Origin of the sequence: Myxococcus xanthus (assembly GCF_006402735.1) — a bacterium.
GTDB lineage: Bacteria > Myxococcota > Myxococcia > Myxococcales > Myxococcaceae > Myxococcus > Myxococcus xanthus_A.
In genome coordinates, this window is record NZ_CP017174.1 from 2,767,683 (window position 1) to 2,880,987 (window position 113,305).

The following is a 113,305-nucleotide window of genomic DNA, read 5'->3' on the forward strand; positions in this document are numbered from 1 at the left end:
CGTCTTCTCGCTCATCTTCGGCATGGGCGTGGCGCTCACCCCGGGCGAGCCCGTCCAGCGCCTTCGAGAGACCATCCAGGGCCTCTACGACGTGATGATGAAGCTCATCGACGGCGTGCTGAGCCTGGCGCCCTTCGGTGTGGCCGCGCTGCTGTTCTCCATGACGGCGCGGCTGGGCTTCGGCATCTTCGTGCAGCTCGCCTCGTACATGGGCACGGTGCTGCTGGCGCTGGGCCTGCACATGTTCGTCGTCTACTCGCTGTCGGTGCGCTTCCTGGGCGGGCGCAACCCCGTCGAGTTCTTCCGCGGCAGCCGGCTGGCCATCGTCACCGCCTTCTCCACGTCGTCGTCCAGCGCCACGCTGCCCACCGCGCTCAAGGTGGCGGAGGAGAACCTCAAGCTGCCGCGCACCGTGTCGCGCTTCGTGCTCACCGCCGGCTCGGCCATGAATCAGAACGGCACCGCGCTCTTCGAAGGCGTCACGGTGCTCTTCCTCGCTCAGGTCTACGGCGTGCCGCTCAGCCTGCCCGACCAGGCGCTCATCATGTTCATCTGCATCCTGGCGGGCATCGGCACCGCGGGCGTGCCGGCGGGCTCCATTCCCGTCATCGCGATGATTCTGGGCATGTTCAAGATTCCGGTGGAGGGCCTGGGCCTCATCCTGGGCGTGGACCGCTTCCTGGACATGTGCCGCACCACGCTCAACGTCACCGGCGACCTGGCCGCCGCCGTCTACGTGGCGCGCGGAGAGCCGGCCGACAGCCCGGCCGAAGAGGGAGCCGTGGACCCCTCTGCTTCCTGACGCCGGGCATTTCCCGCCGCACCTTCCCCGCAGCAAGCGCAGTCCCACCGCAGTCATCGGCAAGGAGCCCCGCATGAGGGTCGCCAAGGATTCCGTCGTCTCGCTCGAATACCGGCTGCACCTGGGAGACGGCCAGGTCATCGACCAGAGCGCGCCCGACCAGCCGCTCTCCTACCTGCACGGGCACCGGCAAATCGTCCCGGGGCTCGAAGGGGCCCTGGAGGGCATGGGCCTCGGCGAGAGCAAGCAGGTGGTGGTGGCCCCCGGCCAGGGCTACGGCGAGCACGACCCGGCGGGCGTGCGCACCGTGCCGCGCAACATGCTGCCACCCGGCTTCGCGCCGCAGGCCGGCCAGACGCTGATGGCGCAGACGGACCAGGGCGACATCCCGCTGCGCATCCAGGAAGTGCGCGATGAGGGCGTCGTGGTGGACCTCAACCACCCGCTGGCCGGCAAGACGCTGCACTTCGACGTCACCGTGAAGGGCGTGCGTGCCGCCACGCAGGAGGAGCTCACCCACGGCCACGTCCACGGGCCGGGCGGGCATGCGCACGGCTGACGTGCCGCCCTGACGCGGCGCGGCCAGCCCAGGAGGTTGGCCCGCCCCGTCAAACGCGGTGCTCGCGGGGGGCGTGGGGGTGAACTATCTTCGCCGCCCCCATGAGCCAGTCCCCCTCCCAGACGCCCAGTCCCAGCGGCCTCCGCATCCAACCGTCCGACTCCCCGGGTGACGCGGGAGCCTCCGCGGCCCAGGACCCCGAGCGCTACTGGCTGGAGCACGTCTATCAGGGGGGGGTGCGTCAGCTCACGGTGCGCGCCGTCATCGCCGGCATGGCGATTGGCGCGGTGATGTGCCTGTCCAACCTGTACGTCATCCTCAAGACGGGCTGGAGCCTGGGCGTCACCATCACCGCCTGCATCCTGGCCTTCGCGGTGTTCGGCACGCTGCGCTCGATTCGGGTGCTGAAGACGGAGTTCACCGACCTGGAGAACAACGCCATGGGCTCGGTGGCGTCGGCCGCCGGCTACATGACGGGCGGTGGCAACATGGCCGCGGTGCCCGCGCTTCTGATGCTGACGGGGACGCTGCCGTCCTCGGGTTGGCTCATGGTGTGGTTCGCCGTCATCTCCGCGCTGGGCGTCTTCGCCGCCATCCCCATCAAGCGCCAGCTCATCAACGTGGAGGCGCTGCCGTTCCCCACGGGCACGGCCACCGCGGAGACCATCCGCGCGCTGCACGGCCATGGCGAGGTAGCCCGCCGCAAGTCGCGGCTCCTGGGCATCGCGGGTGGCATTGGCGCGCTCCTGGTGGCGCTGCGGGACGCGCGCTTCACGTGGCTGGCCAACATCCCGGAGAAGGTGAGCCTGCCCTTCACGATGTTGGGGAAGAAGGCGTCGGCGTGGTCGCTGTCCTTCGAGTTCAGCCTGCTGCTGGTGGGCGCGGGCGCGCTGGTGAGCTTCCGCACGGGCTGGTCCATGCTGCTGGGCGCGGTGCTCACCTACGGCTTCCTCGCCCCGGCCATGGTGAGCCAGGGCGCCATTCCCGAGGTGACCTACCGTTCCATCAACAGCTGGATGGTGTGGACGGGCTCGGCGGTGCTGGTGTCCTCGGGCCTGCTCTCCTTCGCCTTCCAGTGGCGCAGCGTGGCGCGCTCCTTCAAGTCGCTGTCCGGCCTGTTCAGGGGGAAGAGCACGAAGGAAGAGGAGGCCGACCCGCTGGCCGGCATCGAGTGCCCGCCCGCGTGGTTTCCCCTGGGCTTCGCGATTCTCGGCCCGGTGGCCGTGTTCCTCATGGCCTACCTGTTCCAGATTCCGTGGTGGGCGGGCGTGCTGGCCATGCCGCTGGCCGTCGTCATGGGCGTCATCGCCAGCCGGGTGACGGGCGAGACGGACACCACGCCCACCAAGGCGCTGGGCCCCGTCACGCAGCTCATCTTCGGCGGCCTGGCGCCGGGCAACATCCCCGCCAACGTCATGAGCGCCAACGCGACGGGCGGCGTGGGGCTCCACTCGGCGGACCTGCTGACGGACCTCAAGTCCGGGTGGCTGCTGGGCGCCAACCCGCGCCAGCAGTTCGTCGCGCAGCTCTTCGGCGTGGTCGCCGGCGCGGCGGTGGTGGTGCCCGTGTTCAAGATTCTCGTGCCGGACGCCAGCATGCTGGGCACGGAGGAGTTCCCCGCGCCCGCCTCCATGGTGTGGGCCGGCGTGTCGAAGCTGCTCGCCACGGGCGTGGCCGCGCTGCCGGGCTCGGCGCGCGTGGGCGCGCTGTGCGGCGCCATCCTGGGCATCTTCCTGGTGCTGCTGGAGCGCTGGGCCCCGGCGAAGGCCAAGGCCTACGTGCCGTCCCCCGCGGGCTTCGGATTGGCCATCGTGATTCCGGGGTCCAGCTCCATCGCCTTCTTCCTGGGCTCGGCCATCGCCGCGCTGCTGCGCCGCACGAAGCCGAAGCTGGCGGAGGACATGGTGCTGCCGGTGTCCTCCGGCTTCATCGCGGGAGAGAGCCTGCTGGGCATCGGCATCGCGATGGCGAAGGCCTTCGGAGTGATGCCCAAGTAGGCCGGCGGGGTGGGGCGCCTCAGTCCACCCGGAAGGTGGAGAACGAGGCGCCCGCCACGAAGCGGAAGGTGGGCGTGTCCATGCCGGCGCCCAAGCCCGGCCCGCCCAGGACGTAGAGGTCCAGCCAGGACAGCGCGTGCTTGCGGATGGCCAGCAGCAACTCGCCGCCCGGACGGCCACCTTGCAGCGGCAGCCCCGCCACCACGCTCACCTCGCCGCGCGTGCTCTCCCCGGCCCGCGACGTCACCGTGGCACCCAGCCGCAGCTCGCTGCCGATGACGTCCTGGGAGAAGCCGGACACGTTGAAGAGCTCGTGCTTCTTGCGCACCAGCACGCCGGCCTCACCGCCGATCTGCCACGTCTCCGCCAGGAAACCGACCTGCAGGCGGGGGTGCACCGCGTAGTCGTCCCGGGCCAGCAGCGCCGTGCTGCCCACCGGGAGCGCGGCCGACACGTCCGCCGCCAACTGGAAGCCCAAGTCCTGACGCATCAGCGCCGCGCGCAGGCCCAGCCAGGGCGTTCCCATTCCCGAACCTTCCGGCGCGTTGAAGTCCCGGAAGCGCGAGCCACCCTGGCTGACGATGAAGGGCACCTCCGCGGCGACCTGGAGCCACGGCAGCACGCCGTAGGCGGCCGTCATGTCCATGGTGAAGCGGTCCTCCACCAGGCCACTGCCGCCGCCCGGCTCCCATCGACGTTGGAAGTGGAAGGGGAGCTGCTCGTAGTGTCCCTGGACCGACATCCGCAGCTCGCCCTGGGGCAGCGTGCGGCCCGTGCCCACCATCAGCGAGCCCAGCGCCGCCGGGTCCAATTCCAGACGCTGGAGGTTGAAGGTGGGGAGCGACCGGCCCTGGGCCCGCGTTTCAGCGGGGCCAACGAACAGGGCCAATGAAGACAACGCAGAGACAAGCGCGAGCGCAGGCCGGGACGGCAAGACGACGCCTCCAATGAAACACGACGTGAATGCGACAGCCCCGAAGGCCCGCACGAGTCGCACGACACGCCAGTCCCGTGCAAGGGCGGCACGCCTTCCCTTGCGTCCAGCAAGTATCAGGGTTCCAAACAACTTGCTGGCTTGACGGGCCAGTCGTCCGGATTCTCCCCGTGTTTCCGTGAAGTCTCATTCCCAGACATGGCTGGGAATGGACAGACGCGCGCCGGCCTACGCGCTGGCGGCGGCCAGGTCCTGCAGCTCCTGCCAGCGCGTGTACAGTCGGTCCACCTCGGCGACGGTGGCGTCCAGCTCCTTCTGCACCTCCGCCACCTTGGGGCCGTTGCTGTACACGGCGGGGTCGGCGAGCTGGGCCTCCAGGCCGGCCTTGCGCGACTCGGCGGCCTCGATGGTGGCCTCCATGCCGTCCAGCTCGCGCTGGTCCTTGTAGGAGAGCTTCCCGGGCTTGCGCGCGGCCTTGGCGGGTGCGGGCTCATCCTGCTTGGGGCCCGGCTTCGGGGCGGCGGGGGCCGCGGCCTTCGCGTCCGCCTGCTCCTTCAGCCGCCGGTACATGGCGTAGTTGCCCTCGTAGCGGGTGACGCGGCCTTCGCCCTCGAAGGTGAGGATGCTGGTGGCCACCTTGTCCAGGAAGTACCGGTCGTGCGTGACGAGCAGGGTGCTGCCCCCGAAGTCCAGGAGCAGCCGCTCCAGGATGTTGAGGGTGACGATGTCCAAGTCGTTGGTGGGCTCGTCCAGCACCAGCACGTTGGCGCCCTCCAGGAACAGGCGCGCCAGCAGCAGCCGGTTGCGCTCGCCGCCCGACAGCGCCTTCACCTTCATGCGCTGCATGGGCACGGGGAAGAGCAGGTCGTCCAGATAGTCGCGCAGGGCCACCTTCTGGTCGCCCAGCTCCACCCAGTCCTCGCCCTGCGAGGCCGATTCGTACACGGTGGCCTCCAGGTCGAGCTGCGCCCGGCTCTGGTCGTAGTACGCCACCTTCGTGTTCTTCCCGATGACGAGCTTGCCGCCGTCGGGCTCCACCTCGCCCAGCAGCACGCGCAGGAAGGTTGTCTTGCCCACGCCGTTGGGCCCCACCAGGCCCACGCGCTCGCCGCGCTGGAGGCGGAAGTCCACGCCGTCCAGCACCTTCCGGTCGCCAAAGGCCTTCTTCACGCCCTCGGCCTCGATGACGGTGTGGCCCAGCCGGGGCGCCGCCGCCACGCGCAGGTCCGCCACCTTGGGGCGCTCGAAGCCCTTCTCCGCCATCAGCTTCTGCGCGCGTTCGATGCGGGCCTTGCTCTTGGTGCGGCGGGCCTCCGGGCCCTTGCGCAGCCACGCCACTTCCTGCGCAATCCAACGCTCGCGCTTGTGCTGCGCCAGCTCGGCGTTCTCCTGCGCCACCAGCTTCTGCTCCACGTAGGCCTGGTAGTTGCCGGGATACGACGTGACGCCCGCGCCGGGCTGGATTTCGACGATGCGGTCCACCAGCCCGTCCAGGAAGTACCGGTCGTGCGTGACGAGCAGCAGCGCTCCGGGCAGCTTGTCCAGCTCCTCCTCCAGCCAGTCCACGGTGTCAGCGTCCAGGTGGTTGGTGGGCTCGTCGAGCAGCAGCAGGTCCGGCCGCGTCAGCAGGGCCCGGGCAATGGCCACGCGCTTGCGCAGGCCGCCGGACAGCTGCGCCACGGGCCGGTCCCAGTCCTTCACGCCCAGCCTGTCGAGCAGCGTCTTGGCGTGGTGCTCGGTGTCCCAGCCGCCCATCTGCTCGATGCGGTCGCTGAGCGCGGAGAACTGCGCCATCAGCTTCTCCTGCTCTTCCGCCGGGGCGGACTCCATCCGCTTCGCCAGCTCCGCGTGGGCGGCCAGCGCCTCCTTCAGCGGCCCCTGGGACACGGACAGCTCGGAGGCCACCGTGGCGCCTTCGGGGAACTCCGGCTCCTGGGGCAGGTAGGTGACGCGGGCGCCACGGCGCAGCTGGAGCTCACCCGTGTCGGCGCGGGCGGCCCCGGCCAGGATTTTCATCAGCGACGACTTGCCGGAGCCGTTGACGCCCACCAGGCCCACCCGCTCCCCTTCCTCGATGGTGAAGGTGAGGTCCTGGAAGACGGTGCGGCTTCCGAAGCTGAGCTGGACGTTGGCGGCGCGGAGCAGCGTCACGGTATCGGACTCCTGAAAAGGCGAAAGGCGCCCCTCATTGAAGAGGGACGCCTTCCTTACCGCCAGAGTGTGGCGGATGCGCGGACTACTTGCGCGCTGCCTGCTCAGCGGCCAGCTTCTCCTTGTACGCCGCCATCAGGGCCTCGGACTCGTTCCGGGGCACCGGCGTGTAGCGGGAGAACTCCATCGTGTACTCGCCCTTGCCCTGGGTGGCGGAGCGCAGGTCCGTGGAGTAGCCGAACATGGTGTTCAGCGGCACCTCGGCCACCGCCGTGACGTAGCCCTCGGCCGTCTCGGTGGAGAGGATGGTGCCACGGCGCTGGTTCAGCTGACCCACGACGGAGCCCTGGAAGTCCTCGGGAGCCTGGACCTCCACCTTCATCATCGGCTCGAGGATGATGGGCTTGGCGGCGGCATAGCCCTCACGGAAGCCCATGATGGCGGCCGTCTTGAACGCCATTTCGGACGAGTCCACCGCGTGGAAGGCGCCGTCGTTGATGACCACGCGCACACCCACCACGGGGAAGCCGATGAGGCTGCCCTTCTTCACGGCCTCGGTGAAGCCCTTGTCGCAGGCCGGGATGAACTCGCGGGGGATGGAGCCGCCCACGATGTCGTCCACGAACTCGTACTGCTGCACCGCGTCCGAGGGCAGCGGCTCGATGTAGCCGCACACGCGAGCGAACTGGCCGGAGCCACCCGTCTGCTTCTTGTGCGTGTACGCGAACTCGCCCTTCTGGCTGATGGTCTCGCGGTACGCCACCTGCGGCTTACCGGCCTGGACCTCGCAGTTGTACTCGCGCTTCATGCGCTCGATGTAGATCTCCAGGTGGAGCTCACCCATGCCGCGGATGATGGTCTGCCCGGACTCCTCATCACGGTGCACGCGGAAGGTGGGGTCCTCCTTGGTGAACCGGTTGAGCGCCTTGGAGAAGTTGGCCAGCGCGGAGCGGTCCTTGGGCGCCACGGCGAGCGAAATCACGGCGTCCGGGACGTGCATGGACGTCATCGTGTAGTTCACCACACCATCGGTGAACGTGTCGCCGGACGCGCACTCGATGCCGAACAGCGCAACGATGTCACCCGCGGTGGCGTCGTTGATGTCGTTCATCTGGCTGGAGTGCATGCGGACGATGCGCGGAACCTTGACCTTCTTCTGGTTCGACTGGTTGATGATGAAGTCACCCTTCGACACGCGGCCCTGGTAGATGCGCATGTACGTGAGCTGCCCGTAGCGACCGTCCTCGAGCTTGAACGCGAGGCCGACGAAGGGCTTCTCCGGGTCGGAATCGAGGATGACCTTCGCCTCGTTGTTCTTCTGGTCCAGCGCCTCGTTCGTCGCCTCTTTGGGGTTGGGCAGGAACGCGCAGACGGCGTTCAGGAGCAGCTGCACGCCCTTGTTCTTGTACGCGGAGCCGCACATGACCGGCGTCATCTTCAGGCTGATGGTGGCCCGGCGGACGGCGGCGATCAGCGCCTCGTTGGAGATGGGCTCGTCGGCGAGGAACAGCTCGCCGAGCTGGTCGTCGACCTCGGCCACGCCTTCGATCATCTGCTGGCGGCGCGTCTTGGCCTCCTCGAGCAGCTCCGCCGGGATCTCCTCTTCACGGATGTTCTCGCCGCTCTCGCCATCGAAGTAGTACGCCTTCATTTCGATGAGGTTGATCAGACCCTTGAGGCGGTCCTCGGCGCCGATGGGCATCTGCATCTTCACCGGGTGGTGGTTCAGCTTCTCCTTCAGCTGGGCGGCCACGCGGTCATAGTTCGCGCCGGAGCGGTCCATCTTGTTGACGAACGCGATGCGCGGGACGCGGTAGCGCTTCATCTGGCGGTCCACGGTGATGGACTGAGACTGCACGCCAGCGACCGAGCAGAGGACCAGGATGGCGCCGTCGAGCACGCGGAGCGAGCGCTCCACCTCGATGGTGAAGTCCACGTGTCCCGGGGTGTCGATGAGGTTGATGTTGTACTCGCCCCACATCGCGAACGTGGCGGCGGACTGGATGGTGATGCCCTTCTCACGCTCCAGGTCCATCGAGTCCATGACCGCGCCCACGCCGTCCTTGCCGCGGACCTCGTGGATCTCGTGAATCCGACCCGTGTAGAACAGGATGCGCTCAGAGAGCGTCGTCTTGCCCGAGTCGATGTGGGCGGAGATACCGATGTTTCGAATCTTCTCGATGGGTGCGTTGGCGGCCACGATCCGGTCCTTCTTTTCTTGAAAGTGCCTGACGGAACAGAGCAGGCGGGGCCTCTACTTCCCACAGGACGTAGTTTCCAGCCAAATCCGCATGGAAATTGACCCACTTGGGCCTACCTCTGCCTACTCAATACCGTAATCAGTTGAGGTTTCTAACGATGAGCGCGACCGAAAACTTCTCCCTCGCCCGAGCCTGGCTGGACGCCTTCAACGCCTATGACGTGGACGCGCTGGTGGCGCTCTATGCCGAGGACGCCACCCACACGTCACCCAAAATCCGGGTGCTGCACCCGGAGACGGGCGGGCGACTGGTAGGGCGGCAGGCCCTGTCCGCGTGGTGGAAGGCGGCCAACGCCCGGCTGCCGGGGCTGCGGTATGAGCTGGTGGCCCTCACAGCGGACGAGGACAGGGTGTTCATGGAGTACCTGCGCCATGCGCCGGGGGAGGCCCCCATGCCGGTGGCGGAGGTCTTTGAGGTGCGTGACGGCCGGATTGTCGCCTCGCGGGTGTACCACGGCTGAAGTCCCCCCACCTTCCGTGAAGTGGGCTAGCGTGGCCGTCCAATGGCGAAGAACTCGAACCCCAGCGCTTTCGACAGGGACTTCGGATACCTGATGCCGTTCCTGGACCGCGTGGCGGCGGCCGCCTCCGACCTGGGGGATGCGTCCGCTCGCGCGGAGCTCACCCGGTTGATGGTGGAGGAGAAGGCGCGCTGGCAGCGCATCCAGGAGCTGCTCGGAGGGGCAGGGGGCCGTGGCGCCGCCGCTCCGACGCCGGCCCGGGAAGCGCCCGCCGAGGCACCCCGGCTGGCGAGGGGCTCGGCGGACGAACTTCACGAAGCGGCCCCGTTCGCCACGGGGCTCACCGTGGGGAGCCTCAAGGGCAGCCGCTGAGCTGGTCCAGCGCGTCGAAGGTGGCCGCCTTGTAGGCCTCCGACAGCGTCGGGTAGTTGAAGCACGTCTCGACGAAGAGCCGGGCACTGGAGCCGGTGAGCAGGGCCGTGAGGCCCACGTGCACCAGTTCGGAGGCCTGGGGGCCCATGACGTGCACGCCCAGCAGCTTGAGGCTCTCCCGGTGGAAGAGCAGCTTCAGCAGGCCGTGCGTGTCCCCCAGAATCTGTCCGCGCGGGTTGGTGGCGAAGGCGGCGCGGCCGGCCACGTAGGGCACGTTCAGCTTGCGCAGGGCCCCCTCCGTCTCGCCGGCCATCGACACCTCGGGGATGGTGTAGATGCCGTAGGGCAGCACCGGCGCCATGGTGCGCACGCCGCCCAGGTCGAACGCGTGCTCCACGGCGATGCGCGCCTGGTCCATGGACGTGGAGGCCAGCGCCGGGAAGCCGATGACGTCCCCCACGGCATAGATGTGGGGCAGGGCCGTCTGGTACGTGGGGCCCACCTCCACCTGTCCGCGCGGGCCCACCTTCACGCCCAGGGCCTCCAGCCCCAGGCCCGCGGTGTTGGCGGTGCGGCCGGAGGCGACCAATATCTGGTCCGTCTCCAGCGCGGTGCCGGAGGAGAGCAGCATCCGGATGGGGGTGTCCGCGTCCTGTGGCACGTCCACCTGCTCCACCACCTGCCCGAAGCGCAGCTGGATGCCGAGCGCCTCCATGCGCTGGCCCAGCAGCGCGGAGAACTCATCGTCCAGGAAGGGCAGCAGCTCCGCGCGCGTCTCCACCAGCGTCACGGGGATGCCCATGGCGGCGAACATGCAGGCGTACTCACAGCCGATGACGCCGGCGCCCACCACCACCAGCGAGCGCGGCAGTCTTTCGAGCTCCAGCACCTCGTCCGAGTCGTGGATGCGCGGGTCCTCGAAGGGATACAGCGGCGGCCGGTACGGCGACGAGCCGGTGGCCACCAGGATGGTGCCGCCGGTGAGGCGCCGCTCCGGGGAGTCCTGGCGCCGCACGACGACGGTGTTCGCGTCCACGAGCGCGCCGGTGCCCTGGATGATTTCCACCTTGTGGCGCTGGAGGTTACGGGCAATGCGCTCGCGCTCGATGTCCTTCACCCGCCGTTCGCGGAAGAGGAAGTCGGACACCGTGGCCTCGTGCCGCAGCGTCGTCTCCACGCTGTACAACCCTCGGGCCCGGAAGCCGGACAGGTGCAGCGCCGTCTCGCGCAGCGTCTTGGAGGGAAGGGTGCCCGTGTTCGCCGCGGTACCGCCCAGCACGGGCTCCCGCTCCACCACCGCCACGCGCTTGCCCGCCAGCGCCGCCTGTACCGCGCCCCACTCACCCGCCGGGCCGGAGCCAATCACCACCAGGTCGAAGTCCGCCATGGAGACGAAGGTACGCGACCCCGCCGGTCGTTTGAAGCCAATGCAAGCGGCTAGGGGGCCGAGGGCGCACGCCCCTCGTAGCGAAGCCCCTCGCGGACCTCGTCGTCCGTCAGCAGCCGGAAGGTGCCTTCGGGGATGCCTTCCAGGTCCACGCCGCCCACGGCCTCGCGGTGCAGCGCGCGCACGGGCAGGCCCACGGCGCCGAGCATCCGCTTCACCTGGTGGTGCCGGCCTTCCGTGAGCGTCACCTCCACCGTGTGCTCGTCCCGCACGTTCACCTTCGCGGGGCGGGCGGGACCGTCATCCAACGTCATGCCCCGGCGCAGGGGCTCCACCCGCTCGTCGCTCGCGGTGCTGAAGACGGTGGCCACGTACCGCTTGGGCAGGCGCGCGTCCGGGGACGTGGCGTGGGCCACCAGCTTGTCGTCGTTGGTGAAGAGCAGCAGGCCCGTGGAATCCACGTCCAGGCGGCCCACGGCGTGCCACGTGTAGCCCGCCAGCTCCGGCGGGAGCTGGGGCAGCAGCGCCTCGAAGACGGTGCCGGTGCGGTGCTGCCGCTCCGTGGAGGACAGCAGGCCCGCGGGCTTGTGGAAGGCCAGCACGCGCGTGGGCGGGGCCTCCAGGGACACGACGAGTCCGTCCACCTTCACGGTGGCGCCCGGCGGCACGGGCGTCAGCGCCATCTTCGCCACTCGGCCGTTGATGCTGACGCGGCCGGCGCGGATGGCGTCCTCCGCTTCCTTCTGGGGAAAGACGCCCGCGCGGGCCAGCGCGCGTGACAGCCAGTCCGGCTTCTCCTTGCCCTCCCAGCGTTTGTGCTGCTGCTGCGGCGGCTTCGGCTTGTCGGGCTTGCGAGGCATGGGCGCGGCACTGTACCCGGCCCGGCCTCGGGCGGGAGCGGGAGTTGTACGAACCCGTGCAGGCGCCAGCGGGATGATGCCGGCTGGTGGGGGGACGCCCGGCCGGCCGGTCCGTGTCCGCGCGGCCGGCGCGGCCCTTCGGGATTGCGGGCAGGAACGTGCGTCGGTGGACACCTTCCGAACATGCGCACCCGGATTCCATACCTGACGCTCCTGGTCCCCGTTCTCGCGCTCGCCCAGTCACGGGCGCGGGCGCCCATCGGCGGGGAGCCCGCGCCCGCCCAATCCACGTGGCTGTGGGTCCTGCTGCTGGTCGTGGCCGCCGCTGTCCTTGCCTGGGGCGCAGTGCGCATGGCGGGGCGCAAGGGGCCGCCGACGTCCGGGTCCGGGGGGATTGGCGTGGGGAAGGGGACGGGAATCCCCCAAAAGCCGCGCTCCGTCTAGGGCGCGGGCTGACGCTTGCGGAGGCTGTGCAGCGCGGCCAGCCACAAGCGGGCTTCCTTCCGCGTCAGCCGTGAGCGCCGCAGCGGTGCGAGCAAGTCCCGCACCGCCGTGCGGCCCGGCTGGGCGTCCACGAGGAAGCCTCCCGTCGTGAGGACGGATTCCAGCGTGGCCTCCACCTGCGCGAGCTCCGCGTCCGTGGCCGCCGCGGGCAGCGGGCCGGGCGGCGTGGTGGCGGCCTCCAGCATCGCCACGCGGACCTCGTAGGCGTACAGCAGCACGGCCTGCGCCAGGTTGATGGAGGGCTGCTCGGGCGCGGTCGGCACGGCGGACAAGTCATGCACGCGCTCCACCTCCGCGTTGGTGAGCCCGCTGCGCTCGTCACCGAAGACGAGCGCCACGGGCCCCTGGGGTGCCCGGGCCACCAGCTCCTCACCCACCGCGCGCGGGGGAAGCCGGCGCTTGCCTTCGACCTTGCGCGAGCTGGTCCCCACCACCCAGACACAGTCCGCCACGGCCTCTTTCAGCGTGTCCGCGCGCCGCGCCGCATCCAGCACGTCCCCGGCGTGGACGGCGAGCCTTCGCGCCGGCTCCAAATCCTCCACCTCCGGGCGGACCCAGACCCAGTCGGACAGGCCGCAGTTCTTCAGGGCCCGGGCGGCGGCGCCCAGGTTTTCCGCGTTGCGGGGGCGCATGAGGACGAATCGGACGGGCAGCACCATGCGCGGGACACCTTAGCGGTTTCTCGCAGCCCGAGGACCGCGGATGGATGTCCCGCCGCGTCGCGGACTCCGCTACCCTGGGGGCCTCGAAAGCCTTCGCAGGCGCCCAGGAGCCACACACGGTGTGGCCCCTTGGACACCCTGCGGGTCCGCTGACGCGCGGGGGACGCGTCAGAGCCGCGGGCGCCTGACCACAGCCCTCTCTTCCCCGGCGCGCCCTGGTCCGGCACGCCGTGTGAAGAACACGCGTCATCTTCTGGAGGAATCATGGGTTCGCAGTCCGTCGTCACGCAGCGGCCATCGTGGGCGAAACGCTCGCGCTGGCTCCTCGCGGCCATGTTGGTGAGCGCCACGCTCGCAGGCTGCAAGAAGGAACAGGAGTCCACCGAGCCGCCCGCGCCGCAGCCCCAGGCGCCCGTCGCCGCGCAGCCAGCGGACGCGGGGACGGCCGTGGCGCAGGCGCCGACGCCCCCCGCGCCCGAGCTGCTGACGCCCGTCGTCCGCGCGGTCTCCACCAGCGACGTGCTGCCGCAGGACATCGTCATCGAGTTCCCGCGGGAGGTACGCCCCAACGATGGCTCGGTGTTGAAGGACACCGTCGTGACCATCACTCCGGATGTGCCGGGCAGCCTCTCCTGGTCCTCCCCGTCCACGCTGACCTTCAAGCCGTCGGGCGCGGGCTTCGCCTTCGACACGAAGTACGCCGTTTCGGTGTCGTCGGTGGGGTTGGACTCGGGCGTGGTGAAGCCGGCCGCGGTTGGGGACTGGTCGCACACGTTCACCACGCCGCCCTTCCAGTTCGTCCGGATGGTGCCGCGCCAGCTCGACACGGTGAAGGGCCGCGTGGAGGTGGAGGTCGTCTTCTCCGGTCCCGTGGACATCGCCGCGGTGCGCTCGCGGGCGGGCTTCCGGGTGGGCGGGCAGGCCGTGGGTGACGTGAAGTGGCGCACCCTGCCCACCACGCGCAACGTCGTCAGCGCGCAGCTGAGCGGCGGGCTGCTCAAGCAGGGCCGCACGGTCGACTTCAGCCTCCAGGCGGGACTGCCCGCCGTGTCGCAGGCGAAGGCGACGGCCCCCGCCGCGCGCAGCGCGTTCGAGCTCCGCGCCGGCAAGCGAATGGACATCACCCGCGCCTCGGTGGAGCAGGGCACCACCGGCTTCTACATCGAGGTGAGCTGCCGGGACGTGGATGGCGCCGAGCCGCCCTCCCCGCGCGAGACGGAAGGGTATGACCCGTACTACTGGGACCACCGCAACAAGGGCTGCACGCTGGATGACGGCGTCGCCGCGGAGGCCATCCACCTGACGCCCGCCGTCAAGGTCTCCGTCGCGCCGTCGCGCCGCGGCTTCCGCATCTTCGGTGACTTCAAGCGCGGCTCCTACGCGCTGCGCATCGACGCGGGCACGACCTCGGTGGGCGGCGGCATGTTGCTGGCCACCTACGAGGACGCCTTCGCCGTCCCCGCGCGCTCGCCGCAGTTGTCCTTCGCGACCACCGGCCGCTACCTGCCGCGTAGCGCGTGGCGCAACCTGCCGCTGCAGCACCTCAACCTGGACTCGGTGGAGCTCACCGTCCGCAACGTGCCGCCGGAGAACCTCGTCTTCTGGATGAGCGACGACTACCGCGAGCGCGCGGATGAGCGCACCTCCAACGTGGTGGCGAAGCGGACGCTGGCGCTCAAGTCGCCCCCCGACACGCTGGCGACCACCTACGTGGATGTGGCCAGCCTGGTGCCCGCGAACACGAAGGGCCTGGTGGAAATCACCGCGAAGCAGAACCACCACGTGGCGGCGAGCCGCATCCTCCTCACCAACCTGAGCCTGGTGGCCAAGCGCGGTGAGGCCGCGCCGGGCTCCAACGGCGCCGGTGAGGTCTGGGTGTGGGCGCTGGGCATCGAGAGCACCGAGCCGCTTTCGGGCGTGGAGGTCTCCCTGGTGAAGAAGAGCGGCGAGTCGGTGGCCCGCTGCACCACGGTGGCGGCGGATGGCTGCCGGCTCCAGGTGCCCGCGCCCGGCGTCGACGACAGCGCGCCCTTCGCGCTCATCGCCCGTGACGGCGAGGAGCTGACGTACCTCAAGTACAGCGAGCTGAAGACGGAGATCGCCAACGCGGACGTACATGGCGAGTCCTACCGTTCGGAGAAGGCCTACCGCGCGTCGGTGTGGTCGGACCGCGGCGTGTACCGCCCAGGCGATACGGCGCACATCGCCGCGGTGCTGCGGGGGCAGGACGACAAGGCGCCGCCGGCGGGCATGCCTGTGGAGTTGGTGGTGGTGGACCCGCGTGAGCGCGAGCTGAAGAAGGTGTCGCTGAAGACGAACGAGGCGGGCCTGGTGACGCTGGACCTGCCCTTCGAATCATTCCAGGACACGGGCAGCTACCGCGTGGTGCTGAATGTGGCGGACCGCGAAGTGGCAATCTACTCCGTCAGCGTGGAGGAGTTCGTCCCGGAGCGCATGAAGGTGGAGGCGCGCACGGAGCAGGCCGGCTACCTCCAGGGCGAGGAAGTCCCGGTGGGCGTGGAGGCCGCGTACCTCTTCGGCGGCTCGGCGGAGGGCAGCCCGGTGGAGCTGACGTGCCGGCTGATTCCGTCCGCCTTCAAGCCGAAGGAGAACGCGCAGTACGCCTACGGACTGTGGCGCCAGGACGGCAGCGAGCCCCGCCCCGTCACGCTGGGCCAGGTGCAGGGCACGCTGGACGCGAAGGGACAGGCCGTCCTTCGTTGCCCGGCCCAGGGCGCCATGGGGGCCCTGCGGGGCGCCGGGGCGCTGAGCGCGCTGGCCAGCGTCTTCGAGTCGGGCAGCGGCCGTTCCACCCAGGGCAGCGTGACGGTGCCGGTGCACCCGGAGGCGTACTACGTGGGCCTCCAGGGCAGCACGGGCAAGGTGAAGGCCGGCAAGCCCTTCACGGTGAAGGGCGTGGTGGTGGACTGGGACGGCAAGCTGCTGGCCGCCTCGGACAAGACGCCCAAGACGGTGGACGTGGAGTTCCTGCGCCTGGAGGAGGAGTACGGCTCCTTCTATGACGAGAACGAAGGCTACGAGCGCTACCAGCGCTACCTGCGCCCGGTGCGTGAGGGCCGCTCCACGGTGGCGGTGAAGGACGGCCGCTTCTCGCTGGACGTGACGCCGGGCGCGGACGCCGCGGGCTACATCGTGCGCGTGCGCTCGGGTGGGGCCCAGACGGACCTGGAGCTGGAAGGGGAGGGCCGCTACTACTGGTGGGGTGAAGGCTCGCGCGTGGACCAGACGCCGCGCCCGCTCAAGCCCACGTCGCTGGACCTGGCGCTGCCGGCGAAGGGGCGCGTGGGGCAGGCCATCACCGTGAAGCTGAAGTCGCCCTACAAGGGCCGCATGCTCTTCACCGCGGAGACGGACCGCGTGCTCGCCTCCCACTGGGTGGCGGTGGAGCCCGGCGAGGTGACGTGGAGCTTCACGCCGTCCGCCTTCGCGCCCAACGTGTACGTGAGCGCCTTCCTGGTGAAGGACCCGCACCTGGAGTCCGCCGAGGCCTTCATGCCCGACCGCGCCTTCGGCGTGGGCAGCGTCACGTTGGAGCCGGTGGAGTACACGCAGTCGGTGACGATGAACGTGCCCAAGGAGGTTCGCTCCAACGACACCCTCACGGTGGACCTGGAGCTGGGCCCGCAGGAAGGCCCCACCTTCGCCACCATCGCGGTGGTGGACGAGGGCATCCTCTCCCTCACGCGCTTCCAGAGCCCGGACCCGCAGAAGCAACTCTTCTCCCGGCGAGCGCTGGGCGTGGAGACCTACGAGACGCTGGGCTGGACGCTGCTGGTGCCGCCGGGCGGCGCGTCCCGCTCCACGGGTGGTGACGGCGAGGGCGGCGCGGACGGCCGCGTGCAGCCCGTCAAGCCGGTGGCCCTGTGGAGCGGCCTGCTGCCGGTGCCGGCCAACGGCAAGCTGCGGGTGCCCTTCAAGCTGCCCCAGTACCGCGGCGCGGTGCGGGTGATGGCGGTGACGGCGGGCCCGCAGCGCATTGGCCGCGCCAGCGCGCAGGTGTTGGTGCGCGACCCGCTGGTGCTCCAGACGACGTTGCCACGCTTCCTCACGCAGCACGACGAAATCCAGGTGCCCGTCTTCGTCACCAACCTGTCCGGCAAGACGCAGGACGTGAAGGTGACGCTCAACGCGGAGTCACTGCCGGTGCCGGGGCTGGTGATGCCCGCGGCGGCCACTTCGCCGCTTCAGCTGCTGGGCAAGAGCGAGGGCACGGCCCGGGTGGCGGACGGCAAGTCCCACACCTTCGTCTTCCAGGCCCGCGCGGTGCAGGCGGTGGGCGCGGCGCGGCTGTCGGTGACGGTGGAGGGCGGCGGCTACACCTCGAGTGAGTCGCTGGACGTGCCGCTGTCTCCGGCGGGCCCGCGCGAGCGCCTGGTGCAGCAAATCGAGCTGGCGCAGGGGACGACGGACGTCTCGCAGTACCTCCAGGGCTGGGTGCCCACGACGGAGCGCTCCACGCTGTGGGTGACGGCCAATCCGTACGCGCGCTCGCTGCAGCACCTCTCGTACCTGGCGCGCTACCCCTACGGCTGCGTGGAGCAGACGACGTCCGCCACCCGTCCGTTGCTGTACGTGTCCGAGCTGGTGAACGACGTGGACCCCACGCTGACCCAGGGCGGGACCGTGGGCGACATGGTGCTGTCGGGCATCAACCGCATCCTGGCCATGCAGACGCCGTCGGGCGGCTTCGGCTACTGGCCAGGCGCCACGGAGCCGGTGGGCTGGGGCTCGGCGTACGCCGCGCACATGCTGCTGGACGCGCAGAAGCTGAAGTACCCCGTGCCACAGGACCGGCTGAACGACGCGCTCACGTGGATGTCCACCGAGCTGAACAAACTCGAGGGCCGCCAGAGCCGCGACGACATGTACACGGACAGCGCGGAGGCCTACATGCACTACGTCCTCTCCGTGGCCGGCAAGGGCCGCAAGGCGCGTGTGCAGAAGCTGGTGGACGCGTTGGCGGAGCGGGCGAAGCAGAAGGCGCTCACGGGCGAGGAGCAGGAGCGTGACTACATGCTCAAGGCTTCGCTGTGGCTTGCGGGCGACCGGCGCTACGAGAAGGAGCTGCGCAACCCCGACCTGTCGCCCGTCACCGGGGAGCGGAAGAACGACTGGTCCTTCTATTCCGACCGGCGCCGTCGTGGCTTCATGCTCAGCACCTTCCAGGACTTGTTCGGCAAGGACGCGGCGGGTGAGCCGCTGGCGCGCATGGTGGCCGAATCGCTCCAGGGGCACTCCAGCGGTTGGTACACAACGCAGGAGCTGGTGTGGGGCATCACCGGCCTGGGCAAGCGGCTGCAAGGGACGTCCACCCAGTTCTCCGCGCCGGTGCTCAAGGCGGACGGAAAGGTCATGACGCCGGTGCAGGACAAGACGGTGCGTTCGTCGGACCGGACGTGGGCCCTGGCCCGCGCCAGCGAGCGGCAGGGCCTTCAGCTGGAGGTGACGTCCAAGGACGAGGGCCGGCTGTACCTCGTGCTCAGCAGCGAGGGCGTGCGCTCGGACAGCAAGCCCCGCACGGGCGGCGAGGGCCTGGCGCTCACGCGCACCTGGCGCAAGCTGGACGGCACGGTGCTGGCCATGGGGCAGGCCCCGGTGGCGTTGGCGGACCTCGTCTACGTGGAGCTGGAGATTCGCAACACGACGGGCGAGCGCGTGCAGAACATCGCCCTGGTGGACCGGCTGCCGGCGGGCTGGGAAATCGAGAACGCGCGCCTGGGCCGGGGTGGCTCCACCGACTGGGTGGACCCGGCGTCGCTGTGGTCCGCGGACTACGTGAACATCCGCGATGACCGGATGGAGGTCTTCGGCAGCCTGGGGCCTCGCGAGTCGAAGAAGGTCGTCTACGCGGTGCGCGCGGTGACGGCGGGTGCCTTCACCCTGCCGTCGGCGGAGGCGGAGGCCATGTATGACCCGCGCCTGTGGGCGCGTGAGCCGGGCCGGACGATTCAGGTGTCCGGGCCGTGGAAGGACAACCTGCTGTAGCGCGGCGCGGGGAGACGCTCCTAGCCGAGCGTCTCCCACAGCGCGTCGAACGCGCGGCTGAAGGGCTGCACCAGCCGCGCGTCGTCGGATACCAGGACGTTCTCGTGGTTGTACTCGGCGGCCGAGCGCGTCCAGTTGTAGCTGCCCGTCACCAGCCGCAGCCGGTCGAACACGGCGAACTTGTGGTGCATATGCGCGGACGTCCTGTCCAGGCGGATGGGGATGCCGGCGTCCCCCAGCCGCTCCATGTCGGAGCCCGGGTCCATGGCCTTGTCATCGTCACTCACGATTCGCATCCGCACACCGCGCCGGTGGGCGTCCAGCAGCGCGCGGGTGATGCGGTCATCCGTCACGGTGAAGACGCAGACGTCGATGGAACCGCGTGCCGACTGGATTTGCTGGACGATGGCGTTGAGCGGGCCCTCGCCCGGAGAGAAGTGCGCCTCCATGCGCGACGTCTGCTCGGGCTCGGGCGCGTGCAGCGCCTGCACCGTCTCCTCGAGCCAGGAGATGACCTCCCGGGAGCGCGCGTCCTTCATCGACGCTCGCGCCAGGGCGAAGGCCTGGGTGCGGAAGAGGGTGAGCAGGGCCTCGCCTGCCCGCCGCTCCGCCAGGACGGCCTGCAACGCCTGCCGCTCGGTGGGTGTCAGCCGCCGGTCGTCGAGAATGGACGTCAGGATGGCGTCAATTTCAAAGGCATTCATTGCGCGTAGTATATGCCTGGGATTCACCGTCTCATGAGCCGTGCCCGTCGAATCACCCGGAAGCTCTTGCCCGTCGGCCTGGGGTTGTTGGGCCTCACCGTGGCCGCGTGGGTGGCCGCCTGGCGCGTGCCCATGCCGGCCCGTCTCTTCGCGCCCGCATCGGTGGTGATGGAGTACCGGGACGGCACGCCGGCCCACGTCTTCCTGGCCCCGGACGAGCGCTGGCGCATCCCCACGGCGCTGGAGCGCGTGGACCCGGACTACGTCCAGGCCCTGCTGGCCCTGGAGGACAAGCGCTTCTTCCACCACCCGGGCGTGGACCCGCTGGCGGTGCTGCGCGCGGCGACACGCAACCTGTCCACGGGGCGGCGGGTGTCCGGCGCCTCGACTTTGACGATGCAGTTGGTCCGCGTGTTGGAGCCGCGGCCCCGCACCTTCACGTCGAAAATCATCGAGTCCTTCCGGGCGATGCAGCTGGAGGTGCGGCTGTCCAAGCAGGAGGTGCTCGCGGCCTATCTCCAGTTCGTCCCGTACGGGCGCAACGTCGAAGGCGTGGAGGCGGCCGCGCTGGCGTACTTCGGCCACACGGCGGCGAACCTGAGCCCCGCGGAGATTGCCACGCTGCTGGCGGTGCCGCAGAACCCGAACCGGCGCTTCCCCACGGCGCAGAACACGGCCCGGTTGCAGTCGGCGCGCGACGGCGTGGCGCGAAGGCTGCTGGACGTGGAGGCGCTTCCCCGAGGGCCCGAGGCGGCCCGCGTGTCGGCGGAGACGGTGCTGCGCGAGGTGCGCGACACGCCTGTGCCCACGGACCTGAAGCCCTTTCCCCGTGAGGCGCCACACGTGGCGGTGTGGCTGCGCACGCAGCGGCCGGAGCAGGCCCGGCTGCGCACCACGCTGGAGGCCGGCACGCAGCGGATGGTGGAGCGGTTGATGCGGGACGCGGCGGTGGGGCTGGCGCCGCGAGGCATCTACAACGGGACGGCGGTGGTGGTGGACCGGCAGCAGGCGGAGGTGCTCGCGCTGGTGGGCAACTTCGACTTCTTCGACCAGAAGCACGGCGGGCAGATTATCGGCTTCGCCACGCCGCGCTCGCCGGGCTCGGCGCTCAAGCCCCTGCTGTATGCCATGGGCATCGACCTGGGAATGGTGGGGCCGGAGCAGCTGGTGGCGGACGTGCCTACTGCCTACGGCGGCTATGCGCCGCGCAACTTTGACGGCCGCTTCCAGGGGTTGGTGCGCCTGGAGTACGCGCTGTCCCAGTCGCTCAACATGCCCTTCGTGCGGCTCTTGGAGCGCGTGGGGGTGGAGCGCTTCCTGGGCGCCCTGCAATCGGCGGGAGTCACGAGCCTGGTGCAGGAGCCCGGGTACTACGGCCTGTCCGCGGCGGTGGGCGGCATCGAGCTGACGCCGCTGGAGCTCGCGGGCGTCTACGTCGCGCTGGCGGGGGATGGACGCGCGCCGCCGCTGCGGCTTCTGCTGGACGAGAAGGCGGCCGCGCCGGTGGAGGTGCTGTCCCCTGGCGCGGCCTGGCTGACGCGCCAGGCGCTGTCGCTGAGGGACCGGCCGGACTTCCCGGCCCGCCGTCGGCTGACGGGCATGCCGGCGCGCGTGCACTGGAAGACAGGGACCAGCTTCGGCCACCGCGACGCGTGGGCGGCGGGCTCGGGGCCGCGGCACACGGCTGTCGTCTGGCTGGGGAACTTCAATCACACGCCCAGCGTGCACCTGGTGGGCGCTGACGCGGCGGGGCCGGTGCTGTTCGACATCCTGGAGGGCGTGGGTCCGCGCGGCCTCAACCTGCCGGACGAGAGCATGAATCCGCCCGATGACCTGGCCGTGGTGGAGGTTTGCGCCTATTCGGGCCACCTGCCGACGGATGCCTGCGTGCAGCGCAAGCACGTCTACGCGCGGCGCTCGGCGGTGCCCACCACGCGCTGCCCGTACCACCAGCACGTGGAGGTGGACGTGGCCACGGGGCTGTCGGTGGGCCCCATGTGCCGGACGGGGCGGAAGACGGAGACGCGCGTGTACGTGTCGTGGCCGGCCACCATCCGCCGCTGGCTTGAGGAGCAGCACCGGCGCCTGCCGGAGCCGCCCGCCGCCGCGCCTGGCTGCGAGCCTGGGGGGGCGCGCGCGGCCCCGTCCATTGTCTCCCCCGCGCCGGGACATGTGGCCGTGCTGATTCCCGGTGTCCCGGCCTCGCAACAGGAGGTGCCGCTGGAGGCGGAGGCCTCACACGAGCGGGCACTGACGTGGTTCGTGGACGGTGCCCTGCTGGGGACGGCGCGCGCCGATGAGCGCGTGTGGTGGACGCCGTCCGTGGGCTCCCACGAGATTCTCGTCACCGATGACCGGGGACTGAGCGCGAAGCGGACGTTGGAGGTCCGCATGCGGCCCTGAAACGCAGCGCGGCGCCCCCGGAGTCCAGGAGCGCCGCGCTCAGGTGAGGCTCGCCTCCGCGCTCAGCGCACTTCCCAGCCCCGCGCGCCGCGCTCGTAGCGCTTGCCCGCGCCCAGGTCGCCGTAGAAGAGCAGGTCTTTCACGCCCACCACGGAGCGCCCGTCGAAGAGGCCAATCTCGCCGTTGGCGGGCATCTGGATGCCCAGCTGCGCGGCGTTGAGGCGGACGCGCTGCCCCGGGGCCACCGTCAACTCCGGCAGCACCGCGCCGAGGGGGGCACGCACCTGCGTGGGCAGGTGGCCGGGGCTCTGCGCCAGGCTGATGCGCAGCTGCGTCGTCAGCACCATGCCCGCCAGGGAAATGGGCGCCGAGGTGCGGTTGCCCACCTCCACCCAGCCTTCACGCGGGTGGACGGCCTCCAGCACCAGCGTGGGTTGCTGCTGCGCGAGCCGCTCCAGCTCCTTGAAGATGAAGTCGCGGCGCTCGCGCACGTAGCGCTTCAGGTAGGCGCGGCCCGCGGAGAAGCGGCCGTAGTCCATGAAGGGGTCATCACGCATGTGCGGGTCGATGAGCGCGTGCAGCTTGTCGATGTGCGCGTCCATCACCTCGCGGGTGAAGAGCTCGTCCAACGCCTTGTCCAGCCGCGCCTCCAGCCGCTCGCGCAGCACGGGGTTCATCACCACGCGGGTGGCCAGGTTGGAGAACACCGGCAGGTAGCCGGGGTACGAGGCCGTCTCCAGCTTGCGCTGCTCGTACATCTTCGCCACCCATTCGTCGGTGAGGGTGAAGCTGAACAGCGGGTGGCGCATGTTGCTGGTGCTCTGGCTCATGTCCTCCACGCTGATGGGGTACCACCAGCGCGAGTCCACGTTGTTGAGGTCCCACGGGACGTAGGACCACCTGGCCACCGCGCGGTCGTAGATGAAGTAGCTCTCCGAGTCCTCCACGTAGTTGTTGGACATCAGCGCGTCCATCACCATGGCGCGCAGGTAGTGCTCCAGCTCGAAGCGCTTCTCCATTTCGCTGACGAACTGGGGCTCGGGCGTGTGGTTGATGGCGCCCACCATCTCCCAGAGCTTGTCGTCCGGCTGGGACTCGTTCGTCTTCTTCGCCCAGTCACCCTGGTACGGCACCTTCACCATCTTGAATTCGCAGTCCTTCCAGCCACACCGGTAGATGGTTCCATCCGTGTCGGCGTAGGCGTGCGCTCGCAGGAAGGCCTTGTTCACCTGCTCGATTTCCAGGAACACGCCCTGGTACACGCCGTTGACGTTGAGCCGCACCAGCGTGCCCTTCGAAGCGGGGACGCGCATGGCCTCCAGCAGGTCGAAGGCAAGCTTCTCCGCCAGCAGCGTCGCGTCCGCGTACTCGGCCACGAGGTTGAGTGACGTCCTCCCCTCGAAACGCACGCCGTCCTCGAAGCTCACGTTCCAGCTCTTCTTCGGGAAGAATCGCGCGGAAGCACCCCGCAGGCGCACCTGCACGCGGTACGTCGTCCCGTTCGCCTTGAAGAGGCCGCCCTGCTCTGGCGTCCAAGGGTCCGCCTCGAACATCCGCATCGTCTCTTCAGGAATGATGAGCTCGTACTGCGGCACCGACGTCTGCACGGGCGGCATCACAAAGGGCCGCTCCGTCTCCGGCACGGGCGGTGGCGGTTCCGGAGGCGGATCCACCGGAGGCGGGTCGACGGGAGGCGGGTCCACTGGTGTCGGCTGCGGCTCCTCCTCGCCAGGGGGCGTTTGCGGATTCTCCACGCCCGGAGGGTCCTGGAGGGACGGTGGCCGCTCCGCCTGGGTTCCATCACAGGCCCACAGGCTCAGCAGCGGCAGGCACAGCAGCAATCGAGAAGGAGTCATCAACCCCGGCGCAAAGCAACGGTTGTGCCCGCCTCCAGGGCCCCTCTTTGGTGGAGAGCGAACGCTTGAGTCGGCACGCAGGCACCCACCGTCGCGTGCAAGGGAAACGGATTACCCAACCTGGCTGCTTGTCCCACCCTGGAGGGAATGGGACGCGAAGGGGCCCCTGGCGGGGCAGGCGGCCGGGCGGAACGGGGCCCCTTTCCCCGCGTGGGCTGTGCACGGGGGGCGGCGGCGGTCCTAGCTTCAAGAGAAGAGGGGGCGCGCCGCGTCAGGGAGAGAGGGCCTCATATGGAATCGTGGAACCAGACGTCGTCAGACACCGTGCGTGTCCACACGCCGCTGGTGGTGAACCGGCGCATCGACGAGCACGTGGAGCGCTGCGTCCGGTACATGGCGGAGAAGGGGGACCGCGCGGAGATGACGCGCTACCTCGCCCGGCTGGAGCGCGAGTGGGACATCAACCGCGCCCTCGCCGTGGGCACGTCGGCCCTGGGCCTGCTGGGCCTGCTGCTGGGCCAGCGGGACGGCGGCCGCTGGTGGAGGCTCACCGCGGTGGCAGGGGGCATGCTGCTCCAGCACAGCGTGTCCGGCTTCAGCCCCCTGTCCGAGCTGCTGCGCGTGCTTGGCGTGCGCACCCGCCGGGAAATCGACCTGGAGAAGTTCGCCATCAAGGCGCTGCGCGGCGACTTCGAGCGCATCCCCATGGAGGGCGGGCCCATGGCCCGCGCCAACGCCGCCCTCGTCGCCGCGCAGTCCTGACGCCGCCTCAGCGGCGCGGCGCGGTGTAGCCGCCTCCCAGGGAGGGCATCAGGGCCGGGGACATGGGCGTCGGCGATGGGCCGACGCTCTTCCCGGTGTTCGCCTGGTCGAAGAAGCCATTGAGGCCGGCGATGCCTAGCGAGAAGTTCGTCACCCAGCCCGGGTCCGGCCGGCCGGCAGCGGCGCCGACGTCGAACGGCCGGGCGAAGTGAAGGCGCAGCAGCAGGGGGCCCAGCGCGAGGTTGAAACCGACGACGCCGTTCACCACGCGGTGGTTCCACAAGTCATCCCGGCCCTCGCCGACGCCGCCCGCGTCGATGGCTGCAATCGCTTCCAGGTCGCTGAGGAAGGCCACCCGGATGATGTCGTTGAGCGGCAGCTGCGCCTCCAGCGTGGAGTAGACGTAGTGCCGGCCGAGCAGCCACTGGATGTCGCCGAAGTTCACGCCGCGCAGCGTGTCGAACGATGACAGGAAGTAGGAGCGCGCGTACCGGCCTCCCAGCGTGGTGCCCAGGCCGCCGCGGATGAAGATGTTGGCGCGGCCGTAGATGGGGAAGTAGCGCTCCGCGTCCACGCGCACGTTGCCGTAGGCTTGGTTGTCGAAGGGCTGCACGCCCACCGTCGTCTCCAGCATGGCCGCGCTGCCCGATAGCGGGCCGGTGGCGTAGTGGTACTTCAGGCTGTCGTAGCCAATCTGCCCGCTCAGCTCCGTCTGGAAGCGGATGGCGCGGTTTCGCGCGTTCCAGGCCGTCAGCAGCTCCCGGTTGGCCGCGTTGCGCTCGGGGAAGAACAGCTCGAACTCCGTGTAGTCGTCCAGGAAGTACCGGGTGCCACCAATGGCCAGGTCACCCTGCACGAACAGGAAGGTGCTCAGCGGGTAGCGCACGCTTCCGAGCGCGCCGAAGAAGCGCTCACCCGACGTGAAGAAGGCATTCTGCGCGCCCTCTTCACCTTCGAAGGTGCGGTCCACGCGGAAGCGCAGGGACTGGAAGATGCCGCCACCCCACGTCATGCGTGACTTGTCGTTGACGTAGAGCAGGTAGCCGTCCGTCAGGTCGAAGCTGCCGTACACCGCCAGGGTGAGCAGGAACTGGTGGTCCTTCATGCGGTCACTGGCCGCCGCGAACAGCTGGCCCACGAAGCCGCCGCCGCCCGCGCCCGCGAAGCCGAAGAAGGGACCGAACTCCAGGTTCTGCCGGGTGAAGGGCTCGTAGTTCTGTGCGTCCGTGAGGGGCCGCACCGCCAGCGGGTTGGGCGGCTCCGGCGGCGGTTCGGCGGGGACGTCCAGCGCCAGCATGCGCGGCGGGCGCAGCACCGCGGGCCGGCGCTCACCGGAGACGTGGAACAGCATCCACAGGCTGCCGTCCGGGCCCGGGCCGGGCTCGAAGACGCCCGTCGTCAGGTCCGTGCGCCGCACGATGCGGCCGTCCTTCGTCAGCTCGTGCAAATCGGAGCTGCTGTTGTTGAAGGCGGTGAAGAAGAGGCGTCCGTCCGCCAGGGCCACCGGGGCCGTGTGGTCCCGCTCCTCGCTGGTGAGGCGCTCCACCTGCCGGGGCGCGTCCGGACGCACGCGGAAGAGGTTGAACTGGCGGTGGGACGTCGCGTCCGACGTGAAGATGACGCCCGAGGGCCCCCACGTCACCTCGCGCTCGGAGAACACGTCGTCGGTGAGCTGCAGCGGCGGGGCGTCCGGGCCCGCCTGCAGGTCGATGGCGTAGATGTCCCGCAGACCCGCGTCGTTGATGCCGATGAAGGCCACCCACCGGCCGTCGGGCGAGAAGGCCGGCGAGTACGCCGCGAGCAGCCCGTGCCGGTCGATGCGGTACGCGGTGCGTCCGCCCAGGCTCAGGTCGACCACCAGGCCCACCTCCCGGTCAATGCCGGTCCGGATGGCGTTGCGGCGCACCAGCACGTCCGCGCCTCGTCGCTCCGACTTGTGCGTGTAGTCCTGCACGTAGATGACGTCGCGCCCGGTGATTTCGGCGATGAAGGCCAGCTTGTCGTTCGTCAGCGCGAAGCTGCGTCCGGAGATGGGGTGCAACGACTCCACGCCCGGCACGCCGTCACCCGCGACCTTCACCGTCTTGTCCGGCACGCGCGGATCCATGATGTACAGCCGGCTCTCACCCGTCTCCGGAACGATGGTGCGCAGCCCCAGCACGTGGCCCGACGGGGAGGACGCCATGGCGGTGGTGTAGCCGGGCGCCTTGTCGAGCAGGTCCAGCGCCGGCGCGGACTGCTCGGACGCCAGGTACGTCTTGAAGGCCCGGCGCTTCAGCCAGTTCTCGAACCGCGCGGAGATGCGCTTGGGGTTGTCGCCGGTGAGCCGCTCCAGCAGCTCCTCGAACTTGAGCGACGGTGAATCGCGCGAGCCACCCGCCAGCCTCGGCGACTCCTCCAGCACGCGCTGGATGAAGCCGGCGCCGTACTCCTCTTCGAGGAAGGACACACGGACCTGGCCCACCTTGTAGATCCACAGGTAGCCGTAGGGCCCGGGGGAGAAGAAGTCGAGGAAGGCGTAGCCCTTGAAGAGGTCCGGGTTCACCAGCAGGTCCCGCACCAGCATCTCCGCTTCCGGGTCCATGCCGCGCTTGGCGTAGAATTCGGCGAGGCCCTCGATGAACCACAGCGGAATGGCCTGCAGCGGGTCGCCGAACATCTTGGCCTGCTCGGCCACGGTGCGGACCTTCTGGATGGTGAACTGGTGCGCCAGTTCGTGGGTACTGACCTCCTCGAAGAGGCGGTGGTCACCCAGGTACGGCAGCGTCAGCTTCAGGTCCTCGCCGGTGCTGGTGAGACCGAGCGTGCCCTCGGACACGGCGAAGAGGTTGGTCTGCAGGAACTCCTGGTAGCTGCTGTAGAGGATGTACGGGAACGTCTTGGTGGGGACGTACTTGAACTGATCCACCAGGTACCGGTAGGCCTCCTCGATGAGCGGCGCGGCGCGCTCGGCCACCATGCGCTCACGCTCATAGAAATAGAAGCGCACCCCGCCCGACTTGTCCCCCAGCGACTTCGCGTAGGTGTAGTTGAACCCACCGTCCGCGCCCGCGAACACCGACTGGCCGCCGCCCAGCACCGTCCCGCCGTCGTCATCGGAGTCGCTGGCCATCAGGTAGGTGGCGCCCGCGTCCTGCTCGCCGCCGTCGGTACCACCGGCCGCGAGCGTGCCGCCATCCGCCGTCCCCGCATCGGCCGCAGCCAGGGCACCGCCGTCCTCCGTCCCCCCGTCGGCGGCCGCCAGGCCACTCTCCGGGACGCTCCCGTCTTCACCCGTCGTCAAAGGCGGCACGCCCGCGTCGGTCGCCCCCCCGAGCACCACCGGCGTGCTGCCGGGCAGCCCCGTCTGGGACTGGGGCTCGGACGTGCCTCCCGTGGTCTCCGAGGGCGGACCGGTGGGAGGCGCCTTCGTGTCGCCCTGGTCCGGCGAGGTGGTGGGCGCGCCCGGGTTGGCGCCGCCCGGACTTTCCGGTGGCTGTTCGTGAGCCGTCCGCTCGGGAGGTTCCGCCAGACCCGTGGCCCCCGGGCCGACGAGGATATCCGTGTGTCGCCACTCGAATTCGTAGCTGTTCACCGCCGTTTTCCCGGGTCTTCGGGGCACGACGTAGAACTGGGCAAGCGCGAGCCCCGGGAAGAGCACGACGAGCAGGGCTGCGGCGAGGGGACGGGGGTTCACTGAAGGCACCTCTGTGGGTGGGGTACCGGCGAGACTACACCTGCTAGGGAGGCTGCCTCCCAGCGGTCCAGGTATACAAGCGCCCCGACGATTTCTTTCCGTTTACTTGACGGGCAGTGGGCATCGCCCCCTCGGAGGCCGGGGGAGCGCGCTGTTTCGTTGGGTGCTGGCGCCGGATGATATGCATGGGGGCATGAAACGCCTCCTCGCACTCACCAGCACCCTGGCGCTCGCCACCGCTTGCGGCAATGACAATCCGTCCGTTCCCAAGGCGGAGTGTCAGGTCGAGGCCATCGATTTGTCGGCCTGCCAGCTTTCAAGCCTCTCCGCCGTACAACCCGAGGGCATCTGGAACCTCAATATCAACCTCAACGACCGTTCCGGTGCCGCGGCCGCGATGCGGTTGTCGGGAGGGGGCAGCAACACCCAGATGCTGATGGGCCTCGCCGCCACGGAGCGGCAGAGCACCCCGGAGTCGTTCTTCCTGGCCAGCGAGTTCCAGGGCTCCAACAACGTGACGATGCGCTTCGCCGTCGCCGGGTGTTCCTCGTCCGGGCCTGGGCAGATGTCGGGCATCTTCCGGCGTTGCGCCAATGGCACCGCGGACATGAAGGGCACCTTCGAGGCCATCCGGCTGGGCCGCCGCGCGGGTGAAGCGGAGGCGTCCGGCGTGGAGCTGGTCAGCGAGGTGAAGCTGACCGAAGCCACGGCCACGAATGTCGCGGTGGCCCATGGCCACGCCTACGTGACGGCGGGGGCCAAGGGCCTCATCACCTTCGACCTGAGCGACCCCTCGCAGCCGCGCCAAGTCCGCCAGTACGAGCTGTCCAACGACTACTACACGGACGCGCTGGTGAACGGGAACACGCTCTATGTGGCCAGCCGCCGCAGCGGCGTCGCCGTGTTCGACATCACCAACCCGGCGGTGCCTGTCCGCCTGCGCTCCGTGCCCGAGTCCGTGGTGGAGGTGAACGGCCTCGCGCTGGACGGAAACGTCCTGTACGCGGCGTCGCCCGCGCCCAACGCGGAGGTGTACGTCTACGACGTCACCACGCCCGCGGAGCCGAAGCAACTCACGCGGTACTTCATCGAGGGCGCGGAGCCCCTGGCGGGTGAGGTGCCCCTGCATGTCGCGGTGATGGGCGGCCGGCTCTACGTGAGCAACTGGTCCTTCGGAATGACCGTCTCGGACGTCACCACCCCGGCGCGCCCGAAGCTGTTGGGCCGCTTCGCCAACGGCATGTCGCGCGCCACGGCGGTCGGCATGGTGGGAGACCGCGCCTACGCGTTCGACGCGGGCGAGGACTGGGGCGCGCACCTGAGCGTGCTGGACGTGAGCGCGCCGGCCACGGTGGCCCGGACGGGTGAGTTCCGGACGCGCCCGGAGGTGTCCATCCGCTCGGTGGCGTTCGCCGGGACGAAGGTCTATCTGGCCTATGGTCAGGATGGCCTGCGCATCGTGGACGTGTCCGTCCCCGGCTCGCCCCAGCAGGTGGGTTACTACAACACCTGGCGGGAGACGGATGCGGGCCACGGCGTCGTGTTCCTCGAGGGCCTGAGCAAGGTGCATGTGCCGGGCGACGGATTCGTGTACGCGACGGATTCCTCGCGAGGCCTGCTCATCTTCCGCGAGGCGACGGAGTAGGCTGTCTGGATGAGCGACACCCCGACGCGGTCCTGCGGCAGGTGCCAGACGCTTCCTCCCATCGCGGAGGGCGCCGGGCGTCTGTTCCTGTGGAGCCCGGTGGGGCACAGCCAGGGCCGGCTGCTGTCCTTCCTCCGGGAGGCGCGGCACGAGGTCCAGGTGCGTGCCGAAGCCCATTGCGTCGAGGTGTGGGTGCCGGAGGCGGCGCTGTCGCCTCTGGCATCGAACCTGTTGGCCGCGCTCACGCAGGAGGAGGCGCGGGCCACCCGGGCGCTGTTCATGCCGGGGGCGGCGGAGCCCGGGCTGGGTGACTATCCCCGGGTGGGCTCACTCCAGCGGCTCGTCACGCGGACGCGCGCGGGGTGGCTGGTGGATTTGCTCTCCGAGGAGCGGCTCACCACGCACTTCCAGCCCATCGTCCATGCGCAGGACACCCGCTGCATCTTCGCGCACGAGGCGTTGATGCGAGGCCTGGAGCCGGACGGCACGTTGGTGCTGCCCGGACGGATGATGCAGACGGCGCGCGAGGCGGACCTGCTGTTTCAACTGGACCTGGCGGCGCGCACCACGGCCATCCGGCAGGCGGTGAAGCACGGGCTGGACACGCACCTCTTCATCAACTTCACGCCCACGGCCATCTACGACGCCACGGTCTGTCTTCGCTCCACGGTGGAGGCCATCCACTCGGCGGGCATTGCGCCGGAGCGGGTGGTGTTCGAAATCATCGAGACGGACCAGACGGCGGACGCGGAGCATCTGCGCGGCATCGTGGACTTCTACCGCAAGTCGGGTTTCCAGGTGGCGCTGGACGACCTGGGCGCGGGCTTCTCGTCACTGAACCTCATCCACCGGCTGCGTCCCGACATCATCAAGCTGGACATGGAGCTGGTGCGTGACGTCCACCTGGACCCGTACAAGGGCTCCATCGTGGAGAAGCTCCTGGAGATTGCGCGGACACTGGGCATCCGCACGGTGGCGGAGGGCATCGAGACGCACGAGGAGCTGCGCTGGGTCCGCGCGCACGGGGTGGACTTCGTGCAGGGCTACCTCATCGCTCGTCCGCAGAGTCCCCCCGTGGGGGCGACGCCGTCGTTCACGGATTGAGCAGGACGTTGCCGGTGGCCTGCCGCTCGAGGTTGGCGGCGCGGAGGATGCTCAGCTGGATGCCTGCATCCTGGAGGGCGAGCCGGGCATTGTATCCGTCGCGGTTGTTGACGAAGTTACGGGCGAGATTGAGCAGCGCGCGCAGGCGCTCCGCGTGGACGACGACAATGCCCTGGCCGTCCTCCTCCGCGCTGTCACGCAAGTCGACGAAGGCGTTGTCGGCGATGTCGAGCGCATTGATGACGTCCAGCTCACCCTGTTCCAGCGCAGTGTCCGCCGCGAGCATCCACTGTCCGGCGGTCTGAATCTGGGTCAGCCGGTCCTGTCGCGCCTGCTCCACGTCGACCGCGCGGTCGCCGTAGGTGTCCACCTGGAGCTGGACGGCCTGGTTTCGCACGGTGAGGTCGGCGTCGCGCTCGTTGAGCTGGGTTTCGAGCTGCTTCATCCGCTCATTCAGTTGTTCCATCTGCTGCGCGGGCGTCGGCTGATTCGTGTTCGGCGTTCCTGCGCCGCCAGTGCCCATCGGGTTGTTCACGGGCGCTACGGTGGGCGGCGTGCCAATGGGCTCGGAGCGGCCGATGGGTTCCGAGCGGCCAATGGGCTCGGAGCGGCCGATGGGTTCCGAGCGGCCAATGAAGGCCGGCGTCGCGGGGGCAGGGGAGGGGACTGCGCTGGTCGTGCCGGTTCCACTCACGTCCTGCCCCGTCACACCCGAACCACCCGCACCGCTCGTCGTCCCACCCGTGGTGTCCTGGCCCGTCGAGGTGCCGTCAGCCCCCGTCTGCTGTCCGCTCCCACCCATCGCGGCCTGTTCCTGTTGCAGCGCCTCCAGGGGCGAGGGAACTGGCTCGTAGCGCTGCGTGGCCTCCTCGGCGGCGACCTGCCCCGCCGTCGGCGGTGGCGCGCCGTCGGGCAGGACGGGCGTCAGCACGAAGTCGCGCGGTGACGCATCCTCCGGCGCCTCATAGACGTAGCCCGCCGGGGGCCTCAGCCCTTCAATCTCTTCCGCCGCCTGCTGGTTCGCGTCCTGGAGCGCCGCTGCGGCCGGGTCCCGGATGGAAGGGTCCTCGGGAGGAATCATGACCGGCGCGTTCGGTGACTGGCCGAGGCCCAACCCTGCAGCGATGGCAATCCAAAGGGGCATGGCAGAAATCTGTCCATCCGTCCGCCCTCGGACACCCCAACTGCCTGTACGGCGCCCGACGGGAAGCTCGCAGGGCGGGCAGCCCCGAAACTGCCTGCTCGAGCCCTGAAAACACCCAGGGCCGCGCTCCCGGAAGCAGGGGAGCACGGCCCTTGGGCACCTCAGGACGAGTCGACGGACTCAGAGGCTGATGCGGAGCCCCGCTCCCAGTTGGAACGTCGGCGCGGGTACGGAGAAGGCCGGAATCGGCTGCCCGTCCACGACGAGTCCCTCCGGCACATCAACGGCGAGCCGGAACTCACCGCCGCGCCGTCCGTAGTTCACCGAGCCGTACGCCTCCACCGTGAGATACGTGAGCGCCCGGTGCATCACGTTGAGCCGCGTGGTGAACGAGCGGTCCGACAGGTTGCCCAGCGTGAACAGGTTGAAGGACGTCCGCTCCAGGGGGCCAGGCCGGTCCAGGAAGAGGTACGCGGCGCCGTAATGCCGTCCCAGATAGAGCGGGTTGAAGGCGTCCTTCAGCAGCAGGTACGGATACCCGAACGAGCCGGTGTAGCCCGTGGAGTTGAAGAAGTACTCCACGCCCAGCACGGCCAGGTCGTTCTCCCCATAGGAGAAGCTGTAGGTCGCGCCCGCCGTCATCTGCGGCGTGAGCCCCGAGGGAATGTAGGCCTCCACCTGGACGCCGTTCTGCGCGATGTCCTCGAGCGTCGTTCCTTCCGGAATGCGGTACAGCGGGCGGTCCGTGCCTTCCTTCAGCGCAACCTCGGCGTAGACATCCAGCGGCCCCAGCGGCGTGGACACGTCGAGCCCGAAGCGGGGCTTGCGTCCATTCTGCGCCACCGCGCTGGCGCCCAGCTCCGCGGGCCCCAGCAGGACTTCCGCGCGCAGCGCGCCGCCCAGGCGGCCCAGCCGGTTGACCGGGTCGCTGCCGCCGGCCTGGGACGTGGGGCTTCCGCTCGGGTCGGTGATGGCGCCCACGTCCGTGCCCAGGTCATCCATGACGAGGATGCCGTACACGTTCCAGCCCTTGGACTCCCAGGGCACGTGCACCTTCAACATGGACACGCCCGTGCGCAGGTCCACGAAGGCCAGCGGGTCTCTTCGCTGGGGCGACAGGAAGTCCGTGGGGTTCCAGATCTGCCCGGTGCCCCACTTCACGTGCTGCTTGCCCACGGTGAAGAACACCGTGCGCTCCAGGTCGAAGCGCAGCCACGCCTGGTCCAGCAGCACGCGTGGGTTCGCCGGGGCGTCCGGCGTGCTCCGGGGCGGCATGGCGGGGTCGTAGTTCAAGCGTCCCACGACGAAGCCACGGATCCGGTCGGACGGGCGCGCGTCGAGGTAGCCGTCCACCAGCGTGGGGGCGGAGAAGGACGTCTGGCGGAGCGAGGTGTTTTCGCTGCCCGCCATGAAGCCGCGCAGGTAGAACTGACCGCCAATCTTCAGCGGATCGTCCACCACGTCCTCGGTGTCGAAGGCGCTCCGGGTCGCAGGGCCGTTCAACACGTCCGCGTCCCGGTCCTCGTCAGGCGCGGTCAGCGGCGGCTGCCGCTCCGTGGCGCCACCGGTGGTGCCAGGGGCCACGTCCACCGTCGGCTCCGAGCCGTCACCGCCAAAGAGAGCATCCTCGTCAGGCCGGCCCGAGTCCTCGCCCGTGGGTGCCTCCGCGGGCGTCTTCTCCTGCCCGCCTCCGAAGAGCGCGTCCTCGTCGGGTCGCTCCTCGGACTGGGCCCACGCGGGCGCGCCGGTGAGGGCCGCGGACAGCGCCGCGGCCAGGGTGAGCGTGCGCGGGGTCATCGGCTCTTGCTCTCAAGCCACGCCTTGGTGAAGAGGTTGGCTTCCAGCGGACGCAGGTCCACCGTCTTGACGAGGATGGTGGTGGAGTTGCCCTTCTCGATTTCGTCGTAGATGCGCATCTCCTCCGGCATCCAGACGTCGTCCTTCTTGGACTCGCTGAACATCTTCTTCCAGCGGGGGTAGAGCGCCGTGCGCATCTTCCGGCCGGACAGGGCGTATTGCTCCTGCTTGAGGATGTTGCCGGACGCCTTGTCCACCCAGACCTTGAGGACGGGGTAGGCCACGTCCACGCCGGGCTTGACCTTCAGCGTCAGCAGGTGGGCCGTGTACTTGCCCAGCTTCGCCTCGCCCTCGTAGGACGGGTCATACTCCTCGGCCAGCCGCGACTCGTCGAAGTCCGCGCGGCGGCTGTCAGTGCCGGCGATGCGCTCGCGCTCGGTGCGGCGCTCCCAGCGGCCCACGTTGGGGTCGTAGTTCCAGAGGTTCTTGTCCAGACGCAGGTAGCCCTTGCCCGCCTCCGTCTTGGGCTTGGTGAACAGCATCATCAGCTTGTCGTCCGCGTCGCGGCGGTAGACGACCAGCTCGTAGACGAGGTCCGCCTTCCCCTTCTCCTTCTGCTCCATGTACACCATCGCCTTGTAGTCGCCGCCGTTTCGCTGGCGGTCGTCGATGGTGGCCAGGAGCTTCACCTGCTCGGCCTGCTCCATGGCTAGGGCGGCCGGGGCGGACAGCAGCGCCACGGCCAGCGCCGCGGCGGACAGCATGTTCTTGAGGCTCATGGGTTCACCCGATGTGGTGCATCGCCGTCACCGGCTTGAGCCGCGCGGCGAGGAAGGAGGGAATGAGCGAGATGACGGTGGTGCACGCGGTGATGAAGGCCATGGCACCCAGGATGGACGAGGGGTGTACGGCCAGATTCAACGTGTCCGACATGATGAAGACCGCCACCACCTCCGGGACGTGCACCGCCATGGCATTGACGGCCAGGCACAGCACCAATCCCATGCTGGCTCCCGCCAACGTGCCCAGCAGGCCCAGCAGCAGCGCTTCGAAGACGAACATCATCAGTACGCGCGTGCGCTGCATGCCAATGGCGCGCAGGGTGCCAATCTCCCGGGTGCGCTCCCGGATGGCAATCCACAGCGTGTTCATGATGCCCACGCCGATGATGACCATCAGCACGAAGATGAGCACACCGGTGAGGCTGTTGAGCGCGGTGAGCGTCCAGGTGATGAAGGAGATTTCGTCCTCCCAGTTCGTGATGTCCAGCCGCTGACCCGTCCAGGCCTCGCGGTTGACGGTCTCGAACTTCATGAAGAACGCGCGCGGGTCGTGGTCCATCACCGTGTGGCCCGCGTCCGTCAGCGTCTGGCGCAGCCGGGCCTGCACCACCGGCACGTGCTTGATGTCCTTCAGGTAGAGCAGCAGCGCGCCCGCGGTGTCGCTCTTGAACTGGTACAGCGAGCGCAGCGTGTCCGACGGCACGAAGATGCCGAAGTCGCTCAGCATGCCCATGTCGGCCGCGATGGCCACCACGCGCGCGTCCACCGTGTTGCTGGCGCCTCGCAGCGTCTGGGCGGCCAGCGTCACGGACTCGCCCACCTGGACGTTGAGCTTCTTCGCCTGCTTCTCGAAGAGCAGCACCGTGCCGGACTCGGCCAGGCCGTCCAGCGCGCCCGCGCGAATCTGCAGCGCCTGACGGAGGCCAGGCTCGGACTGGATGTCGATGCCGCCCACGCCCACCTGGATGGAGGACGTCTCACTGACGACCTTGAGCCAGCCCCGCCCGCGCTGGACGGCGAAGTCCAGCTCCGGCACGTCCTTGCGGATCTGCTCCAGGATGGCCGGATAGCCCGTGACGACCGGCGCCGCCTGGCCCGCCGTCACCTTGTAGAAGCCGGCCACGTTGACGTGGCCGGTGGACAGCGTGGTGGCGGAGCGGAGCATCGACTCCTTCATGCCCGTGGACAGGCCCATGAGGATGACGAGCAGCGCGGTGACGCTGGCGATGGCGCCGCCCAGCAGCAGGGTGCGCCTGCGGTGGGTGCCGAGGTTGCGGAATGCGATGAGGAAGAGCTGGAGCATGTTCTCACTCGTCCGTCTGCATCGCCTGGAGGGGCGAGACCCGGGTCGCGAGGAACGCGGGATAGAGGGTGGAGATGGCGGAGACGCCCAGGACGATCACGAACGCCGCCACCAGGTTGCTGGCGCTCAGCGTGGGGAACAGCCGGGGGCCGGAGAAGAAGAAGTAGAGCGCTTCGTTGCCCGCGGGGATGCCGGCGTTGTTGAGCAGGGCCATGATGCCGCTGCCCACCAGTGAGCCGGCCGAGCCGAACACGAGCCCCAGCACCAGCGTCTCCACCAGCACCATGCCCAGGATGAAGGAGCGCTGCGCGCCAATGGCCCGCATCGTTCCCACCTCGCGCACGCGCTGCATGGTGGCCATCATCATGGCGTTGTTGATGATGACCAGCGCCACCACGAAGATGATGAAGACGGCGAAGTAGAGCACCAGCTTCCCGAGCAACACGAACTGCCCGATGATGCCCGCCGCCTCCTGCCAGGACACCACGCGCAGCTTCAGGCCCGCATCCTTCGCCGCCTGCCGCAGCTCCACCATCGTCTGCTCCAGCAGCTCCGGGTCCTTGAGCATCACCGCCGCGCTCAGGGCCACGCCTTGCTCGATTTCCTGCTGGGTGTAGACGCGCTGGAGCAGGTTCTCACGCGTGAGCGCCCCCTGGTCGCCGGTGAAGGCGGCCTGGTCATCCACGTCGGTGGACGTGGCCTCCGCCACCAGCTCGTTGTCGCTGGCCTCGCCGAAGAGGGCCTCCTCGGCTTCGTCCCGGCTCAGCGCCGACACGCCGCTCTGCTTCTGGATTTCCGCCAGCTCCGCCTTCTTGTCCGCGGTGAGGTACCCGTACAAGTCCCGGAACGACATCAGGTCCATCAGGCTCAGCGCGCCGGCCATGGCGGACTTCTCCAGGCCCTTGAACTGGTAGGTGCCATAGACCTTCACGTTGGCGCTCTGCATGTAGCCGGTGCGCGTGAAGGCGGTGATGGTGAGCACGTCCCCCATTCGCAGCCGGTAGAGCTCCAGCAGCGGCGCCAGCTCCGAGTAGAACTGGGCGTAGCGGGTGTCGAAGTTGGCGTCGTCGGTGGTGAAGAACTGTGTCAGCAGCTTGTCCAGCGCGGGCTCCTGGCTGCCCAGCAGCTTCTGCAGCCGCTCCACCATCTTCCGCGTCTTGACGGGGTCCAACTGGAAGATGATTTCCCGCGTCTGCGTCTGGTTCTCCTTCACCCAGCGCTGCAGGTCCGGGTCGGTGGCGATGGTCTTCTGGTTGAGCTCCCGCGCCTGCTTGATGTGGTCCAGCCGGAGCGCCGACTTCAGCTTGAGGAACTCTTCGTAGAAGAACTTGGACAGCAGCATGCCTCGCTGCCCGGTGGGCACCGGCTGTCCGTCCACGATCTCCATGCGGTCGAAGGTTCGCTGGAACGCGTCCAGGTCCGTGCCGGCGTAGCGCAGCTCCAGCATGTCCCCGTCCGGAATCTGCGGGGCGATGCGGTTCTCCAACAGCTCCAGCGCGCTGTACGGGGCCTCCTCGAAGGCGTCCCAGAACGCGTCCGTGCGCGCCCGGGCGAGTGCTTCCACCTCCGCGGGGTCCTTCTGGGCGCCGCCCAGCTCCTGCTCGCTCTTGGCCGTCTGGTCGGCCATCAGGTTGACCATCTGCCGCACGTGCCCCTTGACGCTGTCGATGCTCTCCCGCAGCTCGGGCGTCTCACCGGCGTCGTCGCGCTTCTTGTAGAGCGCGCGCAGGTTCGACAGCGTCAGGTCCACCGTGTTGCCGGAGGTGACGATGGCGCCGCTGGTGCCCAGGGGCACCACCGTCTTCACGTTGGGGTGCTTCTCCAGGAAGGGCCGGAGCTGGCTGAAGTCGTCCAGCGCGGCCAGGTCCGGCTCGCCGCTCATGCTGCCGTAGAGGGCCAGCGGGTCCTTGGAGTCATCCGAGTAGACCTGGATGTGGCCCGCGACGCTGCCGATGATGCTGCGGCTCATCGCGCTGTCCATGCTGTCCATCAGCGCTCCGCCCACCACCACGAGCAGGGTGCCGAAGAAGATGATGCCGCCGATGAGCAGGTTGATCTTGCTGGAGAACAGGTTGCGGAAGGCCACCTGCAGCAGCAAACGGAGTTGTCCCATGGTCAGTGGCCTCCAGAGGCCATGGCGCGGCTGGCCTCGGCGGCGCTGATGCGGTCCAGGAACTTGCCGTCCGCCAGCCGCACCACCGCGTTGGCGTGGCTCATCACCTTCGCGTCGTGGGTGGAGAAGATGAAGGTGGTGCCCTCCTTCTGGTTGAGCTCCTTCATCAGGTCGATGATGTTCTGGCCCGTCACCGAGTCCAGGTTGGCCGTGGGCTCGTCCGCGAGCACCAACTGGGGCCGCGTGACGAGCGCGCGCGCCACGGCCACGCGCTGGCGCTGGCCGCCGGACAGCTCGTTGGGCCGGTGCTTGGCGTGGTTTGCCAGGCCCACCTGCTCCAAGAGTTGCATCACCCGCTCCCGGCGCTGGGCCTTGTCCAGCTTGCGCTGGAGTAGCAGGGGGAACTCCACGTTCTGGAAGACGCTGAGCACCTGCACCAGGTTGAAGCTCTGGAAGATGAAGCCAATGGTGTTGAGGCGCAGGTTCGTGAGCTGGCGCTCCGTGAGCTGCTTGGTGTCCTGTCCGGCCACCCGGACCACACCGCCGGTGGCGGTGTCTACACACCCGATGAGGTTGAGCAGCGTCGTCTTGCCGCTGCCGGAGGGCCCGGCGATGGAGATGAACTCACCGGCATGGACCTCCAGGTCCACGCCTCGGAGCGCCGGGACCACCACCTTCCCCAGGGTGTAGTCCTTGGTCACGTTCGTGATGGAGACGATGGAGGACTGCGAAGCGGAGGGATTCATGCGGTACGTCCTTTCGAAGTCTTGACGGGGCGTGGGGGACGGGGGGCGTGCGCTGCGCGCCACCGCTCGGCGATGCCTGTAAGCTCAGCCTTGTAGAAATCACAGAAAGCGAATGCTTCTCGCAAGTTACGATTTCCAGCGAGACGCGGAACCGCGAGGGCCTCGGAGCAGAGGCGGGCGAAGGCGCTCAGGGACTCCTCGGCGACGCGCAGCTTGCCTTCCCAGCCCTGTGAATGGATGACGTAGTAGTGCTGCCGGTCCCCTGGAACGCTGACGGGTTCCACCAGGCCCATGTCCGTGCAGGCCCGGAGGTTGGTGGACACCGACGCCGCGCTCACGTTGAGCAGCATGGCGATGCGCTTGTTCGACAGGGGTTTGCCCGCAAGCATCAACAGCGCGTAGATGCGCCCGCCGATGCGCGTGCCACCCCGCCGCTCGAAGTACAGCCCCATCGATTCGATGAAGCGACGTTCGGCGGCTTCCAGTTCCACCATGCCTGTCTCCACACCTCGCCGGCTGGGCGTCGCGGTGCGGAGCGCACGGCAGCCGGGGTGACGGGCAGGCTTTTAGGCGGCGGGGTTTCGTTCAGTCAATACTGAATGAACTGTATGGAGTGGAAGGTGGGGCGAGCCCTCCATGCGCACGTGCCATGGCGCAGGGCCCACAGCCGACTCGCGGCTGCGGGCCCCGAAATCCCCTTCATGGGGTGCAGGTCTGACATGCCCAAAGGTGTGTCATCAGTACGTGTCGGGCGAGGTATTGGAGCCCGTGTCCGGGTTCAGGGTGCTGCTATCACCCGCGCCACCGGTGCCCTCGTGCTTCTCCACGCCGGAGCCGCCCATGTCCCTGTCCTGGTTGATGGACGAGTCCGGCGTCAGCGTCGGGTCACCCGCGCCGCCCGTTCCCGAGAGGGAGATGCTCTTGGCGACGTTCTTGGTCTCCTTCACCTCGTAGCTGGCGCGAATCTCCTGGCCGGGGCGCAGGTCCTTGGCCTTCTTCAGGGTCGGGTCACTGAATCGGGTGCTGCGGTCAACCTCCAGGGGGACCACCGCGCCGTGCATGTCGACGTAGATCTTGTCGCTCTCCGCCTTCACCACGCGGCCGTTGAGCTCCTTCTGGCCCATGTTGGCCTGCTGGCCCATGGTGCCGGAGCCGCCCTGGCCCGGCTGAGTGGGCGTGGTGGTCTTCTCGCGTTCGATGGTGGTGGTGTCCTGCTGGATTTCGGTCTGCCCCGCCTGGCCCGAGCCACCCTGGGCCGCCGAGGAGTCCTTCGGCTTGTTCTCGTTGTTGTTGGCCAGGGCGGTACCCGTTCCGAGCATGGCGATGGTGGCGAAGACGCCAACGAGCTTCTTCATGGAGGTTCTCCTGTGGTTGTTGTGAGTGGGCGGGGGCGGCGACGTCCCCCGTTGGAGAGAACCTAGGTGCGCTCGTGGAACCGGACAGGGCTTGCTCACCCCCTTGCTGGAGTGGCCGTTCGCTCTCCGGCCGGTGGTTCGGGGGCCGCGCGCGTCCGGGGAAGAGGGGAGCGCCTTGTAGGCAGCGGGGCTTTTCCCGTACCGTCGGGGGCCCAGCGCCCACTGGCCAGCCCGGCCGGTGGCCCGACAGGAGACCGCCTCCGCAATGCCCCCGACCGCCAAGCCGTCCCAGACCGCGCAGGACCTTCCCGCGCCCTCGTTTCCCGCCATCGAGTCACTGCTCGAGGCGGCCTCCGTGGAAGAGGTCCGTGGCTTCTTCGATGGGGTGAAGACGGGCCTCACCGAGCTCAAGGGCCCCAAGGTGGAGCAGGGCAAGAAGGCCCAGGCCGCCATTGGCCGCGCGGAGGAGCTGCTGGAGATGCTGGTGGAGACCCGCGAGCGGCTGGTTGCCGAATCGAAGGGTGGCAAGGGCCGGAAATGACGGTGGTTTTTCCCCGGGAGACTCTTTTTTTCCGGGGTTAGGCAACCGGCGAGGCCCCCCGCCGATAATGCAAGAGAGAGCATCTTGAGCATCGATGATCTCTGACCTTTCCGCTGGAAGCAGCGCCTGGAGGAAGCAATGGCGAAGATCGACAACATGATGGGCCCGAACGTTCGTCTCTCGACCAACGTCACGACGGCGCGGCAGACGCCGGACACCGGTTTCGGCGCGCGGCTTCACAATGGTCTCAACAGCGCCGCCAGCGCCGTGGGCACGGGTGTGGGCGCGATGGCGGGCATGGTCCCTGGCGGGCAGATCGTCTCCGCCGCCGTCTCCTCGATGCACACGTTCTCCTCGACGGGCGGCTCGGGCATGGGCGCGCCGTACGCGGGCGTGATGAACACCGCGGTGGCGGGCAACCTGAGCGGCGCGGTGGCGCCGGCCGGCGGCGGTGTCGTCGCGGGCGGCGGCCTGGGTGGCGCGGTGGCTGGCTCCGGCTCGCCGCTGGGTCTGGGTGCGCAGGGCACCGGCAGCACCACGGACACCGTCAACGGTAACTTCTCGCTGAACAAGATGGCCGAGGAGAACTCCAAGCTCCTGAACCTGCAGGCCGCCATCCAGCAGGAATCGCAGACTTTCACCGCGATCTCGAACGTGATGAAGTCGCGGAACGATACGATCAAGAACTCCATCGGCAACGTCCGCTAACTGCGGGCGTCGTCGCCCTAGGGAGCGTCAATGGCGGACACCTCGGAGATTTCGAACAGCCTCGTCCCACTCGGACGCCAGCAGGCCAGGGTCCTGCTGGAGGCCGGCTACCTGTGGCTCGACATGGGCCACTTCGACAAGGCGAAGGAGATCTTCTCCGGGGCGGCCGCGCTGATGCCCCGGAGCGAGGTGCCCCAGCTGGCGCTGGGCGCCGTGGAGTTCTCGCAGGGCCGTCATGACAAGGCCCTGCAGGCCTACCGCGTCGCGCAGCGCCTGGCCCCGCAGTCCGCGCTCCCGCGGGCGCACGCGGGCGAAGCGCTGCTGTTCATGGGGAAGGTTCCCGAGGCGCTCAAGGAGCTGAAGGCCGCCATGGACCTGGATCCGGACGGGGACGGTGCCCGCCTGGCGCAGTCCCTCATCCAGGCCAAGGAGGCGGGAGTCCTGCCTCCGGCGAAGACGTAGGACGGAGGTCACGGCGATGGCTGTCGGAGGTGTCGGACGAGGCGGTGGGAAGGGCCGCGCGGGTGGCGCGAAGGGCCCTGCCGGCGCGGCTCCGGCGGGTGGCGCCAGCTTTGGTGGCCGGGTGGACCGGACGGAGTCTCTTGTCGGGCCCTCGGGTCTGGTAGGCTCCAGCAATGTCCAGGGCCCCCAGGCCGCGGATCCAGTGGCCTCCCAGGCGGTGGCCATTGCCCGGAAGCTGAAGAACGGGGGCTTCAAGAGCAAGGAAGAGGCGACGCAGGCCCTGGTCGCCGAAGTCCTGAAGGAGAAGCTCCGCATGAAGTCTTCTTCCCTCACCACCAAGATTGCAGACGCGCTCCAGGATGATCCGCGGCTGAATCAGGTCCTCGAGCGGCTGTGGTCTAAGGCCGAGTGAGCGGCGCTTGGCTCTGGGCGACGACAGGCAGGTCATCCTCGAGAAGTACGGCCCCTACGTCCGGTCGCTGGCTGCGACCGTGCGCAAGCAGTTCAATGCCCAGCTGGAGCTGGATGAACTGCTGGCCTACGGCCAGATAGGCCTTCTGGAGGCCGCCGAGCGGTTCGACCCGAAGGTCGGGGCCAACTTCCTCACCTTCGCGCACTACCGCATCAAGGGCGCCATCTTCGACGGTCTTCGGAAGATGGGCGTGCTGCGCGGTTCGGACGCCCGCAACGCCTTCGTGGGAGAGCGGGCGGCGGCGTATCTGGGAAATCTTTCGGATCGTGAGGCCGGAGCAGGCAACCGCGGGAGCTCATTCGACGATGATGTGAATGACATCTCGGATGCGGTGACGGGGTTGGCGATGGTTTTCGCCAGCAGCATCGAAGGCGCGGACACGGCGGGTTACACCGACGAGTCGCTCCCCGTCGACATCCGGATGGAGCAGGAGCAGCTGAAGACGCGGGTGCGGGCGGCGATCGAGAAGCTCCCGGAGAAGGAGCGCAAGCTCCTGATGGGGTACTACTTCCAGGGAAGGACGCTGGAAGAGGCGGGAGCGGAGATAGGACAGTCGAAGAGCTGGGCGTCGCGGCTGCATGCGCGAGCAATCGACCGGCTCAAGGAACTCTTGAACGAGGAGGAGGAACTTCCTCCTTCTCCGATGGATGCAAGGAGGGTCTCACATGGCGGGTCCGATGGCCGGAGTCTCCGCGGCGCAGGTCGCCCAGCAGAAGCTGCAGGATCAGGGCGCTCAGCAGACGAACAAGCAGGGCGCGTCGAAGTTCGACGGAGTTCTCGCTGACAAGGCGCAGGGCGCCGGTCAGGTGGACGCCGCCCAGCAGGTGAACAAGGCCCAGGCGGCGCAGGCCACCCAGCGCACGGATGCCGTGCGTCAGGTGGAGACCGTCAACAAGACGGAGAAGGCCGCCCTCAACAAGGTGCACGGCGCCCAGGAGTCGGTGACGACCAAGGCGGCGGAGCCGGTGACGGCCAAGGCCGAGGCGTCCAAGTCGTCCAAGGCGGGCGACATGATGACGCAGATTGTCGGTGACCTGGAGAAGGGCCAGGTCAACCTGGAGCACATCATCAAGCAGGCCTCCAGCGGCAAGGCGTTCTCCAACGCGGAGCTGCTGTCGCTCCAGGCCTCCATGTACCAGTACACGCAGCAGCTGGACCTAACGAGCAAGGTCGTGGAGAAGGCGACCACCGGCCTGAAGGACGTCGTCAAGACCCAGGTGTAGGCCCAACCCCGGTTCCCCGGCGGCGCGGCCTTGAGAAGGGCGGTCCCTCCCTCTACGAGCGGGAGGGAGCGCCCTTCCGCGTTTTCCGGGGGCCTAGTAAGCTCCGACCCGCCCATGATTCGCCGACCGCACGCGTTTGCCGCCTCGCTTCTTGCCCTTCTCTTCCTGACGGGCTGCCACATCGAACTCCAGCACGCGCTGAGCGAAGCGGACGCCAACGAAATCTACGTCCTGCTCAGCAAGAACGGCATCAACGCCAAGAAGGAAAAGGAAGAAGGCGGCAACGAGGTGCGGTTCATGATCACCGTGCCCAAGGCGGATGCCGCGCAGGCGGCGGAGCTGCTCAAGCTCAATTCGCTGCCGCGGCCGGTGGAGAAGGGCCTGGCCCATTTCGCCAAGGGCAGCATGGTGCCCACCGCGACGGAGGAGCGCGCCATGCTCCTCAAGGCGATGGGCGGCGAGGTCTCCAATGCGCTGAATCAGATCGACGGCGTGCTGGAAGCGCGCGCCATCGTGATGATTCCGGAGAACAACGACCTCACGCAGCCGGAGAACAAGCCGATGCCGTCCGCGTCGGTGTTCATCAAGTACCGCCCGGGCGAGGGTGGCAAGCCGCCCATCGACACCGCCGTGGTGCAGCAGTTCGCGGCCACCGCGGTGCCGGAGCTGAAGGCCAGCGCGGTGACGGTGCTGATGACGCAGGCACTGCCGCCGTCGGCGGAGACGGACTCGGAGAGCCGCCTGCAGGACGTGCTGGGGCTGCGCATGACGGCGGCCAGCGCCAGCCAGTTCAAGGTGATGTTCGCGGGCGCCTTCGCGCTGGTGCTGGCGATGCTGGGCCTGACGGCGTGGACCTTCATGCGCGGCGGCTCCAGCAGCGCCCCGGCCACGCGCTCTGGAGCGCGTGCCCGCGGTCGTCCTCCCGAGGCCTGACGTCATCGCCCCTCACGGTGGGGCTTACCTCCCTCTCCCAGCGGGCGTCCGTGGGGCCCGCGAGGTGACGTTTGGACTCGTTCTTCACCTCGCTCAACAAGCGCCAGAGCATGCTGCTCCTGACGGCCGTGACGTTCAGCGGCCAGGAGAGCCTCGGCGCCTTGGAGCACCTTCCCGAAGAGGAGGGGGCGCTTCTGCGTCATCGCGCGCAGGAGCTGCTTCAGATTCCGCGCGAGAAGCGCATCCCCGCGCTGGTGCAGGAAATCAAGCGGCTGGTGAAGGACCGCCGTGGTCAGCTCTGGAGCGCCGAACCGGAGCGGCTGGCCGCGCTGCTGCAACGTGAGCGGGGCGCGTTGATGGAAGTGGTGCTGCGCGCGCTGCCGGGCACGCTGGCGGAGGCGGTGCGCGCGCATCTGCCGCCCTCGCGCGTGAAGCTGACCCGCGAAGTCCGCCCGCAGGTCCTGGACATCGTCCGGTGGAAGCTGGAGGAGCTGTTCGCGCGCGAGGTCGCGGGGCAGCAGGCCGCGGGCTTCAAGTTCGCGGACGTGCTTCAGCTTCAGCAGCGGGAGCTGCTCACCATGTGCGACCGGTTGGGCGCGCGGGTGCTGGGGCCGGCGCTGGCGGGCCTTCCGGACGCGGAGCGCGAGGCCATGCTGGAGCAGCTGCCGCCGGACTTGAAGCTGCTGGCCACCAAGGCCGTGGCGGCCAACGCTCCGCGCAAGCTGCCGGAGGAGGATGCCCGGGCGCAGTTGGAGCCGCACGAGGGCCTGACGCGGCCCGCGGTGGCGCTGCGCAGCGCGGGGGCTCAGCGGCTGGCGCGCGCATGCGTGGCGCAGTCTCCGGAGTTCGCCGCGCGCATGCTGGAGAAGTACCGCGGTGAGTTCGGAAGCCTGCTGGCGAAGTGGGTGCGCGAGGAGCGCGTGCGTCCCACCGCGCGAGGCGATGGTGGCCGGACCGACATCGTGATGGACCTGGAGCGGCTGGCCACGCGTGGCCTCATCGAGCGGCCGGTTCGTCTGGCGACACCGCCGCCTCCGCGTCAGTCCGCCGTTCTTCCTCCGCCTCCGGGAGCCCGGAAGGCGGCTGCCGCGGCGGCGCCACCCGAGGCCAAGGCGGCGGCGCCCGCGGCCAAGGCAGCGGCGCCCGCGGCCAAGGCAGCGGCGCCCGCGGCCAAGGCAGCGGCGCCCGGTGGGGCAGCGCCTGCTGGGGCGCCGGCTGCTGGCCGGGAGGTGCCGACGCGACCGCCGGTGCGAGGGCAGGCCCCGGGTGCGGCTCGCCAGGGCGCGGGAGCACCGGTCCGGCGGGACTTCATGGCGGAGCGGGCGGCGCGAAACGCGGGTGTGTTGTCCTCGCGTGAGCCGTCCCGCGTGGCCACGCCCGCGAAGCGACAGGATGGCTCCGCGGTGCAGCGGATGCCGGCCCGGCGTGAGCCCGCGAACGCGGGCGGCGCGGGGGCTCGTCGTGAGGGTGAGGGACCCGATACGCGCCCGCCTCGTGCGGATCCAGAGGGCGCGCGCATCGGTCCGCCGCCTTCTCGGCTGGGGCAGCGCGGTGCACGGCCTCGCCCCCAGGACCCCGACACGCTGTCAGAGCGTGACCGCGCGCGTGCCGCCGAGGGTTCCCGGGTTCATTCGCGCCCGCCGGACGAGCGTTCCCGGGTGGCCGAGGGCTCGCGGGTTCAGGCTGGAGGCCAGGGAGAGCGCTCCCGCGTTCATGCCGGTGCGCAGGACGAACGCTCCCGCGTGGCGGAGGGCTCACGGGTCCACGCCCGACCTGCGGATGAGCGTTCCCGTGTGGCAGAGGGCTCTCGCGTCCATGCCAACGTTCCAGACGAGCGCTCACGTGTGGCCGAAGGCTCCCGCGTCCAATCCGGAGCCCCAGATGAGCGCTCCCGGGTGGCCGAAGGCTCCCGCGTCCAGGCGCGCCCAGCGGATGAGCGCTCCCGCGTCGCGTCCCGGGGGCAGCAGCGTCCGGCGGAGGAGCCTCCCCGGGCCGCTCGGATGAAGTTCGGGGCAGCAGAGCCGGACCGGGAGGACTCGGAGGTCTCCCGGGTGTTCCGCTCGCGCTCGTCCGGTGCCCAGGGGGGCGGCCGGGCCAAGCCCCCCGAGGCGGAGCAGGAGCCGGAGCGTCCCCCCCGGGTGCTGGTGGGGCGGGCCATCACCTCGCCGTCCCTGGCGCCCATGCCCAAGCCCCGGGGTGAGGGCACTTCCGTCCAGCGTCGTCCCCGCTCTCCGTCGGGTACCGACCGTCCTGTGCCTCCGGGTGCAGGGGGACGTGGAACCAAGGGCGGAACGCGCTAGCATCCGGCCCGCAAGGAGCGGCCCATGGCGATCGGCAAGGTGATTCGAGGTGATGGGACGGCGGAGCCGGCGCACGCGCCCGAGCGTCCCGTGCTGCGGCCTCCCCGCGCGGGGGTGATGAACGCCGAGGTCTTCGAGGCCCGTCAGGGCGCGTCGGCCATCCTGGAGGAGGCGCAGCGCGAGAAGGAGCGCATCCTCGCGGAGGCGCAGCGCGAGCGCGAGGAGCTCCTCGCCAAGACGCGTGAGCAGGGCCGTCAGGAAGGCCTGGCGCAGGCCACCGAAATCATCCTTCGCGCGAAGATGCAGGCGGGGGAGGTGCTGACCGGCCACGAGCAGGACGTCATCGCGCTGTCGCTCAAGGTGGCGGAGAAGATCATCGGCCGGAGCCTGGAGAAGGACCCGGAGCTGATGGTGGAGCTGTGCGCCGCGGCCATCGAGAACCTGCGCAGCGCCCGCTCCATGATTCTGCGGGTCCACCCGAAGACGGCCGCCGTGCTCCGCGCGAAGAAGCCGGTCCTCATGGAGCTCATCGGCCGCGCGGTGGACCTGGCCATCAAGGAGGACCCCGAGGTGGCCCCCGTGGGCTGCATCGTCCAGACGGAGTTCGGCACGGTGGACGCACAGCTTCCCACGCAGCTGGAGATGCTCCAGAACGTCCTGTTGCCGGACACCGCGCGCAAGGAAGGGCCGGCTTGAGCCGGAGCGTCAAGGGACTCGCCCATGGCCATTGACCTCTCGCGGTACTTCGACCTCATCAAGGAAGCCCAGGTCGTGCGCGTGCGCGGCCGCGTCACGGAGCTGACGGGCCTCATCATCAAGGCCAGCGTGCCCAACGTCCGCGTGGGCGAGCTGGTGCTCATCAAGAGCCGCAACCGCGGCGCGGTGAAGGCGGAGGTGGTGGGCTTCCAGGGGGATGAGGTGATGCTCATGCCCCTGGGCGAGCTGCACGGCATCGGTCCGGACAGCGAGGTCATCCCCACCGGCAAGCCGCTGAGCATCAAGTGCGGAGAGGCGCTGCTGGGCCGCGTGCTCAACGGCATCGGCGAGCCCATGGACGGCCACCCGTTGCCGGAGGAGGGCCTCATCGACTGGTCCGTGGACCGCGACTGCCCGGACCCCTTCACCCGCCAGCGCATCGAGCGGCCACTGCCCCTGGGCGTGCGCTGCATCGACGGGCTGCTCACGGTGGGGGAGGGCCAGCGCGTGGGCCTCTTCGCCGGCTCCGGCGTCGGTAAGTCCACGCTGATGGGGCAGATTGCCCGGAACACCAAAGCGGACCTCTGTGTGGTGGCGCTCATCGGCGAGCGTGGCCGCGAAGTCCGTGAGTTCATCGAAGACGCCATGGGCGAGGAGGGCATGAAGCGCTCCGTGCTGGTGTGCGCCACCTCCGACCAGCCCAGCCTCGTGCGTCTGCGCGCGGCCTATGTCGCCACCGCCATCGCCGAATACTTCCGCGAGCGCGGCGGCAACGTGCTCTTCATGCTGGATACGGTGACGCGTCTGGCGCGTGCCCAGCGTGAGATTGGCCTCGCCGTGGGTGAGCCCCCGGCCCGTCAAGGTTACCCGCCGAGCGTGTTCTCCATGCTGCCGCGCATCCTGGAGCGCACGGGCAACTCGGAGAAGGGCAAGTGCACCGCCATCTACACCTGCCTCGTGGCCGGCGGTGACATGGAAGAGCCCATCGCCGACGAGGTCCGCGGTATTCTCGACGGCCACTTCATCCTCAACCGTGCCCTGGGTGAGCGCAACCAGTGGCCCGCGATGGACGTGCTCGCCAGCCTCAGCCGCGTGATGAGCGGCATCGTCTCCAAGGACCACAAGAAGGCGGCGGGACGGCTGCGCGAATTGCTCTCCACGTATGAGAAGCAGCGCGACCTCATCCTCCTGGGGGCCTACCAGTACGGGACGGATCCCCGCACGGATCAGGCCATCGACAAGTACGACGCCATCATCGACTTCCTCAAGCAGGACACCCACTCCAACTCCGGGTTCGAGGAGACGGTGGAGCAGCTGATCGCCCTGTTCGACGAGTAAGGCGCTGGCCAGGGGTGCGCGGCGGGGATTCCGGGTTAGGATGGGGCCAACATGCCCCCGTACCGGTTGCAGGCCCTGCAGGACATGCGCGCCCGGGCCAAGGAAGAGGCGGAGCAGGCCTTTTCCTCCGCCATCAAGGCGCTGGAGAAGGAGAAGGCGGAGCTCCAGCGTCTCATCGACGACCTGGAGCAGCGCAAGCGTGAGCGCAAGGCGAAGGTGGCCGCCTACCTGAAGGAGGTCATGTTCAAGGGGGCCGGCATCAACGGCATGAACATGATGAACCGCTTCGAGGAGCGCCTGAAGGACGAAGAGGCGCAGGTGGCGCTGGAGGTGGAGCGCCAGCGGGAGGCCGTCAAGGTGGCCGAACGGCTGGTGGAGCAGCGCCGGCGGGAGATGGCCGAGGCGGCGAAGGAGCTGAAGGCCATCGAGAAGCACCGAGAGAACTGGCAGAAGCAGGTGAAGTACGAGCGACAGCAGCGTGAGGAACTGAACCAGGAGGAGATTGGCAACGCCTTGTTCCTGGCGCGCCAGCGCAAGTAACCTGCGCCCTCCCCATCCCCCTGGAATGACGTCATGAGCCGAGTTGACGACGATCGCGAAGCAGCGCGCATGGCCGAGCGCCTCCTCCAGGAGAAGAAGCTCGCCGAGGGGCAGGCCAAGAAGCGCCAGGAGGGGGCTTCCGCCTTCCAGCGGCTGATGCAGCAGGCCCAGCAGCCGCCCCCGTCGCCGGGCCCGGCGCCCGCGCAGCCCCAGCAGCAACAGGGCGGTCTGGCGCGCGCCGTCCTCGCGCGGGCCACCCAGCAGGGCAAGACGTTTGGTGAGCGGGTGCAGCAGGAGCAGCAGCCCGCCATGAAGGAACTGGCCCAGCCGCAGGCCCAGGCGCAGGGCCAGGCCGCGGAGGCACGTGGCGGCTCACGCGCGTCGGACGCCCGGGACGCCCGGCGCACCGACGAGAAGCGGACCTCCGAGAGCCGCGAGAAGGACCTGGGCAAGGCGGAGTCCTCCCTGGGGCAGGTCAGCTCCGAGCGGGGCGCCGCCATCCGGGCGGATGCCGACGCGGGCGGCGGCAAGGGCAGTGGCGGTGGCAAGGACAAGAAGGAAGGCGGGTCGGAGTCCATCGCCCCCGGCTTCCGCTTCAACCCCGCGCTGATGGCGCCGGTGCCCGTGGCCAAGCCCAAGGACACCGCGGGCTCGGAGCGCCTGCGGGCCCTGGCCACCGAGATTGCGCAGAAGATTGTCGACCGCGTCCGCGTGGGCACCAACGCCGCGGGCAACGCGGAGTTCCAGATCGACCTGCGGGGCGACGTGCTCAGTGGCCTGTCCATCAAGGTCAGCGCCCGGAACGGGAAGATTTCGGCCACCTTCAGCGGCAGCAACCGCGAGGTGCTCAAGCAGCTCGAAGGGGCCAGCGAGGGACTGCGGTCCGCGCTCAGTGGCCGTGGGCTCCGGCTTGAAGACGTACGCTTCGAGGCGAAGGCATGAGTCTCGAGTCCGAGGATGAAGGACCGGGCGTCCACGAGCGCACGATGCTGGTGGACCTGCGCCAGCTCCGGCCTTCGCGCCAGGAGCCTCCGCAGGAGTCCCCTGCCTCGCAGGAGCCACCCGCCAGGCAGGAGCCACCCGCCAGCCAGGAGCGGCGCTGGCGGCCCTTCGCTTTCCGGAACCTGGAGAAGGTCTCCCGGGCGCAGGGGCTGCTCGCGGAGCGCTTGCGGTGGCTGACGCCCGCGGACGGCACGTCGGTGGCCGTGGCGGCTCGGCTCAAGGAGCTGTTCGACGCGGAGGTGCGCCTGACGGTGGAGTCCGTCCAGGTGCGGCCCATGGCGGAGCTGCGGCGCTTCCTGGGCGACCCCACCTTCCTGGCGGTGCTCGCGCCCGGGGCGCTCCAGGGCCGGGCGGTGCTGGAGGTGGAGCTCGCGCTGGCGCACGTGGCGGTGGACCTGCTGCTGGGCGGCGCCGGTGAGACGGTGGGCCTGCGGCCGCTGACGGACATCGAGGAGGGCGTGATGGCCTACGTCGTCCTCGAGGGACTCAAGCTGCTGGTGCCGGGGCTACAGGCGGCGGTGCCGCGCCCCCGGTTGGACGGCGTGGCGCGGGGCGTGGACGAGGTCTCCGCGCGGCTGGGGGATGATGGCCCCATGCTGGCGGTCCACCTGCACGCGACGCTGGGACCGCACAGCGGCATGGTGCGGCTGGTGGTGCCCGCGGCGGTGCTGGACGCGGCCGAGCCGGCGGTGGAGAGCACGCAGCGGCGGGCCCGGGGGAAGGCGGACCTGGAGGCCTTCGCGAGCCGCCTGTCGGCGGTGCGCAGCTGGCTGCGCGCGGAGATTGGCTCGGCGGAGATTTCCGGCCAGGACCTGGCGAGCCTGCGGGTGAAGGACGTGCTGCTGTTGGATGCGCTGTCAGCGCGCCCGGACAAGGGCGAGCCGGGCACCGCGCGGCTGCGGGTGGGGAAGGGGACGGCGGGGTGGGCCGAGGCGGAGGTGTTCGTCGGCGAGGACGGGCGCTACCAGGCGCGCATCTCCGACTTCGTTCAGGGAGAGCCGGGCCACCCGGGCTCCGCGGACGGGGCGAGCGCGGAGCCTGCGGATGAAGAAGAGGACTTCACGAACCCGGAGTTGGACGTGCCTCCGGAACTGGAAGGGGCGGCCTTGGACGATGTGAGCAAGCCGGACGGAAGCGACCTGCTCGGAGACGTGCCCCTGCAGATTGCGGTGGAGCTGGCGCGCGTGCCTGTCACCGCGCAGCAGGTGGTGGGGCTGCGCACCGGTCAGGTCCTCGAGCTGAACCGGGGGCCGGGAGAGCCGGTGGAACTGTCCGTCAACGGCAAGGTGGTGGCCCGGGGGGAACTGGTGGAGTTGGAAGGCCAGCTCGGCGTGCGCATCATCACCCTGGCGAGCTGAGTCCCAGTCGGGGCAGGGCAGGCGAGCAGGAGCGGCCGGCCGGGCGTGGGCCCGTGGCGGTCCTCCGGCCGATGCACTAGCCTCGCGCCCAGCCATGGCAGTCCTCCGTCCCCCCCTCATGCGCCTGTTGCTTGGTGCCGCGCTGGTGTTCGCGCCGCCCGCCGCCATGGCCCAGGCTCCGTCCACGTCCGCGCCAGCCGCAGCCACCGTGAATCCGGTGGTGCCCCCCGCGGCACTGGCCCAGCCTCCGGCACCAGCGGTTGCTTCGCCCGCGACGCCAGCACCGGCCGCGGAGAAGGCGGACCCCAAGGCCGACGTCGAGTTGCTGGAAGCGGACCGGGCCCTTGACGCGGAGCTGTCTGCTCGCGAGTCCGCGAAGGCGGCCCGGAGCGGCGCGGGCGGGGACACCCTGTCGGAGTCCGAGGAAACGGACAGCCTGGGCTGGACGCTGGTGCGCACGCTGCTCGTGCTGGGCGTGGTGGTGGCGTCCATCTACCTCACGCTGAACGTGGGCCTGCGCAAGCTGATGGGGCTCCAGGGGGCGGCTGCGGGCCGTCAGCCCCTGGTCTCCGTGGTGGAGCGGCTGCCCCTGGACCAGCGCCGCAGCCTGTTCGTGGTGAAGGCCGCGGACGAATACCTGCTGTTGGGCGGCGGCGAGGGCGGCTTGCAACTGTTGTCGAAGCTGGATGTGGAGGCGGTGGAGCGCATCCGCGCGCAGCGCCCGCAGACGAATGCAGTTCCACTGAGCCCATTCCTCCAGAAGCTCCTCTCCCGCCGCAGTGGTGGCCCGCCTTCCCAGCCCCCCGGCTCCTGACGACCGTGCCCGTGAACCTCCCTTCCTCCGCCCGTTCCCGTCTCCCGCGCGTCCCGCCCTGGCTGTTCGCGGCGGTGGTCGCCGTTCATCCGTTCGCCGCGCTCGCTCAGAAGCGCGGGGGCGCGGCCATCCCCGACTCGGTGGTCAACGAGGCCGTCAACAGCGACTCGTTCGCCTCGCGCCCGCTCATCCTCATCCTGGCGCTCGCGGCCATGGGACTGGTGCCCTTCGCGTTGATGATGGCGACCAGCTTCGTGAAGATTTCGGTGGTGCTCTCCATCGTCCGCTCGGCGCTGGGCACGCAGCAGATTCCGCCCACCCAGGTCATCACCGGCCTGGCCATCATCCTCACCGTCTACATCATGGCCCCGGTGGGCCAGCAGATGTACCGCGCGGCCGGCCTGGACATCTGGGCCAAGGGCCCCGGCGTGTTCTCCTCGGAGACGGTGGGCTCGATGCTGGGCGCGGCCAACAAGTCCAAGGAGCCGCTGCGTGAGTGGCTCATCAAGAAGGTCACCACCAAGGACCGGGCGCTCTTCTTCAACCTCGCCAAGAAGATGCGCAAGGGCGAGGACCGCGACGCCGTGGAGAGCAATGACTTCATGGTCATCATCCCGGCGTTCGTGGTGTCCGAACTCAAGGAGGCCTTCCAGATAGGCTTCCTCTTGTTCGTGCCGTTCATCGTCATCGACATGGTGGTGGCCAACATCCTGCTGGCGCTCGGCATGCACATGTTGTCGCCGACCACCATCTCCATGCCGTTCAAGCTGCTGCTGTTCGTGCTCGTGGATGGCTGGTATCTCATCGCCAAGGGCCTGGTCGTCGGCTACCTGTAGGGAAAGGGCTCCATGAATCAGCTCACGTTCATCACTCAGGAGGCCCTGTTCCTGGTGCTCGTCGCGTCGGCGCCGCCGGTGCTGATGAGCCTGTTGGTGGGGTTCATCATCTCCCTGTTCCAGGCCACCACGCAGATCCAGGAGCAGACGCTCACCTTCGCGCCGAAGGTCGTCGCCGTGTTCGGCGTCCTCGCGTTGGCCGGTCCCTGGATTGGAAGCCAGTTGGTGCGCTTCACGTTCCACGTCTTCGACAGGTTCCCCGCGCTCATCAAATGAACGTCGCGGACCTCGTCGCAGAGCTGGGCACCCGGGCCAACGTCTCGGCCGTCATCTTCACGGTGGCGCTGGTGATGTGCCGGGTGATGCCCGTGCTCATCTTCAGCCCCTTCCTGGGCGGCGAGGTGGTCCCCACCGAGCTGAAGATGGGCGTCGGGCTGACGCTCTCCATCGTCCTCTATCCGCTCATCGCGGGCTCGGTGACGTCCATCCCCCTGAGCGCCCTGCCGTACATCGCGCTGATGGCGAAGGAGGTGTTCGTCGGCTTCACCATCGCCTTCGTCGTCAACACGCTGTTCGAAGCGGCGCGCGTGGCCGGCAACCTGGTGGACACCATGTCCGGCAGCAACAACGCGCAGCTGTACGTGCCCCAGCTCGGGCAGCAGGTGACGTTGTTCTCCAGCTTCAAGGTGCAGCTGGCGGTGGTGCTGTTCCTCACGCTGAACGGGCACCACCTGGTCATCGAGGCGCTGGCGGACAGCCTGGTGGCGGTGCCGCTGGACGGCTTCCCGCGCTTCCACGACGGGCCGTGGCCCTTCTTCGACCTGATGATTCGCGTGTTCGCGGACCTGCTCAAGGTGAGCCTGTCGCTGGCCGCTCCGGCGATGCTGGCGACCTTCCTCACCGACGTGGCGCTGGGCGCCATCAACCGCGTGGCGCCGCAAATCCAGGTGTTCTTCATCTCCATGTCCGTCAAGCCCCTGGTGAGCGTGCTGCTCGTCTTCCTGGTGCTCGGCGCCTTGATGGACCGCATGCAGGGGGAGATGGTCATCATGCTGCGGACCCTCAACCAAGCCCTGCGGCTCTTGTCCTGAGCCTCTTCATCCGGGACGCGCCATGTCGGACGAGAGCGGCGAAAAAACAGAAGAGCCATCCCAGAAGAAGCTGGATGACTCACGCAAGAAGGGGCAGGTCTGGAAGAGCAAGGACCTCAGCGGCGTGGGTGTGCTCGTGGTGGGGCTGGCTGCCGTCAAAGGCAGCTGGGACATGCTGGAGACGGAGCTGACGTCGCTCTTCCTGTTCTCCTTCGACCACCTGACGAACCCGGTGGACCTGTCGGTCGCCACCGGGCAGCTGCTCTACCTGGGCGTGCGAGCGGTGGTGCTGGTGTCGTTGCCGGTGCTGGCGGGCGGGGCCATTGTCGGCGGACTGTTGGAGTACCTCCAGGTGGGGACGCTCTTCACCATGGATCCGCTGATGCCCAAGATGGAGAAGCTCAACCCCATCCAGGGCATGAAGAACCTGTTCAACAAGAAGGCGATTGTTGAACTGCTGAAGAACCTCATCAAAATCTCCGTCACCGCCTACGTCGTCTACGGCGTGGTGCGCGACTCCATGCCCATGGTGGTCGAAACGTTGCGGCAGGACACGCGCGGCATCATGGCCATCATGGGAGAACTGGTGACGCGCGTCGCCACGCGGGTGGCGCTCCTCTTCGTCCTCTTCGGCGTCTTCGACGTCTGGTGGCAGCGCAAGTCCTTCATGAAGGACATGATGATGACGAAGGAGGAGGTGAAGAAGGAGTACAAGCAGAGCGAGGGCGACCCGCACCACAAGGCCAAGCGCAAGGAGCTGCACCAGGAAATCATGGAGGGGGCGCAGATGGAGGCCGTGCGTGACGCCGACGTCATCGTCACCAACCCGGACCACGTGGCGGTGGCTCTCAAGTACGACCGGGAGAAGGACGGCGCGCCGCGCGTGCTGGCCCGGGGCATCGACTTCAAGGCCGAGCGCATCAAGGCCATTGCCCGCGAGCAGGACGTGCCCACGCTGCGCAACGTGCCCCTGGCCCACGCCCTGCTGCGGGTGGAGGTGGGGCACGAAGTCCCGGAGGAGCTGTACGACGCGGTCGCCGAGGTCCTCAACTTCGTCTACGGCTTGAAGTCCGGCCAGCCGGTCCCCGAGGGCCGCGCGTGAGCGGGCCGGGTGTGGCTATCATGCAGGGACAGCGGGGCCTCCCATGAGTGACGACGCCGAAATCGCCATCGCGTTGAAGTACGACAAGGAGAAGGACGGCGCGCCGCGCGTGGTGGCCAAGGGCATGCGGCTCAAGGCGGAGAAGATTCGCGAGATTGCCCGCGAGCACAACATCCCCCTCATGCGGAACGTGAACCTGGCCAATGCCCTCTACCGGGTGGAGGTGGGCCAGGAGGTCCCCGAGGAGCTGTATGACGCCGTGGCCGAGGTCCTGAACTTCGTCTACGAGCTGCAACGGGAGCAGGCGGCCGCGGCCGCCAGGCGCTAGGGGGGCTGGACGTCCCCCACCCATCTGGAGTGAGGTTCGGTATCACGATGGCCAGAATCAACAATCCGCCTCCGAATACGTCCCTGTGGCCCTGGGGCGGTCCCCGCAGCGTCCGCGAGCGGCTCGTCGACCCGGCGCAGGTCGACCGGAAGAAGCTCCGCAAGACGGGCAACCCGAAGAACCCGGCGCTCGCGTCCGCGGCGCTGCTGGACTTCATCGGGCCGGCGCACTCCTCGGAGGAGCTCCGCCTGCCGCTGCCGCCGCACCCCGGCGGGCATGAGGCGGACCTGGAGAGATTCAGCGACCGGCCCCACCTGTCCAGCGTGGCGGGCCGGGGGCACGAGGACCAGCGCCGGATGCTGGAGCGGGGCCTGGGCAAGGTGAAGGCGGCCCCGGACCGGTTGGAGCGGCTCAAGGCGCTGCTGCACCGCGAATCCGCCATGCTCTCCCTGGTGGATCAGGTGAACGAGGAGACGAAGGAGATCATCCGCCGCATGTGGGACGCGCAGAAGGACGAGGGCTACTAGCGTCATGGCGGTCCTGGACCCGGATGATCCGAAGGACGAGGCGAAGCTGGACACGCTTCTGCAGCGCTGGGCGGATGGCAAGGCCACGCTGCGGGACGTGCGTGGCTACTCGGACGAAGAGCTCTACGCCATCGCCAAGACGGCCTACTACTTCTTCTATCAAGGCCGGGTGAGCGAGGCGCGCACGCTCTTCCAGGGCCTGTATGCCGTCAACCCGACGGATGCCTACTTCGCCAAGGCCCTGGGCGTGGTGGAGATGGCGGCTGGGAACGGGCAGGGGGCGCTGGCGGCCTTCGACGTGGCCGCCAAGCTGACGCCGCATGATCCGTCCGTCTACGTGGGGCGCGCGGAAGTGAAGCTGGCCATGGGCCAGAAGCCCCAGGCGCTGGAGGACCTGCGCCGGGCGGCGGCGATGCAGCCGGGGGATGACCCCGTGGTGCGCAAGGCGGCGGCCATGATCTCCGCCCTGAGCCGCCGCTGAGGGCCGCATTTCACATCCGGAATCGACTGTTCTTCCGGGGAGTCTGGTAGGCTGCCCGACGCTCAATTCTTCGTCGTCAGGGAGGTCGTTGACATGTCGAACCCGAATCCTGATCCGCGCGTTCCCGCCCAGATGCCTCCGGAGGCCCCGCCCGAACTGGTCGCCAAGCGCGAGCGTCTCGTCACCGAGCTGGAGAACCAGGCGAAGTCCGCGACGGGTACGCTGCAGCAGGTGATGCGGAAGATGTCCGCGCTGCTGGGCAACACCAAGCCCGGTGCTTCGCTGAGCTTCCAGCTCTACCAGGACGTGAAGGACGCCTTTACCCGGCACCTGAACGAGGCGACGAAGACGCCCGCCCTGGCCACCATGCCGCCCGTGCTGGTGGAGTCCGTGGAGTGGATGCAGGCGTACCTGAACGCCCGCGGCTTCTCCACCGACGAAGCCGCTGCCGCCGCGCCCGCCGCCACGGCGGCTCCGGCCGCCGCGCCCAAGGCCCCCGCCGGGCCGGGTGGTGCGAAGGACGCCTTTGAGACGAGCAGCAAGAAGCACGCCTCGTTGACGGGTGACGTGCCGCCTCCGCCGGCCGCGCCGCCGGACGTCAAGGCCGAGCAGAAGGACCTGGAGTCCTTCAAGGCCTGGATGAAGAACCCCAGCCTGGGCAAGCTCAAGGGCTAGTCGCACCGCGTCGGCGCCTGGGCCCGAGGGACGCAACTTGGGGCCCGGCGCCGACGATAACTCCCTCGAGACGTTCTTTTCTTCCGAGGAGATTTCCCCGTGACCACCAAGATTGCGAACAACGCGTCCGCGACGACGCGCAAGTCGACGACGACGACCCCCGAGGCCCAGAAGCAGGCGTGGGAAGGCGTGCTGAACTCCGCCGTGGACCGGATGAACGAGCCGGAGATCAAGGGCAGCCTCCAGTACCTGGGCGAAGGCCGGATCAACACGGTGAAGGAGAAGGTCCAGGGCGAGATGGAGGCCTTCGTCAAGAGCAACCCGAACGCCTCCGCCGACGACGTCAAGTCGCACGCCGAGTCGACGACGAAGAAGCACGAGACGAACGCGATGTTCCAGAAGATGCGGGACGACAACTTCTTCGGGAAGCTGATGAGCCGTCGCAAGGAGCTCCTCAAGGACATGTGGGGCGAGTAGCTCGACTGCGAGCGGCCCCGCCGCACGCCTGTCCTTGAAGCCGCCGCCCGGGTCTCTGACCGGGGCGGCGGTTTTGCTTTGCGGGGTGCTGGGGAAGGGGAGTGGGCGGCGCGGCGAGTCGCTCAAGCCCGCAAAAGCAAGGAGCCGGCATCCCGTGAGGGAAGCCGGCTCCGAGAGTCGCGTTACAGCGGCAGGATTAGATCTTGCCGATGACGGACATCGCGATCTCGTTGAGCTTCTTCATCAGGTTGGCCACGAAGGCGGTGGCCTCCTGCTGCTTCTGGAGCATCAGCTGCGCCTCGGCGCGCTCACGGTCCGGACCCGTCAGACCGGAGAGGGACTTCTGCTCGAGGGCGGAGAGACCCTGGCTGGCTCCGAGGGCCTTCGTGGCGGCGGCGGCGGCGGTGGTGGCGGTGGTCATGGCGTTCTCCAGAAAGTTTGGGAAGCGGGTGGTTTGCGGCGGCGCTGCTTACAAAAGGATTATGGGAGAAAGGGGGCCGGAAGTTTCCTCGGGATTTTCTGATTCTTTTTCCCGCCCTGGCAAGAGGTGCCCCCGCCCCGCGTGATCGGCTCGTGCCTCCTTTTAAGAAAAGCGACGCACCGAGGCGAAACTCCCAGCGCGGAACACCGAAAATCACGGTGAAGCAGCATCGAACATTTCCCCCTCCTTAGGGAGCACCGAATATGTCGAACGGCATCGGCGGAGTTGGCGGTAACCGGCAGCTCACCACGACGCAGGGCGTGGGTAACGTCAACACCTCGACGATCGCGCGCAACGCGCAGCTCATCGAGTCGACGCTGAATCTGGTCGAAAAGGCCGTTGACCTGGCGGGCAAGGCGGTGAGCGTCGCCGGCAAGGCCGTGGATCAGATGTCCCAGGCCGCGGCCTCCACGAAGCAGGCGGGCGCGACGGGCACCAACGCCGCCTTCCCCGCCGAGCGTCCCAACCCCCTGGACGCGGTGCGTGAGGCGAACTCCCTGAAGGTGGAAGAGGGCACCGGGAAGATCACCACCCCGGGCGGCTACACCATCGAGCAGCTGGGCCAGTTCGAGTGGCGCGTAACGGGGCCGGACGGCAACAACACCCGCGTCTGGGGTGATCCGCACGTCGACGAGAGCGACGGCGGCAAGTTCGACTTCAAGCGCGACACCTCCTTCGTCCTGGGTGACGGCACCCGCATCAACTGCTCCTGCAAGCCCTGGGGCAACGGCATGACGGTGACGGGCCAGCTGGACGTCGTCTACGGCGACAGCCACGTGCGCGTGACGGACATCGACAAGGGCAAGGGCAAGGTCGGCCAGGTCACCAACAAGGGCATGGACGAGGTCGTCCGCTTCCACTCGAACCAGTCCGCGGACGTCTTCCACATGGGGCAGAACGCTGCCGACTGGACGTTCCATGGCAAGGAGATTGTCGGCCACGAGAACGGCGGCGACGTGCACAAGGTGGGCGAGGCCGTCATCACCGAGCCGCGCACCATGGCCTTCAACTACTCGGCGGCGGCGGACGCCCCCGCGGCGGGTGAGGTGGCCCAGAACTGGGACATGAACACCAACCTGCCCCAGGCGAAGCCGCTGCCCTGGGACATGAGCAGTGCCAAGCCCGAGCTGAACAAGCTGAACGAGACGTTCGACTCCATCAGCAAGGTGTTCGACCAGCTCAAGAACACCAACGCGAACGGCTTCAACCCGTTCCGCAAGGCGGACGACCTCTTCGGCGCCTACGACAAGAACCAGCACAAGTCCGGGCTGACCCAGTCCTTCAAGGCGCTGGGTGACATGTTCGGGACGCTGGAGAAGCTGTCCAAGCTGAATGATATGGTCCGCTTCCGCGGTCCCCAGTCGTTCTAGCCGCTGGACGTACTACATCGGGCCAGGTGGGGGACTGCCTGGCCCTTCTCGAGGCCGTCGTGAGTGACTCCGCCCCCAGGGGTGAAAAAGAGAAGGTCGTCGTCCCGGAAGCACTCGCCGAGGCGGTGATCCGCGGCGAAATCACCCTGGGGCAGTTCCTCAACCTCTCCAATACGCAGCTCTACGCCTGGGCGGACAAGGCCTATCAGCTCCTCCAGGCGGGCAGCTCGCAGCAGGCCCTGCAGATCTTCCAGGGCCTCGTGGCCGCCTCGCCCACCGACGCCGTCTTCCACGCGCAGCTCGGGGCGACCCTCATGACGCTGGAGCGCTTCGACGAGGCGTTCGACGCCTTCCGGCTGGCGCTCCAGTTCAATGACGGCCACGTGGACGCGCTGGTCGGCCGGGGTGAAATCCAGCTGCGCCGGGGCAATGTCCCCGAGGCGCTCGCGGACCTCAGCAAGGCCATCCAGCTGGACCCGGGCCTCAAGCGCCGTGCCACGCAGCGCGCCCACGCGACGCTGCGCACCCTCAAGCAGCAGGCCGACCAGGTGAAGAAGTCCCGGTAGGCCCCCGGGGGCATGCCCCCTCCCGTCGCAACACACACGGCCCGGGCCGCGCGAGTCGTCGCGCAGTCCGGGCTTCGTCGTTTCCGGGCGGGGAGGGGAGTGGGTGGTGCTGGGGCCCGTTCAAGCCCGCAAAAGCAAGGAGCCGGCATCCCGAGAGGGAAGCCGGCTCCGAGATTCGCGTTACAGCGGCAGGATTAGATCTTGCCGATGACGGACATCGCGATCTCGTTGAGCTTCTTCATCAGGTTGGCCACGAAGGCGGTGGCCTCCTGCTGCTTCTGGAGCATCAGCTGCGCCTCGGCGCGCTCACGGTCCGGACCGGTCAGGCCGGAGAGGGACTTCTGCTCGAGGGCGGAGAGACCCTGGCTGGCTCCGAGGGCCTTCGTGGCGGCGGCGGCGGCGGTGGTGGCGGTGGTCATGGCGTTCTCCAGAAAGTTTGGGAAGCGGGTGGTTTGCGGCGGCGCTGCTTACAAAAGGATTATGGGGGAAAGGGGTCCGGAAGTTTCCTCCCCATTTTCTGATCCATTTTTTCGCGCCGGCGGCGGGAATATCGCTTCCGAAGCGGCGCACCGTTTTGGTGGAAAAGCCGATAACAGTCTAAGCTCCCGGCGCCCGGAACCGCTTGCCCTACCGGCTCCGGGGCCGTCCTCCCGCCCTCGTGAGGGATGTGTGCAGATGACGACTGAATCCAAGGCAACGGTGACCAACGACGACGTGAAGCCCCTGTCTGGCCCGGAGATGCTCGAACGGGCCACGGAAGGCTTCAACCTCTTCCAGGACGGCCGCTTCCGTGAGTCGCTGACCTTGTTCCAGTCCCTGGCGTCCATGGACCCCACCGAGGCCTACTTCCAGACGGCGCTGGGCGCCTGCCACCTGGCGCTGGAAGACCTGGACCTGGCTGAGTCCTACTTCAACCGCGCCATTGAACTGGACCCCACGGACCTCACGCCCTTCGTCAACCGCGGGGAAGTCCACCTGCGGCTCGGCAAGGTCCACGAGGCGGCCCGGGACTTCAATCACGCGGTGGGTCTGGACCCCGAAGGACAGGATCCGCTCAGCGCCCGCGCTCGGATGCTGGCCGCCGCGGCGCTGGAGAGCGCCGAGGAGTCGCCGTCCTCCGACGGCGCGGCGTAGGCGCGGGCGGGGCCGCTCGATGGCCCCGGCCCGCCTTCCCTGGCCCTTGGGCTCAGGGGAACTTCAGCTCCACGTCCAGGCGGTACAACCCCTCCATGACGGGCTGGAAGTCGGCCGTCACGGATTCAGCGTAGGTGCCCTGGTCCTGCACGCGGACCTGCAGCGGCCGGACGGCCTGTCCTGGCGGCGCATAACGGCCCGTCACCGTGTAGCGTCCCAACGGGAGGTCCGGGAAGCCGAAGCCGTCCGGCGTGTTGGTGCCCCGGGCCGTCACCGGCGTCCCGGTGCTGCCGTCCACCAGCGAGCCCACCGGGGTGAGCGTCAGCTCCACGTGCTCGCGCTGCAGGGCTTGATCCGGGTCGGCCGGATCCACGTAGTCCGTCAGGTTGAAGTAGACGCCGCTGCCGTAGGCGCCGCCCTCGGGCTTCGCGCCGGTCAGCTTCCAGCTGAAGTCTCGGACGGCGCCCTCGTTGCCCGCGAAGGGGGTGGCGCTGCTGGGGTGCAGCTCGAAGGTGTAGTTGCGGCCGTTGAAGTCGCGCTTGAGCCGCGCGCTGGCGTTCCAGGTGGTCGCCGCCTGGCCCAGCTCCAGTCGGTACGTGCCGTCCGCGCCCGTCACTCCCACCACATTGGAGTTGTAGAGGACCTGGTTGTCGGCCACCACCTCCACCCCGGCCAGGGGCTTGCCCGCGGTGTCCGTGGCCTTGCCCTTGACGACGTTCTTCTCCCTGTCGACAGAGGGGCCAGGGCCGCCGGTGCCGCCGTCCGAGCAGGCCGAACAGGCCAGGGACGCACCCAGCAACATCAGCGGAAGACCCCTGCCCAAGGCATTCTTCAATCGCATCGTGTTCTCCCAGGTTTCGTGTGGCCTGCCCCGGCCCTCCAGGACGGCAGGGCACGACAGGGGGGATGAACCCGCGTGACGGGGCGCGGTGCAAGAACGAATGTCCACTTCGGTTGACTGCCCGGCTGCTTCCGCACGAGGGAGAACGGCGGGTTTCGCCGTGGGGGAGGGGGCCCATCGCGACGCCCCCCCTGACAGAAGGTACCCGGGTTGTCCTAGGATGCCTGACCGCTGATGGCTGCCACCAATCCGAACAGCTTCCTCTCCAAGTACTCCGACATCGTCCTCGCCGTGGTGGTCGTGGCCATCGTCGGGATGATGATCGTCCCGCTGCCCACGCTGCTGCTGGACGTGCTGCTGACGCTGAACATCAGCATCTCGGTGGTGCTGCTCCTCGTGTCCCTCTACGTGCCAGCGGCGCTGCACCTGTCGGTGTTCCCGACGCTGCTGCTCATCACCACGATGTTCCGGCTGTCGCTCACCATCTCCACCACGCGTCTCATCCTCCTCACCGGTGACCCGGGAGAGGTGGTGGTGGCGTTCGGAAACTTCGTGGTGCAGGGCAACTTCGTCGTCGGCGCCATCCTCTTCATCATCTTGGTCATCGTGAACTTCATCGTGATTTCCAAGGGCTCGGAGCGCGTCGCCGAAGTGGCCGCGCGCTTCACCCTGGACGCGATGCCTGGAAAGCAGATGTCCATCGACGCCGACCTGCGGGCGGGCTCCATCGACCAGGACCAGGGCAAGAAGAAGCGCCGCGACCTGGAGCGTGAGAGCCAGCTCTTCGGCGCCATGGACGGCGCCATGAAGTTCGTGAAGGGCGACGCCATCGCGAGCATCATCATCACCGTCGTCAACATCGTCGGTGGCCTCATCATCGGCGTGACGCAGAAGGGCATGTCGGCGGGCGACGCGGCGCAGAAGTACACGCTGCTCACCATCGGTGACGGTCTGGTCGGCATGATTCCCGCCATCCTCGTCTCCACCTGCGCCGGTATCATCGTGACGCGCGTGGCGGGTGAGGAAGAGGGCAATCACCTGGGCATGGACGTGGGCTCCCAGTTGACGGCCTACCCGAAGGCGATCGCCATCGCCGCCGGCATGCTCATCGTCCTGGGCCTGGTGCCCGGTCTGCCCAAGATTCCCTTCTTCCTGCTGGGCATCGGCGCGGGCCTGGGCGCCTGGACGATGCTGAAGAAGCAGAAGCAGGCCGTGGAGGCGGAGGATGCCGGTCCGGCCATGGAGACGGACCTGGGCACGCCGATGGCCTCCGAGCCCGCGCCCAAGGAGGCCCTCAATCCGGACTCCGAGCTGTTCATCCCCGTCGTCACGCCCATCGTCCTGGAGGTCTCCGACGCGCTGGTTCCCTTCGTGGACTCGCGCCAGGACAACGGGAAGTTCCTCTTCGAGCTCATCCCGTTCATGCGTGATGGTCTCTTCGTGGAACTGGGTGTCCGCTTCCCGGGCGTGCGTGCGCGTGGCAATGGCTCGTTGCCGCCGGGCGCGTACCAGATTCAAATCAACGAGGTGCCCGTCGTCACCGGCCAGGCCACGCTGGGCCACGTCCTGGTGAACGACACGGTGGACCGGCTGCGGCTGATGAACATCCAGGGCTTCGAGGCGGTGAACCCCGCCACCCGGCAGCCCGCCGCCTGGGTCCCCGAGCAGTACCGCGACACGCTGGAGGCCGCCGGCCTCACGACGTGGGACGTGCCCGGCTACATCATCCTGCACACCGCCGCCGTGCTGCGGCGCAACGCCCGCGAGTTCGTCGGCGTGCAGGAGACGCAGACGATGCTGGAGCAGTTGGAGAAGGCCTTCCCCGCCATCGTGAAGGAGGTCGTCCCCAAGGTCGTCAACGTGCTGAAGCTGACGGACATCCTCCAGCGCCTGGTGGAGGAGGAAATCTCCATCCGTGACCTGCGCGGCATCCTCCAGGCCCTGGCAGAGTACGGGCAGGTGGAGGCGGACAACGTCATGCTCACCGAGCATGTCCGCGCGGCCCAGCGCCGCTACATCTCCCACAAGTACGCGCGTGGCACCGGCACCCTGGTGGTGTACCTGCTGGACCCGAACATCGAGGACGCCATCCGTGGCTCGGTGAAGCGGACCTCCGCGGGCGCGCACCTGGCGCTGGAGCCGGAGCTGGCGCAGGAAATCGTCCAGGCCGTGCGTTCGGAGTGTGGCCACCTGCCGCCCAGCGCGCAGCGGCCCGTCATCCTCACGGCCATGGACATCCGCCGCTACGTCCGCAAGCTGCTGGAGTACGAGTTCAACCCGTCGTTCTCCGTGCTCAGCTACCAGGAGCTGTCGCCCGAGCTGAACATCCAGCCGGTGGCGCGCATCTCCACGCGCTAGCCGCGGGTTGAGTTCCGCCCGCGCGTGACATGGACGCGCGGGCGGAAGGCCGCCCTCTCACGAGGGCAGGTGCGGTTCCCCCGCGCAGGGCGGGCCTCTCCTCTTGAGGGGGGCTGCCGCACGGAGTCTCCCCAGAGCAGGACCTGCCGTGTTGTGACAGGGGGCGCATGGGCCGTGTCGGGAGTCAGGCGCCTCGGGCGAACAGGCCCTCCCGCGTCGCTGGCGCCATGCTCCTGGGGCACATGGGCTTCGCCCAGACGCTAGGCGCCCGCGAGCACGGCAATCATCAGCACGAGGAAGACCAGGCCCACCACGCCCATCACCACGAGGGGCACGAGCTTGCCCTTGTCCTTGAGCGCCTCCATCGCGCCCGGCTGGGCGGACTCTTCCGGCATGGGGTACTCCGCCGACACCGGCGGGGGCGGCTCTTCGGAGACCTGCTCCTCGGGCGGAGGCGCGGGGTCCTCGGCGGGCGGCTCTTCCGGCGCGGGCGCGGGCTCCTCGGGCGGAGGCGCGGGCTCCTCCTCCGGCGGGGGCTCCACGGGCTTGGGCTCCGGGCGCGGACGACGGGGCGAGGGCGGAGGCGGAGCCTTGACCTCGGCGGCCAGCTGAACGGGCTCCTCGGCCGGCTCGGTGGGGTCCACGTACAGGAAGCGGGTGGCGCCCACCTCCAGCTCGTCCCCGTCCTTGAGCTGCCGGCGGTTGACCCGCTTCTTGTTCACCTTGATGCCGTTGCGGCTGCCCAAGTCCTCCACATGCGTACCGGACCAGTCGCGGCGCACCTTGGCGTGCTTCCGGGAGACCAGGTCATCCTTGAGGATGATGTCCGCGTCCTTCTCGTCGCGGCCCAGGATGACTTCCTTCGCGTCCCCCAGCTCGATGCGCTCGCCTTCGCGGGGGCCGTTCATGAAGCGCAGGTAGCGCTCCTCGCCGCCGCCGGCCAGGCCGCGCATGGCGTCCTTCACCATGCCCCGGGCGATGAAGGACGTCTTTTCCCCTCCAGCTTCGGGGTTCAGGTCCATCACCCGCTCGAAGCGGACGTCGAACGTGGCGATGGCGATGACGTCGCCGTTGCGCAGCAGCCGCTTCTCGCCCTTGGGCACGGGCTTGCCGTTGATCTGCGTGCCGTAGGAGCTGCCCAGGTCCTCCACGAAGAAGAGCGTCCCCTCCTGGCAGATGCGCGCATGGTTGCGCGACACCGCCTGCTGGGCGAGCACGACCTGGCAAGCCTTGTCGCGGCCCAGGGTGATGACCGCGTCGTCGAGGACGAACTCGGTGCTCTGGGCAGCGCCGGCCTCGCTGCGCTGCGTGACGGTGAGACGAACGCTCATCGAGGAGGAGGGGAGTCGGGAAGGCGGGACATCAGAACGTCGCGTCGCTCAGGAATCTCTCACACGTCTGGTACTCCGTGGGGAATTCCTCAGACGTCCCGTACTTCAGGAAGTTCTTGCAGGCGATCTGCGCGTGCTCGCGCTTGTGGGCTTCGAAGAAGAGTTCGTAGAGGCCGTAGTGGCAGGCGGCGTACTTCGCATCCAGCTTGACGCACTTGCGGTAGGTGGCCTCTTCCTCCGCCAGCAGGCCCTTCTCGCGGTACTGACGCGCGAGGATGTAGAGCGCGGGCGCGGAGTTCTCCGCCTGCTGCGTGTCCTTGATCTCCTTGAAGGCCGCGTCGGTGAGGGCCGTCTTGCGCTGAGCCAGGGACAGGTTGTTGATGCAGCTGCTGTTGCTGGGGTCCAGCTGGGCGCAGTTGGCGAAGGACTCACGCGCTTCCTGGAAGCGGCCCAGCTCCATCAGCGCGGTGCCCAGGTCGTGCCACATCACGGGCGAATCCTGGACCAGTTGCGTGGCCCGGGAGAGGTGCTCGCCAGCCGTGTCGTATTCACCTTCTGAGTAGGCGATGACACCTAAGGTGTGGTGCGCGTCGGCGATACCGGGGTTGACGGCCAGGAGCGTGCGCAGCTCCTTCTTGGACTCGTCCATCTTCCCCATCTTCATCAGAGAGAGGGCCAGATTGTAGCGCGACTCGAGGTTGTCCGGGTTGACCTTCAGGGCCCGGCGGAAGTTGTCGTGCGCCTTCCCGTACGCACCTTCCTGCATGTAGATGGCGCCGAGGTTCTGGTACGCCTGGAGGTGCTCCTGGTTGTAGCGCAGGGCCTTGATGAAGTGCTTCTTCGCGTCCTCGTAGCGGCCCGAGTACATGGCGATGAGGCCCTTGTTGGACCAGAGGTCCGCGTACTGGGGGGAGAACTCCAGGCCCAGGTCGCAGAACGTATCCGCGCGGGTCAGGTCGCCCTTGGCCATCTCCTGCGTGCACAGCTCATTGTTGATGAGCGCCCGCTCATGCGGCGGCGGGGTCCGGACGCAGGCGACGAAGGGCAGGGCGGAGACCAGGGACAGCGCAGCAACAAGTCGGCGGACACGCATGGCGGAGCGAGTGTAGGAGAGCGCCCGCGCCCAGGCAACGCCCGGAGTGGCTTGAATCCAGGCTGTTTTCCGGGGGTTACGCCGGTAGAGTGGCGGCCCATGCGTACCCTGCTCTGCACCCTCGGCTTTACCCTGGCACTGCTGTCGGCCAGCCCCGCGCATGCCCAGTTCGCCAATCGCAGCCTGGGCCTGTCACTGGGCTACATGGACTTCAACCGGACGAACGGCCTGGATGACGCGTTCTTCGTGGGCGTCGACGCCAGCCTCTACATCGAGAACGGCTTCGAGGTGGTCTCCCTGTCGAAGATCGCGTTCCCGCGCGACACCACGGACCGCAACGAGAAGCGCGTGGTGGGCCTGGCGCCGTCCATCGGCATCCGGTACCTGCTGATGGAGGAGTCCATCCGCCCCTATGTGGGCTCGGACCTGAGCTACCTCGTCGTCTTCAAGAACAGCGTCAGCAACTTCGTGGGCATTGGCCCCAACGTCGGCATCGACTTCTTCGTGTCGGACTCGGTGAGCGTGGGCGCGCGCGCGCAGTACAACTTCTACATCGCGCTCAACGAGAAGACGCAGCGCACGCTCACGCTGTCTGCCGGCGCTGCGGCGTACTTCTAGGCTGTCCCTTCGGCGGTAGCAGGGCCGCGGCCACCAGCAGCGCCCACTTCTCGTCGGAGAGGTGGGCCGGCTTCTCCATGGCCAGCGCGTCCTGCAGCCGTGCTCCCAGCGCCGCGAATAGCCGGAGCCGCGCCTCCATGCGCAGATCCTCGCGGCGCAGGGCCGCTGTCAGCACCACTTCCCGCTCCTCGCTGGACAGGCGCTTCACGCGCGACACGAAGAGCGGATCCGCCAGCAGCCCTTCCTCGCCGGGGGTTCCCAGGGCGGAGGGCACCTTCAGGCGCCGCTCGCGCACCACCAGCGTTCCCGCCAGCATGTCCCCCAGCCGCTGCTGGGAGCCGGACACGAGCGCGGTGAGCCCTCCCACCAGGTAGAACAGGGGCAGCCGGTCCACCGGACGCGCCAGGTTGCGCAGCGCCGCGTGGTAGAAGCCGATGCGCACGCCGCTCTCCTGGATGACCCGCAGCGACATCACCCGCTTGCCCACGGTGCGTCCGCTCCACACCGTCTCCAGCGTTATCGCGTAGCCCCAGTCCACCAGGAAGTAGATGACGATGGACAGCGCGCTGGCGAAGCCCGGGAAGGCGAACATCACCAGGCTGAGCGTCGTCAGGATGGTGCCGGTGAGCAGCGTGACGATGACGGCGTCCAGCAGCCACGCCAGGAAGCGCGAGTACAGGCCCGCGAGCGTGAAGCGGAACTCCACGTACTCGGGGGTGAGCACCGTGTGGGTGCCGTCCAGCAGGGTGTCGGTGGCGGTCGTCACCGACACAGTCTAGCCGCGGCGGCGCACGTGCGGGCGGCTCGAGGCACATTCGTCGCGGCTCCAACGATTTCAGTGAGGGCGGCGGAAGTCGGGTGAAGGTGTCCGAAGTGACTTGCCCGCCGTCCGGAGGGCAGGCGAGCGGCACCTCGCACGACAGCGCTATTCTTGGGGCGAGAGGGCGTGGGGTAGTCTGCCGCGCACTCGCACCGTGCTCCCCTCCGACTCTTCATCATGGAACCGCCGCCTTTGGCCGGCGGCAGCCTTTCAGTTCGCGCTCATCGCAGGGGTGACGCAGCTGAAGACGGCTTCCAACGCCCTGGTGCTGTCGCGCTTCGAGTCCCAGGCGCTGCCGTACCTGTACTTGCTGGGCGCGTTGATGACGGCGGCCATGACGGTGCTGCCGCGCTCCAAGCCGGGCTCGCCCTTCGAGTCCCCGGGCCTGCTCACGGGCATGGGCGGCGTGGTGGCGCTGGTGCTGGCGGGGGCCCTGTCCGCGGGGCAGCGCATGCCCGCGCTGGCGCTGTACCTCTTCGCGGACACCTTCTCCACGTTCGTGTCCTTCCGCTTCTGGGGCCGCATGGCGGCCGCGTTCGACGCGCGTGAGGCGCGCCGGGCCTTCACCGCGCTCAACGGCTTCGCCATGGGCGGAGGCATCGCCGGAGGTCTGCTGGTGCAGGGCCTGGCGGTGAAGCTGGGCACGCCGGCCATCGTGGTGAGCGGCGCCGTGGGCCTGCTCGCCGCGGGCGCCATCTTCCACCACCTGTACAAGGGCCTGCCGCCAACGCCGCCGCGCGGCCGCCCCGCGTCCTTCCTGGGGCTGCGCTATCTGGCGGAGAGCCCCTACGCCCAGGTGCTGGCGGCGCTGGGCATCGCGTTCGCGGTGCTGTCGTCGTTCGTGGACTACCTCTTCCGGCTGCGCCTGGAAGGCACGCTGAGCGAGGACGCGCTGACGGCGCTCTTCGGTTCGCTCCAGCTGTGGATTGGCCTGTTCTGCGTGGCTTTCCAGCTGCTGGTGGCTCAGCGCTTGCTGAAGCGGCTGGGGCTCCTGCGCTACGTGGCGATGGTGCCGCTGGTCCTGGCCCCGCTGGCGGGCGCGGCGCTCGTCACCCCCAGCTTGTGGCCGGTGCACCTGCTGCGGCTGGTGGAGACGGCGGTGAGCTACTCCATCCTCCCGGTGGGCATCCAGTTGCTCTACGCCGCGGTGCCGGACGACCAGCGCGAGGGCCTGCGCGCCACGGTGGATGGGCTGCTGCGCAAGGGCGGCGTCGTGCTGGCCGGCCTGCTGCTCATCGGCGCGGGGCGCGCGGCCAACGGCGCCTTCATGGCCGTGGCGGTGGTGGGCATGTGCGCGGGGCTGGGCCTGCTGCTGGTGCGGATGAAGCCCGCGTACGTGGCCGCGCTGGGCGAGCAGGTGGGGGCGCCCGAGGAAGAGGACGTGGCGCTGGAGGGCGAGGAGGAGCAGCGGCTGCTGGCAGAGGCCCTGGCGGCGCCTTCTCCGGAGCGGGTGCTGCGCGCGGTGGCGATGATGGAGCAGGCGGAGGTGCCGCTGCGGCCGCACCTGCCCGCGCTGCTGCGCCACCCGCACGAGCGCGTGCTGGAGCGCGGCGTCTCCCTGGCCCTGGAGTTGGAGGCGTACGAACTGGCGCCGGTGCTGGAGCGGTTGGTGGAGGAAGGGCCACGCCGGCCCCGGGACCAGGCCGTGTGGGCCCTGGCGCGGCTGTCTCCGGAGCGGGCGGAGCGCCTGCTGCCTGCGTTGCTGACCCATCCGGACGTGGGCCTGCGCTGCGCGGCCATTGGCGCGCTGGTGAAGTCGACGGGGAGCGCCGTGGCGCTGGACGCGCTGCGGGCGATGTTGTCGCGCGGCGAGGGCGCGCCGGTGTCCGAGCGCCGCGAGGTGGCGCGGCTGCTGGGGCGCATCCAGAACTCACGCTTCGCGGAGCCGCTGGCGCGCTATCTGGAGGACGCGGACGCCTCCGTGCGGCACGTGGCCCTGGTCGCGGTGGGCAAGGGCGGCTACGCGGAGCTGGCGCCCCGGCTGCTGCCGTTCCTCACCTGGCGGGAGGAACGCAAGGCGGCACGCGAGGCGCTGGTGGCGCTGGGTGACGAGGTGACGCCGCTGGTGGAGGACCAGCTCAACAACCGTGTGGCGCCGCTGGCGATGCGGCTGCAACTGCCTCGCGTGCTGCGCGGCATTGGAACACCGGCGGCGCTGGACGCGCTGCTGTTCTCCAACGTGCGCGACGACGCGTCCCTGCACTTCCGGATTGGCGCGCAGATGTCGCGTCTGCGCGACGAGCACCCCGAGCACCCCGTGGACGTGGAGCGCGTGCGCGAGGCCCTAGGCCGGCGGCGGGAGGTCTACCGCAACCTGGTGGGCGCCTTCCGCGACCTGCGCGCGGCGTTGGGGGACGGCTCGTTGCTCACGCGCGCGGTGGGCGACCGGATGGACCAGGCGTTGGAGCTGTCCTTCTTCCTCCTGGGTTTGCTCCATCCGTCGCACGTGATGCGCGGCATCCACTACAACCTGGTGGGGCCGGACCCGCGCCGTCGCGCGTTGGCGCTGGAGCTGTTGGAGAACCTGGTCGACGAAGAGGACCGGGAGCTGGTGATGGAGCAGGTGGAAGCGCACCACCGTGAGCTTCCACCCGGCGCGCCCGGCCGGTTGTGGCGGCGGCTGGCCGCGCTGGTCCAGAGCGAAGACGGAGTGCTGCGCGCGTGTGCCCGCCATGTGGCGTGGGTGAACGGGCTGCACGTGCTCCCGCAGGAAGGTGACATGAGCGACAGGACAGTCCAGCGGATGTTCGCGCTGGAAGGGGTGAGTGTCTTCTCCCAGTGCGACGTGGACGACATCGCCGCCATCGCCGCCGTGGCCCGCGAGGCGTCGTTCCGCGCGGGAGAGCGCATCTACGCCCAGGGCGACCCGGGCGACGCGCTCTACGTCATCGTCGACGGCGCCGTGGATGCCTTCCACGACGGCGAGCACGTGCTGCGCTTCCAGGGCAAACAGGCCTTCGGCGAGGTGAGTCTGCTCGACGGTGCACCGCGTCCCACGGACATGGTGGCCGCGGTGGACACGCGGGTGCTCATCATCGACCGGCGTGACTTCTTGGATTTGCTCGCGGACCGGCCGGAGCTGCTGACGGGCTTCTTCCGCGCGGTGAGCCTGCAGCTCCAGGCGCTCATCGACCTGCCGGACTCGCGCGAGACGGGCGAGCGGCTGGAGATGACGGCGCCGCTGGGCCCCCTGGCGCCGCCGCTGCCGGATGGGCCGGCGCCGGATGGAAACGACGACCGCTCGCGCGACGACTCCTGAGCCGAGCGGAGCGGGGACGTCCCTCCCGTCACCACACATCGGCGGGGCGGGGCACCTCGGCTTCGGGCGGCGAGGCGTTCGCACCGGCGGCGAGCGCCTTCCTGGCCGCGGCCACGTCCTCGTCCAGCAGGTGCGCGGAGGCGACGGGGATGAGCGGCCGGACGAAGAACTTCATCGGAGGAAATGAGCCCATGAAGCGAACCACCGCAAGCCCGGCGAACACCCAGGGGTGGCGCTCCGTGCTGGAGATGGGCGCGAAGACCTCCTCCGTTCGCCGTCCCCAGGACGCGCCGTACCGCTGAAGCGCGCCCCACCGCAAGCCCGGCACGCGCGTGGTGAGCACCGTCCACACCCGCAAGAACCAGGGCGGCCGCGTGGGCCCCGCGGACGGCTCCCAGGCTCGCGCGCTCTTGGCGGCGGTGAAGACCACCCACCACCACGCGCCCCAGGCGGTGAACAGGGCGGTGAAGACGAGGCGGGAGGCGCACATGAACGGGAGGGTGATCACCACCAGCGCCGGCACGCCCACCATGAGCAGCAGGAAGGACCGCCAGCGTCGCTTCATCTTCTTGCGCAGCCACACCACGTTGAGGCGCACGCGCGGCGGGAACTCCTCGTCCTCTGGCTCCAGCCCTGTGAGCAGGCTGGCCTTGCGGGAGATGGCGTCGTGGTAGTCCCGCGACAGGGCGATGACCACCCACTGTGCCAACTGCAGCGCGGCGAACAGCGCCGCCCAGAAGGCCAGGCCCCACACGGAGAAGCCATTCACCGTCCAGGTGCTCTTTTCGATAGCAGGAGCCTGGGTGTCCTCGGCGGTGTGTGGGTCGTCCGTCGTGGCGTCGGTGCGCTCCTTGGCGGAGGACGCCGGGGCCTCCGACTCCAGGTCCTTCGTGGCTTCCATCACCAGCGCGGTGATGGCCTTCGCCAGGGACGTGCCCGCATCGGCCCCCTGGGCCGCGGCCTCCACGTCCCGGATGCGCTGCTCCAGCCGCGCTTCGGGCGTGTCCGCCGGGATGGGGGAGGGCTTCTGGGCGTCCGGAGTGGCTCCCTCGATGTCCTCGGCCTCTCCGATGGGGGCGTTCTCGGGGGACTCGTCGTCTGAGAGGGCGGAGGAGGCGCTCGGGGTGGCGCCAGCCATGGCCGCGGTCTCGGGCTGCACTTCGGGACCTGGGGGCGTCCCCTCGCCAGCGTGCTGCGCGTCGGCCTGCTTGCGCCGGGCAACCTGCGCGTCGATTTCCTGGAGGCGCTGGAGGGTCTGCGCTTCAACCTCCTTCGCGCGCCGGGTGGCAGCCGCCGCCTCCTTCTTGACCTGCTGGTCGACGAGGACCTCGGCGACTTTTCGAATCTGCGCCGCCTTGGCGCGCGCTTCGGCTCGGGACTCCCGCTTGCTGGCGCTTTCCGCCGCTTCAGTTCCGGAAGTCATGCAACTCAAGGCCAATGCCAGAGCTGCAATGGATTGGAGAAGCCCGACACGAATGTATTGTTTGCGTGCGACCGGGTCGCCCAGCAGCGCTCCACCAATGTGGAACGGCAGGCTCATGCCGTAGAAGAACTGGCGCAGGCGCCCTTCGGGCGGTTTCCGATCTTTCAGTGAGAAGTGACGCGCACCTGCGCTCACCTCTCCCCAGAACTCGCGTGCCCGGCCCTCGCCCTGGCCGGCAAACCCCTGCTCTGTGTGCTTGTGAACCTTGCCTTCGGGTGAGGAGCCGCCGTGCCGCGTGTCGCTGTCTGCCACGTGTCTCAGCGTAGCACGAGCCGAGTTGTGCTAAAGGCGCACTTGTGAGCGCGAACCCTCTCCGTCCTCGTCCCTTCCGCCAGCCGCTGTCCGGCGTGCTGGTCCTCGCCCTCGGTGTCGTTGCCGGCTGCGAGAAGAGCAATCCCACTCCGCCTCCGGCCGCCGCGCCGGAAGCCAAGGCTCCCGCTGCTCCTACCGAAGTCACGCTGCTCGTGACGGGTGGCGCGTTCGGCCAGCTCCAGCCCTCCGAGGGCAAGGGCGGCGCGGCGGAGCTGCTCGGCCGCTGGATGGCCGATGAGAAGCACTGTCCCGGTCCCGTGAGGGAGGGCCAGCCCACGTGCGCGGACGCCAGCACGTTGGCGCTCGCCACGGGTGACCACTGGAACGGCCCGGCCATCTCCTCCTTCTTCCTGGGCACGCCCACGGCCGAGGTCATGGGCCGCATGGGCTACGCCGCCTCCGCCCTGGGCAACCATGAGCTGGCCTTCGGCAAGGAGGCCTTCCTCAAGAACCGCGGCGCGGGTGGCTTCCCGTTCCTCGCCGCCAACCTCAAGGTGAAGGACCCGGCGCTGGCGGGCGACCTGTCCATGCCGGCGTTCCAGATCTTCGAGCGCCGCGGCCTCAAGATTGGCGTGGTGGGCCTGGCGTCCGAGAAGACGGTCCGCACCGCCATGCCCGGCCGCGCGGATGGCCTGGAAGTGACGGGCTACGAGGAGGCGCTCACCACCGCCATTCCGGAGGCCCGCAAGGCCGGCGCGGACGTGGTCGTGGTGCTCGCCGACGAGTGCGTCACCGACCTGCAGCCCGCGGTGGCGAAGCACCCCGAGTGGAAGGTGGCGCTGGTGGCCGGTGGCCGCTGCGCGCAGCCGGTCGAGCTGAAGGACGGCGCGACCAGCTTCGTGTCGCTGGACCGTGGCTTCGGCAAGTACCTGCGCGCGCACGTCACCTTCGACCCGGCGAAGCCCGCGGGTGAGAAGCTGACCGGCCTGGACACCAAGGTCGTCGAGGTGTCGGGCGGCGCGCCGGACGCGGAGACGGCGCAGCTGGTGGGCAAGTGGAAGACGCAGCTGGACGAGGTGCTGGGCCAGCAGATCGGCTTCTCCAAGGCCGGCATCCCCCATTCGTCGCCCCAGATGGCGAAGTGGGTGGCGGGCGCGGTGCGCAACGTGCTCGGCACGGACGCGGCCGTCCTCAACAGCGGCGGCATCCGCGGCGACCTGCCCGCCGGTCCGGTGACTCGCGGCAGCATCTACTCGGTGATGCCCTTCGAGAACACGCTCCTCGTCGTGAAGCTGAAGGGCGAGGACCTGGCCCGGCAGCTGGCCAACCCGAACGCGCTCGTCTCCGGCTTCACGGCCGCGGGCAAGGGCAAGTTCAAGGACGCCAAGGGCAAGGCCCTGGACCCGAAGAAGGAGTACACGGTCGCCACGGTGGAGTACCTCTACTTCGGCGGTGACGGCTTCGAGTTCGAGAAGCTGGCCCCCGAGCCCACCGAGACGGGCATGGCGTGGCAGACGCCGGTGGTGGACTGGACCAAGGACCAGTCGAGCAGCGACAAGAAGCCGCTGGAGAAGCTGCTGAAGTAGTCCTCGCCGTCCTGCTTGCTGCGTAGGACCTTGAAGCGCCGGAGGAGCCCACCTGGGCCCCTTCCGGCGCTTCGTCGTTTCAGCGGGGCCGTGGGCTCACGGCGTTTCCATTGTAGGCGCCGCCGTGGGCGGGGTCGCCGCGGCGGGACGGGCATCGGGCCCGCACACGGCCTGATAGCGGGCCAGCGTGTCGTGCACGGTCCGCCGCAGCCGCTGCGGCGTGCCTTCGTGGAGCATGTCCACCGCGAGCTGCTGGGCGTCCAGCGCCTCCGGGCAGCGACCGAGCTGGAAGAGGAGGGTGGACCACGTGTCCAACACCGACGCGTTCCCCGGCGCCAGCGACAGGGCCCGCTGCGCCGCCGTCAGGCCCTTCTCCGGCTGGGCCGTGCGCGCGTAGTAGCCGGCCAGTCCGTTCTGCGCGCTCACGCTGCCGGGCAGCAGCTCCACCGCGCGGAGCCTCGCGGCCTCTTGCTCCTCGGACGTATTGCCCGCGGCGTCCAGGGCCTGCGCCATGGCGTTCCACGCGTGCCCGCTGTCGGGGTGGCGCTCCACCAGCTCCCGCGCGAGGGCGAGCCTGCGGAACGGATCCTCCGTGGAGCGGATGCGCAGCAGCATGGCGTCCACGTTGCCGGGCTCCTCGCGCGTGGCCTCCGCCATCTCCCGTTCGATGTGGGGCAGCCGCTCCTCCATGGGGGACGCGCCCGGTGTCATCAGGAACAGCTGGGCGCGGATGGCGTGGACCTCGGCCGCACGCATGGGGCGCGATTGCAGCGGGCTCGTCACGGGCGCCAACGGCGCGGTGATGGTGCGGTAATTCATGTGCCCAGGGCGGCGCACGTAGCCATTCAGCTCGCCAGCCAGGTCCTCCTCGCCGCGGAAGGCGGCCTCGAAGGCTTGCCGGGGTTCATCGCCGTGCATGAGGCGCTTCTGGAAGTCCTCGAAGCGCGCGCCGTGCCGGCTGATGAAGAAGTGCACCCACAGCCAGGAGGACGCGTAGTACTGCCGCGACTCGGCGGTGCCGAGCAGCCCCTTGCCGTCCCACTCCCAGAGCTCGTCGAGCGTGCGCCAGCCGTGCCGCTGCACCTGGGTGTAGAAGGGCCCGTGGATACGCCCGAGGATGACCTCGCGCCGCTCTGGCCTGAGGGCGATGGTCTCCAGGTAGCTGGCCAGCCCTTCTGACAGCCAGCGTGGCTGGCGGACGAGCGCGAGCTCGGAGAGATAGTGCGTCAGCTCATGGGCCTGGGTGGTGATGTCCGCGGTGGCTTCGCTGAGCGCGTAGGCGTGCCCGGCCAGCACCAGCAGCGGGCCGTCCTCGGTGTGGGTGGAGAAGCCCTCGATGCGGATGTTGGTGAACTCCTCCATCGCGCTGCGGTTGTGGAGGACGATGATGTCCACCGTGCCCGGCGGGTCGAAGCTGCCGCCCCAGGCCTGAAGCAGTCCTTCGCGGAGCAGCTCCAGCTCTTGGGCCGCTTCCTCGGCCGTCTCCGTGTCCAGGTTGGTGCGGACGATGAAGTGGGGACTGCGCACTTCCACCCAGGGGCGGCCTCCCTCCAGCGGGCACAGGGCGCGCATGCTCGTGCATCCCGACAGCAGGGCGAGCAGCCATCCCAGGAACGCCATCCGACACGTCATGGTCCTGCGTTTTCCCACAAAGCGTCATCGGAGGGCAGGGTGGCCCGCCGTATCACTGGGGTAGAGTGCCGGCCCATGGAGATGGCGGAGTTCATCGAGTCCCGCAGGCCGCGCTGGGAGCAGTTGGAGTCGCTGCTGGACCGGTCCGAGTCCCACGGCCTGCGCGAGCTGAGCCTGGAGGACGCCAGGACGCTGGGCCGGCTGTATCGCGCCGTCTCCAGTGACTTGCTGTGGGTTCGCGCGCGCAGTGGCTCGGCGGACGTGAATGCCTACCTCAACGATTTGGTGGGCCGGGCGTATGCGCTGACGTACCCGGGCCGGCGCCCGCGACTGGCGGACGTGTGGGGCTTCGTGGCACGGGGCTTCCCCGCGCTGATGCGGCGCGAGTGGCGGATGTACGTGGCGTCGCTGCTGCTGCTGCTGGCGGGCGTGGGCTTCGGCTACGCGGGGATGATGGTGGACCCCGACGCGGCGCACTACCTGGTCCCCGCCGAGCACCTGAAGCTGGACCCCGTCGAACGCGCGGCCAACGAGGCCGCGGGTGACGGCATGTCGGTGGGAGACCAGGCCCAGTTCACCACCTACCTCTTCACCCACAACATCCAGGTGGCCTTCCTGGCGTTCGCGCTGGGCATCACGGTGGGCCTGGGCACGGCCATCATGCTGTTCGTCAACGGCCTGTTCCTGGGCGCGCTCGCGCAAGTCTACGCGGCCAAGGGAATGGCGGGCTGGTTCTGGGCGTGGATTCTTCCGCACGGCATTCCGGAAATCACCGCCATCTGCATCGCAGGCGCCGCGGGGCTGGTGATTGCGCGAGGCATGGTGGCCCCGCGAGGACTGCCCCGTGGACAGGCGGTGCGACAGGAGGCGGTGACGGCGGTGAGGCTGCTGTTCGGCACGCTCGTCCTGTTCGTGCTCGCGGGCTTCATCGAGGGCACGGTGTCCCAGATTCATCCACCCAAGTTGTCGGTGGCGTTCAAGGTGTCCTTCGCGTTGACGGTGGGCGCGGGCGTGTACGCGTACCTGCTGTCGGACTGGCTGCGTGGGAGCCGCGCGGCGCCAGACGGCGGCGCTGAGTCCGCGCATGGATGAGCGCTTGTGGCTGCCTCCGCTGCCCAGCGAGCCGGAGGTCCTCATCGAGTGCCCGCGCTTCTCCTTCGTGAAGCGCCGCGCGGACGGGGCGGTGGACTTCGTGTCGCCGCTGCCGTGCCCGTACAACTACGGCAGCATCCCGGGCCTCACGTCGGATGAAGGCGACCCGCTGGACGCCGTCGTCATGGGGCCCCGGCTGGGGTTGGGCCAGCGGCTGCGCGTGCCCGTGGTGGGCGTCATCGGCTTCGTCGACGCGGGACGGGGGGACCCGAAGGTGGTGTGCGCCGCCGCGCCCCTGACGGACGCCGAGCGCGCGGGCCTGGAGCGCTTCTTCCGCGTCTACGCCCTCTTCAAGCAGGTGCTGCACCGCGTGCGGGGCAACGTCCCGGACACCCGCTTCATGGGGTGGTTGCCGCTGCCCGTCCCGGCGCTGGACGTGGCCCCGGAGGCTACAGCACGCCGCGCGCCTTGATGTCCAGGTAGCGGTTGACGGCGGCCAGGCTCAGCTCATCCGGCTGCACGTCGAGCATCTGCACGCCGCCCTGGCTCACGCGCGCCTTGAGCATTTCGCGGTCGGTGAGCAGCTCCGACGCCACCGCGTGCTGGAAGGCCTCTTCCGGGCTGGGCGGCGGCGTGCGCAGCAGCTTCTGGAGCGCGGTGTCCTTCACCGACAGGCACAGGGGGACGTGCCGCCGCGCCAGTCGGTGCAGTGGGGCCACCATGGTGGAGGCCTGCTCCTCGTCCAGGAAGTCGGTGAAGACACACAGCAGGCTGCGGCGCGTGAGGCGGAGGTTCAGTTCCTTGAAGAGCGCCAGGTAGTCCACGTACGTGAGGCTGGGCGTGGTGCCGTAGAGCGTGTCGACAATCTTCCGGTACTGCGTGCGTCCGGCAGCGGGCGGCAGGTAGGCCTTCACGCCATCCGCGAACACGGCCAGCCCCACGCGGTCGCCGTTGCGCACGGCCACGAAGGCCAGGAAGAGGGCCGCGTTCACCGCGTGGTCCAGCTTGGTGAGGCCGTCCACCTGCGCGGCCATGGAGCGGCCCGCGTCCACGCAGATGAGGATGGACTGCGAGCGCTCCGACTCCAGCACACGCGTCACCGGCCGCCCACGCCTGGCGGTGGCCTTCCAGTCCACGTCCCGCACGCTGTCGCCCTGGGCGTAGTCGCGCAGGCGGGCGAACTCGCTGCCGCGCCCGTCGCGCCGCAGCTGCCGCAGGCCCAGGTTGACCAGGTCCAGCGCCGCGCCCGACAGCAGCAGCCGGTTGGCGCCGCGCAGGTCCGGGTACACGGCGATGTCCTGCGCCGCGGGGAACACGCGCTCGTGGGACACCAGCCCCAGCGGCCCGCGCACGCGGACGTGCACGTCTCCGAACTGGAAACGGCCGCGCTTCACGGGCGTTACCCGGTACACCCAGCGCGACTCGCTCCGCGCGGGCAGGTGAAGTGGTGCCTCGTCCGGCGTGGCGGCGAAGCCGTCCGGCACGTCGTCCCGGACGCGCACCTGGACGGCGCCGCCGCTCCGGTGAATCAGCCGCACCACCACCTTGTTGGCCACGCCCACGTTGAGCCGCGCGGGCAGCACGCGGTGAACCTCCAGCCGGGCCCTCCGCGCGGTGAGCACGTCGAACACAGCCAGCGCCAGCACCAGTGCGTCCAGCGCGAGCACGGCGCCGCCAATGCCGGGGCTGAAGCCCGCCAGCATCATCGGCAGCGCCAGCAGCGCCAGCAGCACCCAGAGGCGCGGGGTGGGAATCACCGGGGGACCTCGACGCCGCGCACCACCTCGCGCAGCACGTCCGTCGGCGTGGCCCCGTCCAGCTCCGCGTCCGGCGACAGCAGCAGGCGGTGCTTCAGCACGGGCGCCGCCAGGAAGCGCACGTCGTCCGGGGTGACGAAGCCGCGCCCTCGCAGCGCCGCCAGGGCCTTGGCCGCCAGAAGCAGGTGCACGCCCGCGCGAGGCCCGGCCCCCAATCGGATGCGGCTGGAGGCGCGCGTGGCCGCCACCAGCTTGCGGACGTAGGCCAGCACCGGCGGCTCCACCGTCACCTCATTCAGCGCGCCGCGCGCGGCCAGCAGCCCGTCCTTCGTCACCGCGGCATTGACGCCCGCGCGCTGCAGGTCCCCCGAGTCGAAGCCCCGGTGCACGGAGGCCAGAATCGCGTCCTCCTCCTCTGGCGCGGGGTAGCCCACCTCGATTTTCAGCAGGAAGCGGTCGAGCTGCGCCTCGGGCAGCGGATAGGTGCCCTCGGACTCCACGGGGTTCTGCGTGGCGAATACGGTGAAGAGCGGGGAGAGCGACAGCACGCGGCCCTCCATGGACACCGAGCGCTCCTGCATGGCCTCCAGCAGCGCGGACTGCGTCTTCGCCGGGGCGCGGTTGATTTCGTCCGCCAGCAGCAGGTCCGTGAAGATGGGGCCGCGCACCAGCGTGAAGCCCTGCGTCTTCAGGTCGAACACGCTGGTGCCCAGGATGTCCGCGGGCATCAGGTCCGGGGTGAACTGGATGCGCTTGAACTCCGCGCCGATGCTGCGCGACAGGGCCTTGGCCATCAACGTCTTGGCCACGCCGGGTACGCCCTCCAGCAGGATGTGGCCGCCGGCGATGAGGCCACAGAGCATCAGCTCCAGGGCCTCATCCTGGCCGACCACGGCCTTGCGCACCTCGGACAGCACGGCCTCGCGGATGGCGTGGGCGGCCTGCACGGCGTTACCAGCCGGGGCGGGGGAGGGGGCGGACAGGGTGTCGTTCATGTCGTTTCGGGAGGGCTGGGCCGGGCGGCGCCGGCGGAATGAAGGCGTTGTCGCAGCCGCGCCGCGCGCTCGGCGAACTGCTGGAGGTCTGTGTCGCGCGTCACCGCGCGGCTGTCCGTGGTGAGCTCCTCGAGCCCCTGGGCCAGGTCCGCGCGGCCACGCTCGCGCAGCCCGTGAGCCACTGCGTCCGCGGGCGCATGCGCGGGCAGGCCCGCGTGCAGGGCCAGGTCCTGGGTGAGGCCCCGGAGGATGAGCTGGGCGGAGAAGCCGTGGTGGCGGCCCTCGCGGTACAGCCGGCCCATGGCGAAGAGCGCGTCGGTGGCGCCCACGCGCGAGGACTCGGGCGGGGGGCGCGGGCGGCCGAAGCGCTTGAGCGACACCGACCACAGCGCTACGCCAAGCAGCAGTTGCAACACGGCGAAGTGCAGGCCGTAGCGGCGCGCGAAGTCCACCACGGAGCGCTCGTTGGTGAAGCCGTGGTGGAACTCGTCGAACTCGATGGGGCCGGGGCCGATTGACGCCAGGGTGCTGAGCCAGAACTGCGCGTTGTCCGCGCGCGCCAGCGCCTGGTTCATGGCCAGCTCCGGGGCGCCCACCACCAGCACGCGGCCCTGCCCATACGGCACCACCGCCGCCACGAACATGCCCAGCCGTTCATCCTCCAGGACGGGAACGGCCGTCTCGGGCAGCTCCAGGTAGGCCTGCACCTTCGCCTCCACGCGCTCCACGCCCAGCGTGTACGGCGTGGGCTGGGGCGGCACCAGCGTGCGCATGGGCAGGGTGGTGTCCGCCTTGAAGAGCTTCACGTTCAAGGCTTGCAGCACCGGGTTCTCCCGCGAGCCCCACGGCACGTAGACGGCGCTGCCGCCCTCTCGCACGTGCTTCAGCAGTTGCTCGGTTTCATCGTCGTCCAGCGCGGCCGCGCGGAAGGCGTTGAAGCCGGTGCGGGGGACGTGCTCGTCGGCCAGGCCAGCGTCGGGCTCGGCGGCCAGCGCCGTCTGGTCCGGGTCGTGCTCGTAGGCACCAGACACCTCCACCGCCAGCAGCACCGGCGTACCCAGTCCGGACGCGATGCGCAGGTCCGCCATGCGGCGCGTCACCGGCAGCCTGCTCTCCTGGGCCAGCAGGAACAGGGCTCGCGCGCCGTCCTCCTGCGCGCGGTACGTGGACAGCGTGTCCGCGAACGCGTTGCGCCGGGCGCCTCGGACCAGGAAGGTGGTCAGCACCGCGGTGAGCAGCAGGCCCCCCACCACCAGCAGCGGGAAACGGTCACGCACCAGCCACCTCCGGGCGAGACGGCGCGGCCAGCAGGGGCTCGGTGAGCGCGCGGAACTCGCGGTAGCCGTCCACGCTCACCGGCAGGTTGCCGTACCAGGCGAAGTCGAAGCGCCGCGTCAGCTCGCGGAAGGGAGCCTTCCATTCCGCGCGGCCCCGGAACTGATACAGGTAGTCCCAGTTGCTCAGCGTCTCGTCATAGAGGATGGCGCCGTCGCGGTGGAGCCGGGACAGCAGCGCCAGGTAGAGGCTGCGCACCGCCTCGCGGTATGCGCCCCGCGCGGCCAACTCGTCCGCCAGGTGGGCCCAGCCCTCGGGAGGACGTGACAGCGCGTGGTGGGCGTCCCCCGCCAGCGTGGATGCGTCCACCGTGGACACCTGCACGCCTTCCGCGCCCGCGCGGCGCTTGTCGCGGTTCAGCGCACGCAGCAGCACGACGCCCAGCACCGCGAGGGTGAGTGTCACCAGCACCACCACCAGCACGTTGGCCACGCTGGCGCCGGTGAGGAATGGCTGCGCCGTCTCCTGCCGCGGTTCCGCCGGCTCCCGCTCGAATAGCTTCTTCAACTGCGCCCCCAGCCAGTCGATGAATCGCTGCCACCAGCCTGGCGCCTCTCGGGGGGCCGAGGGCTCCTCGGGGGCGTCTTTCTCCGCCTTGGGCGCGGCCTCCGCGAACTCGGGCCGGGACAGAATGTCCTTCGCCCGCGCGGCGGCGGCACGCGCGTCCGCCCGGGTCTGGGCGTCCACGGTCGCGCCCACCGTGGTGAGCCCCTGCGTCAGCGTGGTACGGGCCTTGTCGCAGTCCTCCTCGTCGAAGGCCTGCCGCTCCACGCGGCGCACGAAGCGGTCCAGCTTCGCGGCTTCGCCGGGCCCCAGGGACTCCAGGGGCGCGTACAGGCCCGCGGCATCCTCCGCCGTCGAGGCCTCACACGCCTCCGCGACCTCGCCCAGCCGCCGCAGCGCCTCGGCGGGGGGCAGGGGCTTGGCTTCCTCGGTGTCCTGGGCATGGGCTGGCGCCGCCGTCAGCAGGCCCAGGCCCAGCACCACCGCCAGCATCGCCGCGCCACGCGTCGCGCCCGGCGGAGGCAGGGGGCGTCCCAAATCCCGGGATGGAAGCTGCTGGACGCTGGCCAGCAGGTCGAGCCCTTCCTGACGCACGCGCCCGTCCACCAGCAGCAGCGTGGCCGTCGCGGCGCGCACCGGCTCGAAGAGGGCGAACGTCGTCACCGCGAGGAAGATCAGCCACTGGCCGTTGTCCAGCGAGGCGTAGCGCTCCGCGAACGTCAGGTCCACGCCCACCAGCTTGCGGCCCAGGAACAGCAGGAAGTTGAAGGCGATGTGCAGGTTGAAGAAGGCCAGCACCTGCACGGACATGAGGATGCGGGTCCACAGCGCGGTGCCGCGCGCCGGGCCCAGCAGCCGTGAGCACGTGCCGTAGAGCTTCAACGGACTGCCGCGCCCCTGCATCACCGCCGCGTAGCCCACCCCGTGGGACTGCAGCAGGAGGTAGCCGAAGCCTCCCGTCACCATCACCACCAACGTGTTGAGGCCCAGCAGGTACGCCACGGCGATGAAGAGCGCGGGCATCCGGCCCAGCGCCGCCTTGAGCGAGGCCCACGCGGAAGGCTCGCCCTGGGTGCCCAGCAGCAACTCCTGTACGTAATGGCACGTCGCGCCCTGGCCCAGGCCCCGGAGGAACCACGCCAGCGTCAGCAGCAGCGAGGGCACCACGAGCGGCCAGCCCATGCGCACCGACTCCGCCAGGTACAACATGGCGGCCACCACGGCCGCGCCGCCGGGCAGGGTGAGGGCCCAGACGCCCGCGTTGCGGGTGCACAGGCGCAGCGCGGCGTCCATCAAGGCCACCGCGTTGCGCGGGCGGAATTCGAGCGCGGAGACGGCCATGGGCTAGCTCGCCGCCACTTGGGCAAGCAGGAGGATGCCGCCCCAGACGAGCGCCAGGCTCATCAGCGCCAGCACCACGTTGCCCGCAGACCATTCGCGGCGCTCACCCGGGCCCTCCAGCGCCTTGAGGCGCTGGTCCAGGCAGCTGGCGCAGCGGTTGATGCCCTCGAACTGCGTGGTGCATTCCCGGCAGATGACACGCCGGCACTCCACGCAGACGCCGAGGCCGGCGCGCTCCGGGTGGTAGTGGCAGCGGCCCGAGCCTTGAATCATGCCGCCACCTTAACGCACACCCGGGCCCGCCGTACCACTCCCGAAGCGGGGACTACAGCTCGTCGAGGAACTCGTCGTTGTACGTGTAGCGGGACAGCCGCTTCACGAGCGCCTCCATGGCCTCCACCGGCTTCACGGAGAAGAGCATCTGCCGCAGCTTCTTCACCTTCTCGTACTCGCGCAGGGTGAAGAGCTTCTCCTCCTTGCGCGTGCCGGACTGGGCGATGTTGACGGCCGGGAAGACGCGCTTCTCCGCCAGGAGCCGGTCCAGGGTGACCTCGGAGTTACCCGTTCCCTTGAACTCCTCGAAGATGACCTCGTCCATGCGGCTGCCGGTGTCGATGAGCGCCGTGCCGATGATGGTCAGCGAGCCGGCTTCCTCCGTCGCGCGGGCGGCGCCGAAGATGCGCTTGGGGCGCTCCAGGGCGCGGCTGTCCACGCCGCCGGACATGGTGCGGCCGGAGTTGTCGACCTCCTTGTTGAAGGCGCGGGCCAGACGCGTAATCGAGTCCAGGAGGATGACCACGTCCTTGCCCGACTCCACCAGCCGGCGCGCGCGCTCCAGGGCCAGCTCCGCCACCTTGAGGTGGTCCGCGGTGGGGCGGTCGGAGCTGGAGGCCAGCACCTCCGCCTTGATGCTCCGCCGCATGTCCGTCACTTCTTCCGGACGCTCGTCGATGAGCACCACCATGACGTGGCACTCCGGGTGGTTGGAGAGGATGGCCTGGGCGACGCGCTGGAGCATGATGGTCTTGCCCGTCTTCGGCGGGGCGACGATGAGCGCGCGCTGCCCCTTGCCAATGGGCGAGATGAGGTCCAGCACCCGGGTCACCATCTCCTTGTGACCGTTCTCCAGCTTGAGCCGCTCGGTGGGGTCCACCGACGTCAGGTCCGCGAAGTGCGGCAGCCGCGGCGCGCCCTCAAGCGGCCGGCCGTCCACCGTGTCCACCTTCTGGATGACGCCCTTCTGGCCCCGCATCTGCGCGAAGGCGGTGATGTACTGGCCCTGCCGCAGCCGCAGCTTCTGGACCAGGTTCTTGGGCAGCTCCGGGTCGTCCGGCGCCGCCAGCAGGTTGCGCTTGAGCTGGCGCAGGAAGGCGTTGGGGCCCTTGGCCTCCGTGTCCAGCACACCCTCCACCGGAGACAGGTTCGCCTGCTGCGAGGCCTGCTGGCCGCCGCCCCCGTGCTGCGCGTGGCGCGCGTGCTGCTGGCCCCCGCCGCCGTGCGCCGGCTGCGGTTGTGGCTGCTGTTGCTGTTGTTGCTGCGCCTGCCGCTGGCGGTGCTGCTCCAGCTCCTGCGGCGTGAGGAAGACCTGGACCTGCTGGCCGTCCGCTCCCGGCTGCATCCGGTAGGCCTGGCCGTCCGGGGTGAAGAGGACCTGCGCGCCACGGCGACGGCGCCGACGGCGGCGGCGGCGGCCGGTGGCCTGGCCGGGCTGCCCGGGGGCGCCACCCTGTGCGCCACCTGCGCCGGAATCACCGTCGTCGGGCCCCTCGTCGTCGCCCTCGTCGCCACCGTCATCGTCCGGCTCGGGCGGCGCCACGGCGCGGGCGGCGGGAACAGGGGGGGCATCACGTGGGTCGCGGTTATCGGGGTTTTCGCTCATGAAAGTTCCAGACTGTGTGCGCCCCGGGCGGCCGCTCCAGGAGGAGGGCGGGGACGCAAGGTGACTCAGGCCGTGGGACAGGAAGCGGACGCGGGGCCCTGGTGACGAGCAGGCCGAACCGCCGTTTCCTGGAGCACCCTGGCGGCCCAAAGCCGTCCGGGGTGCAGAGGTAACAGTAACAGAGGCCGGGGACGGCGCCGCCGCTTTTTTCGCGCGGTGTCGTCCGGCCGACCCCCACCTGCTGATTCAGGGCCGCCACCAGGACCTCAGCGGACGGTCAACTGGAAGGGCATCATCGCCTTCACGCCCGGCTGGAGCAACATCAGGTTTAGGCCAGCCGAGCGGGCCAGCGCCCGAAGGGACTCGGGCAGGGCGGGCTCTGGCGCGGGCAGCAGGGACATCGCCGCGCGCACCCCGGGCTCACCGCCCAGCGCGGAGAAGAAGCCCCGCGCCTCGCCCATCACCACCAGGTCCAGCTCCTCGTCCGGAGGGATTCCGGCCCGCATCCGCGCGGAGTCCACCGCTTCCAGCAGGCCGCCCAGCTTGTCCACCAGGCCGCGAGCGAGCGCGTCCTGGCCGCTCCACACCCGGCCCCGGGCGACCTCGTCCACCTTCGCCTTGTCCATCTTCCGCCGCAGCGCCACCTGGGTGATGAAGCTGTCATAGGACGCGTCTGCCCACGCCTGGGCCGCCTGCTGCTCCTCCGGCGTCCAGGGGCGCCACACGTCCAGGATGTCCGCCAGCGGCGCACGGGTCAGGCTCTCCTGGTGCACGCCCAACAGTCCGCCGAGCAGGCCCTCGACGGCGGGCTTGATGTAGAAGACGCCGATGCTGCCCGTCAGCGTGGTGGGCAGGGCGAACACCTCATGCGCGCCAATGGCGGCGTAGTAGCCGCCGGACGCAGCCATGTCCCCCATGGAGGCGATGACGGGCTTGTGCCTGGCCGCCTCCATCACGGCTTCGTACATCAGGTGGGACGCCAGCACCTCGCCGCCGCCCGAGTCCACGCGCACGACGATGGCCGCCACGCTCGGGTCCGACTGCGCCTGCTCCAGCGCGCGAATCACCGTCTCCGCGCCCGCGAGGCGGCTGAAGCCCAGCGGGTCCTCGCGGCTGCGGCCGCCGATGATGTCGCCCAGCACCGGCACCACGGCGATGCGGCGCCGGCGGGCCCAGCGGCCATCGCGTTCGTCACGCGGCGCGTAGGTGGCGCTGAAGCGTCCGCCCGGCACCAGCTCCGCCACCTTCTTGTCCAGCTCCGTCGAGGAGATGATGCCGTCCATCAACCCCAGCTCCACCGCGCTCTTCGGGTGGGGCAGGCCCAGGTCCCACAGCGCGTGCAGCCGCTCCACGGGCACCTTGCGGCCTTCCTGCACAGCCTTCTCGTAGACGGCCACCTCCGTGTCCAGGTAGGCGTTCGTGGACTCCAGGGACGCGTCGCTGGGCTCGGTGCGGGAGAGCTGCTCGGGCGCCGTCTTGAAGCGGCCCACCCGCGCCACGTCCCAGTGCACGCCCAGCTTCTCCATCGTCCCGCCGTACGTCTGGAGGTGCACGGCCAGGCCGTTGATGTAGAGAATCGATTCCTGCAGCGCGTAGATGCGGTCCGCCGCCGACGCGACGAAGTAGCCCAGGTCGTCCGTGGACAGCACCACCGCCATCACCCGCTTGCCGGACGCGCGCAGCCGCAGCAGCGCCTGACGCAGCTCCTCCGCCTTGCCCCATCCCACCCCGGGCAGGCTCTCCATCTTCAACACCACGCCGGCCAGCCGGTCGTCCTGGGTGGCCAGGTCCAGCCACCGCGTCAGCCGCAGGTATGGGTCCGCCTCGCTGACGCCCAGCCAGGAGAGGACGGGGCTGGTGCCTCCGCTCAATGCGTCATTCAAGTCCAGCAGCGTCACCACGCCGCCGCGCGGCGCGATGGAGCGGTAGGTCTCCGACGACAGGCGCACCGCCACCAGGTGGTCCAACCCCGCGTTCGTCCCGCCCGCCGCGTAGGTGAGGCCCAGGTGCGAGGTGTCCACCGTGGCCGCCACCTGGAGCGCGATGGGCACCCCGGAGGTGAAGCCGTGCGACACGCCCGCGCCCAGGCGGAGGCCCGGAATCACCTCCGCGTGGACGGTGTACGTCGCCTGGCCCTGGCGGAAGGCGCCCTCGGAGAAGAGCCAGTCCACGCCCAGCGTGTAGCGCTCATCCAGCGGGCGCACACCCAGGCCCAGGTTGTACTGCCGCTTCAGCGCCAGCGTGCCCTCCGAGGGGGCGTTGACGTCGCGCACCACCGCGCCCAGTGACAGCGCCCGCAGGGGGCGCGCCGTGAGGCCCACGTCGAAGGTGTCCAGCGCGTCGATGTCCCGGTTGGATGAACCGTAGGAGTGCCACGAACCGCCCAACTGCAGCGCGCCCGTGCCCAGGGAGAGCCCCAGCGACGTGCGGCGGTAGTCCGGCTCCGCCCGTCCGCGAATCCACTCCATGGAGCCGCCCAGGCCCAGTCCGAGCAGGCGCGTGGCCAGGAAGACGCCGTCTCCCAGGCCGTCATGCACGAGGTTGCGCTCGTGCAGGTAGAAGAGCTGACTGCCGTTGACGAAGCCCAGGCCCGCGGGGTTGAGCGACAGGGCGGTGGCTTCATCCACCAGCGCGGCGCCCGTGGGCGGCAGCGTCAGCCCCCGGGAGGGCAGGGCGGGCCGGCTGAGGACACTCGTCTGGGCGAGCGCGAGGCTGGGGAGGAGCAGGAGGGCGAGCAGGCGCATACGCCCCGGGACTCTAGGCAACAGCCGTCCCGGGACAAGCGCTCAGCGCTACCAGTCCTCGGTTCCGGACACACCGTCGAGCGGGTCGTCGCTGGGCTTGCTCTTCTTGTCCTGCGCCTTGCCACGGCCGCCCCGGTCCTCCGACGACCAGTCTTCCATGCCACCGCGGTTGTCCAGCGGGTCCCGGCTCTTGGTCACCTTCTCGCCGATGCTGTTCACCAGGTGGTTCACCACTCGCTCCATCTCCTGCTTCAGCTGGCCGAACTCGTCGCCCTGGACGGCCATGCGCCGCCCCGCCAGCCTCTGACCGGTGCGCGCGTCGTAGTAGCCCAGCGTCAGGTCGGTGCCCTCTCCATTGGCGCGAAGGGTGCCCACCATGACCCGCTCCAGCCCCAGCGACTGCGCCATGGCCGCCACGCCAGACGCCTTCTCGCCGGCGCGGTTCACCTCGCCCGCCACCCGGTCCAACTGCGCGTCGTAGGCCTTGTACGCAGAGGTAGGCACCAGCTTGGCGGTGACTTCGGCGTCGTCGGTGGCCACCTCCATGAGCTGCCCGTACTGCCGGAAGCCCGGACGCTCCAAGCGCAGCAGGTGCTTGCCAATGGGCAGCGCGGGCAGCGTCACCGGCGTGTAGCCCACGACTTCGCCGTCCACGTACACGCGCGCGCCCGCGGGCCGCGAGTTCACCGTGGCGGTGCCGCGCAGCTGGGACGTGCGGCTGGTGGCCACCTGCACGCGCAGGGCGAGGAACTCGCGCGTGAAGCGCTTGGGGGACAGCTCATGGGTGGGGGACAGCGCGATGAGGTCGATGAGCGCCAGCTTCGCCTCCTCCACCTCGCCGCGCAGGTGTAGCACGGCGGCGTACAGCGCCAGCGCGTCACACAGCGGCGAGCACCCGCGCATGGCGCCCGCGGCCCCCTGCAGCTCCTTCAAGGTGGCGCGCACCTTGCGCTCCGCCTCCTCGTAGTCCTTCTTGTCGAAGGCGGACAGGCTCTCCGAATAGCCCTTGCGCCCGCGCTCCAGCGAGGCCCGGGCCTCCGGGTCCTCCGGCATGCCGAACAGTTCCTCCGACTTGCGGACCGTCATGCCGGCGAAGTGGGTGAGGGCGTCGTTCATGTAGCCCTCCATCTGCACGCTGGATGCCTCGGAGGCCGGGTCCATGGGCACCAGGAGGGTGCTGACGCGGCGCGCCTGGGGCGGGGCCGCGAGGGCCAGCGCGGGGAGGAGGACGAGGGCGAGGGCGGCTTTCATGGGGTGACCTCTGAAACAGGCGACGCGGGAGTCGGTCCGGGCATTCAACACGCGGCTCCGCCTCAGAATCCGACGCCACCAGAAACGGGGTTGAACGGGCGGCCCTTGTCCTGGGACGTCGCCACGTAGACGGCCCCGGCCGTCACCGCCGCCGCGCCGCCGACCACCGCCCAGAACCACGGGCGCTTGATGAGGGTGGAGAACGAGTTGCCGCCCTCCGCCACGCGGGGCGCCGCGACGCCGTTGACGAAGGCGCGCACCTGGTCCGCCGCCGCGTCCGGGCCGTTCTTCTTCGCGCCCGGCGTCAGGGCAATCTCCACCCCGCGCAGCCGCGCGTTGGAGCGCAGGTCCCACGCCTGGAGTTCGGCCTTGAGGTGGCCCTTGTCCCCGCGAGCCACCGCCGCCAGCACCACGTAGCGGGCGTTGAGCCGCTCACCAATGGCGCGTGCCTCGGGCGGCGGCGTGTCGCGCTCGAAGGACTGCTCGGTGCTGGCGTGGACCGCCGCGTCACGCACGGCGGACAGGCCCGGGGTGGGCTCCAGCGTCGCCTTCACCTCGGTGCTCTTGGCGGACGCCACCTCCGTGTACTGGGCGAAGGCCGAGTAGCCGGGCAGGGACACCACCACCGGGTGCTGGCCCGCGGTCATCTCCACGCCCTTGAGCGGCGTGACGCCCAGCTCCTGGCCCCGCACGAGGACGCTGGCGCCCGCCGGCTTCGACTCCACCACCAGCGTGCCGGCCGGGCGCGCCTTCACGTCGGCGCGGGCCTGGTCGAAGGACTTCAGCACGTCCTGTCCGAAGAGGGCGGCGTCGGGAGTCGTGGACGGATCCGCCACCACCGCGCGCTTGAACGCGTCCTGGGCCCCGGTGGAGTCGCCGTTGAGCATCCGCGAGGCGCCCAGGAACAGGTAGGCCTTGGCCAGCCGCTCCGGGCTCAGCTCCGCCGGGTGCTTCGTATAGGCCTCCGCCGCCGCCAGGAACTTCGCCTCGGCGGACTCGGGATCCAGGTTGTCGTAGTCGGTGCGGCCCTGCTCGAAGAGCGTGTCCGCGCGCGTCAGCGAGGCCGGCGGGGACGGCGGGAAGGCCGCGCCCAGGTCCACCATCGCCACGCCGCTCGCCTTGAGCCGGCTCAGCAGCTCGTCCTCCAGCTTCACTGCGGCCTCCTCCGCCGCGGATGTCCGCGCCACCGCGAAGAGCGCCACCGGCCCGGAGGCCGTCACCGCCGCGCTGGCCACCGCCGGCTCACCCGAGGCACTCGGCGTCGCGGGCTTGGCCACGGCCGGAGCGTCCGGCGACACCAGCGGCGTGACGGACGTCTCCTCGTCCTCGTTCGGGGAACCGAAAACCCGGGGCTCGTCGGACTCATCGCCGTCCGCGTCGTCCGCCGGGGGCGCCTTGGTCGTCTTCACCGGCTGGGAGGTGGCGGGGGGCTTCTTGCTGGACTGCTTCTTCCGCGTGGACTGCCCATAGGCGGGAGAGGTGGCCAGCATGAACGCGAGGAGCAGGGAGGTTCGGCGGAACGTAGTCACGGCGCGGATGCTAGCCGAGCCAGGGCTCCGTCTCAAAAGCCCTGCTGCACGCGGGCCCCTCCGGGGGGGAGGGACCCGCGACGGTGATTCCGCCCTGACTAAACGTCCAGGTCCTGGACCTCGCTGGCACGCTCCATGATGAACCTGAAGCGGGCGCTGACGTCCTTGCCCATCAAGTCATTGATGAGCCGGTCCGTCTCCAGCGGCTTGTCAATGGTGACGCGCAGGCTCATGCGATGCTTGGGGTCGAGCGTCGTCTCCTTCAGCTCGTCGGGCGTCATCTCACCCAGACCCTTGAAGCGCATGATGTTGGGCTTGGCGTTGCCCTTCGTCTTCTCCTTGATGATGCGGTCGCGGTCCGGCTCATCCAGCGCCCAGTACGTCTCCTTGCCGATGTCCACGCGGTACAGCGGCGGCTGGGCGATGTGGATGGCGCCGCTCTCGATGAGCGGACGCAGGTGCCGGTAGAAGAAGGTGAGCAGCAGCGTGGCGATGTGGTGGCCGTCGCTGTCGGCGTCCATCAGCAGGAAGACGCGGCCGTAGCGCAGCTTGCTGATGTCGAAGTCGGAGCCGATGCCGCAGCCCAGCGCGGACACGATGTCCTGGAGCTCCTTGTTCGTCGTCACCTTGTCGGTGGACGCCTGCTCCGCGTTGAGCACCTTGCCGCGCAGCGGGAGGATGGCCTGGGTGCGCCGGTCCCGACCCTGCTTGGCGGAGCCGCCTGCGGAGTCACCCTCCACGATGAACAGCTCGCTCATGCCCGGGTCCGTGGACGAGCAGTCCGCCAGCTTGCCCGGCAGGTTGAGCCGGTGGCTGACCGCCGTCTTGCGGCTCACCGCCTGTGACGCGGCCCGGCTGGCCTCGCGCGCGCGGGCGGCCAGGACGATGCGCGCCACCACGGACTCCGCGATGGACTTGTTGTCGTTGAGCCACTTCTCCAGCGCCGGACGCAGCACGCCGTCCACCTGGCCACTGACTTCGGGGTTGTTGAGCCGCCCCTTCGTCTGGCCCTGGAACTGCGGCTCCACCACGTAGGTGGACAGGATGGCGGTGATGCCCTCGCGGATGTCCTCCGCGGTGAGCGTCACGCCCTTGGGCGCGATGCCGTGTGTCTCGATGTAGTTGCGCACCGCCTTCACCACCGCGCTGCGCAGGCCCGCCTCGTGCGTGCCGCCCAGCGGGGTGGGGATGCCGTTGACGTACGAGCGGATGTGCTCGTCGGTGGCCTCCGTCCACGCCAGCGAGGCCTCCAGCCGCACTCCGTTGTCGCGCGAGTGGTAGAAGGCCGCGCTGCCGGCGGGCACCAGCGGCTTGTTCCGCTCGGTCACCACCTTGGTGAGGTACTCCGCGATGCCACCGTCGTGCTTGTACGTCACCGACGTGTGGGGGCTGGACGTCTCGTCCTTCCAGACGACCGTCATGCCCTTGTGCAGGTAGCTCTTGGCCTCCAGCCGGTCGCGCACCAGCTCCGCGTCGAACTTCAGCTTCTCGCCGAAGATCTCCGGGTCCGGCTCGAAGGTGACGGCCGTGCCGGTGCCTCGCGTCGCGCCCTCCACCTTCAGCGTGCTGGTGGCCCTGCCCCGCGCGTACGACTGGACGTGCTTCTTGCCGTCGCGCTTGATCTCCACGACGAGCTTGCGCGCCAGCGCGTTCACCACCGAGCTGCCCACGCCGTGCAGACCGCCCGAGTGGATGTAGTTGCCCTGCTCGAACTTGCCGCCCGCGTGAAGCGTCGTGAGGATGACCTCCACGGCCGGCTTCTTGTGCTTGGGCATGATGTCCACGGGGATGCCTCGCCCGTTGTCCACCACCGTGACGCTGCGGCTGTCCTTGTGGAGCGTCACCTCCACGGTGGTGGCGAAGCCGTTGATGACCTCGTCCACCGAGTTGTCGAGGATCTCCCACAGCAAGTGGTGATACCCCGTGCTGTCGGTGCCGCCGATGTACATGGCCGGGCGCTTGCGCACCGGCTCCAGGCCTTCCAGGACCTGGATGTCCGCGCCTGTGTAGGTTTCCTTCTTCGTTGCCATGGCGTCCTCTGCCTAGTCCTTCTTCTCGGGCAACGGGATGAAGGTGACGGGGCGTGCCACCTCCTTCACGGCGTCGCGCTTCGACATCTCGTGGCCCTTGCCGCCGCGGCCCGTCAACCCGTACTTCGCCGGGGACAGGTGCAGCTTGCGGCCCTTCTGCGTCTCGAACTCCAGCTTCGCGTCCTTCTGGGCGGGCGACACGGCGAGGAAGTCCACCACCCGGTCATTGTCGTCCACCTTGATGACGGTGACGCCCTTGCCCGGGCCAGCCAGCTCGTTGACCTCCGCCACCTTGCACACCAGGGCGCTGGTCTTCTCCGTCAGCACCGCCAGCAGGTCTTTGTCCGTCACCGGCTGCACGCCAATGATTTCGTCGCCCTCGCCCGTCTTCGCGTAGCGGCGGCCGGCGCGCGTGGAGACCTCCAGGTGCGGCTCCAGCAGGAAGCGCATGCCCATGCCCTGCTTCGTCACGCCCACCAGCTTCTGCGGGCGCGGCAGCCGCGCGTCCAGCGACAGGGCGGACACCACGCGCTCGCCGTCGTCGAACTTGAAGAACTTCTGCACCGGCTCGCCGTAGCCCGTGGAGGCGGGCACGTCGTTGAAGCGGGTGACGTACGCGGTGCCGAAGTTGCTGAACAGCACCAGGTTCGCCTTCAGGCTGCCGGCCAGCACCGCCATCACCGCGTCGCCTTCACGCAGGCGGGTGGTGGACGGGTCCTTCACCTCGCGCACGCGCTTGACCCAGCCGTCGCGGGTGATGACCACGTGCGCGTCCTCGTCCGCGATGAACGCCTCGGCGCTGAACTCCATCTCCTCGGAGCCCGCGCCGCCAATCCGCGTGCGACGCTTGTCGTTGTAGCGGGCCTTCATTTCGCCCAGCTCGTCCCGGACGGTGCCCCACACCTTGTTCTTGTCCTTGAGGATGCCCTGGATGCGCTTGATTTCGGCGCGCTTCTCCTTGAGCTCCTTCTCCACGACGAGAATCTCCAGGCGGGCCAGCTTGTAGAGCTTCATCTCCAGGATGGCGTCCACCTGGGCTTCATCCAGCTTGAAGCGGGCGATGAGCTTCTTCGCGGCGTCCTGCTTTCCTTCCGACGCGCGGATGATTTTGATCATCTCGTCGAGCGCGTCGTAGACCTTCTCGAAACCCTCCAGGATGTGGACGCGCCGCAGCAGCTCGCCCAGCTCGTGCTCGAAGCGCTTCGTCACCACGTCGAAGCGGAAGGTGAGGAAGTACCAGAGGATGTCCTTGAGGTTGAGCCGCTCGGGCGTGCTCAACTCGGGCTTGTCCTTGATGGGTACCAGGCAGGTGAGGTTGACGCCGAAGTTCGTCTGCAGTGGCGTCTGCTTGTACAGGTACGCCATCACCAGCTCGGGGTTGGCGTCCTTCTTCAGCTCCAGGACGATGCGCACGTCCTTGGTGGATTCGTCGCGCACGTCGGTGATGAGCGGCAGCTTCCGCTCGCGCACCAGGTCGCCGAACTTGGCCACCAGCGTGGACTTGTTCACCGTGTAGGGGATGGAGGTGATGACAATCTGCTGGCCGCCTCGCTTGAGGTCCTCCAGCTTGTACTCACCGCGGATGCGGATGCTCCCCTGGCCCGACTCGTAGATGTCGCGCAGTTCCTTCTTGTCGTTGAGGATCTGCCCGCCGGTGGGGAAGTCCGGACCCTTCACCCACTTGAGCAGGTCCTTCGTCAGGAGCTGCGGGTTCTCGATGAGCGCCACCAGCGCGTCCACCAGCTCGCCCAGGTGGTGCGGCGGGATGTTGGTAGCCATGCCCACGGCGATGCCCGTGGTGCCGTTCATCAGCAGCTGCGGCACCCGCGCGGGGATGACCACCGGCTCCTGCAGCGTGCCGTCGTAGGTCGGCCGGAAGGCCACCGTCTTCTTGCCCAGCTCCGTCAGGAGCTCGCTGGACAGCATCGCCAGACGGCACTCGGTGTAGCGCATGGCCGCCGCGCCGTCGCCGTCGAGCGAGCCGAAGTTGCCGTGGCCGTCCACCAGCGGGTAGCGCAGCGAGAAGTCCTGCGCCATGCGCACCAGCGCCTCGTAGATGGAGGCGTCACCGTGCGGGTGGTACTGACCCATGACACTGCCGACCACCTTGGCGGACTTCTGGTACTTGGCTTCGTGCGTCAGCCGGTGGTCGTGGTACATGCCGAACAGGATGCGGCGCTGCACCGGCTTGAGGCCGTCACGCACGTCCGGCAGGGCGCGCGAGGTGATGACCGACAGGGCGTAGTTGATGTACCGGCGGCGTGCCTCGTCCGCGAGCGAAGCCGGCACGGACCCGTCGCCGTTGCCACCCGCGGCGCCGCCACTCCCGCCACCGCCGCCTCCCCCGGCCCCCTGCTTCTTTCGCGATTTCGATTCGGCTTCTGCGAGCATGGTCGTCAATCCACAGGTGAGAACGCCCCGCACCCCGAACGCGGCGCGCGACCCGCGCACTCCTCACGTTGGAGGGGCAGAGGTATGTAACAGGGCGCCGGGACTACCATGCCACCCTGACATTGGGAACGAATTCGGGGGGTTGCGCACTCTCCAACAGTGCCTACCTATACGTCTGTCCAGTCCTATTTGCCAGCAGAACCCCACTCCAACCCCGCGGAATTCCGAGGTCGGAGGCCTCCTGGCTGGGGCATGGGGCGGGACGGTGGGTGCGGGTGGGACAGGACGGCTCGTCCCCCCTGGCTGCAGGCGGACGCCCTAGGGGGTCGCGTCGCGGGCCTTCCCCCACGAACCGTCCTTGAAGATGCGCACGCCCTTGCCGCTCCCGCTGCCAATCATCCCGGGAATGGTGGCCTGGAGCGGCTTGGCGCCGGGCGGCTGGTAGACGACGCGGGCCTTGCGAGCGGAGGGCAGGGCGGCGCTGGTGGCGTCCACCAGCAGGTAGATGGTTTCGCCGTCCACGTGGAGCCGCTCGGGGTCCTGGCGGTGGTTGAACTCGGCCAGCAGCTCGCCGTCATCCACGGAGGAGGCCTCGCTGCCGAGCAGGCGGACCTTCACCCGCAGCCAGCTCACGGGCGGGGCGCCTTCCTGCTTCGCGTAGTCGCGCACGCCCTGGATGACGACGGCGACGTCGGCGCCGTTGCCGGGCGCGTTCTTCGTCGCGAGGCGCAGGCCCGTCTGCTTGCTGTTGTCGGTGTCGAGCAGCAGCGTGGCGTTGGCGCAGCGGCTCTTGCACTCGTCGCCCCACGGCACCTTGTCGAAGCGCAGGCGCATGGCGAAGTCACTGCCTTGGGGGCCAATGACGGCGTTGACGATGACGGGGCGCTCCCCATCCGGAGGCGCGGCATAGCGGAAGGTGGCGCGCTCCTTGGCGGCGAAGGCGGTGCCGGCGAGCAGGGTGCAAAGGAGCAGTGGGCGCTTCACGTGGAGACCTCCCAGGGGCAAAAAGGGCCTATTCAAGAGGGAAGGGGCCCACCGCATCAAGTCCCGGGCGTTAGAGTGAGGCTTCCGACGAGGAGGATTTCGCGATGCGTGAACCGTACGTGCGGCAGCTCAAGCTCGGGCCCATGGACAACTTCGTCTACCTGGTGGGCCCCCGGCACTCGGACGAAGTGGTGGTGGTGGACCCCGCGTGGGACGTGGAGGCCATCGAGCAGGCGGTGAAACAGGACGGCAAGCGCGTGGTGGGCGCGTTCGTCTCGCACTGCCACTTCGACCACATCAACGGGCTGCCGGACCTGCTGTCGAAGTGGGACGTGCCGGTGTTCGCGCAGCGTGAAGAGGTCCAGTTCTCCCCGGAGCTGCGCGAGCTGGGCGGCGCGCTGCGGCCCCTGGGGCCGGGGGATGACGTGCGCGTTGGGACTGAGACGTTCCAGGCACTGCATACGCCGGGGCACACGCCGGGCTCGCATTGCCTGCTGGCCGGTGACGCGCTCGTGTCCGGGGACACCGTGTTCATCAACGGCTGCGGCCGGTGTGACATGAGCGGGGGCAACCCGGAGGCGATGTACCGCTCCCTGTCGCAGGTGCTGGCGAAGGTGCCCGACAGCGCGAAGCTGTATCCGGGCCACGACTACGCGGACGTGCCGGTGACGTCCATGGAGACGGTGCGGCAGAAGAACCCGTACTTCGCCTTCGACAATGTGGACGCCTTCGTCGCGTTCCGCATGCGGCCTCGCAAGTAGCGGTCCTCGCCGCTGGTGTCTGGCGGCCAACGGGGCCTCACACCGAGGACACGTTTACCCTGAGTGCGTGCCTGTCTATTGAATCGCGCCCGGCAGGAGAGGGGTTTTCGCCTGCCGTTTTTCCTCGCAGTCCAGGCGTCGAGTCAGGAGCGTTCTCATGTTTCAGGAGCAGCTTTCTCCCCAGTCGCAGCAGATGTTCGGTGAGTCGCTGAAGGAGCGGGTCGTCGAAGCCGTTCGCGAGCAGATTGTCTCCGCGATTGAGGATCGGCTCGGCCGCGAGGTGCGTGAGCGCGTGGGGGAGGCCATCCGCCACGCGATGTCCGAGCGCGGCGGGATGCCGCAGGGGTTCGGGATGATGCCCCAGGGCTACGGCATGCCGGAGCCGGAGCGCATCGCGGACGCGCTTTGTTCCCGCCTGGCGGAGACGCTGCGCGAGCGCATCGCCTCCGTGGTGCACGAGCGCATCCGCGACGGCATCCGCGAGCGGCTGGCCGAGTGCGTGCGCGCGGCGCTGATTGAGCAGTGGCAGATGTCCTCCCACGGCTTCGGCGCCCCGGATGCCGAGCGGCTGGCGGAGGCGGTGCGCACGCGGCTGATGGAGGCCCTGCGCGAGCGCATCAACACCGCCGCGCATGACGGCGTGCGCGAGGCCCTGCGCGAGCGGCTGGCGGACACGCTGCGCTCGGTGATGTCGGAGCGCATGCCCGGCTTCAGCCCCCACGACGCGGAGCGGATGGCGGACGCCATTCGCGGGCGCCTGGCCGACGCCCTCCACGAGGGACTGGTGTACAGCCTGCGGGAGCGCGTGCGCGAGGCCCTGCGCGAGCGCCTGGCCGACGGGCTCCGCGGCTTCGTGACGCGCCAGTGGGGCGGCATGGCGGCCGGCTCGTTCGACCCCGATCGCATCGCGATGGCCCTCCAGGACCGGCTGTCCGAGGGGCTCCGTGAGCGCATCAACTCGGCGGTTCGCGAGCGCGTCCGCGAGGTGCTGCGGGAGCGCATGGGCGAGATGCTGCGCGGCGCCATGGCGCGTCACCGGGGCATGATGATGGGGCAGGGCGGGATGATGCCGCAGGGCATGATGATGGGGCAGGGGATGCAGGACGTGGAGCGCCTGGCGGACGCCATCCGCACGCGGCTGGCGGACTCCCTGCGTGAGCGGCTCGTCAGCAGCATGCGCTCGGAGCTGGAATCGGCGCTGCGCTCGCAGCTCCCCGACGCCGTCCGGTCGGCGCTCGGTGAGGCGATGCGCGCCGGTCCGTCCATGATGCCGACGCAGCACAGCGGCGGCGGCGCCGTCGACCCCGAGCGCATCGCGAGCGCGGTGCGTGAGAGCGTGAGCGCCGACGTCCGTGAGCGCGTGGGCGAGATGGTCCGCGAGCGCGTGTCCGAGGTCGTCCGCAACGAGCTGTCCAACGGCGTGCACGCCCCGCAGGCGTGATGCGCCGTCTCCTCGGAGGCGCGGTGGTGAGGTCCGCTGCCCGCCTCCGGGGAGGCATTCCCCCTCCGGCGGGGGACGGTGCTCAGCTGTGAGCTCAGTCCTCCCAGGGATGGGCCTTACGCCAGCGCGCGAAGACGGCCTTGACCTCTTCGGGCGAGGCCGAGATGTACTGGGGCCACAGTGCCCATTTCTTGTGCGGATAGCCGAGCAGGTTGTTCAGCGTGCTGTTGATGGCGTACTTCTGTTTCGCTAGGTCGTCGCACGCGGGCCAGGACGCCAGGATGGCGGCGACCTCCGCTCTGTCGAGTCCGAACACGGAGGGGAACGCCCTTTCGGAGAAGAACGGGCCTTCGACCGCTGCACGAAGACACTCCTCGATGATCTTCTCGTCGCGCGTCATACCGCGCAGTCTATCTGCGCGGCGAGGAGGCGGGTACGCTCAGGGCGACCAGTACATCGGCCCGCCGTTCCAGGTGGTTGTGATCTCCATCTGCGGTGTCGCGTTCCATGGCGAAGGCGTGGTGAAGCCGAGTCCGACGCCCGCTGGCTGGTCCGTGCAACCGGACGTCATCAGGGCACCGGCCATCAGGACGGCCCAGGACAGCGAGCGGGGGGATGCGTGTCGACGCAGACGCATGTGGGGTTCTCCTCGAAGGTGGCGCATCAGGGCGCCGTAGCGGACTTGGACGTTTCGAAGGGGTAGCGCTGGAGCGCGAGCACCGCGCCGCTCGGGTCGGCGATGAGCGCGAGCGAGCCGCCACGCGCGTCCGGGCGCGGGGCCATCAACACTCGGCCACCCAGGGCCTGGGCCCGCGAAGCGAGCGCCGCGGGGTCCTTCACGCGGATATAGGTGAGCCAGTTGGGGCGCGCGCCTTTCACCGGGTTGGCCAGTACGCCGCCTCGGGGATGCTGTCCCTGCGCGAGGACGTAGTGCGGCCCGCCGCCGAGTGGACGCTCACGGACCTCGTAGCCCAGGAGTTCCTTGTAGAAGTCCGCCGCGGCGACGGGGTCCTGGGCCAGGTACTCCATCCACAAGAACTGGCCCTCATCAGGCACGCCCGTGTCGGCCGGGTCTCCGGGCTGGGATCGCACGAAGCCCACCGCCGCGCCCTGCGGGTCGGCGACCACCGCGGCTCTGCCGATGTTCCGCACATCGATGGGCCCGTCGAGCGCCTTGCCGCCGCGAGCACTCACTTCGGTAACGGCGCGGTCCACGTCGGGCACGGAGAGGTAGCCCAACCACAGCGCGCCTTCGCGTTTCTCGGCCGCGTTCGCAGGATGGACGATGCCGCCAATCCAGCGTCCCTGGGCGCGGATGAGGGAGTAGGGGCGGCGGCCTCCTCGGATGTCCACGAACTCCCAGCCGAACAGGTCGCGATAGAAGCGCTTCGCGGCTGCGGGGTTGTCGGTGACGAGGTCGTGCCAGACGAACTTGCCGTAGAGTGGCGTGGGCGACAGGGGGATTCCCTCGCGGGCCGCGCTGTTGGGCGTGGACGCGCACCCGGTCTGGGTGGCGACCGCGCCTCCCACGGCGCACACGCTGGTCAGCAGGAGTCCGCCGCGAATCCACGCGCGCCACGTGCCAGGAAGTTTCATCGTCTCTCCTCGTGCCGCGTCCGGAGCCGCTCGCGGGCTGGATGGCCGGCGGGCTCGGAGGTGCACGGGACAGGACGGGCCGGAGGCTTCGATATGAGGCGGCGGCCTTCAGTCGACAACCCACGGGGTGCGTCCGGGCGACTCTCGGTGAGGTCATTGTGCCCCGCGCGACGTCAGTCAGCCCCCGCGCGCTACACCCGCCGCGCCCGCGCTGTGACGGAGGGCATCTGAACGGCGGCGGACTCCAGCGTCATCAGCGCGTAGGAATCTCGCGAAAGGCCATTCCTTCCAGGCCGAGCTGGCGCACTGTCTCCATGAACCGTTCGGTGCAAACGATGACGGTGGCGTAGTCGCCTACACGGAAGACATCGCGATCGATGGGCAGGGATGCTGCGTCGAGAAGGGGCGCGTCCGGCAGTCGAAGCGCGACCCGGCCACAGGCGTCGCATGGCGGAGCGAGGTCCGAGGGAAGGCAGTCCATATGGAGCCGGCCGCGCGGCTCGATTTGGAGCTCCAGCAACTCCGGCGGCTCCTTCTGGCGGAACCTCAATTCCGTTTTACAGCCGAGCAGTCCCCTGACGCCTTCGGTTTGGAGGCGCTCAAGAGCATCTCGCCGCACGACCCACAGAATGTCCCCCTGTGACGTCAGCGGGCCGAACCTCCCAGCGGCTGTGCCTTCAAGAGGCCCCAGGTGCGTGCCCGGCGGAAGTGGCACGCCGGGGGGGACATAGGGGCGAACCAGCTCTCGCAGTTGCGCGAGTTCCGAAACGGGAACAGGCCAGGGGCGCACGAAGCGTGACCGCTCGGGCACGTGAGACAGGTCCACCCCTGGGTACTGGTGCCCGGCCCCGCCCCACGTCACTCCACAGGCATCGCACTTCACGCCGGGCAGGCGCCACTTGTGTGTGGCATCGAAGCTGCCGTTGAAGGGCGGCGTCCGCTCCTCGCGTATCCAGAAGAACCGCATCATGCACTCAATCTCTCAAGTCCCTGGCTTGGAATGGTAGGCGCGAATGGGCCCGCCCATGAGCTGGAAGCGGTAGAAGAGTTCGCCCGCGTGCTTGAAGATTTCCTCGGGGCTTGCGTTCTCGTTGCGGAGTCTGAACTCGCGCCAGGCTTGGTTCCATGCACCGCCGCTGTTGCCCCCTTTTGTGAATGCGCTGATGAAGGTCCCGGGGAATCGGAAGTGTGTAGTCGTGAATCCTGAGCCCTCTATCCCTGAACCACTCCGCCAGGTCTCTGGCCTGGGGGAAGATGTGGTGCTTCTCCCACCGTCCGGGGGTGAGCCAACGTGAAGGTGGCACCACCCAACCGGCAGCGCCGTTCCAGTTGGGGAACACCATGACAGCGCCCCGCGGGAGGTTCTGGCCTCCTCCCCAATTCCTCCGGGGACCGCGCCCTGGCGCAGCCGCAGCCGCGGGAGGGCGCGCAGGCGGGAACCGCGCCAGCTCTACCGCTCCGGGCACGTCTTCGCAGCGATAGAGTCCGCACGCGTCGCCATGGCAAAGGAGTGAGCTGCAAGGGGCATCATCAGCGGCGGCGCACGTCTCCTCCGCGGTCTCCCAGTCCTGGGACGCGGGCATCCTCGCGGCGTTGGAGCACCCCAGAAAAGACAGCGCGAGCACCGAGAATGCAGAGACCAGAAACGTCCGCATCATCGGAGAGGTCTATCGCGTGTCAGGCTGGGGCCGCGGGAGGCGCTACACCCGCCGCGCCCGCGCCGTGACGGAGGGCATCTGGAGCCCCTTGGGCCTGGCGTGCAGGGACGTGTACGCCGCCACCGCCAGCAGGCCGATGGCGAGCAGCGACCACAGCGCCGCCCACACCACCGCGGGCACGTAGGTGAGGTCCGCCAGGAGCGCCGCGTCACTCTGCGAGCGCACCGCGCTGTTCCACAAATCGGAGCGCAAATCGAACAGCGCATACAGCGCCGTGAAGGCAGCGATGAACAGGTTCAGCGCGTCCACCACCCCATCCGGCAGGAACTTCGCGCCCAGGGCCAGCACCACGGCCGTGCCCAGGCAGAAGAATAGGGTGAAGCTGTCCCCCGCGTACACCACGCCCATGACGGTGAGCCACACGCTGGCCGTGCCCAGCACCCAGCGGCGGAGCCGGAAGCGGAAGGTGGCCAGCATCAGCCCCGCGCCCGCCACCGCGCTGCCCAGGTACCCCCCGGAGTAGACGGCCACCTTGGCGAACAGCCCGGGAGGCAGGCGGGACAGGCAGGAGCCCGACTCGTTGGCCGCCAGGTGGATGCGGTCCACGGAGCCGCCCACCAGCAGCGTCGCCAGGGCGTGCCCGCTCTCGTGCATCATCACCACCAGCACCTTCATGGGCCACAGGGCGGGCGAATCCCAGAAATACCAGCCCACCCCCAGCATGAGGGCGAGCAAGGCCAACCGGCCCAAATCGAGCTGTGCACCGCTGGCGGTCCGCATCGGTTGCTCCCCTCCTGGGACACTCCAACACTTAATCCGGGTTCGTCTTCCACGAAAAAGCCCGGCCTCCAGGCCGCGAAGCGTCACGGCGAAGGGATTCGCTTGCGGGCGCCGGACGGAGTAGGGAGGGGACACCATGAAGAAGACGCTCCTCCTCCTGTCGCTCGTGGCTGCCCCCGCTCTGGCCGGGGAAGGCAAGTGGACTCCCCAGCAGGTCCTGGAGCTGGACCCGGCGTGGCTACGCGCCCAGGGCCTCCAGGTCTCTCCCAAGAAGCTCTGGGATCCGAAGCGTGGCACCGGCCTGCTCGCGGGCGCGGTCAACGTCGGCGGGTGCTCGGGCGCGTTCATCGCCGCCTCGGGTCTGGTCATCACCAACCACCACTGTGCCTTCGGCGTCATCCAGGAGCACAGCACGCCGCAGCGCGACCTCATCACCCAGGGCTTCCTCGCCTCCAAGCGCGAGGACGAACTGCCCGGCAAGGGCTCCCGCGTCCAGGTCCCGCGCAGCTTCACCGACGTGACGAAGACGGTGCTCGCCGCGGTGCCCGCGGACGCGGATGACATCACGCGCTACAAGGCCATCGAGCGGAAGCAGAAGGAGCTGGTCGCCGAGTGCGAGAAGCGTCCCGCCACCCGCTGCCAGGTGGCCACCTTCGATGGCGGCGTCAACTACACGCTGGTGGACGCGGTGGAGCTCACGGACGTGCGGCTCGTCTACGCGCCGCCGCGCGCGGTGGGCGAGTACGGCGGCGAGGAGGACAACTGGATGTGGCCGCGCCACACCGGTGACTTCGCCATCCTCCGCGCGTACACCGCGCCGGACGGCACCTCCGCGCCGTACAGCGACAAGAACGTCCCCTACAAGGCGGAGTTCTTCTTCCCGCTGGCCACCCAGGGCGTGAAGCCCAACGACTTCGTCATGGTGCTGGGCTACCCGGGCATGACGTACCGCGCGCTGCTCGCGGAGGAGATGGCCGAGCGCCAGTCCCGCCTCTACCCGCGCATGCGCGACGTGTTCGGCGAGGCCATCCGCATCCTCGAGGCGGAAGGGGAGAAGGACCCCGCGGGCAAGATTGCCGTCGCCTCGCAGCTCAAGGGCCTGCACAACGTCTACAAGAACTCGGGCGGTCAGCTCGCCGGCCTGAAGCGCGGCCACATCGTGGAGAAGCAGCGCGAGGCGGAGGCCGCCGTCGCGGTGTGGGCGAAGAAGGCGGGCGCGAAGTGGCAGCCGGCGCTGGACGCTCGGGCCGCGCTGCTCGTCGAGCAGTCCGCCATCGCGAAGTCCTTCGACCGTGAGTTCCTCCTGGCCGCATCGTCGCGCCTCGCGAGGGGCCCGGCCCTGGCGGTGACGGTGTCGCGGCTGGCCGCGGAGCGCGCGAAGCCGGACCTGGAGCGCCGCCCGGAGTACATGGAGCGCGAGCACGTCCGCATCAAGGACCGACTGGAGCGCGACCAGAAGAACCTGTTCCTCCCCGCCGAGCGCCAGCTGCTGCTGGCCTTCGTGCGCCGCGCGCAGGCGCTGGGCGCCGACGAGCGCATCGCCGCGGTGGACAAGCACTTCGGCAAGACGTTCTCGGAGAAGGACGTCCTGGCGAAGATTGACGCCATGTACGCGGGCACCCAGGTGCTGACGCTGGACCAGCGCCTGAAGATGGCCACCGAGTCGGTAGGCCAGCTCGAGGCGCGCAAGGACGCGCTGCTCGCGTTCGGTCTGGACCTGGCGAAGGAGCAGGCCGCGCTCGACGAGGTGAAGGACAAGCGTCAGGGCGCCGCGCTGCGGCTGCGGCCGGAGTGGCGCAAGGCGGTGCTGGCGCACGCGGGCAAGCCGGTGGCCCCCGACGCCAACAGCACGCTGCGCGTCAGCTTCGCCAAGGTGCAGGGCTACGCGCCGCGGGACGGCGCCATCTACACGCCGCAGACGACGCTGTCGGGCATGCTGGCCAAGCACACCGGCGAGGAGCCCTTCGACGTCCCGGAGAAGGTCTCCAAGGTCGCCGAGGCGAAGCGCTTTGGCGCGTGGCAGGACAAGAAGCTGAAGGACATCCCGGTGAACTTCCTGTCGGACGCGGACACCACCGGCGGCAACTCCGGCAGCCCCACCGTCAACGGCAAGGGCCAACTGGTGGGCGTCAACTTCGACCGCGTCTGGGAGAACGTGGCCAACGACTTCGGCTACAACCCGGACGTGGCTCGCAACGTCAACGTGGACGTGCGCTACATCCTCTGGATGCTGGACCAGGTGGAGGACGCGGACGCGCTGCTGCGCGAGCTGGGCGTGCGCAAGGGCCCGCCGGTGGCGGGGGAGACGCGCTGATGTCGGACGCGGGGGACGGCTCGCTTCCTTTTCCGGTCTTCAAGCCGGAAGAGCGCGTGTGTGGCAATTGCAAGCTGTTCAGCCCGCAGTCGGTGGATGAGCGCCGGGGCTGGGTGGGCACATGCCGGCTGCACTCGTGGCGGGGCAACTTTCCCCCGTCCGCGCCCATTTGCGACAAGTACACGCCTCGGGGAAGCGCGGCCCCCTTGGCGGTTGCACCCGCGCGCGAGCGGACCGCGCGCAGCGTGGCGCCGGTGGTGGTGCGGCGCCGCGCGGACCCCAACGACGTGGTGGACCTGGAAGGGTTGAGCATGACGCGTGAAGAGCTGATGGACATCTTCCGGGAGGCGTCCGGGTTGCTGGACGCGCCGCCCCTGGCCAACAAGTGGGAGGGCGGCACGATGCGGCTGGTGCCCGCCAACACCGAGCTGCAGCCCAAGGACCTGCCCATCGACAACCTGTTCCACAAGGTCGTCATGGTGCGCGACAGGCTCCGGGTGCTGGAGCAGAAGCTCAACGCGCACCCGAAGCTGTCGGACGCGGAGAAGGTGGAGATGCAGAGCTACATCACCCGCGTCTATGGCTCGCTCACCAGCTTCAACGTCCTCTTCAAGGAGAAGGCGGACCAGTTCGTCGGCTCGAAGAGCGAGGACTGAGCCCGTCCCCGCTCAGGGCTGCTGGCCACGCTCTTCCATCAGGGAGAGCGTGCGCTGGCGGGCGCGGTGGAGCGTGCTCTTCACCGTGCCTTCGGGGATGCGCAGCAGCCGGGCAATTTCCGGGTAGCTCAGGCCGCGCACCTCGCGCAGGTAGAGGACCTGGCGCTGCTGCTCGTTGATGTCCTCCATCGCCTCACCGAAGTGGCGCTCCATCTCCGCGCCCACGGCGAGGGCTTCGGGGGACAGGGGCTCCTGGACGTCGTGGCTCAGCCTGTCTCGGCGCTTGCGCGCCCGCAGCCAGTTGATGCTGCTGTTCACCATGACCCGGTGCAGCCAGGTGCTCCACGCCGCGCGGCCGCCGTAGCCAGGCGCTCGGCGGGCAAGCCGGGCGAAGACGTCCTGCACCACGTCTTCCGCGTCGGCGGTATCACCGACGATGCGTCGGGCAATGGCCAACGCGCGAGGACGGTGCTCGGTATACAACTCGGACAGCGGCGGAAGCGCGCATGCGTGCATGACGGGTGCTCTCCTGACACGCCGGGGTGGACGTACAGGACATGGAACGAATGAGCCGCCAGAAGGGTCTATCGCCCTTCAGGGCCATGCACCGTGGGACACATTCTTCCGGGGCGGGGGCGTCCTTCCTCTGACACCCCCACCTCCCTGGAAGACAGCCTCTACTCCTGCTCGTCCTGCTTCGTGAGGCCCCAGTCCTTCAGCCGCTTGAAGAGGGTGGAGCGGGCCACGCCCAGCTCGCGGGCCACGCGCTCGCGGTTGTTGTTGTACCGCCGCAGCGCCGCCTCGACGATTTGACGCTCCAGCTTCTCCAGCATCTGCTCCAGCGTCATCCCTGGCGGCAGCTCCGGCACGGCGATGCCCGTCTCGCGGTTCAGCTCCTGGTCGAAGGAGATGTCCCCCGCGTCGATGAGGGGCCCCTTGCGCAGCAGCAGCGCGCGGTGCACCACGTTGCGCAGCTCGCGGATGTTGCCCGGCCACGCGTGGTGCTGGAGCCGCTCCAGGGCCGCGGGCGTGAAGCGCACGGACTGGCCACGCGGGGCGTAGGTGCGCACGAAGTGTTCGGCCAGCGAGCCCAGGTCCGCCTTGCGGCTGCGCAGTGGCGGCAGGTGCAGGGGGATGACACAGAGCCGGTAGTACAGGTCCTCGCGGAAGCGGCCCTCGCGCGCCGCCGCCAGCAAGTCTTTGTTGGTGGCCGCCACCACGCGCACGTCCACCGTCTGCGGGCGGCTGGCGCCCACGCGCTTGATTTCGCCACCTTCCAGCGCGCGCAGCAGCTTGGCCTGCAGGTCGAGCGGCAGCTCGCCAATCTCGTCCAGGAAGAGGGTGCCTCCGTCGGCCTCCTCGAAGGCGCCCTTGCGCGCGCCCATGGCGCCGGTGAAGGAGCCCTTCTCATGGCCGAAGAGCTCGCTTTCGATGAGCTCCTTGGAGATGGCCGCGCAGTTGACGGGCACCAGCGGCCGATTCGCCCGCTGCGAGCAGGCGTGGATGGCGCGGGCCACCAGCTCCTTGCCGGTGCCGGACTCGCCCAGAATCGTCACCGCCGCGGAGGACGGGGCCACCCGCTCAATCAACTCCGAGAGCTGCCGCACCGACGGGTCACCGCCAATGATGCCGTGGAAGGACGTGGGCTCCTTGCGCGTGGTGGGCGCGGCGGGCTCCAGCACCAGCTCCGTCTCACCCACGCGCAGCACGGTGGGCAGCGGGACTTCCGCCTCGAAGACGCGTACCGGGCCCAGCCACGTCCCGTTGGTGGAGCGCAGGTCCACGACGTGGAAGGCGCTGTCGCGGCGGGTCACCTTCAGGTGCCGGCTGGAGGCGAAGCGGTCCTGGAGCACCAGGTCGCAGCCGGAGTCCTTGCCCGCGGTGAAGCCTTCACCCGTGAAGCGGTGCACGGACTCGTTGAGGCCCTGCTTCACCCGCACCTGGGCGGGCTGCCAGCGCGGGGCCTGCGTGTCGCGGGACTGGACGGACGTCGTGTGACCCACCTCGGTGGTGACGTCCGCGCCCTCGCCGCCGCCGCTGAGGCGGAACACCGCGCGCCACTGGCCCAGCGCCAGGTCCGCGCCGTCCGGCAGCTCGCCGTGGGTGATGGACTGGCCGGCGACGGTGGTGCCCTTGCCGGACAAATCCTCCACCCGGCAGCGCTCGCCGTCCCACAGCAGGGCCACCTGGAGGCGGCTCACCTCGGGGTCCGGAATGGCGACGTCGCTCTGCTCGCCGCGTCCGAGCACCAGCCGCGCCCGGTCCACCCCCACCCGCAACACCTCGTCGCCACGACGAAAGAACACCAGCTCCGGCATCCCAGCCCTCTCAGCAGTCCAGCCTGAGAGCGCTTTACACGCCCTGGTGTTCAGCTTTCAACCCCGCGCCCTGGCGGCGGACGCGGGGGAGCAGGCGCTCAGCGCCGCGGGAGGAACGTCGGCCGGTTGAGGAAGCCGGCGAGCCGGGCGGCGCGGAAGCTGGGGTCCTTCTTGTCCGGCGGGAGGATGGTGACGCCCGCGCCCACCAGGCCCAGCCGCTTCTGGAACTCCGGGTCCAGCTTGATGTTCACATCCATGCCGGGCTCGCTGTACTCCAGCCGCTTGCCCAGCTTCAGCGTGCCGGTGGCCAGGGCTTCCAACTCGTTGCTCTTCAGGCGCAGCGACTCCACCGTGCCCAGGCCCTTGACGAACTGGATGCGTCCGGTGAGCGCGCCCAGGTCGATTTGCGGCAGGTCCATGGGAACCGCCGAGCCGCCACCCATGGGGATGGCCACCTTGCCGCCCTTGATGACCAGGTTGCGGGTGTCCAGCGTCAGCTCGCCGTTGGCCTGGGACAGGTCTGGTTGCGCGCCGTTCTTGGGCATCGTCAGGGACAGGGCCGCGTTCAGCTCGCCGTCCAGGTCCAGCCCGGTGAAGGCCGGCAGGTTGCCGCCAGAGGCCTGGAGCCCGTCCGCCGTCACCTTCACGCGCGTATCGCCCAGCAGGCCCACGGAGGCGCTCAGCGTGCCGCCCATGACGCTGGCGCGCATCGCGATGCCCGGCGGGAAGAGGGCGGGGCGCAGCGCCACGCTCTCCAGCACCAGCGGCTCACCCAGCTCCGCGGCGCCTAGCATGCCCTCGCCGCGGGAGAGGGCCGCCACCGTGTCCGCGCTCAGCGGCTGGGGCGGCTTGCTCACGCGCACGTTGGTGGCGGTGATGCCCGCCAGGCCAGGCCGCAGCGAACCGATGCGCACCGCGAGCCCCGCCTGGGCCGCTTCGCTGACCAGCCGCTTGCGGATGGCGTCGTATGGGAAGGTGACGAGCAGGCCCACGACGAAGGCCACCACCGCGAACGCGGCGTAGCCGAGGAGAATCTTCCAGCGGGCGGCTTTGGAGTCAGAGGACATGGGTCAGGGCTTCATCCGGTAGGTGGCGACAGTGGTCCACGCCGTCAGCGTGTCCGACGCGGGACGCGGCTCGATGCGCAACAGCTTCACCTTCACCACGCCCGGACCGCTCTCCACCGTCTGCAGGAAGTCGGTCAGCTTGCGCAGGTCCACGTCCGTGAAGGTCAGCTCCACGGCGCTCTCCACGATTTTCCCGTCGCCGATGCCCACCTCGCCCTTGGGCGTCATGTTGGGCACCTGGAGGCCGGCCAGCGTCGCCTTGTCCTCGATGTAGCTGATGAGCTGAACGTTGCTGGACGTGAGTTGCTGCTCCACCGACTGACGGTTGGCCTGGGCCTCGCGGAAGCTGGCGGCCAGCGTGTTCACTTCCTGCAGCTTGGCCAGCTTCTCCTCGGTGCGCTTGCGGTACCCGGACGCGCTGTTGGTGAACGTCATCACCACGGCGAACAGGACGAACACCAGCACCGCCGCGCCGGCGATGGACACCATGCGGCGCTCGCGGTCGCTGAGCCGCTCGAACCACGTCTGGATGGGGGCGAAGACTTCCTGAAGCTTGGCCATGGTCAGCTCTCTCCTCCCTGCTCACCAGGGCATTGCACCTGCACGTCCAGGCGGAAGGACATCTTGCTGCCGTCCCGCGTCTTCTCCACCTTGCCCTGCCGGACGTCCTTGAAGCAGTCGTGGTTCTTGATGGCGTTGGACAGCGTGTCGATCTGCTTCGAGGAGTCCGTCTCGCCCTCGAGGATGACGCGGCCCAGGTCGATCTGGATGCGGGTGAACCTCACCGGCATGTCGTCCGGAACGCGCCCCGTCACCTCCGCCAGGAGGTTGACCGCCGTCAGCCGGGGCAGCGCCGCCGCCGGGCTCTCCACGCCCGCGAGCATGTTGAGCGCGCGGTTGTAGTCCTTCTCGCACCGGCCCAGGATTCGCTGAGTGGTGTCACACAGCACGGCGTCCACCTGCGCCTCGCGCCGCGCCAGCACGGAGTTGCGCACCACGCCGAACGCGATGAGCAGCAGGATGAGCGTGGCCGCGAACGACGCCAGCAAGCCCAGCTTGTCCTTCACGTAGTCGAAGTCGCCCTTGAAGGCGAACTGGCCCCGGCGGAGGTTGAAGCGCGGCGCGCGCACGCCCGCCGCGTTGCCGCGCAGGGACAGCGAATAGGCCTGGGCCGCCACGGGCTGCTCGGCCGCGGGAATCGCCTTCGCGTCCGCGGGCAGCGCCAGCACCCGCACCGGCAGATTCAAGTCCCGGGAGAGCTGCTCGGCGATACCCGGCAGCTTCGCCGTACCACCGCACAACACCACCGCGCCCACCTGCTGACGGGTGCGGGCCGTGTAGGCCTTGAGGGTGGGGCGCAGCTCGCGCAGCATCGGCTGCAGGCCGCGCACGAAGGCCGCCGCCGCGCGCTCCGCGTCCGGGCCCTGCGCCGCGCTGGCCACCGCGCCGTGCTGCTCCTTCCAGTGGTGCGCCTCCGCCAGCGACGTCTGGAACTCCGTCGCCAGCGCCTTGCTCAGGTCCTTGCCGCCACCGGAGAAGGTGCGCGCGAACTGGACGCCCTCACCGGGCTTGCCCACCGACACGGAGGTGCGCTCGTGGCCGATGTCCACCACCGCCACCGCGCCGCCTTCACCCGTGCCCTGGAAGAGGCCCGGGTGCTGCTGGAACAGGTTCTGGTAGGCCAGGCCCGGGTGCGTGACGATGCGCGGGTCCACCTTCAGCTCGGCCAGCAGCGCCAGCAGCGCCGCCAGCTCTTCCTTGCGCACCACGCCCACCAGCAGGTCGCTGGCCTTCTCCTTGCCCTCTCCTTCCTTCAGGCCCACGACCTGGTAGTCGTAGACGACGTCGGAGATGTCGAAGGGCAGCTGGCTGCCGACCTCGAAGGGCAGCGTCGCCTCGATGCGCTTGGCGTCGGAGAAAGGCAGGCTCAGCGCGTGCGTGGTGAGCGCGGGGCCGGGCAGGGCGATGACAATCTGGTCCACGTTGCCCGGCGGGAGCTGGCCCAGCAGCTCCTGCACCGCGGCTCGCAGCGTGTCGGCGCGCTCGCCCTCCTGGGCACGCCGGACCTCGGCGAACCCATGGGTGGTGTGCGTCTTCGTCTTCGCCTCCAGCACCACGCCCTTCACGGCGTGACTGCCGAGGTCCAGGCCAAGGATACGGGCCATGCTATTCCTCTCTCCAATACAGGAGCCGGCCCAGGGTGTCGTCGAGCCGGATGACGGCGGTCAGCGTCTTCTGCACGTTGCCCGCTTCTCCCACAGATTTGATGGTGAAGGTCTGACTCTTGTCGCCCACGAGCCGGTTGCCCGCGACGTTGGATTTCACGGCCGGGTCGACCAGGATGCCCGCGGCTTCCACCACCGCGACGAAGTCCTGCACGGACATCCCGAAGAAGCTGAACATGCGCGCGGCGCGCACGCGTTCGATGAGCTCGTTGAGGAACACCGGGTCCCTCAGGCGCGGGTCCGGCCGCGTCTGGTCCGCCACCGACATGATGGCCAGCCCCATCATCACCGGGTCATCGGTGTTGATGTTGGGCCGGCGGTTGATGTCCGGATAGACGGTGAGGCGGTCCCGGAACGCCGACATGAACTGGTCGTTGATGCCGTGGACCCGGTACAGCTCGTCCACGCTGTCGAAGCGCGCGTTCTTGGGCTGATAGCCGGGTTCATAACGGCTGTAGGCCGCGCCTTCATCCGAGAACCCACCCGGCAGCGGATTCACTGGGTCCACCGGGTTGAAGGCCGAGCCCGTCCGGTCGTCGTCCGCCCAGTCCTTGAGGGCCAGGAGGACGTCCTGGGGCGTGCTGCGCACCTTGTTGGCGTCGTCCCGCTCCCAGAGGAACTCGAAGCGCGGGTCCGCCATCATGTCCATGAGCCGCAGCGCCGTGGGCCGCGCGTCACCCGCGCCCGCGATGAGGCGGTGCACGTTGAGCTTCTCTTCCTCGTCGGAGATGGTGGCCAGGAAGCAGCCCTCGAAGCCGCCAAAGGAGCGCATGGTCATCTGCGAGGCGACCTCGCGCGTCGCCGGGTCCGCGTCCTCGTCATCCAGCTTGAAGTTGTCGTCCTGCTTGGGCTCCAGCGCGGAGACCTCTCCACCCGCGCCGTCGTTCTTCACCAGCCCGCGGAGCATGTGGCAGTCCACGCGTGCCATCTTGAAGAGCTGGATGTTGAGCGAGGAGGGCTGCACCTGCCCGGCCTGCGGCGTGCCGCCGATGCCCAACTGCCCCAGGATGGCCGCCGGGTTGGGGATGGGCGTCTGGTCCACCTGCTTCTGGAAGCGCAGCAGCAGCCGCGACAGCGCGATGCCCGAGCGCGCCATGTAGTAGGCGCGCACTTCGTCCCGCTGGTTGGCCGCCAGCTGCAGGTCCACCCGGCTGTTGTAGGCGAAGTCGGTGGCAATCACCGTCAGGATGGCGATGGAGACAATGGCGATGATGAGCGCCACGCCGCGCGAGCGCCGCTCCCGCCGCGCCGGGCGGGGCAGGGGCTTGCGTCGCCGCCGGGGCGTCTGCTGGAAGAAGGGCAGGGGCATGGCTCAGTACCTCGGCAGCTCCGTGTTGAGCATGATTCGGGCCTGGGTGACGTAACGGGCTTCCTTGCCCGTTTCGTCCACCGCCGTCACCGTCACGCGCACCCGGGTGGGCAGGATGGCCTTGCGCTCGATGCGCCGCGTGTCCCACTCGTCATCCCACTCCTTCTTCTCCGAATCCCAATAGGCGAACTCCAGCTCCTTCACGCCTTCGAAGAGCACGTCCACGTGGCCGCCCTGCTCCATGCGCTCGTCGATGTTCGGGTTGACGCGCCGCT

Annotated in this window: 97 protein-coding genes and 1 pseudogene (2 of these 98 only partly in view); 48 read left to right on the forward strand and 50 right to left on the reverse strand. The window is 69.3% G+C overall.

Going from position 1 to position 113,305, the window contains the following annotated elements:
- The 3 genes from BHS09_RS11785 to BHS09_RS11795 all read left to right on the forward strand — a co-directional run.
- Positions 1-802: the 3' portion of a dicarboxylate/amino acid:cation symporter gene (locus BHS09_RS11785; RefSeq protein ID WP_140797926.1), read on the forward strand. 476 nt of this gene lie to the left of the window's left edge; the window shows 802 of its 1,278 coding nt (coding positions 477-1,278); its start codon lies beyond the left edge, outside the window; its stop codon occupies positions 800-802.
- A 73-nt stretch (positions 803-875) separates the two neighbouring features.
- Positions 876-1,361 carry an FKBP-type peptidyl-prolyl cis-trans isomerase gene (locus BHS09_RS11790; protein ID WP_140789749.1) on the forward strand — a complete coding sequence of 162 codons (486 nt, stop codon included), beginning with the start codon at positions 876-878 and terminating at the stop codon, positions 1,359-1,361.
- Between the two features lie 101 nt (positions 1,362-1,462).
- Positions 1,463-3,358, forward strand: coding sequence for an OPT family oligopeptide transporter (locus tag BHS09_RS11795; protein ID WP_140789751.1), 1,896 nt, complete (start codon positions 1,463-1,465; stop codon positions 3,356-3,358).
- A gap of 19 nt (positions 3,359-3,377) precedes the next feature.
- Here the strand turns inward: BHS09_RS11795 and BHS09_RS11800 are convergent, their stop codons facing one another.
- The 3 genes from BHS09_RS11800 to fusA all read right to left on the reverse strand — a co-directional run bounded on the left by BHS09_RS11800 (position 3,378) and on the right by fusA (position 8,643).
- Positions 3,378-4,292, reverse strand: a complete 915-nt coding sequence (locus BHS09_RS11800; protein ID WP_174258733.1) for a flagellar motor protein MotB — start codon at positions 4,290-4,292, stop codon at positions 3,378-3,380.
- Between the two features lie 228 nt (positions 4,293-4,520).
- Positions 4,521-6,443, reverse strand: coding sequence for an ABC-F family ATP-binding cassette domain-containing protein (locus BHS09_RS11805; protein WP_140797927.1), 1,923 nt, complete (start codon positions 6,441-6,443; stop codon positions 4,521-4,523).
- 85 nt (positions 6,444-6,528) lie between these two features.
- Positions 6,529-8,643, reverse strand: coding sequence for an elongation factor G (gene fusA, locus BHS09_RS11810; RefSeq protein WP_140789757.1), 2,115 nt, complete (start codon positions 8,641-8,643; stop codon positions 6,529-6,531).
- A gap of 158 nt (positions 8,644-8,801) precedes the next feature.
- Here fusA and BHS09_RS11815 point away from each other — a divergent pair, with 158 nt between their 5' ends.
- Complete coding sequence (locus tag BHS09_RS11815) at positions 8,802-9,164, forward strand: nuclear transport factor 2 family protein (protein WP_140789759.1); 363 nt, start codon at positions 8,802-8,804, stop codon at positions 9,162-9,164.
- A 42-nt stretch (positions 9,165-9,206) separates the two neighbouring features.
- Positions 9,207-9,536, forward strand: a complete 330-nt coding sequence (gene encD, locus BHS09_RS11820) for an encapsulin nanocompartment cargo protein EncD (RefSeq protein WP_140789761.1) — start codon at positions 9,207-9,209, stop codon at positions 9,534-9,536.
- Here encD and sthA read toward each other — a convergent pair.
- Positions 9,520-10,923, reverse strand: a complete 1,404-nt coding sequence (sthA, locus tag BHS09_RS11825; RefSeq protein WP_140789763.1) for a Si-specific NAD(P)(+) transhydrogenase — start codon at positions 10,921-10,923, stop codon at positions 9,520-9,522. The two genes, encD and sthA, sit on opposite strands and share 17 nt — an antisense overlap.
- A 50-nt stretch (positions 10,924-10,973) precedes the next feature.
- Positions 10,974-11,783: a pseudouridine synthase gene (locus tag BHS09_RS11830; RefSeq protein ID WP_140789764.1), complete on the reverse strand. Its 810-nt coding sequence runs from the start codon at positions 11,781-11,783 to the stop codon at positions 10,974-10,976.
- A 183-nt stretch (positions 11,784-11,966) separates the two neighbouring features.
- Here BHS09_RS11830 and BHS09_RS11835 point away from each other — a divergent pair, with 183 nt between their 5' ends.
- The gene (locus tag BHS09_RS11835) at positions 11,967-12,227 is read left to right on the forward strand and encodes a hypothetical protein (RefSeq protein WP_140789765.1); all 261 of its coding nucleotides are present in this window, start codon (positions 11,967-11,969) and stop codon (positions 12,225-12,227) included.
- Here the strand turns inward: BHS09_RS11835 and BHS09_RS11840 are convergent.
- Positions 12,224-12,946 (reverse strand): RNA methyltransferase, encoded by a 723-nt coding sequence (locus BHS09_RS11840; RefSeq protein ID WP_140797928.1) that lies wholly within the window; start codon positions 12,944-12,946, stop codon positions 12,224-12,226. The two genes, BHS09_RS11835 and BHS09_RS11840, sit on opposite strands and share 4 nt — an antisense overlap.
- A gap of 267 nt (positions 12,947-13,213) precedes the next feature.
- On the opposite strand from BHS09_RS11840, the gene BHS09_RS11845 reads away from it, so the two are divergent.
- A complete protein-coding gene (locus BHS09_RS11845) occupies positions 13,214-18,955 on the forward strand; it encodes an alpha-2-macroglobulin family protein (RefSeq protein WP_140797929.1) in 5,742 nt (1,913 codons plus the stop codon).
- Between the two features lie 20 nt (positions 18,956-18,975).
- Here BHS09_RS11845 and BHS09_RS11850 read toward each other — a convergent pair whose 3' ends face one another.
- Positions 18,976-19,659: a phospholipase D-like domain-containing protein gene (locus tag BHS09_RS11850; RefSeq protein WP_140789770.1), complete on the reverse strand. Its 684-nt coding sequence runs from the start codon at positions 19,657-19,659 to the stop codon at positions 18,976-18,978.
- Between the two features lie 33 nt (positions 19,660-19,692).
- Here BHS09_RS11850 and pbpC point away from each other — a divergent pair, with 33 nt between their 5' ends.
- Positions 19,693-22,062, forward strand: coding sequence for a penicillin-binding protein 1C (gene pbpC / locus BHS09_RS11855; protein ID WP_237078248.1), 2,370 nt, complete (start codon positions 19,693-19,695; stop codon positions 22,060-22,062).
- Between the two features lie 62 nt (positions 22,063-22,124).
- On the opposite strand, the gene BHS09_RS11860 is transcribed toward pbpC, so the two are convergent.
- Positions 22,125-23,921, reverse strand: coding sequence for a CotH kinase family protein (locus BHS09_RS11860; protein ID WP_140797930.1), 1,797 nt, complete (start codon positions 23,919-23,921; stop codon positions 22,125-22,127).
- Between the two features lie 288 nt (positions 23,922-24,209).
- Here BHS09_RS11860 and BHS09_RS11865 point away from each other — a divergent pair, with 288 nt between their 5' ends.
- Entirely contained in the window at positions 24,210-24,680 is a 471-nt protein-coding gene (locus tag BHS09_RS11865; protein ID WP_237078250.1) for a hypothetical protein, read from the forward strand.
- A 7-nt stretch (positions 24,681-24,687) separates the two neighbouring features.
- Here BHS09_RS11865 and BHS09_RS11870 read toward each other — a convergent pair whose 3' ends face one another.
- Positions 24,688-28,365, reverse strand: coding sequence for a PD40 domain-containing protein (locus BHS09_RS11870; protein ID WP_140789775.1), 3,678 nt, complete (start codon positions 28,363-28,365; stop codon positions 24,688-24,690).
- A 184-nt stretch (positions 28,366-28,549) separates the two neighbouring features.
- Between BHS09_RS11870 and BHS09_RS11875 the strand changes: the two genes are divergently transcribed.
- Both BHS09_RS11875 and BHS09_RS11880 read left to right on the forward strand, forming a co-directional pair.
- Positions 28,550-30,001, forward strand: a complete 1,452-nt coding sequence (locus BHS09_RS11875; RefSeq protein WP_237078252.1) for an LVIVD repeat-containing protein — start codon at positions 28,550-28,552, stop codon at positions 29,999-30,001.
- Between the two features lie 9 nt (positions 30,002-30,010).
- Positions 30,011-31,105, forward strand: coding sequence for an EAL domain-containing protein (locus BHS09_RS11880; RefSeq protein WP_140789778.1), 1,095 nt, complete (start codon positions 30,011-30,013; stop codon positions 31,103-31,105).
- Here BHS09_RS11880 and BHS09_RS11885 read toward each other — a convergent pair.
- The 8 genes from BHS09_RS11885 to BHS09_RS11920 form a co-directional block, all read right to left on the reverse strand.
- Positions 31,095-32,186, reverse strand: a complete 1,092-nt coding sequence (locus BHS09_RS11885; RefSeq protein WP_237078253.1) for a hypothetical protein — start codon at positions 32,184-32,186, stop codon at positions 31,095-31,097. The genes BHS09_RS11880 and BHS09_RS11885 overlap by 11 nt on opposite strands.
- Before the next feature lie 243 nt (positions 32,187-32,429).
- Positions 32,430-34,046: a hypothetical protein gene (locus BHS09_RS11890; protein WP_140789780.1), complete on the reverse strand. Its 1,617-nt coding sequence runs from the start codon at positions 34,044-34,046 to the stop codon at positions 32,430-32,432.
- On the reverse strand, positions 34,043-34,825 hold the full coding sequence (locus BHS09_RS11895; protein ID WP_140789782.1) for an outer membrane lipoprotein-sorting protein: 783 nt from the start codon (positions 34,823-34,825) through the stop codon (positions 34,043-34,045). The genes BHS09_RS11890 and BHS09_RS11895 overlap by 4 nt, the downstream gene beginning before the upstream one ends.
- A 4-nt stretch (positions 34,826-34,829) precedes the next feature.
- The gene (locus BHS09_RS11900; protein ID WP_140789783.1) at positions 34,830-36,131 is read right to left on the reverse strand and encodes an ABC transporter permease; all 1,302 of its coding nucleotides are present in this window, start codon (positions 36,129-36,131) and stop codon (positions 34,830-34,832) included.
- Positions 36,132-36,135: 4 nt separating this feature from the next.
- On the reverse strand, positions 36,136-38,244 hold the full coding sequence (locus BHS09_RS11905; protein WP_140797931.1) for an ABC transporter permease: 2,109 nt from the start codon (positions 38,242-38,244) through the stop codon (positions 36,136-36,138).
- A 2-nt stretch (positions 38,245-38,246) separates the two neighbouring features.
- Positions 38,247-38,990 carry an ABC transporter ATP-binding protein gene (locus BHS09_RS11910; protein ID WP_140789787.1) on the reverse strand — a complete coding sequence of 248 codons (744 nt, stop codon included), beginning with the start codon at positions 38,988-38,990 and terminating at the stop codon, positions 38,247-38,249.
- The gene (locus tag BHS09_RS11915) at positions 38,987-39,484 is read right to left on the reverse strand and encodes a GbsR/MarR family transcriptional regulator (protein ID WP_140789789.1); all 498 of its coding nucleotides are present in this window, start codon (positions 39,482-39,484) and stop codon (positions 38,987-38,989) included. The genes BHS09_RS11910 and BHS09_RS11915 overlap by 4 nt, the downstream gene beginning before the upstream one ends.
- A gap of 243 nt (positions 39,485-39,727) precedes the next feature.
- Complete coding sequence (locus BHS09_RS11920; protein WP_140797932.1) at positions 39,728-40,345, reverse strand: RNA-binding protein; 618 nt, start codon at positions 40,343-40,345, stop codon at positions 39,728-39,730.
- A gap of 265 nt (positions 40,346-40,610) precedes the next feature.
- On the opposite strand from BHS09_RS11920, the gene BHS09_RS11925 reads away from it, so the two are divergent.
- From BHS09_RS11925 to BHS09_RS12035, 23 genes are all read left to right on the forward strand, one after another.
- Complete coding sequence (locus tag BHS09_RS11925) at positions 40,611-40,886, forward strand: hypothetical protein (RefSeq protein WP_174258734.1); 276 nt, start codon at positions 40,611-40,613, stop codon at positions 40,884-40,886.
- Positions 40,887-41,024: 138 nt separating this feature from the next.
- Positions 41,025-41,594, forward strand: coding sequence for a hypothetical protein (locus tag BHS09_RS11930; RefSeq protein ID WP_140789795.1), 570 nt, complete (start codon positions 41,025-41,027; stop codon positions 41,592-41,594).
- Positions 41,595-41,624: 30 nt separating this feature from the next.
- Entirely contained in the window at positions 41,625-42,056 is a 432-nt protein-coding gene (locus BHS09_RS11935; protein WP_013939015.1) for a tetratricopeptide repeat protein, read from the forward strand.
- Between the two features lie 121 nt (positions 42,057-42,177).
- Entirely contained in the window at positions 42,178-42,468 is a 291-nt protein-coding gene (locus tag BHS09_RS11940; protein WP_237078254.1) for a hypothetical protein, read from the forward strand.
- Between the two features lie 7 nt (positions 42,469-42,475).
- Complete coding sequence (locus BHS09_RS11945) at positions 42,476-43,312, forward strand: sigma-70 family RNA polymerase sigma factor (protein WP_140789797.1); 837 nt, start codon at positions 42,476-42,478, stop codon at positions 43,310-43,312.
- Positions 43,206-43,751 carry an ATP-dependent helicase HrpB gene (locus tag BHS09_RS11950; protein ID WP_225888783.1) on the forward strand — a complete coding sequence of 182 codons (546 nt, stop codon included), beginning with the start codon at positions 43,206-43,208 and terminating at the stop codon, positions 43,749-43,751. Before BHS09_RS11945 ends, BHS09_RS11950 begins: the two co-directional genes overlap by 107 nt.
- Before the next feature lie 114 nt (positions 43,752-43,865).
- Positions 43,866-44,684 carry a type III secretion protein gene (locus tag BHS09_RS11955; RefSeq protein WP_140789799.1) on the forward strand — a complete coding sequence of 273 codons (819 nt, stop codon included), beginning with the start codon at positions 43,866-43,868 and terminating at the stop codon, positions 44,682-44,684.
- 71 nt (positions 44,685-44,755) lie between these two features.
- Positions 44,756-46,984, forward strand: coding sequence for a hypothetical protein (locus BHS09_RS11960; protein ID WP_140797934.1), 2,229 nt, complete (start codon positions 44,756-44,758; stop codon positions 46,982-46,984).
- Positions 46,985-47,008: 24 nt separating this feature from the next.
- The gene (locus tag BHS09_RS11965) at positions 47,009-47,680 is read left to right on the forward strand and encodes a FliH/SctL family protein (protein ID WP_090489477.1); all 672 of its coding nucleotides are present in this window, start codon (positions 47,009-47,011) and stop codon (positions 47,678-47,680) included.
- A 24-nt stretch (positions 47,681-47,704) separates the two neighbouring features.
- Positions 47,705-49,018 (forward strand): type III secretion system ATPase SctN, encoded by a 1,314-nt coding sequence (sctN, locus tag BHS09_RS11970; RefSeq protein WP_011552517.1) that lies wholly within the window; start codon positions 47,705-47,707, stop codon positions 49,016-49,018.
- A 51-nt stretch (positions 49,019-49,069) separates the two neighbouring features.
- Entirely contained in the window at positions 49,070-49,558 is a 489-nt protein-coding gene (locus BHS09_RS11975) for a flagellar assembly protein FliH (RefSeq protein ID WP_011552518.1), read from the forward strand.
- 33 nt (positions 49,559-49,591) lie between these two features.
- The gene (locus BHS09_RS11980; protein ID WP_140789803.1) at positions 49,592-50,500 is read left to right on the forward strand and encodes a flagellar hook-length control protein FliK; all 909 of its coding nucleotides are present in this window, start codon (positions 49,592-49,594) and stop codon (positions 50,498-50,500) included.
- The gene (gene sctQ / locus BHS09_RS11985) at positions 50,497-51,918 is read left to right on the forward strand and encodes a type III secretion system cytoplasmic ring protein SctQ (RefSeq protein ID WP_140797935.1); all 1,422 of its coding nucleotides are present in this window, start codon (positions 50,497-50,499) and stop codon (positions 51,916-51,918) included. The genes BHS09_RS11980 and sctQ overlap by 4 nt, the downstream gene beginning before the upstream one ends.
- Positions 51,919-52,036: 118 nt before the next feature.
- Positions 52,037-52,732 carry a flagellar biosynthetic protein FliO gene (locus tag BHS09_RS11990; protein WP_140800663.1) on the forward strand — a complete coding sequence of 232 codons (696 nt, stop codon included), beginning with the start codon at positions 52,037-52,039 and terminating at the stop codon, positions 52,730-52,732.
- Between the two features lie 11 nt (positions 52,733-52,743).
- Positions 52,744-53,568, forward strand: coding sequence for a type III secretion system export apparatus subunit SctR (sctR, locus tag BHS09_RS11995; protein WP_020477619.1), 825 nt, complete (start codon positions 52,744-52,746; stop codon positions 53,566-53,568).
- Between the two features lie 12 nt (positions 53,569-53,580).
- On the forward strand, positions 53,581-53,844 hold the full coding sequence (fliQ, locus tag BHS09_RS12000) for a flagellar biosynthesis protein FliQ (protein WP_002637061.1): 264 nt from the start codon (positions 53,581-53,583) through the stop codon (positions 53,842-53,844).
- Positions 53,841-54,659 (forward strand): flagellar biosynthetic protein FliR, encoded by an 819-nt coding sequence (locus BHS09_RS12005; RefSeq protein WP_140797936.1) that lies wholly within the window; start codon positions 53,841-53,843, stop codon positions 54,657-54,659. Before fliQ ends, BHS09_RS12005 begins: the two co-directional genes overlap by 4 nt.
- A gap of 22 nt (positions 54,660-54,681) precedes the next feature.
- Entirely contained in the window at positions 54,682-55,761 is a 1,080-nt protein-coding gene (gene sctU, locus BHS09_RS12010) for a type III secretion system export apparatus subunit SctU (protein WP_140789811.1), read from the forward strand.
- Positions 55,762-55,804: 43 nt separating this feature from the next.
- Positions 55,805-56,089: an EscU/YscU/HrcU family type III secretion system export apparatus switch protein gene (locus BHS09_RS12015; protein ID WP_011552525.1), complete on the forward strand. Its 285-nt coding sequence runs from the start codon at positions 55,805-55,807 to the stop codon at positions 56,087-56,089.
- 47 nt (positions 56,090-56,136) lie between these two features.
- Complete coding sequence (locus BHS09_RS12020) at positions 56,137-56,616, forward strand: hypothetical protein (RefSeq protein ID WP_026113929.1); 480 nt, start codon at positions 56,137-56,139, stop codon at positions 56,614-56,616.
- Between the two features lie 4 nt (positions 56,617-56,620).
- The gene (locus BHS09_RS12025) at positions 56,621-57,097 is read left to right on the forward strand and encodes a SycD/LcrH family type III secretion system chaperone (protein WP_140789813.1); all 477 of its coding nucleotides are present in this window, start codon (positions 56,621-56,623) and stop codon (positions 57,095-57,097) included.
- Between the two features lie 93 nt (positions 57,098-57,190).
- Complete coding sequence (locus BHS09_RS12030) at positions 57,191-57,772, forward strand: hypothetical protein (protein WP_090489465.1); 582 nt, start codon at positions 57,191-57,193, stop codon at positions 57,770-57,772.
- Positions 57,773-57,871: 99 nt separating this feature from the next.
- Positions 57,872-58,249, forward strand: coding sequence for a hypothetical protein (locus BHS09_RS12035; RefSeq protein ID WP_140789817.1), 378 nt, complete (start codon positions 57,872-57,874; stop codon positions 58,247-58,249).
- A 196-nt stretch (positions 58,250-58,445) separates the two neighbouring features.
- Here BHS09_RS12035 and BHS09_RS12040 read toward each other — a convergent pair whose 3' ends face one another.
- On the reverse strand, positions 58,446-58,670 hold the full coding sequence (locus tag BHS09_RS12040) for a hypothetical protein (RefSeq protein ID WP_002640925.1): 225 nt from the start codon (positions 58,668-58,670) through the stop codon (positions 58,446-58,448).
- A 263-nt stretch (positions 58,671-58,933) separates the two neighbouring features.
- On the opposite strand from BHS09_RS12040, the gene BHS09_RS12045 reads away from it, so the two are divergent.
- Together BHS09_RS12045 and BHS09_RS12050 are read left to right on the forward strand one after the other, a co-directional pair.
- Entirely contained in the window at positions 58,934-60,100 is a 1,167-nt protein-coding gene (locus BHS09_RS12045; protein WP_140789819.1) for a DUF1521 domain-containing protein, read from the forward strand.
- Positions 60,101-60,159: 59 nt separating this feature from the next.
- Positions 60,160-60,666: a tetratricopeptide repeat protein gene (locus tag BHS09_RS12050; RefSeq protein ID WP_225888784.1), complete on the forward strand. Its 507-nt coding sequence runs from the start codon at positions 60,160-60,162 to the stop codon at positions 60,664-60,666.
- 194 nt (positions 60,667-60,860) lie between these two features.
- Here the strand turns inward: BHS09_RS12050 and BHS09_RS12055 are convergent, their stop codons facing one another.
- Complete coding sequence (locus tag BHS09_RS12055; protein WP_002640925.1) at positions 60,861-61,085, reverse strand: hypothetical protein; 225 nt, start codon at positions 61,083-61,085, stop codon at positions 60,861-60,863.
- A gap of 256 nt (positions 61,086-61,341) precedes the next feature.
- On the opposite strand from BHS09_RS12055, the gene BHS09_RS12060 reads away from it, so the two are divergent.
- The gene (locus tag BHS09_RS12060; protein ID WP_140789821.1) at positions 61,342-61,800 is read left to right on the forward strand and encodes a tetratricopeptide repeat protein; all 459 of its coding nucleotides are present in this window, start codon (positions 61,342-61,344) and stop codon (positions 61,798-61,800) included.
- A gap of 52 nt (positions 61,801-61,852) precedes the next feature.
- Here the strand turns inward: BHS09_RS12060 and BHS09_RS12065 are convergent, their stop codons facing one another.
- The gene (locus tag BHS09_RS12065; RefSeq protein WP_174260020.1) at positions 61,853-62,641 is read right to left on the reverse strand and encodes a carboxypeptidase-like regulatory domain-containing protein; all 789 of its coding nucleotides are present in this window, start codon (positions 62,639-62,641) and stop codon (positions 61,853-61,855) included.
- 234 nt (positions 62,642-62,875) lie between these two features.
- Between BHS09_RS12065 and sctV the strand changes: the two genes are divergently transcribed.
- The gene (gene sctV, locus BHS09_RS12070) at positions 62,876-64,999 is read left to right on the forward strand and encodes a type III secretion system export apparatus subunit SctV (RefSeq protein WP_140789823.1); all 2,124 of its coding nucleotides are present in this window, start codon (positions 62,876-62,878) and stop codon (positions 64,997-64,999) included.
- A 260-nt stretch (positions 65,000-65,259) separates the two neighbouring features.
- Here the strand turns inward: sctV and BHS09_RS12075 are convergent, their stop codons facing one another.
- Positions 65,260-66,330: an FHA domain-containing protein gene (locus tag BHS09_RS12075; RefSeq protein ID WP_140797937.1), complete on the reverse strand. Its 1,071-nt coding sequence runs from the start codon at positions 66,328-66,330 to the stop codon at positions 65,260-65,262.
- A 31-nt stretch (positions 66,331-66,361) separates the two neighbouring features.
- Entirely contained in the window at positions 66,362-67,300 is a 939-nt protein-coding gene (locus tag BHS09_RS12080) for a tetratricopeptide repeat protein (RefSeq protein WP_140797938.1), read from the reverse strand.
- 222 nt (positions 67,301-67,522) lie between these two features.
- Between BHS09_RS12080 and BHS09_RS12085 the strand changes: the two genes are divergently transcribed.
- A complete protein-coding gene (locus tag BHS09_RS12085) occupies positions 67,523-68,041 on the forward strand; it encodes an outer membrane beta-barrel protein (protein ID WP_174256944.1) in 519 nt (172 codons plus the stop codon).
- On the opposite strand, the gene BHS09_RS12090 is transcribed toward BHS09_RS12085, so the two are convergent.
- Positions 68,007-68,813, reverse strand: coding sequence for an RDD family protein (locus tag BHS09_RS12090; protein WP_140797940.1), 807 nt, complete (start codon positions 68,811-68,813; stop codon positions 68,007-68,009). The genes BHS09_RS12085 and BHS09_RS12090 overlap by 35 nt on opposite strands.
- Positions 68,814-69,015: 202 nt before the next feature.
- Between BHS09_RS12090 and BHS09_RS12095 the strand changes: the two genes are divergently transcribed.
- On the forward strand, positions 69,016-72,120 hold the full coding sequence (locus BHS09_RS12095) for a cyclic nucleotide-binding domain-containing protein (RefSeq protein WP_140789833.1): 3,105 nt from the start codon (positions 69,016-69,018) through the stop codon (positions 72,118-72,120).
- 28 nt (positions 72,121-72,148) lie between these two features.
- On the opposite strand, the gene BHS09_RS12100 is transcribed toward BHS09_RS12095, so the two are convergent.
- Positions 72,149-73,258 (reverse strand): hypothetical protein, encoded by a 1,110-nt coding sequence (locus BHS09_RS12100; protein WP_237078256.1) that lies wholly within the window; start codon positions 73,256-73,258, stop codon positions 72,149-72,151.
- Positions 73,259-73,309: 51 nt separating this feature from the next.
- Between BHS09_RS12100 and BHS09_RS39335 the strand changes: the two genes are divergently transcribed.
- The gene (locus BHS09_RS39335) at positions 73,310-73,714 is read left to right on the forward strand and encodes a hypothetical protein (protein ID WP_237078257.1); all 405 of its coding nucleotides are present in this window, start codon (positions 73,310-73,312) and stop codon (positions 73,712-73,714) included.
- Positions 73,715-73,899: 185 nt separating this feature from the next.
- Positions 73,900-75,441 carry a bifunctional metallophosphatase/5'-nucleotidase gene (locus tag BHS09_RS12105; RefSeq protein WP_140789837.1) on the forward strand — a complete coding sequence of 514 codons (1,542 nt, stop codon included), beginning with the start codon at positions 73,900-73,902 and terminating at the stop codon, positions 75,439-75,441.
- A 96-nt stretch (positions 75,442-75,537) separates the two neighbouring features.
- On the opposite strand, the gene BHS09_RS12110 is transcribed toward BHS09_RS12105, so the two are convergent.
- Positions 75,538-77,061 carry a hypothetical protein gene (locus tag BHS09_RS12110; protein WP_140800664.1) on the reverse strand — a complete coding sequence of 508 codons (1,524 nt, stop codon included), beginning with the start codon at positions 77,059-77,061 and terminating at the stop codon, positions 75,538-75,540.
- An 87-nt stretch (positions 77,062-77,148) separates the two neighbouring features.
- On the opposite strand from BHS09_RS12110, the gene BHS09_RS12115 reads away from it, so the two are divergent.
- Positions 77,149-78,165, forward strand: coding sequence for a stage II sporulation protein M (locus BHS09_RS12115; RefSeq protein WP_140789839.1), 1,017 nt, complete (start codon positions 77,149-77,151; stop codon positions 78,163-78,165).
- Entirely contained in the window at positions 78,158-78,637 is a 480-nt protein-coding gene (locus tag BHS09_RS12120; RefSeq protein WP_174260523.1) for an inorganic diphosphatase, read from the forward strand. The genes BHS09_RS12115 and BHS09_RS12120 overlap by 8 nt, the downstream gene beginning before the upstream one ends.
- Here BHS09_RS12120 and BHS09_RS12125 read toward each other — a convergent pair.
- The 12 genes from BHS09_RS12125 to BHS09_RS12180 form a co-directional block, all read right to left on the reverse strand.
- Positions 78,615-79,922 (reverse strand): DUF58 domain-containing protein, encoded by a 1,308-nt coding sequence (locus tag BHS09_RS12125; protein ID WP_140797942.1) that lies wholly within the window; start codon positions 79,920-79,922, stop codon positions 78,615-78,617. The two genes, BHS09_RS12120 and BHS09_RS12125, sit on opposite strands and share 23 nt — an antisense overlap.
- Positions 79,919-80,917, reverse strand: coding sequence for an AAA family ATPase (locus tag BHS09_RS12130; RefSeq protein WP_140797943.1), 999 nt, complete (start codon positions 80,915-80,917; stop codon positions 79,919-79,921). Before BHS09_RS12130 ends, BHS09_RS12125 begins: the two co-directional genes overlap by 4 nt.
- The gene (locus tag BHS09_RS12135) at positions 80,914-82,194 is read right to left on the reverse strand and encodes a DUF4350 domain-containing protein (RefSeq protein WP_140797944.1); all 1,281 of its coding nucleotides are present in this window, start codon (positions 82,192-82,194) and stop codon (positions 80,914-80,916) included. Before BHS09_RS12135 ends, BHS09_RS12130 begins: the two co-directional genes overlap by 4 nt.
- Positions 82,187-84,097, reverse strand: a complete 1,911-nt coding sequence (locus BHS09_RS12140) for a DUF4129 domain-containing protein (protein WP_140797945.1) — start codon at positions 84,095-84,097, stop codon at positions 82,187-82,189. The genes BHS09_RS12135 and BHS09_RS12140 overlap by 8 nt, the downstream gene beginning before the upstream one ends.
- Before the next feature lie 3 nt (positions 84,098-84,100).
- Complete coding sequence (locus BHS09_RS12145; RefSeq protein ID WP_140789850.1) at positions 84,101-84,370, reverse strand: hypothetical protein; 270 nt, start codon at positions 84,368-84,370, stop codon at positions 84,101-84,103.
- A 52-nt stretch (positions 84,371-84,422) separates the two neighbouring features.
- A complete protein-coding gene (gene rho, locus BHS09_RS12150; RefSeq protein WP_140797946.1) occupies positions 84,423-85,976 on the reverse strand; it encodes a transcription termination factor Rho in 1,554 nt (517 codons plus the stop codon).
- A gap of 266 nt (positions 85,977-86,242) precedes the next feature.
- Entirely contained in the window at positions 86,243-88,720 is a 2,478-nt protein-coding gene (gene sppA, locus BHS09_RS12155; RefSeq protein WP_174260524.1) for a signal peptide peptidase SppA, read from the reverse strand.
- A gap of 48 nt (positions 88,721-88,768) precedes the next feature.
- Positions 88,769-89,971 (reverse strand): PEGA domain-containing protein, encoded by a 1,203-nt coding sequence (locus BHS09_RS12160; protein ID WP_174258738.1) that lies wholly within the window; start codon positions 89,969-89,971, stop codon positions 88,769-88,771.
- Positions 89,972-90,033: 62 nt separating this feature from the next.
- Positions 90,034-91,500 (reverse strand): PEGA domain-containing protein, encoded by a 1,467-nt coding sequence (locus tag BHS09_RS12165; RefSeq protein ID WP_237080335.1) that lies wholly within the window; start codon positions 91,498-91,500, stop codon positions 90,034-90,036.
- Positions 91,501-91,598: 98 nt separating this feature from the next.
- On the reverse strand, positions 91,599-93,530 hold the full coding sequence (locus BHS09_RS12170; RefSeq protein ID WP_140797949.1) for a DNA gyrase/topoisomerase IV subunit B: 1,932 nt from the start codon (positions 93,528-93,530) through the stop codon (positions 91,599-91,601).
- 12 nt (positions 93,531-93,542) lie between these two features.
- Complete coding sequence (locus tag BHS09_RS12175; RefSeq protein ID WP_174260525.1) at positions 93,543-95,921, reverse strand: DNA gyrase/topoisomerase IV subunit A; 2,379 nt, start codon at positions 95,919-95,921, stop codon at positions 93,543-93,545.
- A 318-nt stretch (positions 95,922-96,239) separates the two neighbouring features.
- On the reverse strand, positions 96,240-96,905 hold the full coding sequence (locus BHS09_RS12180) for a hypothetical protein (RefSeq protein ID WP_140789858.1): 666 nt from the start codon (positions 96,903-96,905) through the stop codon (positions 96,240-96,242).
- A gap of 104 nt (positions 96,906-97,009) precedes the next feature.
- Between BHS09_RS12180 and BHS09_RS12185 the strand changes: the two genes are divergently transcribed.
- Together BHS09_RS12185 and BHS09_RS12190 are read left to right on the forward strand one after the other, a co-directional pair.
- The gene (locus BHS09_RS12185; protein ID WP_140789860.1) at positions 97,010-97,666 is read left to right on the forward strand and encodes an MBL fold metallo-hydrolase; all 657 of its coding nucleotides are present in this window, start codon (positions 97,010-97,012) and stop codon (positions 97,664-97,666) included.
- A 157-nt stretch (positions 97,667-97,823) separates the two neighbouring features.
- Entirely contained in the window at positions 97,824-99,107 is a 1,284-nt protein-coding gene (locus tag BHS09_RS12190; protein ID WP_140797951.1) for a hypothetical protein, read from the forward strand.
- A 94-nt stretch (positions 99,108-99,201) separates the two neighbouring features.
- Here the strand turns inward: BHS09_RS12190 and BHS09_RS12195 are convergent, their stop codons facing one another.
- The 6 genes and pseudogenes from BHS09_RS12195 to BHS09_RS12220 all read right to left on the reverse strand — a co-directional run bounded on the left by BHS09_RS12195 (position 99,202) and on the right by BHS09_RS12220 (position 103,141).
- A complete protein-coding gene (locus BHS09_RS12195; RefSeq protein ID WP_140789862.1) occupies positions 99,202-99,507 on the reverse strand; it encodes a hypothetical protein in 306 nt (101 codons plus the stop codon).
- Between the two features lie 39 nt (positions 99,508-99,546).
- A complete protein-coding gene (locus tag BHS09_RS12200; protein ID WP_140789863.1) occupies positions 99,547-99,744 on the reverse strand; it encodes a hypothetical protein in 198 nt (65 codons plus the stop codon).
- 26 nt (positions 99,745-99,770) lie between these two features.
- Positions 99,771-100,703, reverse strand: a complete 933-nt coding sequence (locus BHS09_RS12205) for a VOC family protein (protein ID WP_140789864.1) — start codon at positions 100,701-100,703, stop codon at positions 99,771-99,773.
- Between the two features lie 253 nt (positions 100,704-100,956).
- Positions 100,957-101,673 (reverse strand): SitI6 family double-CXXCG motif immunity protein, encoded by a 717-nt coding sequence (gene sitI6, locus BHS09_RS12210; protein WP_140789865.1) that lies wholly within the window; start codon positions 101,671-101,673, stop codon positions 100,957-100,959.
- A gap of 12 nt (positions 101,674-101,685) precedes the next feature.
- A pseudogene (gene sitA6 / locus BHS09_RS12215) lies at positions 101,686-102,358 on the reverse strand (SitA6 family polymorphic toxin lipoprotein).
- Positions 102,359-102,403: 45 nt separating this feature from the next.
- The gene (locus BHS09_RS12220) at positions 102,404-103,141 is read right to left on the reverse strand and encodes a M50 family metallopeptidase (protein WP_140789867.1); all 738 of its coding nucleotides are present in this window, start codon (positions 103,139-103,141) and stop codon (positions 102,404-102,406) included.
- A gap of 136 nt (positions 103,142-103,277) precedes the next feature.
- Between BHS09_RS12220 and BHS09_RS12225 the strand changes: the two genes are divergently transcribed.
- Together BHS09_RS12225 and BHS09_RS12230 are read left to right on the forward strand one after the other, a co-directional pair.
- On the forward strand, positions 103,278-105,455 hold the full coding sequence (locus BHS09_RS12225) for a S46 family peptidase (RefSeq protein WP_140789869.1): 2,178 nt from the start codon (positions 103,278-103,280) through the stop codon (positions 105,453-105,455).
- Entirely contained in the window at positions 105,455-106,111 is a 657-nt protein-coding gene (locus BHS09_RS12230) for a hypothetical protein (RefSeq protein ID WP_140797952.1), read from the forward strand. Before BHS09_RS12225 ends, BHS09_RS12230 begins: the two co-directional genes overlap by 1 nt.
- 12 nt (positions 106,112-106,123) lie before the next feature.
- Here the strand turns inward: BHS09_RS12230 and BHS09_RS12235 are convergent, their stop codons facing one another.
- The 7 genes from BHS09_RS12235 to BHS09_RS12265 form a co-directional block, all read right to left on the reverse strand.
- Entirely contained in the window at positions 106,124-106,627 is a 504-nt protein-coding gene (locus BHS09_RS12235; RefSeq protein WP_011552571.1) for an RNA polymerase sigma factor, read from the reverse strand.
- A gap of 161 nt (positions 106,628-106,788) precedes the next feature.
- Positions 106,789-108,429, reverse strand: a complete 1,641-nt coding sequence (locus tag BHS09_RS12240) for a sigma 54-interacting transcriptional regulator (RefSeq protein WP_140789873.1) — start codon at positions 108,427-108,429, stop codon at positions 106,789-106,791.
- Between the two features lie 98 nt (positions 108,430-108,527).
- Positions 108,528-109,496 (reverse strand): type II secretion system protein GspN, encoded by a 969-nt coding sequence (gene gspN, locus BHS09_RS12245; protein ID WP_140797953.1) that lies wholly within the window; start codon positions 109,494-109,496, stop codon positions 108,528-108,530.
- A 3-nt stretch (positions 109,497-109,499) separates the two neighbouring features.
- Entirely contained in the window at positions 109,500-110,057 is a 558-nt protein-coding gene (gene gspM / locus BHS09_RS12250; protein ID WP_140789877.1) for a type II secretion system protein GspM, read from the reverse strand.
- Positions 110,058-110,059: 2 nt separating this feature from the next.
- Positions 110,060-111,661: a pilus assembly protein PilM gene (pilM, locus tag BHS09_RS12255; protein WP_140789879.1), complete on the reverse strand. Its 1,602-nt coding sequence runs from the start codon at positions 111,659-111,661 to the stop codon at positions 110,060-110,062.
- Position 111,662: 1 nt separating this feature from the next.
- On the reverse strand, positions 111,663-113,030 hold the full coding sequence (locus BHS09_RS12260; RefSeq protein WP_140797954.1) for a type II secretion system minor pseudopilin: 1,368 nt from the start codon (positions 113,028-113,030) through the stop codon (positions 111,663-111,665).
- A gap of 3 nt (positions 113,031-113,033) precedes the next feature.
- On the reverse strand, positions 113,034-113,305 hold the 3' end of the coding sequence (locus BHS09_RS12265) for a type II secretion system protein GspJ (RefSeq protein ID WP_140796429.1). Its footprint extends 400 nt past the window's final position; only the last 272 of its 672 coding nucleotides appear in the window; the start codon falls outside the window, past its right edge; the stop codon is at positions 113,034-113,036.

Bases quoted from the DNA above. Each gene is read 5' to 3' on its own strand.
- BHS09_RS11790 (WP_140789749.1), top strand. From the start codon at position 876: ATGAGGGTCGCCAAGGATTCCGTCGTCTCGCTCGAATACCGGCTGCAC.
- BHS09_RS11795 (WP_140789751.1), top strand. From the start codon at position 1,463: ATGAGCCAGTCCCCCTCCCAGACGCCCAGTCCCAGCGGCCTCCGCATC.
- BHS09_RS11815 (WP_140789759.1), top strand. From the start codon at position 8,802: ATGAGCGCGACCGAAAACTTCTCCCTCGCCCGAGCCTGGCTGGACGCC.
- encD (WP_140789761.1), top strand. From the start codon at position 9,207: ATGGCGAAGAACTCGAACCCCAGCGCTTTCGACAGGGACTTCGGATAC.
- sthA (WP_140789763.1), bottom strand. From the start codon at position 10,923: ATGGCGGACTTCGACCTGGTGGTGATTGGCTCCGGCCCGGCGGGTGAG.
- BHS09_RS11830 (WP_140789764.1), bottom strand. From the start codon at position 11,783: ATGCCTCGCAAGCCCGACAAGCCGAAGCCGCCGCAGCAGCAGCACAAA.
- BHS09_RS11835 (WP_140789765.1), top strand. From the start codon at position 11,967: ATGCGCACCCGGATTCCATACCTGACGCTCCTGGTCCCCGTTCTCGCG.
- BHS09_RS11840 (WP_140797928.1), bottom strand. From the start codon at position 12,946: ATGGTGCTGCCCGTCCGATTCGTCCTCATGCGCCCCCGCAACGCGGAA.
- BHS09_RS11845 (WP_140797929.1), top strand. From the start codon at position 13,214: ATGGGTTCGCAGTCCGTCGTCACGCAGCGGCCATCGTGGGCGAAACGC.
- BHS09_RS11850 (WP_140789770.1), bottom strand. From the start codon at position 19,659: ATGAATGCCTTTGAAATTGACGCCATCCTGACGTCCATTCTCGACGAC.
- pbpC (WP_237078248.1), top strand. From the start codon at position 19,693: ATGAGCCGTGCCCGTCGAATCACCCGGAAGCTCTTGCCCGTCGGCCTG.
- BHS09_RS11865 (WP_237078250.1), top strand. From the start codon at position 24,210: ATGGAATCGTGGAACCAGACGTCGTCAGACACCGTGCGTGTCCACACG.
- BHS09_RS11875 (WP_237078252.1), top strand. From the start codon at position 28,550: ATGAAACGCCTCCTCGCACTCACCAGCACCCTGGCGCTCGCCACCGCT.
- BHS09_RS11880 (WP_140789778.1), top strand. From the start codon at position 30,011: ATGAGCGACACCCCGACGCGGTCCTGCGGCAGGTGCCAGACGCTTCCT.
- BHS09_RS11885 (WP_237078253.1), bottom strand. From the start codon at position 32,186: ATGATTCCTCCCGAGGACCCTTCCATCCGGGACCCGGCCGCAGCGGCG.
- BHS09_RS11890 (WP_140789780.1), bottom strand. From the start codon at position 34,046: ATGACCCCGCGCACGCTCACCCTGGCCGCGGCGCTGTCCGCGGCCCTC.
- BHS09_RS11895 (WP_140789782.1), bottom strand. From the start codon at position 34,825: ATGAGCCTCAAGAACATGCTGTCCGCCGCGGCGCTGGCCGTGGCGCTG.
- BHS09_RS11900 (WP_140789783.1), bottom strand. From the start codon at position 36,131: ATGCTCCAGCTCTTCCTCATCGCATTCCGCAACCTCGGCACCCACCGC.
- BHS09_RS11905 (WP_140797931.1), bottom strand. From the start codon at position 38,244: ATGGGACAACTCCGTTTGCTGCTGCAGGTGGCCTTCCGCAACCTGTTC.
- BHS09_RS11910 (WP_140789787.1), bottom strand. From the start codon at position 38,990: ATGAATCCCTCCGCTTCGCAGTCCTCCATCGTCTCCATCACGAACGTG.
- BHS09_RS11915 (WP_140789789.1), bottom strand. From the start codon at position 39,484: ATGGTGGAACTGGAAGCCGCCGAACGTCGCTTCATCGAATCGATGGGG.
- BHS09_RS11920 (WP_140797932.1), bottom strand. From the start codon at position 40,345: ATGAAGAAGCTCGTTGGCGTCTTCGCCACCATCGCCATGCTCGGAACG.
- BHS09_RS11925 (WP_174258734.1), top strand. From the start codon at position 40,611: ATGCCCCCGACCGCCAAGCCGTCCCAGACCGCGCAGGACCTTCCCGCG.
- BHS09_RS11930 (WP_140789795.1), top strand. From the start codon at position 41,025: ATGGCGAAGATCGACAACATGATGGGCCCGAACGTTCGTCTCTCGACC.
- BHS09_RS11935 (WP_013939015.1), top strand. From the start codon at position 41,625: ATGGCGGACACCTCGGAGATTTCGAACAGCCTCGTCCCACTCGGACGC.
- BHS09_RS11950 (WP_225888783.1), top strand. From the start codon at position 43,206: ATGGCCGGAGTCTCCGCGGCGCAGGTCGCCCAGCAGAAGCTGCAGGAT.
- BHS09_RS11955 (WP_140789799.1), top strand. From the start codon at position 43,866: ATGATTCGCCGACCGCACGCGTTTGCCGCCTCGCTTCTTGCCCTTCTC.
- BHS09_RS11965 (WP_090489477.1), top strand. From the start codon at position 47,009: ATGGCGATCGGCAAGGTGATTCGAGGTGATGGGACGGCGGAGCCGGCG.
- sctN (WP_011552517.1), top strand. From the start codon at position 47,705: ATGGCCATTGACCTCTCGCGGTACTTCGACCTCATCAAGGAAGCCCAG.
- BHS09_RS11975 (WP_011552518.1), top strand. From the start codon at position 49,070: ATGCCCCCGTACCGGTTGCAGGCCCTGCAGGACATGCGCGCCCGGGCC.
- BHS09_RS11980 (WP_140789803.1), top strand. From the start codon at position 49,592: ATGAGCCGAGTTGACGACGATCGCGAAGCAGCGCGCATGGCCGAGCGC.
- sctQ (WP_140797935.1), top strand. From the start codon at position 50,497: ATGAGTCTCGAGTCCGAGGATGAAGGACCGGGCGTCCACGAGCGCACG.
- BHS09_RS11990 (WP_140800663.1), top strand. From the start codon at position 52,037: ATGCGCCTGTTGCTTGGTGCCGCGCTGGTGTTCGCGCCGCCCGCCGCC.
- fliQ (WP_002637061.1), top strand. From the start codon at position 53,581: ATGAATCAGCTCACGTTCATCACTCAGGAGGCCCTGTTCCTGGTGCTC.
- BHS09_RS12005 (WP_140797936.1), top strand. From the start codon at position 53,841: ATGAACGTCGCGGACCTCGTCGCAGAGCTGGGCACCCGGGCCAACGTC.
- sctU (WP_140789811.1), top strand. From the start codon at position 54,682: ATGTCGGACGAGAGCGGCGAAAAAACAGAAGAGCCATCCCAGAAGAAG.
- BHS09_RS12015 (WP_011552525.1), top strand. From the start codon at position 55,805: ATGAGTGACGACGCCGAAATCGCCATCGCGTTGAAGTACGACAAGGAG.
- BHS09_RS12020 (WP_026113929.1), top strand. From the start codon at position 56,137: ATGGCCAGAATCAACAATCCGCCTCCGAATACGTCCCTGTGGCCCTGG.
- BHS09_RS12025 (WP_140789813.1), top strand. From the start codon at position 56,621: ATGGCGGTCCTGGACCCGGATGATCCGAAGGACGAGGCGAAGCTGGAC.
- BHS09_RS12030 (WP_090489465.1), top strand. From the start codon at position 57,191: ATGTCGAACCCGAATCCTGATCCGCGCGTTCCCGCCCAGATGCCTCCG.
- BHS09_RS12040 (WP_002640925.1), bottom strand. From the start codon at position 58,670: ATGACCACCGCCACCACCGCCGCCGCCGCCGCCACGAAGGCCCTCGGA.
- BHS09_RS12045 (WP_140789819.1), top strand. From the start codon at position 58,934: ATGTCGAACGGCATCGGCGGAGTTGGCGGTAACCGGCAGCTCACCACG.
- BHS09_RS12055 (WP_002640925.1), bottom strand. From the start codon at position 61,085: ATGACCACCGCCACCACCGCCGCCGCCGCCGCCACGAAGGCCCTCGGA.
- BHS09_RS12060 (WP_140789821.1), top strand. From the start codon at position 61,342: ATGACGACTGAATCCAAGGCAACGGTGACCAACGACGACGTGAAGCCC.
- BHS09_RS12065 (WP_174260020.1), bottom strand. From the start codon at position 62,641: ATGCGATTGAAGAATGCCTTGGGCAGGGGTCTTCCGCTGATGTTGCTG.
- sctV (WP_140789823.1), top strand. From the start codon at position 62,876: ATGGCTGCCACCAATCCGAACAGCTTCCTCTCCAAGTACTCCGACATC.
- BHS09_RS12075 (WP_140797937.1), bottom strand. From the start codon at position 66,330: ATGAGCGTTCGTCTCACCGTCACGCAGCGCAGCGAGGCCGGCGCTGCC.
- BHS09_RS12080 (WP_140797938.1), bottom strand. From the start codon at position 67,300: ATGGCCAAGGGCGACCTGACCCGCGCGGATACGTTCTGCGACCTGGGC.
- BHS09_RS12085 (WP_174256944.1), top strand. From the start codon at position 67,523: ATGCGTACCCTGCTCTGCACCCTCGGCTTTACCCTGGCACTGCTGTCG.
- BHS09_RS12100 (WP_237078256.1), bottom strand. From the start codon at position 73,258: ATGGCTGGCGCCACCCCGAGCGCCTCCTCCGCCCTCTCAGACGACGAG.
- BHS09_RS12110 (WP_140800664.1), bottom strand. From the start codon at position 77,061: ATGGCGTTCCTGGGATGGCTGCTCGCCCTGCTGTCGGGATGCACGAGC.
- BHS09_RS12115 (WP_140789839.1), top strand. From the start codon at position 77,149: ATGGAGATGGCGGAGTTCATCGAGTCCCGCAGGCCGCGCTGGGAGCAG.
- BHS09_RS12120 (WP_174260523.1), top strand. From the start codon at position 78,158: ATGGATGAGCGCTTGTGGCTGCCTCCGCTGCCCAGCGAGCCGGAGGTC.
- BHS09_RS12130 (WP_140797943.1), bottom strand. From the start codon at position 80,917: ATGAACGACACCCTGTCCGCCCCCTCCCCCGCCCCGGCTGGTAACGCC.
- BHS09_RS12140 (WP_140797945.1), bottom strand. From the start codon at position 84,097: ATGGCCGTCTCCGCGCTCGAATTCCGCCCGCGCAACGCGGTGGCCTTG.
- BHS09_RS12145 (WP_140789850.1), bottom strand. From the start codon at position 84,370: ATGATTCAAGGCTCGGGCCGCTGCCACTACCACCCGGAGCGCGCCGGC.
- rho (WP_140797946.1), bottom strand. From the start codon at position 85,976: ATGAGCGAAAACCCCGATAACCGCGACCCACGTGATGCCCCCCCTGTT.
- sppA (WP_174260524.1), bottom strand. From the start codon at position 88,720: ATGCGCCTGCTCGCCCTCCTGCTCCTCCCCAGCCTCGCGCTCGCCCAG.
- BHS09_RS12160 (WP_174258738.1), bottom strand. From the start codon at position 89,971: ATGAAAGCCGCCCTCGCCCTCGTCCTCCTCCCCGCGCTGGCCCTCGCG.
- BHS09_RS12170 (WP_140797949.1), bottom strand. From the start codon at position 93,530: ATGGCAACGAAGAAGGAAACCTACACAGGCGCGGACATCCAGGTCCTG.
- BHS09_RS12175 (WP_174260525.1), bottom strand. From the start codon at position 95,921: ATGCTCGCAGAAGCCGAATCGAAATCGCGAAAGAAGCAGGGGGCCGGG.
- BHS09_RS12185 (WP_140789860.1), top strand. From the start codon at position 97,010: ATGCGTGAACCGTACGTGCGGCAGCTCAAGCTCGGGCCCATGGACAAC.
- BHS09_RS12190 (WP_140797951.1), top strand. From the start codon at position 97,824: ATGTTTCAGGAGCAGCTTTCTCCCCAGTCGCAGCAGATGTTCGGTGAG.
- BHS09_RS12195 (WP_140789862.1), bottom strand. From the start codon at position 99,507: ATGACGCGCGACGAGAAGATCATCGAGGAGTGTCTTCGTGCAGCGGTC.
- BHS09_RS12200 (WP_140789863.1), bottom strand. From the start codon at position 99,744: ATGCGTCTGCGTCGACACGCATCCCCCCGCTCGCTGTCCTGGGCCGTC.
- BHS09_RS12205 (WP_140789864.1), bottom strand. From the start codon at position 100,703: ATGAAACTTCCTGGCACGTGGCGCGCGTGGATTCGCGGCGGACTCCTG.
- sitI6 (WP_140789865.1), bottom strand. From the start codon at position 101,673: ATGATGCGGTTCTTCTGGATACGCGAGGAGCGGACGCCGCCCTTCAAC.
- BHS09_RS12220 (WP_140789867.1), bottom strand. From the start codon at position 103,141: ATGCGGACCGCCAGCGGTGCACAGCTCGATTTGGGCCGGTTGGCCTTG.
- BHS09_RS12225 (WP_140789869.1), top strand. From the start codon at position 103,278: ATGAAGAAGACGCTCCTCCTCCTGTCGCTCGTGGCTGCCCCCGCTCTG.
- BHS09_RS12230 (WP_140797952.1), top strand. From the start codon at position 105,455: ATGTCGGACGCGGGGGACGGCTCGCTTCCTTTTCCGGTCTTCAAGCCG.
- BHS09_RS12235 (WP_011552571.1), bottom strand. From the start codon at position 106,627: ATGCACGCATGCGCGCTTCCGCCGCTGTCCGAGTTGTATACCGAGCAC.
- BHS09_RS12240 (WP_140789873.1), bottom strand. From the start codon at position 108,429: ATGCCGGAGCTGGTGTTCTTTCGTCGTGGCGACGAGGTGTTGCGGGTG.
- gspN (WP_140797953.1), bottom strand. From the start codon at position 109,496: ATGTCCTCTGACTCCAAAGCCGCCCGCTGGAAGATTCTCCTCGGCTAC.
- gspM (WP_140789877.1), bottom strand. From the start codon at position 110,057: ATGGCCAAGCTTCAGGAAGTCTTCGCCCCCATCCAGACGTGGTTCGAG.
- pilM (WP_140789879.1), bottom strand. From the start codon at position 111,661: ATGGCCCGTATCCTTGGCCTGGACCTCGGCAGTCACGCCGTGAAGGGC.
- BHS09_RS12260 (WP_140797954.1), bottom strand. From the start codon at position 113,030: ATGCCCCTGCCCTTCTTCCAGCAGACGCCCCGGCGGCGACGCAAGCCC.